The organism is Streptomyces sp. NPDC029138, assembly GCF_055564375.1.
Genome location: NZ_JBVHWM010000015.1, coordinates 1 through 111,015, shown reverse-complemented (window position 1 = coordinate 111,015; position 111,015 = coordinate 1). Strand labels below are relative to the sequence as shown.

Below are 111,015 nucleotides of genomic sequence, written 5' to 3'. Positions count from 1 at the left end.
CCGTGGTGACGGTGGACGTCCTCGATGGGACCTGACTGGCCGAACCGGGTCACACCACGCCGACCAGGCCCGCCACGCCGCCGGCTCCAGGCCCACCGCTGCGGCAACCCTCGCGGCGGCCGTCGCCGGCCGCGCCTACGCCCTCAACCACCAGAGCGAGCAGGCCCGCGCAGCGCTCGAGGCCGCCGACGTCCTCATGAACCGGCTCCCCGCTGGCGAGCGGTCGGACACGTGGCGGGGGTCGAGGCCGACCGGTGGGTCGCGTTCAAGTCGCACTTCGGCATCGAGAGCTTCTACTGCCGTCCCGGTATCGAAGGCGCCCACGAGAAGGGCGACGTCGAGGGACAGATCGGCTGCTTCCGCCGCAACCACTTCGTCCCCGTCCCCGAGGTCTCCTCGCCCGCCGAGCTGAACGAGATGGTCGAGCAGTGGGACCGGCAGGACGAGGCACGCCGCATCGGTGCCCGGCCAAAGACCGTCGCCGAGTACATCGCACTCGAACAGCCGCTGCTGATGCCGCTGCCTGAGGAACCGTTCGAGACGGGCCGGTTGTTCACCCCGAGGGATGACCGCTATGGCCAGATCCCGGTCCGCACCAACCGCTACTCGGTACCGATCCGGCTGATCGGCAAGCGGGTAAGGATAATCCTACACGCTTCTCACCTGGTGGTTTACGACCAGAACCTGCTTGGCGATCTTCTTCAGGGCGCGGTCCAGACGCCGTGCCTGTGCGGCGAGCAGTCCGATCAGCTCGTCGCGCCAGCGGCGGATGGTGGACTCGGAGACGTTGTTGCCGCCGGCCATGTCGGTCAGGCGCTGGTCATGACACAGCACGGCCAGGACGATCACCACGGTCTTTCCGGGCGGCAGGATCCGCCACCTGGACCGTCTCGCCTCCAGGTGGCGGCGCAGCAGGCTGGCGAGGTGGCTGATGGTGTGCGTGGACAGCGGCAGACGGCACTTGTGGACAAGCGAGCGGGTGCCCTCGGTGTGCTGATCGGTTCTCGTCACACGAATCCAACAGCCGCCGGGGGCACCCTGGTTACGCCGGGGTGCCGCGGCACCCCGGCACACGGACCTCCGGCGGGTCAGGCGCGCAGGACCTTCCAGAGGGTGACGTCGGCTGCGCGGTTGAAGTAGGGGTTGGTGTCGACCTCGAAGCGGGCGCCGCCGACGGTGCCGTTGCCGTTGGTCTCCAGGAAGCCGCCCCGGCCGGAGTAGGTGTTCCACAGCAGGACGGTGTCGTTGAAGCGGACCAGGCCGTCCTGCGGGCTGGTGGTCTGGTCGAAGATCTGCCAGCGGCTGCTGTTCTCGTCGCGGTCCTTGCCCCAGGCGGTGGTGACGTCGTAGAGGCTGCCGGCGTTCTTCTGGGCGAACCGGTGTGCGTCAGGGCTGAATGGTCTCCAGGTCCTCGAGGAGGCTGGAGTGAGTCGGCTGCCACCCGAGGGCCTCGCGGGTGTGAGCGCTGGACGCCGGCTGATCCATGGCGAAAATCGGGCCGAACGGGCCGAAGTTTTCCTGCGGAACCTCCTCGACCGGCAGGCCCAGTCGCCGGCCGATGACTGTGGCGATGTCCCGCACCGCGTCGCCCTCGTCGCCGACGGCGTGCCAGGACGTCCCGGCCGGCGCGGACTCAAGGGCCAGACGGCACAGGACCGCTGCGTCGAGCGCGTGCACGGCCGGCCAGCGCTGCGTGCCGTCGCCCGGGTAGCCGGCCACCCCGGTGCGGCGCGCTTGATTGGTCAACAGGCCGGCGAATCCGCCCTTGCCCTCGTTGTGGACTGTGCGCGGCATGCGGACAGCCGTGCTACGCACACCGCGCGAGGCGAGGTCCAGCAGTGCATTGACCGAACGGCCTCGACCGCCCACCGGTCCGTCGGTCGGCAGCGGATCGGCCTCGACAGAGGCGCGTCCCGGCACCCAGGGTGTGCCAGAGACCGTGACGATCGGGCGGTCGCTTCCGATGAGTTCCTGCCCCAGCGTGGCGAGAGCGGCGCTCTCCTCGGCGATGGCCTGGGCGAGCGCGTCCGGACTGCTGTAGTCGCGTCCGAACGCCAGACTGATCACGCCGTCGCACCGCGCTGCGCCGGACCGCAGGGCGTCGAGGTCGGCCAGGTCTCCTCGCAGCACCCTGGCACCAGCGCGCTCAAGGGCCTGCGCGGAGCCGTCCGAGCGAGCCAGTGCGAGAACGGTGTGGCCGTTGCCGAGCAGTTCGGCGACGACGGCGGAGCCGATGGTGCCGGTACCGCCGGTGACGAAGACATGCATGAGCTCTCCCTGAAAGTGATGAGACTATTGTCCCATCACTGACCCTACACGGTGATGGGACGGGCGTCCCATCACCTATCCTGGTCTCATGGCTAGATGGCAACCGGGGGCGGCCCAGCGACTCGTCGTTGCGGCCGTCGACCTGTTCACCGAGCAGGGGTACGACGCCACCACGGTGACGCAGATCGCCGAGCGCGCCGGTGTCACCAAGAGCACCTTCTTCCGGTACTTCTCCGACAAACGCGAGCTGCTGGTCGCCGGCCAGGAGACGCTCAGCAGGCTGCTCGCCGACGGCATCACCGAGGCCCCTGCGAGCGCCAGCCCGCTCCAGGCGGTAGCGGCCGGTCTCGAGCGCGCATCGAGCGCCATGGGTCCGGCGAACCGCGAACTCGGCCCCCGCCTCAAAGCAGCCGTGGCAGCCAGCACCGAACTACAAGAGCGCGACGCCCTCAAGAGCGTCGGTCTCGCGGCCGCCATGACAGCCGCGCTCATCGCCCGCGGCGTCCCCGAGTCGACCGCGCACCTCGCGGCCGAGCTGGGAGTTCTCGCGTTCAAGCGGGGATACGCCCAGTGGTCCGAAAGCGATCGTGATGACACAGAAGGGCTCGCGCCACATGCACTGGCAGCCTTGGAAGACCTGCGTGCGGCAACTGCGTCGCTGGGCTGATCGATGCCGCTCGGCTGTCGCCGGCCGGGCCCGGTCGGCGCCATGGGCACTGTGCCTGTCGACCGCCTCCGAGACGCCCTGCCCGTCCTGACAAACCTCGGAGCCAATCGCTGACAGATGATCTACTGCGCAGACAGTCACCCACGACCAGCGTGAGCACGCCGAGAGCCGGTCACACCAGCCATTTGACCTGCGGCTTCAAGCCTGGCTCACGTCATCACCGCATCGCGCACCAACTGGCGCGCGATGGCGGACAAGGACGCCCAGAAGCTGAAGTTCGTCACGCACAAGGCCTACGCCAACGGCATCCAGAAGCAGGTCTTCGACTGCGTGCGGTGATCACCACATCCCGGGGCCGCTCGTCGGCCACCATGGGGTACGTGGAGATCGCCGAACTCGTTCTCAAATACGTTCAGGCCCTCGTGTGGCCGCTGATCACGCTCTCCCTCGTGTACGTCCTGCGCTCGTACCTGAGAGACGCGTTCGCTCGCATGACGCGGGTGGAGACACCGGCCGGGGCCATCGAGTTCGCGGTCGAGGCGCGGGACGTGCTGAACCAGGCGGAGAGCGTCGGCGACGACGCACGTCCGATGCCGACGCGGAGGAGGCCCCGGCCGGCCCACGGTGTGCCGGCACCCGCCGGGCCGTCCTCGGGCAACGGCCAGGACACGGACTACCTCCTGCCCGCTCCGGCCGGATCCGGGTACGGCCACCCCCAGCCGGGACAGCCCGGTTCGTTCGGGCCGGTCGTGCCCCAGTCCGGGCAGCCCGCTCCGGCCGGATCCGGATACGGCTACCCCCAGCCGGGACAGCCCGCTCCGGCCGGGCCCGTCATACCCCAGTCGGCGGAGCAGAGGTCCGGGTCGGTGTGGCGGGACGGTCTCCGCGTCGCCAGGGGCGTGGCCGACTCCGTGCCGGCGGCGGCTGTCGTCACGGCGTGGGACGTGCTGGAGCGGCTGTGCCGGGAAGTTGTCCTGGCGCGCGGCCTGGGCTGGCAGCCGGCGGACGTGGCGTCCCTCGGCAGGGCGCTGATCGCGTGCGGGCTGCCCGCCGGCAGCGTGGACGTCCTGACGCGCCTGCGCGGCCTACGCGACCGCGCCCAGCACCTCCCCAGCGGCGTCACACCTGGCGCCGCACGCGATGTCATCGACGCCTGTCTCGCCCTCGCCCGCGAGGTCGACGCACTGCGCGGAGGGTGACCGAACGGGGGCGCCGCTGACTACCCGGCCGGGCCGCCCCGCTCGCCGCCCTGGTGAAACCCGAACAACAGGTGAAGGCGGCCACCGAACGAAAGCACCGACCCCGCACCGAATTTCCCAAACCCGAGGCCTGCGCCCGGTCGGCTGCCTCCGTGCCGGGCAGGCCGGTGTACCGGATCCGGCCCGGGTGGGCGCATCTTCCGGTCGTCGGCGGCCTGGCTGGTGAAGGCAGAGCGGAGCGTGCCATGGTGGAGCTGTGGCGGCCGGCATAACACCGAGAGGCTCACACCGCTGGCACGGCGTGAGCCTCGGCCCCATAGGCGGCGGACCGTCCCGGCTCACTTCCTATGAGCCGGGGCGGCCGTCACAGGCTCGGGAACAACCACTCCCTCACCGTCCGACCCGCCCAGTACAGGGCAGTCGCGCAAGGAGCCAGCCACAGACGAACACGCCTGCGCGCCCGCGTCCACTTCGTCCGGCCCGACCTGGTGCGCTTTCCCATGGTGACCTCCCGGGTTTGGGGGACCGGCCCGGTGCCGGGCCCGGCCGGAGCCCGACAAGCGGCCCTCCGGGCTGGCGCCCCGCAGGAAAGCATGAGTGACGTTACCGGGGAGCAGCTGTCGGGAAAACTGCCGACGACCTCCGTGACCCACGGTCATCGCCCAGGCGTGGAAGCCGCTGACCTGCACTTCAACACGGCTCAGGAGACACGGAGTCAGCGCGCGCTGACGAACGTGCACATACCGGCGCTCACCCCAACACGGCGAAAGTGAGACCCGCGTCACGCCATTCGCGAGGGGCAGGTGACGGAAAGTGACGGCACCCGCGGTATGGAGCCGCTCCTGTCCCGACTCTCCGCGACACCCACCCGTTCGGATAACCGTGCCCCTCCGGTACGTGGAAGGCCGCCCGCAGGTAAGTGCCGTCGGACGCTGAGAACGATCATGACAGCACCGGCCTGGACGTCCGCATCGCCGCAGCTCTCATCCGCCTCTACGCCCTCCCCTTGACCCGCATTGTCGAGCTCACCGCCGACCAACTCCACCACGAAGCGGACCACACCTACCTGACGATCAACCGCCACCCCGTCGTTCTGCCGCCCGAGCTCGCCCGCCTCATCGACCACCACCTCAACGACGGAGCCCGGCACAGCAGCGAAGGCATTACGCATCTCTTGATGGGCCGCACCCCCGGCCGCCCCCGCAACCCCGCGGGACTGGCCGACAAACTCAAGCGTTACAGCCCGCCCGCCCGCGCAGCCCGGAACACCGCTATGGTGCAAGCACTCGTCGACCTGCCACCGGTACTGATCTCCGACCTGATCGACATCCAGCGAGAACAGCGGAACGCTTCGCAGCCTTGGCCGGAGAGGATTGGTCCCACTACCTGGCAAGCCGCCACCGTGCCCGCGTGTGAAGGTCACGAAACGGCGCGGGCGTGCACGCTGTCCCTGTCGACCACATCAACCTCTTCGGGCTACACCTCCTTTCGCCCGACCGAACCGAGGCGGCGCCCGCTGCGCGAGCGCTTCGTCGTGCTTCCCCCTGACCTGACGCCTGCCCGCGAAGCCCCCTCACCAGCCACTGGACGAAGTCTGGGTGGCCGAAGCCGAGGGAGCATCACTCAGTCGGCCGCATCGACGAATCCCATCTTCCGATTCATGGCAATCGCGCTCGCGTTGGCCGGATGATGAATGGTGCGGACCCTGCTCGCTCCGCACTCCTCTACGAAAGCCATCCCGAACGTCTTCATAGCAATGGAGATGCCCCGGCCTCGATACCCGGCTCTCACGCCAGTCATCTCGTTGAACATGAAATCCTCATGCCGCGACGTCGCCGCCATACCGACCCAGGCCGCGCCGTCCAAGGCGATCACGACACCCCGCGGATCGTAGGACGCCACCTCAAAGCGCCGCTCGACGTACTCATCAAAGGAGTAAAAATCTCCCCTCCCCGGTATATCGGCAGAGCATTCCTTGTTGAGCTCATACAGCGCCCTACGATGCTCCGGCGTGTCTCCCAGATCCGAGAGAGTCATGAAGCGCAAGCCCTGGGACTGGCACCTCGTCACATACTGCTCGAAGCCGTCCTGCTCGAATCCGGCAACGTCAAGTTCGAGTCTCACCCAATGACCAGCCACAACTGCCTACCTTCCGCTGAACTCTGCCCGGCCCATCCTGCTGGTGACCTTCAACCCGCACAAGATCGCTGATCCTCAGCGGTGTCCCTCGTCAGGCTCGCGCAGAATCGAAAACACGTACTGGAGGACGGTCGGCGACCGCCGAGACGTTCGTCGACGCCGTCACGACCGCTCTGCGGCTTGCTGAAAGCGTTGGGGCTGACGCCTTGACGGAAGGTTCCGCGCGTGAGGAACGGACGTCTCGCGCACACAGCTGCTCGATGCCCCCTGACGCTCTCGCTCCGTGGCTCCTGGACGCGAGAAGAGCTCGTATCGGACAGCCCCCTTCCTGACACCGAGGCGGAACGGAACCGATGGACCGTCGTCGTCCCGCCCGGCGCGGCACTGAGAGTGGCGAGCCCGCGCCGGGCCTTCGCCGTGATCAAGACGGTGGTGGGCCACATCGCCGAGGGCCAGCCGTTCACCTCCAAGGGGCAGTTGGCAGTCGGACGGATGGTCGGGCTGACCGCGACCGCGGCGAGGCTGGTTGCCCGGCTCGACTGGACCTTCGAGACCGAGGAGGTGAACCTGGCCTACGCCACAGGCACGAACCTCGGCAGACCGAGCGGGACTGGCACCGAGTCCCGGTGGCGGAGCTGTTGGAGCGCATCAGCGGTCAGACAGGGCGTTGAGCCTGAAGCAGAACACCCTCGCCCCCGTCGAACACCACCCCCTGGAGAACGGCAGCACGGCGCACTTCACGGAAACCGAGGGCGTGGTGCAGGTCGAGCGAGGCCGGGTTGCGTGCGGAGACGAAACACCACACCTCAGGACTCCGTTCCCAGGCCCAGGCCATCCGCCACCGGGTCAGCGCGGCGCCCACTCCGCGTCGCCTCCACCTCGGCGCCACCGTCACACCGGTCAGGTAGTACCCACCGGGTGCACCGTCCTGCGGGTGCTCGGGAAGGAAAGCCACGTTCGCGTACCCTGCCGTGCTCTCGTCCACCCGAGCGAGCACGACCGCACTCCTTGGGCCAGCGAGCACCCGCCCAATGTGCTCGGTCCACTGCTGGACCGTCCCTCCACGTAGGCCGGTCTGAAGGGCAGCGAGGTGTGGAAGGTCCTGCTTGGTCGCCTCCGCGAGCACGGCCGCTACAGGATCTGGTCGGGATTCGAGGCGCGGCATGTAGAGAGCGAAGGGGGATACGACGTCCGGCATGCAATCAGCCCCACTCAACAGTCGGCACACACACGTGCAGCTGTACACGTTAGTGCGCTCTGCCGGACTCTCGCCGACGCCGAGTTCGCCCGGGACTGTGCCGCACCGAAGTTCACGTGGAGGGACGGCAGCCGGCGCCGAGCAGCAGCAACCTCTCCACACCCGGGAAGGCGAGGCCCAAACCGGGCGGCCGGGCGGGGGCGGGCGGAGGCGGCCGGGTGATGCCCGCGGCCGGCCCGGACACAGCCGGCGTGCCCGGACACCACCGGTGCGGGTGGGGGCGACACGATGGCTGATGCCGCCCGACTGCCGGCCGAACTGTAGCGCGACCCGCTCACCCGTTCAGCCCTGGCCGACCGGACGTCTTCCGCACGGCCGTGGACCGTGGACGGCATGAGCGAGAGCAGCGAGAAGACCTACCGTCCCGGCGAGGTCGTCCCCCAGTCCGGGATCTATGAGTGCGACTGCGGGCAACGCCATGAGTACAGCACCGACGTGAAGGGCCGCCTCGCACCCCAACCCCTGACATCCGACGCCGGAGAGAGTGAGCACGGCGCTTCCGCCGCGCACCTGGTGCGGCTGCGAGCAGCCGGTAGGCCGCCGCCGTGCCGTCCGTGCCGTCGGCGCCGTCGAGATCCGGCTGGCGCCGACTCGCTCGTCTGAATGGACATCGGCGGGAAGCGGAATGGGGAACCGTTCCGCCAGTGCGTTGGGACAGGGTTATGGCCCGGCGGGCCTTGCCGGCAGCTGGTGACATGCGCTTCCGGGCCCCGCGGGAGGTGACCCTGTGGTCGGCGTGGAACAGCAGCCCGAGTCAGTCCTGGGGGGCGGTGTCCGTCAGGCGGTTGAGGAGGTGGCGCGCCTCCTCCCGGGCGGCGGTCACCGCCGGCTCGCCGAGGCCGCACAGTCTCAGGCACGAGGACGCGATGGTGTCCGTGTCGGCCGCTTCGGGTGCACGGGAACGCCGTATCTGGATGACGACCTCCACCAGCTGGATCAGCAGCTCGCCGATCCGTTGGGCGGGCAGGCCGCGGGCCACGTCCTCGGTTGCCGCCAAGGTGCCGAGCGTTCCGTAGCTCTGCAGCAGCCGGCCGCGCTCCCGGCGGAAGGTGTCGAACTGTTCGGCCTGCACTTCGGGCAGCAGATACAGCGTGCCGATGTTGTACGGGGTGCTGGACAGGGTACGCACGTCCATCACCGCCATCGCGTAGAGAGCCGCGGCCGCGCTCGTCCGCTCGGGCGCCAGCGCCTGGATCCGCTTCACCATCTCCAGACTGGGCCGTACGGACGTGGCCAGCAGCTCGGCGAGGATGTCGTCCTTGGTGGCGAAGTGGTAGTAGAGCGAGGCCTGTCTGATGCCCACCCGCTCGGCGATCATCCGGGTGCTGGTGGCGGCGATCCCGCGTTCGACGAAGAGCGCCCCTGCGGCGTCGAGGATCTGTTCCCGGGCCGAGGCGCCGGTCTTGGACGGCGGCGTGTGCCGGGGTCGGCCTTGGCGGGGATGCGTCGTCGTCATCCCCCCATCCTGTCACCCGGACGGCGGGCACCCGACCATAGCCGGCGCCCGGGTACCCGCTCCGCCGTCTGCGGTCACACGGATGCCAGATAGGCCCGCCAGCCGCCGAAGCGGGTGATGTCGGGCGTGCCCTCGACGGCGTACGGCTCCACCAGGAAGCCCTTGGCCTGTCGCCCGTCGGCCAGTTCCACGGTGCCGATGGTCATCGGTGCGGGAACGGCGGCGGTGAAGGTCCCGAATCCCGCGGCAGGCAGCCGCCAGATCTCACCCTCGATGCCTGTTGCCCCGCCGCCCGTTTCCGCGCCGGTGCCCGGCATGGCATGGGCGGCGGTCCGGACCAGGCCCGGCTTGGGCGGCTCGGTGGCCAGGGCGTGCAGCCGGTAACCGCCGCTGGTGCGTGCCGTGCCCACCAGAGTGCCGCCCGCCTGCACCAGTTGGGCGTTGAGCGGTTGGCCGGTGAGGTGGGCACCGACCACGAACAGGTCGAGACCGGGGTTGGCGAGGCGCTCGGCCAGGGCGGCCAGGGCGCGGTCGGAGAACGCGGGGCCGGTGAGCATCACGCCGAACGGCAGGCCGTTCACGAACCCGGCGGGCACGGCGAGCGAGGCGCAGTCCAGCAGGTTGGCGAAGTTGGTGAAGCGGCCCATCCGGGCGTTGGCGCCGACCGGGTCGACCGCCACCTCCGCCAGGCGGGGGTGCCAGGTGGTGGTCGGGGTGAGGAGTGCGGTGCAGCCGTCGAGCAACGCGCGCCCGGCGGCGCCGAGGGCGGCGAGCCGGGCGGTGTCGGCGGCCCAGTCGGCGGCGGTTCTGTCCCGGCCCGCCAGCACGATGGAGGCGACGGTGGGGTCGAGGTCCGTGCCGATCAGGTGGCGGTGTTTCTCCAGGTGCGCGCCCACGGCCGCGTACCGTTCGGCGACGAACGCGCCGCCGTAGAGAAGTTCCGCGGCCTGGAGCAGCGGGGTGATGTCGGTTTCGGTGATCTCCACCCCTGTGCTCGCCAGGCGGGCGACCGCGGCGTCGAAAGCCGTGCGCCAGCCGTCCGCCATGCCGTCCAGGTGCCGCCCGGCCGGGACGGCGACCCTGGGGCGCGCGGGCGGGGGTGGGAGCTGGGCGCCGGCGCGGGAGAGCGGGTCGACGGGGTCGGGGCCCTCGACGATCTCCGCGGCGGTGCGGGCAAGGCGCAGGTCGCGGGCGAAGACGGTGACGCAGTCGAGGGTGTAGCAGGCGGGTACCACCCCGGTCACGGGCACCAGGCCCTTGGTGGGCTTGACCCCGACGATGCCGTTGAGGGCGGCGGGCACCCGCCCGGAGCCGGCCGTGTCCGTACCGAGCGCGACGTCGACCATGCCCAGCGCCACCGCGACGGCGGAGCCTGAGGAGGAGCCGCCGGAGATACGGGCCGTGTCCCAGGCGTTGCGGACCGCGCCGTAGGGACTGCGGGTGCCGACCAGGCCGGTGGCGAACTGGTCCAGATTGGTCTTGCCGAGCACCACGGCGCCGGCCGCGCGCAGCCGTGCCACCGCGGGCGCGTCGGCGTGCGGCCGGTAGGCGTACGTCGGTGCGCCCGCGGTCGTGGGCAGGCCGGCGACGTCGATGTTGTCCTTGACGGCTGCCACCAGGCCGGCCAGCGGCAGCGCCGGGTCGATCCGAGCCGCTTCGGCGAGCACTTCGCCGCGGGGCCTGAGGTGGATCCAGATCTCGGGCCGGTCGGCCGACCGGATGCGGTCGTAGGCGGCCTCGACACGTTCTGCCGGTGTCATGGCGCTCATACCCGCACCGCCGCGAGGATCTGGCCGGGGGCCACCTGTTCACCGGGTTTCACGTAGATCTCCAGCAGCGTCCCAGCGGCGGGCGCGCTCACCTTGGACTCCATCTTCATCGCTTCCAGCCAGAGGATCGGGTCGCCTTCGGCGACGGCGGCGCCCGGTTCGGCGACGGTCTGCCAGACGGTCGCGGTGAACGGCGCGGTGACGGCGACCGTGCCGTCCGGGACGGTGAGGGCGGCGGAGTCGGCGGCCGGAGGGCGGGGATCGTCGTCGCGGTCGAACTCGCCGGAGGCCCGCCAGCGTTTCTTCTCCTCCTCGAAGGCGGCACTCTGCCGTTCCCGGAAGGCGGCGATCGAGGTGGAGTTCGCGGCCAGGAAGGCGTTGTACTCGGCGATCGAGAAGGTCCCCTGCTCGGTGTCGAAGGCGCCGCGTCCGGCGTCGGTCTCGGCACGCAGCTCGAGCAGTTCCTCGGCGGTGACGGGGTACCACTCGATGCGGTCGAAGAAGCGCAGCGCCCACGGCGAGTCCTGGAACAGGCCGCCTTTGCGGAAACGGTTCCAGATCTGCACGGTGCGGCCGACGAACTGGTAGCCGCCGGGGCCCTCCATGCCGTAGATGCACAGGTAGGCGCCGCCGATGCCGACGGAGTTCTCCGCGGTCCAGGTGCGGGCCGGGTTGTACTTGGTGGTCACCAGGCGGTGCCGTGGGTCGAGCGGGGTGGCGACGGGGGCACCGAGGTAGACGTCCCCGAGGCCGAGCACCAGGTAGGAGGCCTCGAAGACGGTGCGGTAGACGTCGTCGGCGGTCTCGAGGCCGTTGACGCGGCGGATGAACTCGATGTTCCACGGGCACCACGGGGCGTCGTCGCGCACCCCGGCCATGTACCGCTCGATGGCCAGCCGGGTCGCCGGGTCGTCCCAGCTGAGCGGCAACCGCACCGTGCGGGAGGGCACCACCAGCTCGCTGGTCGGCGGTACCTCGTCCTCGAGTTCACGCAGAAGGGCGGTCAGGTCGCGGGCCTTCAGCCGGCGGGCGTCGGTGTGGATCTGCAGCGAGCGGATGCCGGGGGTGATGTCGATGATGCCGGCGGGCGCGTGGGCGGCGAGGGTTTCCTGGAGAGCGTGCACGCGCATTCGCAGGCCGAGATCGAGCACCATGGGGCCGTACTCGACGAGGACGTTGTCGTCGCCGTCGCGGCGGTAGGTGACATCGGGCCGGTCGTGCGTGGCCTGCAGGCGGCCCAGGACGCCGTCGTCGCCGTCTCCGCCGCTGCTGATCAGCGCGGGCGAGGCGCGACGGGCGTCGAGGGCGGCTGCCTCGGCTTCCCTGACGGGCACGAAGCGGACGGTGTCGCCGGGGCGGAGCTGGCCGAGCTTCCACAGCTCGCCGCTGGCGACCACCGCGGGGCAGACGAATCCGCCGAGGGACGGCCCGTCGGGTCCGAGAACGATCGGTGTGTCGCCGGTGAAGTCCAGCGCGCCGACCGCGTACGGCGTGTCGTGGATGTTGGAGGGGTGCAGGCCGGCCTCGCCGCCGTCCTGGCGGGCCCACCGTGGCTTGGGCCCGATCAGGCGGATGCCGGTGCGGGCCGAGTTGTGGTGCACCTGGTAGTCGGTGGCGTAGAGGGTGTCGATGTCGTCGCGGGTGAAGAACTCCGGTGCCGCGTGCGGCCCTTCGGTGACACCGATACGCCAGTGCGAGGTGATCGCGGGGCGGCGCTCGATCGGGGTCGGGCCGCCGCCGGCGGTCGTGGCGGCTGCGGGCCGCAGCACGTCTCCGGCGAGCAGTGCCCGGCCGCCGTGCCCGCCGAAGCCACCGAGGGTGAAGGTCGAGGCGCTGCCCAGGTATGCGGGTACGTCGATGCCTCCCCGGACGGCCACATAGCTGCGCAGGCCGGGACCTGTGGAGGTGCCCAGGAGCAGGGTGGCGCCGGCCGGGACCGGCACCGGCTCCCACAGCGGGGCTTCGGTGCCGTCCACGGTGACCGGGACGGGGGCGCCGGTGACGGCGACGACGGTGGCGGCCGAGAAGCGCAGGGTCAGCCCGCCCGCGGTGACCTCGAGCGCGGGTGCCCCGGCCGGGTTGCCGACGGCCAGGTTGGCCTCGGCGAAGGAGACCGGGTCGAAGGGTCCGCTCGGCGGCACGCCGACGTGCCAGTAGCCGAGCCTGCCCGGAAGGTCCTGGACGGTGGTCATGGCGCCTGGTGCCAGGACGTCGATGCGTGGCTCGGGGTCGGCGGTGGTGGCGAGCGTGCTGGTGTGGTGCGCGGCCCGGCGCACCTCGTCCCGCGCGGTCAGCGAGCGCAGCAGGCCCAGGTTGGTGACGATGCCGTCGATCCGGCTGGCGGCCAGGGCCTCGCCCAGCACGTCGAGCGCGGTGTCGCGGGTGGCGCCGTGCGCGATCACCTTGGCCAGCATGGGGTCGTAGTACGGCGAGATCTCCAGGCCGGTCTCGGCGAAGCCGTCGACACGGACGCCGGGCATCTCATCGGCGCCCTGGCCGGGGAGGACCGCCCGGGTGATCAGGCCGGAGGACGGCTGCGCGTCCTTGTCGGGGTCCTCGGCGTAGACCCGGGCCTCGACGGCGTGACCGGTGGGCGTCCACTCCCGTTCGAACACCGCGTCGTCGACCCGGCCGTCGCGGGCCAGGGTGAGCATGAGGGCGACGAGGTCGACGCCGTACGCCTCCTCGGTCACCGGGTGTTCGACCTGCAGGCGGGTGTTGACCTCCAGGAAGGCGGCCTCCTCGCGCACCGGGTCGTAGACGAACTCCACGGTCCCCGCGCCGCGGTAGCCGACCGAGGCGAGCAGCCGCCGCGAGGAGTCGTGCAGCAGCGCGCGGACGGCAGCGGGCAGGGCCGGGGCCGGGGCCTCCTCGATCACCTTCTGGTTGCGGCGTTGCAGCGAGCAGTCGCGGTCGCCGATGACGGCGATCCGGCCGGTGCCGTCGCCGAAGACCTGCACCTCGACGTGGCGGGCCGGGCGCACCAGGCGTTCCAGGAACACGCCGGCCGACGCGAAGTTGGACTCGGCGAGCGCCGCGACGCGGGCGAAGGCCTCACGGACGTCCTGGGCGGTGGTGCAGGCCTGCATGCCGATGCCGCCGCCACCGCCGGTGGCCTTGACCATCACGGGCAGCCCGATCGACTCGGCGGCGACGACGGCCTCCTCGGCGCATCCGAGCAGCTCCGTCCCGGCCAGCAGCGGGACTCCGGCCGCCTTGGCCAGGGCCCGGGCGGTGTGCTTCTCGCCGAAGGCGGTGATCTGGTCGGCGGTCGGGCCCGCGAAGCGCAGGCCGGCCTCCTCGACGGCACGGGCGAAGGCGGTGTTCTCGGAGAGGAAGCCGTAGCCCGGGTGGACGATGCCGGCGCCGTGGGCGAGTGCGGCTTCGATGATCGCGTCGCCGCGCAGGTACGAGTCGCGGGCGGGGGCCGGGCCGAGGCGGACCGCGTGATCGGCCTCCCGGACGTGCGGGGCGGCCCGGTCGGCGTCGGAGAAGACGGCGACGGTGCCCAGGCCCAGCTTCCGGGCGGTGCGGATGACGCGGCGGGCTATCTCCCCGCGGTTGGCGACGAGGACGGCGGTGGGTCGGATCATGCGGCGCCCTCCGAGGCGTGTACGGACCGCGGGCTCTGCGCCTCGGCGCTCGCTGGGCTGCGGGCGCTGTCCGGGTCGACGACGATCATCCGCAGCGGGGTCGGGTTGAAGTCGTTGCACGGGTTGTTCATCTGCGGGCAGTTGGACACCATCACCAGGACGTCCGTCTCGGCACGTACCGCGACCCGGCGGCCGGGCGCCGACATGCCGTCCACGATGCCCAGCGCGCCGTCCGCCTCGACGGGCACGTTCATGAACCAGTTGAGGTTGGAGACGATGTCCCGGGCCCCGAGGCCGCGCCGGGACGCTTCGGCGAGGAAGTTCTCACGGCAGCCGTGATGGAACATCACATGGTGGCCGTAGCGCAGGGTGTTGGACTCCTTGCCGCAGGCGCCGCCGATGGTGTCCTGGCGGTCGATCTCGTTGCCGACGACGGTCATCAGCGGGCGGCCCTCGTTGCTGCGCAGCACGGTGCCGGTGCGCACGTAGGCGTTGCCCTGCCAGGCCAGGGTGTCGGGAACGCTGTAGCGCTCCTCGGGGTCGTCGGCGTTGTAGAGCAGGCAGTCGGCGGACTGGTTGCCGCCGACATCGACGATCGTCAGGATGTGTCCCTTCTTCACCACCGCCGACCAGGGCGCGTTGGGTGCGACCTTCTCGTCCAGGACGACGGTGCCCTCGGCCAGGGTCGCTCCCCAGTCCAGGGTGGAGCCTTCCGCGTACACGGCGCCGACCGGGACGGTGGAGGCCACTGTGCCGCCCGAGGCGGTCGGCCAGGTGGACACGGTGTTGCCGGTTTGCGTGGTCGCCATGTCACAGCCCCCGGGCTTCGCAGTATTCGACGGTGTTGAGGTAGGCCCGGTGCAGTTCGGGCGTGGCGGTGAACCGCGTCTCGCCAGGGCCGGTCGGGCTGCCCCGCCAGGCGTGCACGCGCAGTGGCCCGACGACGTAGCCCGGACGCGGGTCCAGAGGGTGGGCGACATTGGCGAGAAGCACCAACAGGGGTATCTCCGCGACCAGTTCGACGTACGTGCCCGCTCCCGCGCTGCCCTGCCAGGCGAGGGTGCCGTCCGCCTCGACGTGCACGCCCTGGAAGAAGGAGACGCTCGGCGGCAGGTCCCGCCGGCTCAGGCCGTGTCTGGCGGCCGCCTTGACGAAGAGCCCGCGGCCGGACGGGGACGGTCCGTGGGGACGGGCATCACCGTACTTGCGCGCGTTCCAGGCGTCCGTGGTGGTGCCGCAGAACGCGTCGTGCCGGCCCGAGGAGTCACTGGTGACCACGGCCAGGATCCGGCCGTCGCCGGACAGCAGCGGGTGGTTCTCCCCCAGGTAGGCCCGCCAGGGGATCTTCTGGGTGTCGGCGACGTTGAGCCGCTCGACCGGTTGCAGGGCATTGAAGAGCAGCAGGTGGGCGCAGGCGTCACCTGTGGGATCGTCGAAGCGCAGCCGGGTGCCGCGGGCGAGCACTTTGTGGGTGTAGCCGCCGGGGGCCACCGTCTCCGCCCACACCAGCGTGGCCGGATCCACAGCCGGCGGGCGGTACGGGCTGCTGGACGCCGGAAGGTACGGCATCCAGTCGCCGGCCCGCCCGCCCTGGGCACGGGCGTCGTCCCGGGCGCTGCGGACACTGTCGGTCAGGTGCAGGTCACGGACCCGGGCGGGGGCCCGTCCGGTCGGCTGCTCGGTGGGGTGCTGGTCGTGCGGCACGTTGGCCGTCGACTCTTCGGCCGTGTTCATGGGTGTCCCGTAACCCCTTCGTGGGTGTGTTGTCGGTCCCGTCTCGTGTGCTGGGTGCCCGCGGGGCCCCGCAGTGTCAGGCGGGTTCGGCGACGGCTTCGGCGGACGGCTCGCTGTGCGTGTGGGGGACGTGCCTCAGTTCGATGCGGCGGTGCAACCGGCGGGCCAGGAAGTAGGCGGCACCGGCGGCGAGGCTGAGCCCGATGAACAGCAGGGCGCTCCACCGCAGCCACCAGGTGCCGCCCGTGAGGTCGTAGATCTCCGCGCGGGGCCACAGCAGGTTGACCGTCATGCCGGCCTGGTAGAGCACGGCGAGCGCGGTGACCACGGTGCCCCAGCGGCCCAGTGTGAACAGCGGCCGGCCCTGCTCGTCGACACCGGCCGGCAGCCGGTCGGTGTGCCGGTGCCGGATCCGGGCGACCAGCAGCGGCACGGTCACGCCGAGATAGGCCAGGTACAGCATGGCGATGCACAGGCTGGAGAGGGCGGTGAAGATCGCCGACTGGCGGATGTCGACCAGGAGCGCGATCGCGGCGCCGGCACCCACCACGATCGACGTGATGACGGGCGTACCGGTGCGGGCCGAGACCTTGCCGAGGTAGCGGTGGCACGGCAGGGCGCCCTCGCGCGCCATGGAGTACATCATCCGTGCGCCGGAGGTCTGCACCGCGAGCGTGCAGGCGAACACCGCGACCGCGACGCAGCACAGCAGCAGCCTTCCCGCCACCCCTCCGAGCCGGTCCGTGAGGACCCAGGAAAGACCGCCGGCCGCCAGGTTCCCGTCGGTCAGGCTTCTCGCCGCCATCAGTCCCGAAAGGATCAGCAGTGCGCCGCCGACACCCGAGGTGACCAGCGCGCGCAGAATGGTCCGGGGAATGGTCCGGCGCGGGCTGTGGGTCTCCTCCGCCAGCTCACCCGCCGAGTCGAAGCCGACCATCACGTACGCCGCCATCAGCGATGACGCCAGGAAGGCCCCGAGATAGCCGCCGCCACCGGCCCAGCCGGTCGTGTGGGTCACCACCTGCGGACCCCGCTCGGGCAGGAAGAACAGCACCAGCACGAGGGCGATCACGCCGGCGATCTCCACCGCGACGCCGACGCTGGTCGCGGCGGCCATCTGGCGGATGCCGAGGATGTTCACCACGGTGGTGATCACCAACAGGAGACAGCCCAGCAGGACCGCGTTGTGCGCGCCGGTCGGTGAGACGACCGACGGATCCGCGCCCGGTCCCCCCACGATCTGGAACCCGGACCAGATGCCCGGCAGCACCGCCTGCGCGGCGATCGCGGCCGCCGCGACGGTGAGGATCTGGCCGATGATCATGACCCAGCCGACGAACCAGCCCACCGTGGTACCGGCCAGCCGGCTTGACCACTGGTAGATCGCACCGGAAATGGGCCAGCGCGCCGCGAGTTCGGCGAAGCAGAGCGCCACCAGCATCTGCCCCGCGAACACCAGCGGCCACGTCCAGAAGAACGCCGCCCCGCCGAGACCGAAACCGAGACCGAACAGCTGAAAGACGGTGGTGAGGATCGACACGAACGAGAAGCCCGCGGCGAACGACGCGAAGCCGCCCACACCACGGCGCAGTTCCTGTTGATAGCCGACGGGAGCGGAACCGGTGGTGACGCCACCGGCAAGGGTTGACGCGGTGAACCCGGACCGTCTCATCACCGCACCTCCGAATCGCTAGAGGTATACCTGTCGATCGACAGGTATTGCGATGGTGAAGTCGACCGGTCTCACCCCTGCGTCACGGCCGTAAACTCCACGTATCCGGCGCCTCACACACGCCTCGCCCTGTGGAGCCTCAGGTCCTGACCGGGAGGTTCCCGCGGCGCCATCGGCCTCACCCTGAGAGAGGGTCGCCGGTCTCGCCCGGCGCCACCGAGGAAGAGCGCGCAGGCGGACCAGACGAAGGCGGCGGTGACATCGAGGGAGACCAGGGCGTCCGTCGTCACCGTCCAGTGCCGCACCCCGCGCGCCGCCCGCTGGAGGCACGGCCAGGCACTCCAGAGGGTGACGGGTGCGGCGAGAACGAGGTGCAGCCACTGCCCGTCGCGGAACTGCCACCCGGGCACCATCGGCATGACCAGCACCGGCACCGCCGGCAGTGCCGTGCTCGCCAACCGGTCGCGTTCACGCCGGATGCCGCAGCTGTCAACCTCGATGAACAACAGCGGCACCCGGCTTTGGGGGCGGTGAGGACGACGCCGGCGCGGGCGGTGCCGATGGTCAGGTTCCCGGTGCCCTCCATGACGTCCTGCACAGCCCGCTCCCCGTGAGGTGAACGGGCTGTGCAGCGGCGGCGGTTCCGTGGCAGCTCAGTTGGTGACCAGGGTGAACTTCTCCCACGGGCCGATGGCGGTCCGGTTGGCGATCAGGGCAGAGGCGCCGGTGTCCTCCGCGGTGACGCAGGGCGATCGAGCCGCTGCCCGGGGCGAAACGCGGCGACCGGCCACCGAGGAAGCCGAGCTTTCTGCGGTTGCGTGCCTGGTCGACCTTGTCGGGGACGGTGCAGCGGATTCCGCGGCGACGCAGGCAGGCACGGTTCTTCCGGGAGGCGTAAGCCTTGTCAGCCCGCACAGATCGGGGCGGAGGCGCGGCCGGCCCGGCCCCATGCGGGGCACGCGGACCTTCTCCAGCACGGGTTCGAACTGCGGCAAGTACCCACGCTGCCCGGCCTTCACCACGATCGACATACGCTTCTGCCCCTGCTCAACAGCCATGTGCAGCTTGGTGGTGAACCCACCGCGCGAGTGTCCCAGCCCGTGATCACCAGGCTCGGCCAACACACCACCCGGCGGTTCTTTCTGCAATCACCCCGTGTTCGGGCCCCGGCTGCATGCTGATGGGCACGGCAGACCGTGGAATCGACGCTCAGGTCCCATGTGATCGCACCCTCCGCATCGGACAAGGACCGGAGCCGGGTGAGGAGCCGGCGCCAAGTGCCGTCCCGCTGCGACCGGCGGAACAGGTCATAGATCCGACTCCACGGCCCGTACTCGACGGGCACGTCCCGCCACGGAGCACCGGTCCGGACCCGGAACCGCATGCCGTCGATCAACCGCCGCCGACGCCAGACGGGCGGCCGCCCCGCCGTGGTTCCCTTCGGCAACAACGGCTCCAGCGCCGCCCACTGCTCGTCCGTGAGATCTCCCCGCCCCATGCACCGTGATCATTCATCGCTCAAGATCCACTTTCGATACACGGCCTGACCGCTTCACGGTCCCCACACCGGCAGGCTGTCGAACACGCCAAATGAGGTGACCTGTAATGTGCCGCGTGCGTGGCGGTGGGTGCTGACCCCGCCGGGGGAAGCAGGGCCAGCACCGCGCAGGCTGCCGGGATCGCCCGGGTTCCTGACCGTCGTCACCGCAAGGGGGCCAGGCTGCGCCGACTGCACCAGCCGCGCCCTGTGCGATGACGTCATCACAGTGGCATCTGCTCGGTCTCCTGCGCGTCGGTGATCACTGCCTAATGGGCCCTGTCCGTTCGGTGTAGGTCGAGGATCTCGTGGCGCGGGTTACACCTCGACTGTGTGGTCGTGAGATGTGGCCTTGCGGAAGAGGCGCAGTTCTTCGACATCGAGGTACTCCTGAACCCGGCGCAGCACGATGTCGTCGATCTGTCCCTGGTCGCGCAAGTCGGACAGCGCCTGCCTCTTCACGGCGAGCAGGTCCAGTTCCAAGGACTGACGGTCACCCACGGCCTCAGCATCTGCGGACGAGCCGGTTCGCTCGCTGATGTGCTGGGCGATACGGCTGACCGTGTCCTCATCGACGTGGTGCTGTGCGGCCAGGTCGGGGAGCGCGGACAGGGCGCTGGCGCGGAGATACCGGTGTGCCAAGGCGAGTTCTCTGGCTGGGTTTTCGTCCTCGGGGTATCGGGCTCGGCGCACGATGGCCGGCAGCGTGGGGCCCATGACGGTGAGGGACAGAACAATCACCACAGCGGTGATGAAGACGACGGCGTCCCGCTGCTGCACGATGCCACCGTCGGCGGTGACGGCGGGGATGGTGAGTGCGGCTGCGAGGGAGACGGCTGCCACTTGACGGCTCGATGAGGCTGACTGAGTGGGTTCACGTCCCGGGATTTGCTTTTGACCTCGTGCATCCCCCAGATGTCGGCGAATCACACTCCTCCAACTGTGCCGCGGCCGCGGCCGCCTCGTCCGGGTGCCGGGTACGCACTGCGGCCTCCACCAGCTCTGGCAGCAGCCAGTTACGGCAGGCCGGTTCGTCGCGCTGCGCCGCGCCGGCGCACGCCTCCAACGCCGCTTCGTAACGGCCCAACAGCAGCGGCCGCCGCGAGGCCGGCTCGCCGGTGCGCTGCGCTGGGCGCTGGCCCGGCCGGGGGTGTTGACGGCCGCAGGTCTGACTTGCATCGGGCTGGCGACGGCTCTGGTGATCACCACAGCGGTCGGCGGCAGCGGTCCTCAGGTCGCACCGGAACAGACGGACGGTGCCTGGGCCGGTACGTATCAGGATCCGAGGTCGGCTGAGCTGGCCACGAGGGCGCCCTTGTGGCGTCGCCGAAGCCGACTGCCACGACGGCGGGCGCCTCCCAGAGCAGCCGTCCGGAGTCCGCTGCCGTCTTGCCGTCGCAGCAGGCGAGCTCGGCTGCTGCGTCGGCATCCGCTACGGCGCCGCGGCGCGCGGGGGGCCCGGCTGCTTCCGTGGCCGTGCTTTTGCGCGTGGCGGCATCGGGCGGGTGCCTGACCGCTCAGCAGGATGGCCTGGTGGTCAGCGCGTGTGCCTCCTCTCCCGCCCAGGAGTGGGTGCTGGAGGACGGGATGCTGCGCTCCGGTGAGCTGTGCGCGACGGTGCCCGACGGCCAGAGAGGCCCAGAACACCAGGGTGCGTGGGGTGGGTCCCGTACTGCGCGAACAGGCCGCGGCGATGGTGCCCAGTCCCGGTCCGCCCATGTTCGACACCGTGGAGACGGTCGACGCTCGTCGGGTGTGCTCGGCTCCGGCGAGTTCACCCAGCGCCGCGGTCGCCGTGGTGGTGAAGACGCCGATGCTCAGGCCGCACAGGAACCGTGCCGCCAGGAGGGTTCCGACGTCATGGGCGACGGGGAACAGCACGGTGCTCGCCGCCGCGGTCAGGAGAGCTGCGGCCAGGGACGCCCGCGCGGTCGGAGAGCGACGCGAACACCATGAGCGCGAGCACCGTCCCCGAGGCGTGGACGGCGAAGACCAGCGTGGCGGTGAAGGGTCCGAAGCCCATCTGCGGTCGCCCAGAACGCATACAGCGGAATCGGCAGCGTCCCACCCAGCATGACCAGGTGTACACCGCGGCCACGAGCCAGAACCCGGCGCGCGCACGGCGCCCGTCGACGGGCGGACCGACGTGTGTGCGGACGTCTGGTGCGATGCCGTTGATCATCGTTCGGCCTTTCGCGTGAGGGAACCGCCGTCCATCACGCCAGCCATGTTGGACCGATCGACGGCAGCAAGGACGCCCTGTTCCGCCAGTGCCTCGACCGCTACGCGTCGATCTACGGCGCGCAGTACGAGCAGGCACTGACAGCACACCCCGGTGATCCGGTACGCGCGGCGAGGCATTCTTCGACGTCATCCTGAACCGCATCGCCGACCCGTCGGTCCCCGTGGGATGCCTCCTCGCGCAGTCCGCCCCGCAGTCACCGACTCTGAAGGAGGACAGCAGCACTCAGGTGCGTGGCCTGCTCGACCTGCAGCGCCAACGGGTACGCACGGCACTGGCGGACTCCACGGTCGATGCCCAGACGCTCGACGAACTCGCCGCATTCGTCGTCGCCGTCCACCAGTCGCTGGGCGTACTGAGCCGTGCCGGCGCTCCGGACGCCGAACTGCGCTCCGTGGCCCGGCTCGCGTGCACAACGGTGGCAGACACCCTCGCCCGGGCAGAATCGCAGGACGTCACCCAAGGCTGACGGGCACCGACTCCTCCGGAACCCGGCCGTCGGCAGGCCGGACGGGCAGGCGTGGGAGCGGGTGCGCGGAGCATGTCGGTCACCCCTTGCCGGCGCATGCCTCCGCCTCCGCCAGGTACCGCGCCACCGGCCCCAGCGTCAGCATCCCGCTCGCCCCGCCCGCGTGTTCGGTGCGGGCGGCGCGCAGGGCCGTCGCGGCGCGGGCGGCGACCGGACGCTCGCCGAGGCGGGCGGCGGCGTGGGCGGTCAGGCACCAGAGTGCCTCCTGCATGTGGTCAAGGGGTGGTTCGGGCGCCGAGGTCAGGGCGGTACGGGCCTCCTCGACCCGGTCGCGGGCGAGCAGTACCAAGGGGTGCGCCCAGGGGCGGTACGGGCCCCAGTCGAGGGCGGGATCGGTGGGCGCAGGACGGCCGTGCAGGAGCCGAAGGCCCAGGAGGGCGAGGGCGAACAGGCCCCGGTGCAGCCCCGGCATGCCCGCCGTCCCGGCGAGGGCGTCCTCGGCGGCGCGATAGTGCGCCGCGGCCGTGGCGGCGGCCGGTCCGCCCAGTGCGGTGCTGCGGGCGGCCGTGGCCCGGGCCCGGAACCAGCCGGTGAGTACGGGGACGAGCGGGGCCTCGGTGGTGAGGGCGAGTTGCTCGGCGGCCTCGGCGTGTGCGGTCCCGGCGTCGAGGTCGCCGAGAGCGGAGGCGGATTGCAGGCGGATGAGCCGGCCGAGCACGGCGAAGTTCGGCAAGTCGTGCCGGGTGGCCAGGCCGAGGATCTCGGCGCCGATCACGTCCCGTGCCGCCGCGAGGCCGGGCCGGGTGAAGGACTGGAGGAACACGCCGTTGAGGGCGAACACCAGCAGGGCGGGATTGCCCAGCTCCCGGGCCAGCGCCTCGGCCTCGCGCGCCGCCTGTCCGGCGCGCCTCGATCCGGTGCCGGACAGATCGGCACTGCGGCTCTCGACGGCGACGGTGACCAGCAGCCGGGCGCGCAGTTCGGCGGGGGCGTCGGTGCCGAGCGCGGTGAGCGTGCGCTCGGCCGCCGCGACGACGGCGCGGGACTGCTCGGGGTCGTCGGCCCGGCTCCAGAGGGCGGGCACGTCGTAGGCGCCGATGACACGGGCGGTCAGGGCGATGTCTCCGGTGCGCTCCGCCGCCTGGACGGCGGCGAGGCGGTCGCGCCGCGAGTGGACGAGGGCGTCGCCACCCGCCAGGGCCAGGGTGCGGGCCAGTTCGACGGTGGTGCGCGGGCCGAGTCGTACGCCGGCGGTCCACACGGTACGCGGGGGCTGGAGCGTCGTGGCACCGTGGAGGATGTCCGTCTCCAGGCGCCGGAGGTCGGCACCGGGGTCGAGCCCGAGCTGGTCCGCAAGCATCGTGCGGGCGCGGCGGAGGGTTGCCAGCGCGTCTGCCTGACGGCCCGCCCGGTGCAGCGCGCGGGCCAGCAGTCCCCAGGCCGGCTCCCGCCAGGGGTGCTCGGTGACGTGGGCGCCCAGTTCGGCGACGAGCTCGGCTCCTGAACCGGAGTCGAGCAGGAGGCGGGCGCGCAGTTCCGTTCCCTCCAGCCTCAGCTCCTCCAGCCGGGTCCGCTCGCGCTCGGCCCACACGGAGCCGGTCACGTCGGCGTAGGCGGGGCCGCGCCAGGCTGCGAGGGCCGCGTCGAGGTCGGTCAGCGCATCAGGTGTACGCCGGGCGCCGGCCAGGGCGTCCTCGAACCGGTGGACGTCCACGTTGTCACGCGGCAGGCGCAGCGCGTAGCCGGGACCTTCCGTGACGAGGACGCGCGGCGGAGTGCGGGGCGGCCGGTCGGGTTCGATGGCGCGGCGCAGCGCGGCGACGAACGTACGCAACGCACCCACGGCGCGCACCGGCGGCTCGGCCCACAGGTCGTCCACGAGGGTGTCGGTGGCGACCATCCGTCCCCCGGCGGCGACGAGCCGGGCGAGCACCTCGCGGTGGCGGGGTCCCCCCAGGTCGACCGGGGTGCCGTCATCGCGGAGGGCCCGCACGGCACCGAGTACGTCGATTCGCATGCCCTCCATCTTCCGTGCCGCGGGTCCTCGGCGTCGAAGCGTACTGATCGGCTGCTGATCGCCGTCGCCCACGCTGATCCCGTCAGTCCTCGGACCAAGGCTTTCGTCGGTCCACCGACCCCAGGAAGGGGCTTTTCATGACGCTCACCATTCCCGGTTTCGACCAGGTCCGCCTGCCCGGCACGGACGGCGCGGAGCTGGCTGCCGCCGTCGGCGGCAGCGGCAGCCCGGTCGTGCTGCTGCACGGCTTTCCGCAGACCCACCTGATGTGGCGGCACGTCGCCGAGCGGCTCGCCGGCGAGCACACGGTGATCTGTCCCGATCTGCGCGGCTACGGCGCCAGCGACAAGCCGGCGGCCACCGGCCCCGAGGTGTACTCCAAGCGCACCATGGCCGCCGATGTCGTCGCCCTGGCCGCGGCGCTCGGGCATGAGCGCTTCGCCCTGGTCGGCCACGACCGGGGCGCCCTGGTCGCCTTCCGGGCGGGGCTGGACCATCCCGAGACCGTCACGCACCTTGGCATCCTCGACGTCGTGCCGACGCTGGACATGTGGAACGTCCTGCACGGTGCCCCGGCGGCGGTCGGCTACCACCTGTTCCTCATGGCGCAGCCGCCGGGGCTGCCGGAGACGATGATCGCCAACAGCGCGGACGCCTACTTCGGCTCCTTCCTCGACGCCTGGGCCGGCGATCCGGCCGCCATACCGGAACCGGTCCGCGCCGCGTACCTGCGGGCATGCGCCGCGGCCGTGCCGTCGATCATCGCGGACTACCGGGCCTCGGCGGGCATCGACATCACACAGGACCAGGCTGACCGGGACGCCGGTTCCCAGCTGGCCATGCCCGTGACGGTCGTCCAGCAGGACTGGGGCGCGCGTCTGGGCTACGACGCCGCCGCGGTCTGGCACGCCTGGGCGCCGGACCTGGACCACAGGCTCACCGGGGCGGGACACTTCATGGCAGAGGAAGCGCCCGACGAGATCACGGGAGCGATCCGCGACCTGCTGCTCCGCTGAGCCCGGGCCACGGGCGGCGGGCGAGCCCGGCATTCCCGGTGCCGGACCGGCCCCGCGATCCGGCGGGCGGGATGGGCGCCGGGAAGCCCGTCGTCCCCGTCCCACACGGTCAGTGTCTGTTTTCGGTCCCCGGATTCGAGTAGCTATGGGCCCTGGGCCGGCTGGGTGTCCGAGGACGCCGGGGTGGCCGGAAAACGGGTGTGCGGGGGTTGCGGTGAACGGCTGCGGTCGGACGCGCGACCTGCTGCCGTGTACTGCTCGGCGGCGTCTCGTGCCAGGCAGTGGCGCCCGGGCCTCCGGTTGCGCGAGCGGGTGGCCGCTGAGTTGAGTGGTGTCGGCCGGGCCGAGTGTCCCGAGTGCGGGGCGACTTGGGTGGCCGGGGTGGATCGGCGTTCGAACGCGCTCTCCTGCTCGCGGCAGTCTGTCACGAGGGCCTGGAGAGGGCCCGGGAGGAGGCGGTGATCATGACCGGCCGCTTGTACTGGTGCTCGATACGCACACCGAGCGGCAGAGCGATCACCCCACTGGCCACCGCGGACAGCGCAGCAAGCACAGAGACCTGGAACGCAGAGGAGTCCAGCACCACGAGGGCAATCAACGGCAACGCCCCCCGGCCGACGGCACTGCCCGCTGCGCTGACCGCGTAGGCGGCCCCACAACTACCGGAAGTCCTCGGCACTCAGGCCATTTCGACGTAGTGGTGGACCCGGTCAAAGCGCCGGGCCGCCAGGTCCCGGTGGCGGATCACCCAGTGGGCCACACCGGAGTCCAGTTCCATGACGTCGTCGCCGCACCTCCAGGTGGCCAGGAGAGCCCAGTCGTCGGCGCCCTCTCCGTGGCCCGCACCGCCTTGCCCGGAGGGGCCTGCCTCCCCGGGATCACGGGCGTAGTGGACGGGGTCGTTCTGGGGCGAGACGGGATGGCCGCCGATCTGCAAGACCCAGGAAGGCGGTAGCCGCCCACGTCCGCCCAGGCGTCGTCGAGTTCGTCGGCGAGTTCGAACTGCTCTTCCTCGGGGAAGTCGCCCCATCTGTCGACGGCGAAGCTCTCCGGCATCTTCGCGCTCAACTGGTTCCAGACCGTGCGGAGTTCGCGCGGCCGGTACGGCTCGCGCCAGCTGTGTTCGAGGGGGCTCGGGGTCGTCGGGGTCCCGGCGGGGACGTACAGCACCGCGTCGGACACCTGTCCCCCGACGCCGCGCACATCGGTGCCGGAGAAGAGGAGCAGGTGGCCGTCGGCAGGGAGCGGGAGGCCGGTGACGCCCGGCGGGAGGGCCGCGAGGTCGACGGAGGTCACGAAGGGATCGGACGGCTTCGGCACGCCGTGCGGCAGCAGGGGGTCGCCGCCGACGCGGGCCACGAGGGGACCGTCACCGCCCTCGGCCATGTACACCGCCGGCAGGGTGACACGTATCCATTCCTCCACCTCCTCCGACGGCAGGCCCCGGGATGCCGCCTCGGCTCGGAAGCGGTTCATTCTGTCCATGATCGCGTCGGTCACCGGGCCACCCTAACGGGCTCATGGGCGGGCCTTGACAGGACCGAACTCGCTTGAAGACAAGGCAATTTGGCTATACAGACCATTGAAGCGTGATGTCGGCAGGGGCTGACGATGTGTGATTGGCGCGGTATTCCGGTTGTGTGAGAGATCCGCAAGGTGGTGGGCTGACGCCCGAATGGCAGGCGTTTCGCAAGGGGATCCGGCTGGAGGCCGCCGAGCGATTCGCCGCCCGTGCCATGCGGTTCTCCAGCTCCGACCGGCCGACCCGCACTCCGCACATCACAGTTCCGGCGCCGCCGCTGCCGCCGCCGCCTCGGGCACCGCGCCAGTGCGCAGACTGCCACGCCTGGCTTGCCTGGTTCAGCCCTGGAGGGTGGCGAGCCAGTCGGTCAGCAGGCGGTTGACCTCGTCGGGGCGCTCCTGCTGGATCCAGTGGCCGCAGCCGTCCAGGAGGTGGGTCCCCGACAGGTGGGGGAGGGTGGTGGGGTAGGCGTCGATGGCGTCGGACATCCAGGTGGTGGAGGCGTCCAGGGCGCCGCCGATGAACAGGGACGGCTGCTTGATCGGGGCTCCGCGGTGCGGGGCAAGGTCTTCCCAGTCTCGGTCCATGTTGCGGTAGCGGTTGAGCGCGCCAGTGAGCCCTGTGCGCTCGAACTCCCCGGCGTAGACGTCGAGGTCGTCCTCGCTCAGCCAGGCCGGGAGGACCCCCGTGGGGAAGCGGTCGCGCAGCCGGCCGCCGCCGCGGGCAACGAAGTGCGGGTCGGACTCGCCCCGGGCGGGCATGGTGTCGGCGGACAGGGCCGCGTAGAAGCCCGCGAGCCAGCCCCGGACGTCGGGCTCGATCTCCGCCTCGGCGCGACCGGACTCCTGGAAGTAGGAGACGTAGAACTCCTGCTCGGGGCCGCCGATCTGGCCGAAGATGTCGCTGGGGCGAGGCCCGCCGGGCGGCGCGTAGGGGACGCTCAGCAGGCCGACGGCGCGGAAGACCTCGGGGTGGAGCAGAGCGGAGGCGGCGGCGATGTTGGAGCCCCAGTCGTGGCCGACGACCACTGCGCTTTCCTCGCCGAGGGCACGCACGACGGCGACGTTGTCCTCCACCAGATCGAGCATCCGGTAGGCCTCGGTCGCCTCCGGCTTGGAGGAGCGGCCGTAACCGCGCACGTCGATCGCCACCGCCCGATAGCCGGCCGCAGCGAGGGCCGGGAGCTGGCGGCGCCAGGAGTACCAGGACTCGGGGAAGCCGTGCACGAGCAGGACCAGCGGGCCGGTGCCCTGCTCGACCAGGTGCAGGCGCCCGGCCGGGGCCTCGACGGTGCGGTGGCGGAGCTCGGCGGTCGGCTCGGGCTGCATGGGCTTCTCCTCGGTTCGCGGCGACGCGGCTACCCATCGATCATGCGGCGCAGTACCCACCCGACGCGATCAGCCTTGCCATTCTGGCAAACTCGCAGGACAGAGCGGTGGAGCGGCATGGCAGGAAGGAGCGCGAAAAGTGGCAATCGATGACGTGGACGGCACGCTGGCCGCGATGGGGCCCCGGTTGCGGGCCGCGCGCGAGCACCACGGCGCGACGCTCGCCGGTGTCAGCTGCGCGACCGGCATCTCGCCCAGCACGCTGTCCCGGATCGAGACCGGCCGACGCAAGCCCACCCTGGAGGTGCTGCTGCAGCTGTCGAAGGAGTACGGCGTCTCCCTGGACGAGCTGGCCGGCACGGCACCCGCCCCCGCGGCCAAGCCGCGCACTACGGCGCCGCTGAGCTTCGGCGACGACAAGGCAGTGCTGCCATTGACCCGGTACGTCGGCGGCCTGCACGCCCACAAACACGTCCTGCCCGCCCTCGAGGACCCGCCCGCGCGGCCCCGTATGGTCTCCCACGAAGGCTACGAGTGGCTGTGCGTCCTGTACGGACGACTGCGGCTCGCGCTCGGCGACCAAGACCTCATCCTGACCCCCGGGGACGTCGCCGAGTTCGACACCCGCACCCCGCATGGGGTGGCGAACACCAGCCCCAGCGGTCCGGTCGAGTACCTGATCATGTTCGGACCGCAGGGCGAGCGCCTACGGCCGCGCACTCCTGCCGCTGCTCGCGGGACTGGTGACAGAAAGGCTGCTGAGTGAGCAGCCGCTGTCTGCGGAGTAGGTCGTTTACCGCAGCTGGATACGGCACGTGGGAGCGGGTGTTCACCGCCCTGGTGGCCCAGGCCGACGCGGACGAAGACGTCGGCTGGGCCGTGTCCGTGGACTCCATCATCGTGCGCGCTCACCAGCACGCTGCCGGGGCCCGCACAAAAGGGGCCCCGGCCGGAGAGCCGGACGATCACGCCATCGGCCGGTCCCGCGGCGGACTGACCACGAAGATCCACCTCGCGGCCGACGGCCGGTGCCGGCCGCTGGTGTTCGTCCTCACCGCCGGTCAGGCCGCAGACGCACCCGCCTTCACGGATGTCATGGCCCGTCTGCGCGTTCCCCGCCCTTTGGGACGGCCCCGCACCGGAACGGGCCGACCAGCAGGCCAACCGGCGGCAGCGCGGACAGGCGGGCGGCAGACCGCCGGCCTTCGACCGCGAGGCATACAAGCCGCGCAACACCGTCGAGCGCTGCATCAACCGCCTGAAGCAGTGGCGCGGCATCGCACCCGCTACTAGAAGACCGCGACCATCTACCTCGCCGGACTTCACATCGCGGGCATCTTCCTCTGGTCCGCCCGCTGATCCAAACGAAACCGCCTGGCGGAGCCGCAGGTCAGCTGGCTGATACCGGCGGGGCGCGATTCGTAGAAGGTGCCGTCGCGGATGTCGCCGAAGCCCACGATCATCCGCAGCTCGGCGATCGTCTCGTCTTCGGGCTCGAGGGTCCGCAGCGTATGCGGCATGGTGCGGGCGGCGTCCGCGACGATGAACGCGTCGCGGGTCGCCGAGGGTGCGTACGTCAGGACCCGTCGACGAATGTGATCGTCTCGTCCAGTGGGGCCCGGCCTGTGCGGGTGTGGGTCACCGTGGGGTCCTCATAGCCGATCGACATGCCGCAGAAGAGGATGAGGTCGTCCGGAGGGCAGATGATCTCCGCGACGGTCTTGTGGAACTTGGCCCATGCCATCTGCGTGCAGCTGTGGAGTCCTTCTGCGCGGAGCAGCAACATGACGGTCTGCAGGTACATTCCGGCGTCGGACCACTGCGGGCAGGCGAGGTCGCGGTCGATGTAGCAGAACAGGGCGGCAGGGGCGCCGAAGCAATCCCAGTTCGCGGATGCGGCCCTCTGTCTCGCTTCGAGGTCCTCACGTGGGATCCCGAGCGCTCCGTAACGCTGCTCACCGAAGGCGGCCCTGCGCTCGCGGTAAGGGGCCTTGAGTGCGGGCGGGTACTGCGTGTACTCCGCCTCGTCCCATGGATCGCCCGAGGCGAGCCGTTCACCTGCACGCTTTTTGAGTTCGGCCAGGGGATTGCCGGTGAGCACGTAGATGTTCCACGGCTGGAGGTTGGAGCCCGAGGGTGCCCAGGCGGCAGCGGACAGTACCCGCTGAAGCACTTCCTTCGGGACGGGACGATCGGTGAAGGCCCGTACCGCACGTCGGCTCCTGACCGCCTCATAGACGTCCATCAGCTTGCTCTCCCCGCTTGGTCTGACTCCATCTTTGTCACGCTCGAGATTGTATCACTCGCGACTATCTCGTGTATAACTACCTTCAGAGATGAATCCGCAGTCCAGGCCCTCGCCCTGGGCAACACCGTCTGGAGAGTTCAATTGGCCACGCTGCTGCACGTCGACTCGTCCGTGCTCCCCGGCCCGGCATCCTCCTCCCGCTCGGTCACGGCCGCCTTCCGCAAGGCCTGGGAGGAGCAGCACCCACAGGGCACGGTGATCTACCGGGACCTCGCCGCCCACCCCGTCCCCCACATCACCGCCGAAGCCTGGTCCGCCGGCTACGTCGCCCCGTCCGAACGCACCCCCGGCCAATCCGCCGCCTTCGCCGCCCGGGTGGAACTCATCGAGGAGGTGGAGCGGGCCGACGCCATCCTGATCGGCGCACCCATGCACAACTTCTCGATCCCCTCGACCCTGAAGGCCTGGCTGGACTCCGTCCTCCTGCTCGGCCGGACCGCGGGCGAGGCCCCCTCCGCCCAGGGCACACCCGCCCTCGTCGTCGCCAGCCGCGGCGGCTCCTATGCTCCGGGCACTCCGCGCGAGGGTTACGAGTTCGTACAGAACTACCTCGAAGCCGTCCTGAAGGACACCCTCGGCCTGGACCTCGACTTCATCGTCCCGGAACTCACCATGGCCCCGCGCAACCCAGCCATGTCTCATCTGGTCCCGCAGTACGAGACCTCGCGCGAGCGGGCCTTCGACGACGCGATCGCCAGGGCCAAGGAACTCGCCAAGCGCCTTGCTGCATGACCCGCAGACGACTGGTGCCGTGCGATCCGACCCCCAGGCCGCACGGCACCCCCGCCACGACCCGCTTTACCAACCGCTGTGATGGCACGCTGCCACGGGCACGCGCCGCTTTACTCTTCGTCGTCCGCGGGATAGGCAAGCCGGGTCAGCAATTCCGTCAGCCTCTCGGACTCTCCGGGTGCCAAATCGGAGACCAGGCGCTCAGTGAGCGGCTCTGCGGCCACGTGTGCCGCGTCGAAGAGCTCCAGACCCTCAGGAGTGATTTCCACCGCGCGCGCCCGCCGGTCCCCCGGCACGGCCTTGCGTACGGCCAGCCCCTTGCGCTCAAGGTCGTCCACGACCCGCATGATCCCGGCCTTGTCAGTCCCTGTCGCCGCTGCCAGGTCCCGCTGCACCGTGGAGCCGCGGTTGACCAGCACGACAAGCACCGCAAAATGCCGCAACTCAATACCGAGCGGCCGAAGTGCCTCAGACATCACAGCAGCCGCACGCCAGTGCGCCCGACGCAACAGCAGACCCAGCGCGAAAGGAGACGTGTCCCCCGGACGATCGGTCGCACGCCGGGTAGTGGCTCGGCCAGGAACAGCAGCAGTCATGACAGCATGCTATAGCAATGCACTCAGTCGATACCATATCGTCTGAAACTAAGAGGCGATCCGCCGCCTGGCCGGCCACGGGGCCGTCCTGCCGATCACGGGCATAGCAGGATGGATGCGGTGTGGGCGGCGTCGTCCAGTCGATGATGGCCGTGCGCCTGTAGGCCCGAGGAATGCGACCGTGTAGGAAGAGGTCAGCCGGCGCCGCTGGAACCGAGCTTGTCAGTGGCGCCTCGTACGGTCCTGACATGGGTATCACCTCGGCCTGGTCCATCAGGACCTGGTGGAAGCCCTTCGGTCAGGTCTGCCGCAGGGAGGCGGAGGCGCTGGACTCCTTCACGAGCTGACCGCTTCCGGGGTGCACGTGCAGAAGATGTACGACGGCATGTCGCCCGACGACGACTTGTCACTGCTCACGGATGTGTGGGAGCTGGTCACCGGCACGGAGGACATCTTCCTTTCCATCCAGAACAAGGACTTCGCGCTGAGGTCCTTCTTCCACGCCATCGGCCCCGACCGGGCCGTCCTCCTGCCTGGCTGGTGCGGCGACTTCCTGCTCACCTCCGCCCAGGTGCGCCAGACGCTTCCCGCCGTCGAGCAGGCACTTCGCTTCCCGGCGAAAGAACGCGCACAGGCCGAGGACCAGGACTGGCTGGACTACGGCGACGATCAGGACAGCGTCCTGAACGGGCCGCTGCGGATGTGGCGGCAGGCCGCGACGTACGCACGCGGCCTGTGCGGGATGTCCGTCACCATCTACTGAGAGGAACTGGACGAACCATCTGCGACGTCATCGCGCACACCGCCGCTGTCTGGACGCCAAGTCGGCCGTCACGTCGTCGCCGAGCGGGTGACTTCGTCCCCAGGCCGCGCACGTGGCTGATGCGGCACCGTGGACGCACACGGATCAGTCGCCCCCGTGGTGGCAGACCACGTCCTACTCCGTGACCAGCGCTCGCTTCAGCGCGGTGGCCTCTTCGAGGACCTGGCTCAGGTCGGCGTACATCCGCAGACACACACCGGTCAGGCCTGGATCCCTGGCGGTGCGCTCGGGCGGTCGAGGTGCCCGGGCACGGGTGATCACGGCCCGGAAGGCGACGACGATGTCATCGCCAAGCCCGCCACGTCGGTGACACCCAAAGCCGGCCTCGGCGCGGTCGGGGCCACCTGCGGCCGGCTCGACGCGTGTACCGGCAGAAGCCTGCCGGCCGCCCCGGCACTCCGGCCTGCCGGAAGAGGGGGCGGCGCCGGGCCGGGAGCTCGGCCGGGTTCCCCTTGCGACCGTACGTCACGCCGGTGCCCCGCCCTCACCCGGGGAAACGTCCCGTGGAGCGGAGCCGCCAGCGTCGTTCGGCGTAGGCCAGGTCGTCGCGCCACAGGCGCCCCGAGGCCGCGCGCACAAGCGGTCGCAGCAGCGGCGCCGCCCGGCGGGCGACGGCGAAGCCCAGCCGGTCGGAGGCGGCCACCACCGCCTCGGTCACCGCGGTCCGCGGCCGGCCCAGCCGGTCGGGGCCGAGAGGCGTGGCGTGGGTCTCGACGACGGAACCCGTGCCCTCACCCTCGGTGATGCGCATGACGACCGTGCGCGGTTCGGGGGCGGTGAACACGGCGCGGACGGGTACGACCAGGCGCCCCGCCACCTTGAAGGAGACGTCGAGGGTGAAGGCGTCCTCAGTGCCGCTCCCCGAGCCGCCGGGTGATCCGACCACCGTGAGGTCGACGAACGAGTACGGGTGCAACCACGCGCCGTGCCACGGGTCCAGGCGGTTGGCCACGACGTCCTCGACTTCGCAGATTCCCGTGCCGGTGTAGACGGCCGTCAGCGCCCGTGCCCGCTCGGGCCGCCGCGCGACGACCGGTGCGTCCGACGGGGTCTCACCGCCCACCGCGTCCAGCCGGACCCACAACAGCAGTCCGTCGTCGTGCACCGGCAGCGGAGCCCAGTCCGCGTACGGGGTGCCGTCCAGGGCCAGCCCGTGCCAGTGGCACATCAGGGTGCCGCAGCGAACGGGACTGTCCCGCAACGGTGCGCCGAGATGGGGGCAGGCACCGGGGCCGCCCACCGGACGGCCGCCGGGGCCGCGCCACACGACCACCTCCTGCCCCGCCACGGTCCCCGCGAGCGGGCGGTCGTCGCGGAGATCACGCGACGCGCCGACGACGTACCAGTTGCCGGACGGTCGGGCCTGGGCCCGTTTCAACGCCTCCGCGATCACCCCCGGCCTGGCATCGCGCCAGGTCGGCCGCTGACGCTCCCACGGCACCGGTCGCCGGCGCAGCGACAGCGGAAGACGACCGCGCCGGCCGCGCGGGACGGGGGTCACACGACCTCCCGCGCGGCCGGTGGGCACGACGCGCCGAGCGCGGGGACGGGCAGCGGCCGCGGTGCCGCGAGTCGCCGGAAGGGACGCCCGGCGCGCAGCCGCGCGGTGACCGCCCGCACGAGGCCGTCCGCGGCGACCGCCGCGCGACGCCGGCGCGGGACCACCGCGCGGCGGTGCAGCACCGAGTAACCGTCCTGGGCGACCGCGTCCAGGATGCCGCCGTACAGGACGAACGCGGTGCGGATACAGGGACGTGAGACCGGGTCCAGCATGCCGAGGCCGGGAACCGCCTCCCGGTAGACACCCCGTGTCAGCGCCTCGAACTCGCGCAGCGCGGCCGTGATGCGCGGCTCGTGCCGGCCGGTGTCCCTGCTCCACCGCAGCAGTTCCCGGTCCGCTCCGTGGCCCGCCAGCAGATCGGCGGGCAGATAGACGCGGCCGCGGTCCAGGTCCTCGCCCACGTCCCGAAGGAAGTTGCTGAGCTGGAAGGCGACGCCCAGCGCCGCCGCGTACGGCGCGGCCTCCTCGCGCGGCACCACGGTGCCCAGCACCGGCAGCATCTGCAGTCCGATCACCGCGGCCGAGCCGTGCATGTAACCACGCAGGTCGGCATAGGTGGCGTAGTCGGTCACCGTGAGGTCGGCGCTCATCGCGGACATGAAGTCATGGAACAACGCGTGCTCGATGCCGTACCGGTGCGCGGTGTCGGCGAGCGCCAGGACCACCGGCTCGTGACTGTGCCGGTGGCGCAGTCCGTGCTCCAGGCTCCGCCGCAGTTCCGCCAGGGCCGCCGCGCGCGGCTGGGTGTCCGCTCCGGTACCGAAGGAGTCGACGATGTCGTCGGCCCAGCGGGCGAAGCCGTACAGAGCGTGCACGGAGGGCCTGCGTTCGACGGGCAGCAGCCGGGTGGCGAGGAAGTACGTCCTGCCGTGCCGCGCGTTGAGGGCGCGGCAGTGCCGGTACGCCGCGCGCAGCGCCGGATCGCCGATCCCCGCCGCGTCCAGTTCGCGGTCCGTCATGTGGTGGTCTCCTTCGCGCGCGGGGGCGGGGCGGGGCGCCGGGAGGATGCGGGGCGCGGCAGGCCGGTGACCCGCGCCGCGGCGAGCTTCCCGGACAGCAGCACGGTCGGCACGCCCACGCCCGGTGTCGTGCCGCAGCCGGCGAGGACGGCGTTCTCGGTACCCCGCACCAGGTTCCGCGGCCGGAACGGCCCTGTCTGGGCGAAGGTGTGGGCGGCCGAGAAGGGCGTCCCCGCGGCGTGGCCCGCGGCCCGCCAGTCGGCCGGGGTGACGAGACACTCCTCCTCGACGCTGCCCTCGATGCCGTCCAGACCACGCCGCTCCAGTTCCCGCAGCAGCGTCTGCCGGTAGCGGGGGCCGAGTTCGCTCCACGCGGTGGCGTCCGGCCCGATGTCCGTGTTGGGGCAGGGCGCGAGGATGTAGTGCAGATGGCGGCCCGGCGGTGCGAGCCGTGGATCGGTGGCGGTGGGCCGGGTGACGAGCAGGGAGGGATCGCTCATCAGCCGGCCGGTGCGCGTGAGTTCGGTGAACGTGGTGTGCCAGGCCGCGCCGAAGAGAAGTGTGTGGTGCGCAAGCTGCGGCCACGTGCGGTCCGTTCCGGCGTGCAGCACCACGGCGGACGGTGAGTGCCGCAGGCGCAGCGGACGCCGGGGGGAACGGCCGAGGAGCCGGTAGGCGACCGGAAGGTCCGGGGTGAGGACGACGGCGTCGCAGGGGACGCGGTCCTGGTCCGTGACGACGGCGGTGACGCGCCCGCCCGAGCGTTCCAGACGGGTCACCTCCTGTCCGTACCGCAGGTCGGCGCCCGCCTCGGCGGCGGCGTCCGCCATGGCCCGCGGCAGGGCGTGCATGCCGCCCCGGAGGAAGTACACGCCCGCGACGGTGTCCATGTAGGCGATGACCGCGTACGCGGCCAGGGCGCGGGCGGGCGGCACGCCCGCGTACAGGGCCTGGAAGGAGAAGACCCGGCGCAGCCGTTCGTCCTTGAGGAAACGCCCGATCCGGGCGTCCAGCCGGCCGAAACCGCCGAGCGCGGCCAGCCGGGCCAGGTCGGTGTTCAGCAGGTGCAGCGGGGAGTCGAAGTTGGCGTCGATGAAACGCCGCATCTGCGCCCGGTGCAGCTTGCCCAGCCAGTCGCGCAGCCGTAGGTACCCCGCCGCCTCATCAGGGCCGGCGAAGCGCTCCACCTCCGCCGTCATCGCGTCGGCGTCGGTGTGCACGTCGAGCGTGCTGCCGTCCGCGAAGCGGGCCCGGTAGGCCGGGTGCAGCGGAATAAGCTCCACCCTCCGGTGCAGGCTGTCGCCGACGGCCGCGAAGGCTTCGTCGGCGAGGCCGGGCATGGTCAGCACGGTGGGGCCGGTGTCGACCCGGTAGCCGCCGAGGTCAAGGCGTCCGGCCCGGCCGCCGGGCAGGGCGTCCCGCTCGACGACGGTGACCCGTCGTCCGGCACCCAGCAGGTGCAGTGCGGCCGACAGCCCGGCAAGGCCGGCTCCCACGACGACGACGTGGTCGGTGCGTCCGGGCAGCGTGCGCCTCATCGGCCGGTCTCCTGCGTGAGGGAGCGTGCCAGGGACAGGGGCCCTGCGGATGCCTGATCCTGTCCTCGACCCTGATCCGCCCCGGGGCGAGGGTGCCTTCCGTCACCGGCCGCCGCCTCGGCGGCCGTGGAAGCGAGCAGCCGGCGCAGCCGGCCTCCCGCCCCCTCCTCCGGGAGGACGCCGTCGAGATGACGCAGTCCCCGCGCCACCAGGTGCCTGATCCTGTCCTCGACGGCGGCCCGGGTACCGGTGCCGGTCAGCACCTCCCTGACCTGGTCGACATCCGCCTCGGTGAGACCGGGGTCGCCGAGCGAGCCGCGCAGCACGGCGAGGGCGCGGTGGTCGGCCACGGCCTCGGCCCGGCGGAGTGCGAGGGCGACGAGATAGGTCGGTTTGCCCTCGCGGATGTCACCGCCGCCGGGTTCGCCGGTCCGCAGGGGGGCGGCGAAGACATCGTCCAGGTCGTCGCGCAGCTGGAAGGCCACGCCGATGCGCCGTCCGGCCCGGCAGAGCGCGCGGGTGGTGGCCTCGTCGGCACCCGCCAGGGCCGCGCCCAGCGCGAGGGGCCGCTCGACGGAGTACCGGCCGCTTCTCAGACACGCGGCGCGCAGCGCCGGCGACAGGGAGTACGACCCCGTGACCTGGCCCTGGACGTCCAGGTACTGACCGGCCACCATCTCCGTACGCGTGTCGCTCCACAGACGGCGCACGACGGACGCCGTCGGGGCGGCGAGCGGGGTCTCGGTCACCAGGTCGTCCGCCCAGACGAGCGCCAGATCGCCGGCCAGGACCCCGCCCGCGTCCGCGAAGCGGGCGACGCGCTCGGGAGAGGCCGAGCCGGCGTACTGGGCACGCAGGTCGGCGTGGAACGCCGGACGGCCGCGGCGCAGCGCCGAGCCGTCCATCACGTCGTCGTGCACCAGGGCGCAGGTCTGCAGCAGTTCGAGTGCGGCGCCGATCCGCAGAGCCGCCGCGACGGGCACCTCGCCGGTGCCGGCGCAGGCACGCACCGTCCACCACAGAAGCCGCGAGCGCATGCGCTTGCCCCCCGACCGGGTGAACCGCGCGACCCGCCCGGCCAGTTCCCCGGCGAACAGGGCGTCCAGGGCCTGGGCGCGGGCGACGCGGTCGGCCAGGAACCGATCGAGCACCCGTCCGACGGCGGCGGGTACGTCCGCGTCGACCGCGCCCGCGTCGACCGTGTCCTCGCGAGTCGTGCCGTGTGTCTCGCCACGGGTCTCGCCGGTTCCGTCGTTCCGACGCACCCGGACGGGGGACCCCGACGGGGGCATCGGGCGTGGGGCGGACGGCGGCGCTACCGCATGGTGTTCCTTCGCCTGTGTGGGGCGCATCCTGTTCCTCTCGTCGTGGTCACGAGCGGTCCGTCACCACGTCTTCGCCGCGTGTACCGGGCGTGCCCGCGGCACCGGCCGCCGCGCGGACGGCCGTCTGCGGCGATGCCTTCCACATCGCCCACCCGCCGTGACCCCGCGTGCCGCATCCGAGTGACCCGCGTCCGTTCGGGGACGCCGACGGGAGACGCAAGGCACGTGCACGCACAGCACGGAAGGAGCCGTCGTGTTCGAGGCGGAGGTGGCCGTTCTGGGCGGCGGAGCCGCCGGCCTGTCCCTGGCCCACCGTCTGGCCGGGCACGTGCGGGGACTGCGGACGCCGTCCGTGGTCCTGGTGGACGCGCCGCCGGGCCCGCTGCGCGCACCGCGCCGCACCTGGTGCTTCTGGGAGCCGGGCCGCGGGCGTTTCGACGGCGCGCTGACGGCCTGCTGGCGGCACCTGCGCGTACGGCCCCCTGTGGGCGACCCGGTCGAACGGGACCTCGCGCCGTTGCGGTACAAGATGATCCGGTCCGACGACCTCGAGGACCTGGTCGGGCGGGACCTGGCGCGCAGCCCGAACGTGCGGCGGCTGGAGGCCACCGTGGAGACGGTGGAGGACGTCGAGGGCGGAGCCCGCGTCCGGGTGCGGAGCGCCGACGGCGAGGCCCGTGTGCTCACCGCCCGCTGGGTGCTCGACTCCCGGCCGCTCGGCAGCCTGCCCGCCGCCCGCACCACACTGCTCCAGCACTTCCACGGCTGGTTCGTCCGCACCGCGCGACCGGTCTTCGACCCCGGCACCGTCGACCTCATGGACTTCCGCACCCCACAACCCGCCGACGGCCTCTCGTTCGGCTACGTCCTGCCCGTCGGACCGCACGAGGCCCTCGTCGAGTACACGGAGTTCTCACCCCGCGTGCTCACCGCCGGCGGTTACGAGGCGGCGGTGCGGCACTACGTCGACGACGTGCTGAGCCTCGGCGACACACAGGTCCTCTCCACCGAGACAGGCGTCATCCCGATGACGGACGCGCCGATGCCCCGGCAGGTCGGAGCCTCCGTCTTCCGCATCGGTGCCGCCGGCGGCGCGACCCGCCCGTCCACCGGCTACACCTTCGCCGGTCTGCAACGCCAGACGCGGTCCGTCGCCGCCGCCCTGCGCCGGGGACACCGGCCGGTGCCACCTCCCGCCCACTCCGCCCGTTCCCGCGCCATGGACGCCGTACTTCTGCGTGCCCTGGCCACCGGCCGGGTCGACGGTCCCGCACTGTTCTGCGGCCTGTTCGCCCACGTGCCCGCCCCCCGGCTCCTGCGCTTCCTCGACGGACGCACCCGCCTGTGCGAGGACCTCGCCGTCGGCCTGCGCACCCCGATCGGCCCGATGCTCCGCTCGGCGCTCGAACTGCCGCTCCTGCCCCGCCGCCCGTTCGACTGACCACCTCCGACTCCACCGACCTGGAGACCGCATGACGCTGCTGCGCGACGAGGACCTCACCGCCGCGTTCGACCACGCCGCCCGCGGCTATGACGCGCTGGTGGCCGCCAACCCCGGTTACCACGCGCATCTTCGGCGCTCGGTACGCCGTCTCGGTCTGCCCGGGCCGGGAGCGGGCCTGCGCCTGCTGGACCTGGGCTGCGGGACAGGCGCCTCGACGGCCGCGCTCCGCGCCGCCCTGCCGGCCGCGCACATCACCGCCGTCGACGCCTCCGCCGGCATGCTGCGGCGGGCCGCCGCCAAGCCCTGGGCGGGTGAGGTGACCTTCGTACGGGCACCGGCGGAACGCCTCGCCGAGGCGGGGGTGACCGGCCCGTTCGACGCGGTCTTCGCCGCCTACCTGCTGCGGAACGTGTCCGATCCCGACGCCGTCCTCGCCGCCGTACGGGACCTGCTGGTGGCCGGCGGCCGGCTCGGCGTGCACGAGTACACCCTCAGCGGCCGCCGCATCGACCGAGCGGTGTGGAGCCTGGTGTGCCGGGGCCTCGTACAGCCCGCGGCGTCCGTCCTCGGGGACGGCGGGCTGTACCGCCATCTGTGGCGCAGCGTCGTCGAGTTCGACACCGTCGACCGCTTCGCCGCCCGCGTCCGGGCGGCCGGCTTCGAGCGCGTACGGGCCCTTCCCCTGCCGGGCTGGCAGACCGGCATCACCCACACCTTCGTCGCCCGGCGCGCGGAGAGCACCCGATGACCGCGGCCGAGCCGCCGAACGGCGGCCGTCGTGGCCGGGACCGGCGCGCCCGGATGCTGCCGGCGCCGCCCGGCGGGCGGCGCGTCGACGGGGCCCGCCCCGCCGCCGCCGTCGTCGGCGGCGGCATCGCAGGCCTCGCCGCCGCCACCGCTCTCGCCGAGCGCGGGGTCGCCGTGACGGTGTACGAGCGGCAGCCGTACCTCGGCGGGCGCGCCGGAGGCTGGCCGACCACCCTGCGGGACGGCACCCCGGTGACCATGAGCCGAGGCTTCCACGCCTTCTTCCGGCAGTACTACAACCTGCGCGGGCTGCTCCGCCGTACCGACCCCGGCCTGCGGCGGCTGACCGGTCTGCCCGACTACCCACTGGTGCACGCCGGCGGAACGCGTGACAGCTTCCGCCACGTCCCGCGCACCCCGCCGTGGAGCGCGCTGGGCTTCGCCGCGCTCAGCCCCACCTTCACCGTGCGGGACCTGCGCCGCATGGACCCGGTCGCGGCCCTGCCGTTGCTCGACGTCCGCGTCCCCGACATCTACGACCGGCTCGACCACATCAGCGCCCATGCGTTCCTCGACGCCGTCCGCTTCCCCGAGAACGCCCGGCACCTCGCCTTCGAGGTGTTCTCGCGCAGCTTCTTCGCCGACCCCCGGCAGCTCTCGGCGGCGGAGATGGCGCTGATGTTCCACATCTACTTCCTCGGCTCGGCCGAGGGCCTGCTGTTCGATGTGCCCCGTGCGCCCTTCCCGGCCGCCCTGTGGGAGCCACTGGCCGGTTACCTGCGGCGGCACGGCGCCGAGGTGCGCACCGCCACGGCCGTCGAACACATCACGCCGAGGCCGACCGGTGGTTATCAGGTCGCCTCGGACCGGGACGAGCGGTCCTACGACAGTGTGGTTCTCGCCCTGGACACCGCGGGCCTGCGCCGCCTCGTCGCCCGCTCGGACCTGCTGGGCGACACCCTGTGGCGCGAGGGGATCGCACGGCTGCGCAACGCCCCGCCGTTCCTGGTGACCAGGCTGTGGCTGGACCGCCCCGTGGCGCCCGGCCGACCGGGATTCCTGGGCACCGGCGGATTCGGGACCCTGGACAACGTCAGTGTCCTGGAGCGCTGGGAGGACGAGGCCGCCCGCTGGGCCGCACACACCGGCGGCTCGGTGGTGGAGCTGCACGCCTACGCGGTACCGGCCGACGCCGCCCGGGACGTCGAGGAGAAGCGCCTGATCGAACAGATGCACCGCGTCTATCCGGAGACACGCGACGCCACGATCACCGACGCCCGCCACGAATGGCGCGACGACTGCCCCCTGTTCCCGGTGGGCGGCTACGGCGACCGGCCGACCGTCCGCACCCGGGACCCGCATCTCGTGGTGGCCGGTGACCTGGTCCGCACCGGCCTGCCCGTGGCGCTGATGGAGCGGGCCGCGACGGCCGGCTTCCTCGCGGCCAACGCCCTGCTGGAGCGATGGGGAGTGCGGGGAGTGACCCTGTGGACGGTTCCACGGCACGGCCGGAACGCCGTGCTGCGGCGCCTGGCCGGCGCCGCCGCAAGGGGCTCCCGTACTCGGTGAACGCCCGTCCGCAGGGGGTATCCGGGGGAGCACACGGCCGCACCACACGTGACGGGCCGTCACACGTCCGGCCCACGCCGCATACGGTCACCCGGCGGGCGGGAAGGGATGCGGGGACCGCAGGCGCCACAGCACCCAGGGAGTGCCATGCACGAGTACCAGGAAGGGCCGGACCACCGGCACCGCCGCCCCGAAGGGGTCGACGACCTGACCGTCGAAGCCCTCGGGGCGCTGTCGAAGGCTCTGGAGACCACCGAGCGCGCCCGCGGCCATCTGTACAGCTTCCACCAGCTGACCGGCGGGGCCGACCTCGAACTGGAACGGGCGGTACGGCTGCTGCGCGAGGCCGGGCACACCGAGTGGGCGGCGAAGGCCGAGGCCGAGATCCTGGGTCGGAACGTCATCCCCGGTCACTGGACCTTCCAGGTCATCGAGGCCTACAACGACACCTACTACCGGCCGTTCCAGGAGCTGGAACGCAGTGTGGTGAACGCACTCGCCCAGGGCCGGGACCACCTGTACGAGGCGGAGATGAAGGAGGCACGCCGCACCCCCGGGCACTCCGGCCACACGGCGCGTCCCCCGGCCGCGGACGGCTGACCGCGTCCCACACCGACCGGGACTGCCGGGCCGCCCGTGGGCCGGCCCGGCCACGGGGCGCGGCAGCACATCCTCTGAGCAACCCCGGATCACCCGAACTCCCGCACCCGCTCCTGGACGGCGACCATGCAGACGTTCCTGCCCGATGCCGACTTCCGGCGCTCCGCCCTGATCCTGGACCGTCGCCGCCTGGGCAAGCAGCGAGTCGAGGCGCTCCAGGTCCTGCGCGGCCTGACCGTTCCCGGATACGGCTGGCGCAGGCACCCGGCCGTGCGCATGTGGAGCGGATACGAGGAGGCCCTGGTCCGCTACGGGCTCGAGGTCTGCCGGGTCTGGCGCGAGCAGGGGCACCAGGACAGCTGTGCCGCGTCGCTGATCGCCGGATACGCCGCAGGCCGTCCGGGCGCTCACGTGCGCGATCAGCCCGCTCTCGCCGCCGCGGGGGAACTCCCGCCGTGGCTCGGTGACGAGGCCTTCCACCGCAGCCACCAGTCCGCGCTCGTCCGCAAGGACCGGGACACGTACGCGCCCGTGTTCCCCGGCGTCCCGGACGATCTGCCCTACGTGTGGCCGTCCTCCGACCGGGAAGGGACGACCGCCTGACCGGGGCCTCGCCGACCGGTCGGCACGGCGGAACCAGGCGTGAGAGGCGAGCCGGGGACCCCGACTGGCCAAGACGGCTCCGACGCCGCGGGGGAACTCCCGCCGTGGCTCGGTGACGAGGCCTTCCACCGCAGCCACCAGTCCGCGCTCGTCCGCAAGGACCGGGACACGTACGCGCCCGTGTTCCCCGGCGTCCCGGACGATCTGCCCTACGTGTGGCCGTCCTCCGACCGGGAAGGGACGACCGCCTGACCGGGGCCTCGCCGACCGGTCGGCACGGCGGAACCAGGCGTGAGAGGCGAGCCGGGGACCCCGACTGGCCAAGACGGCTCCGACGCCGCGGGGCGACGCCCCGGCGAGATCCGGACGGCGCGTGCGGGCGTGGCGCCCACGGGTGGCAGACCCGACACCGGCGGGTGGCCGAGGCGGTCACGGTGGTGGGTGTCGGCTCGGGCGGTGTCGAGGGTCCCTGTGCGTCACGTCGGCGGACCGGGTGGTCCGTGCGCCGGCGGTCACGATCGGTACCCTTCTGGCATGTCATCGCCAACACCGTCCGCTGACGGCGCGCCCCCCGGCAACCCCGTCCCCACCGCCCCGGCCCGCCGATTGCGCCCTTCCTTCGCCGCCGCGCTCGTCGCAGGGCTCGTTCTGGGCGCAGGCGGGGTAGGGGCCGCCTGGGCGCTCAGCGGCGGCGACGGCTCCGCCGACAGCGGCGCGGCCGGCGACGCCCGCCAAGCCTGCGACGCCCTGCGGGGCTTTCACGAGTCGGACCTCGGGGCCGACGGGGGCAAGAGAGAAATCGCCTTCAACCGCCTCGGCGCCGCCGCCGTGCTGTCCACCGCGGCGGCTGCCGGTGACCGCGAGTTCAAGCCGTTGGCCGACGCCATGCGCCGGGTGCAGAACCAACTGGTCCGCTTCGTCGACTTCACCGAGCCGGAGGCGCAGAAGGACTTGAAGGCCGCCCGGTCCGTGTGCGCCGGTCTTTGACCGACGTCCGGGTCGGCGTCGTGCCGACCGCTCCGGGCGGCGACGCGTAGATGGTCGCTTCAGGTGGCCGCGACGGTCACCTGCCCGGCGGGACCGGTGGAAGCACCGTGTCTCCCGGAGGGGAGAAGCGCAGCGGCGCCGAGTCGGCAGGCCGCTCATCGGTGCGGGTCACATTCCCGACGCCGACCGGCGGGCGCGCAGCTTGCCGATGAGTCGCTGGGCCTGGGCCCGGCGGCGGGGATCGGCCGCGGTACGGCGTACTTGCTCGATCGTGCGCCGGCCCTGCGGACTGCTCGCGAACTGCTTGAGTCGTTGGATGACTCCTGACATGACACTCCTTTCGTCAGGGTGCCCTGCTCCCGGTGGGGCCCCAGGAGGTTCGGCTACCCGGAAACCGATGGTCCAGCCTCGTTAGGCCGAGGCCGGCGGCCGCGCCGCCACGCCCTCCGCGGACGTCCCTGAGCCCTTACCGGCGGCGGCACTTCGCGGGCGGCACGTGGCTGTCGACGCGGCTGTTATCGCGTCGAGTGGGCGGTGCCGGTGCGGGCATCGCCTCCCCGTGCCCTGAGGGGCACGCCGGTCTCGGTGAGCACGCGATGCACGAAGCCGTACGACCGGCCATGAGCCTCGGCTATGGCGCGGATCGACCGCCCCTCGCGGTACTCCCTGGTGAAGGCTTCGGCCAGCTCCTTGCGCGCGCTGCCTGTTATCCACTTGCCCTTGTGCACGGAGATCTCCTCTCGCATCACCGAAACGTGATCACCGGTTTCCCGTGTCGGCGCGACCCATGCGGCCTGCCCGCGCAACAGCGGGAGCCGCGGCGCCGGATGCCCGTCAGCGCGCGTACCCTCGCAGCCGGCCACCAGGTCCCGTCCGCCGTCAGCCACATTCCGTCGCCGTGGCCTACGGCGGGGTGCCCGCGCCGCTGCCGGGCAGACGTCGCGCGCCCCCACACGAGGAACAGCGCCGCGCTCTGGCCGACTTCCTCGACGGCTGGGGCGCGGCGGGCGGACCCACTGCCTGAGCGGTGGTCAGGCCGCGGCGGGCGGACCCACTGCCTGAGCGGTGGTCAGGCTGCGGCGGGCCGCGGAGCGGGGAGCGCCCGGCGGGCGACAGGCCGGCCGACCGTCAATGCTCACCCAGCGCCTGGTCGCACCCGCGGGACGGCTCCTCCGCCGACCGCACGATTGCCCGCCAACGCGGGGCCTGGTCGTCCAAGGCGGTGGGGGAGGTGAGGCGGAACGGCACGCCAAGGTGGCCGGCCGGCGCCCGGCCGGCCTCGGCGGCGGGCCGCGGAGCGGCTGCGCCTGCCGCCCCCCCCTGAGCCGGTGGACGGGCGAACGCCCTCGCTTCACCCCGTTCCTCGGAGAAGTGCGGCCGGACGCCGGGCTTCCCGGGCGCCCGGGGCATGGTGTTCGCGGTGGGGGTCGCCCACCGCCCGGCGAGCGGACGGAGAAGGCGCCCGCGGCACCGTCAGCGTCGCATGACGTCCCCGAGGCCCGGCGCGGGCATCGTTTCGCGACCGGATGGCCGTACCGGGGGCGCAGGACGGCGTTGGAAGACTTGTTCGCGGCCCGGCGGCTGTCGGCGCCATGGGCGCTGTGTCCGTCGAGCACCGACCCGGACATCGTGCGCGGGTGGCTGTCGTGGGCGTCGGTGGGGATGGAGGGCGTGGTCTTCAAGCGGCTCACCGATGTCTACCGGCCGTCGGTGAGAGGCTGGGAAACATACAAGGTCCGTGAGACGAGCGAGCCGATCGTCGGCGCGGTCACCGGCTCCCTGACCGCCCCGCGGACGCTGCTGCTCGGCCGGTACGACGACCAAGGCCGCCTACGTACGTCGGCCGCACCACCACCCTCGCCCGGACGGCAGGCGCCTCGGTCGCAGGCCTGGTCACGGCCGGGCGGCGCGGGCATCCATGGACGGGCTGGTCGTTCTCCGCCGAGTGGGGCAGCCGGGAGCGGTTTCTGCTGCGGCCTTCAGCAGGCGGGCGGCCAGTTCCGCAAAAGCCGGCAGGTCCGGGCCAGGTGCCGGGCGGCTGGTGTCGCGTACCAGCGGGTGCGGCCGCGCGACCGGCAGCGCGGCCGGCCCGGCCGCAGGGTGCCACGTCAACTTGACACTTCGTCCCGTCGCCGGTCATCGCCGGCTGTGGCGGGGATGGCGTTGTCGATGAGGACGGCGGCGATGGCGGCGGCGGTGGGGAAGGCGTCGGCGTCGAGGACCCGGGTGCGGGCCGCGGCGCCGTCGATGAGCAGCGCGAGCTGCTCGCCGAGCTGTTCAGGGTCGGCGGCGCCGGCTTCGCGGGCGGTGTCGGCGAGCCGGGCGGCGACGGCCTTCTTGTAGTCGCGTGCGTACTGGGATGCGGGGTGCTGGGGGTCGTGGAGTTCGACGGCGGCGCCGATGTAGGGGCACAGGGGGGTGGTGGGGGGGACGTCGAAGGCGGCGAGGAGCCGTTCGCGGGGCGTGAGGTCGGTGCGGTCGAACACGCCGGACAGTACGGAGGGGTCGAACCGGCGCAGGTACTCGGCGACGAGTTCGTCCTTGCCGGTGAAGTGCTGGTAGGCCGTGCGCTTGGACACCTGGGCCGCCGCGCAGAGCTGGTCCATGCCGGTGCGGTTGATGCCCTGCTCGCGGAACAGCTGCTGGGACGCGCTGAGGATGCGCTCGCGAGCGCCCCGGCCGCGGCGGCGGCCCGTGGGGCCCTTCTCCAACTCCGTCATGGATCCATCGTACCGCAGCTAGGTAACGACCGGTGTACATAGCTTGCGCCCCAGCCGACCGCCCCGTACCGTAAGCACACAGGACGGTGTACTTAATGCCGTCGCCCCAGGTGCACACGGCACCACCGACCCAAGGGAATGACTATGGGAAAGCTCGACGGCAAGGTCGCGGTCATCACCGGCGGCACCACCGGCATGGCGCTGGCCGGCGCGAAGCTGTTCGTCGACGAGGGAGCGCACGTCTTCATCACCGGCCGCCGCCAGGACGCCCTGGACGAGGCCGTGAAGCAGATCGGCCGCAACGTCACCGGCGTCCAGGGCGACGCCGCCGACCTGGACGACCTGGACCGCCTGTACGACACCGTCAAGCGGGAGAAGGGAAGCCTCGACGTCCTGTGGGCCAGCGCCGGCGGTGGCGAGCCTGCCCCGCTCGGCGAGATCACCGAGGCCCAGTTCGACACCTGGTTCGGGCTCAACGCCCGCGGCACCCTGTTCACCGTCCAAAAGGCCCTGCCGCTCTTCAACGACGGCGGCTCCATCCTCATGACCGGCTCCAACGCCTCCCTCGGCGCCTTCCCCGGCTGGAGCGTCTACGCCGGCAGCAAGGCCGTCCAGCAGGCCTGGGCCCGAATCTGGCTCAACGAGCTCAAGGACCGCCGCATCCGCGTCAACGTCCTGACCCCCGGCCAGGTCGCCACCGCCAAGCAGGAAGAACTCTTCGACGAGGCCACCAAGCGCCAGTTCGAGTCCCTCATCCCCCGCGGCCAGATGGGCCGCCCCGACGAAATCGCCACCGCTGCCCTCTTCCTCGCCTCCGACGACTCCAGCTACGTCAACGGCATGGAACTCGTCGCCGACGGCGGCACCACCGCCATCTGAACCGAACACCCACAACCAGGGCAGGACATCTCATGAGCAACATCACCATCATCGGCACCGGCAACATGGCCCGCACCCTCGGAGCGCGGGCAATAGCGGGCGGCAACACCGTCGAGGTCATGGGCCGCGATCACTCCAAGGCCGCTGACCTGGCCAAGGCGCTCGGCGGCGGCGCCACGACGGGAGAATGGGGCACCGCCCCGGCCGGGGACATCGTCATCGTGGCCCTGCTGCACGACGGCGTCGTACCGGCCGTCGCCCAGTACGGAGACGCTCTCGCGGGCAAGGTCATCGTCGACATCAGCAACCCCTTCAACTCCACGTTCGACGGGCTGGCCCACCGCGAGGAGACCTCGATCGCGCAGGAAGTCGCCAAAGCGGCCCCGGCCGGCGCCAGCGTGGTGAAGGCGTTCAACACCATCTTCCGCCATGTCCTGGAGAAGGGTCGGCCCGACGTCTTCCTCGCCGGCGACAACGCGCAGGCCAAGGCAAGTGTGGAAGCATTCATCGAGACCCTCGGACTGCGCCCGCTGGACGTCGGCAGCCTGAAAATCGCGCACTGGCTGGAAGGAGCGGGCGTGGTCACGGTAGGCCTCGCCAACCACGGAGTGGGAAACTTGGACTTCGCCCTCAGCATCACCGAACTTCCCGCCTGAGCCAGCCCTGAGCGGCGCACATCCCGCCAACACGATGGAGGAGGACTCGGACGAGACGACCGCAGTCCTCCTGCGCGGCTACGCGCCCTGAGCCACTGACTGGCATGCTTGCGGCGCCGAGCGCCAATCCGGAGCCGGTTGCCGAGAGAGTCGCACCGCTCCATCTCACGCGTCCGTCGAGCGTCCCCGCCGACGTCGGCCCTGCCGCAGGCCGGCCGGCAGAGCCAACGGAACTCGAAAACGGGCTAATTCAGAGAAGTGACCAAGCCGAATGAGATCGCGCCGGACCAGATCGCTCGAGGCATGGCACACCTTCCTACTCGCCGAGCGCGGTACGCAGACGAACCGGTCCCGGCACCCGGGCCGGCTCGGCTCCGGCCCGGCCCCCAGCGATCAGATCACCCGTTCGGTTCCGTGTGCGTGCGCTCGTCAGGGGCAACCCGCTGTGTGCGTGGGTAAGTGCCCTCCGGGGTGGTGACGGTGTCGCGACCGGTCCCCGAGAGCGGGATTGAGTTCCGCGACCAGCGCCGGAGACACCGGCCACCCCGAGTAGGTGGCGAGGGCGTGGGTGCCGACCGCTCCCAGCCCGCGGGAACGCAACCACCCCGTTCGCGATCACGAACCCTAGTGGACGACACAGAGAGCAGAACACCAGGAAGCAAGCCACCCTGGGCGGTCGCACATCGGTCCCCCACTCGCGGAGGCGGTCAGTCAGGGGCGGACCATCGCGGGTCGCACACGCCAGCTGATCGAGTGGGCGACCGACACCTCCCGACGGCTCGACTGTCAGATCGTGCAGCTCACGTCCGACAAGACGCAGACCGATGCGCACCGTTTCTACGACAGCGTGGCCCGGGCGTCCCACGCGCTGTGGTCGTCGAGGTTCTTGTGATCGCTCATGCCGGTTCGACGACGCCGCAGGCGGCACGAAAAGGTGAACGTCGGTGAGGGCCGGGCATGGAGATGGGTCAGCCCGGCCCGCGCGTGCACGAGGCGCGCCCCGTGCAACGAGCCGCCAGTCCAGCGGTCACTCTCCCCAGCCCTCACTCTCGCCCTCTGGACTCGGCGGCTGCCGCAACGTCCGAGCGGTGGGCCGGCGTGCACGGTTTGCCGAGATGGGCGCTGGGGGTGTAGGCGTCGGGCGCTGTTGGGGCTGTTGGGGGGTGTTGGGACCTGGTGTCGCCGGTGAGCGCCTGTGCGCTGGGCATGCCCTCTCCACGAACACCGTCTGGGCGGCGCACGGTCGACGCATGGGGGCTACAAGGGAAACGTGTCCAGGGCGCGGGGACGGCACGGACTGCCCGAACGGGGAGGACGAGGTCCTGGTCGACGGGGTCCGGTGCGAGGAGTGCTTGTACTACTGGGAGCTGGATGCGACGGCGCCGGAGCGCCGGCTGGTGACTGATGACGGGCTGACCCGGCCGACCGGGGACCCGCGGGAAGCCGGGCCGGGAACAGCGGCGTAGACCTCAGGCCATCCCGGCCCTGCTCCGCGCCACCTTGTACGCGGCGCGGAGCATCTCCTGCTGGTCCTCGTCCAGACTGCGCGGCTGCGGGCGGCGGGTTCCGGTCGAGAGCGGCGTCGCCACGAAAACCGATCACCCGCTGCCGCTGGCACCGCTGTCAGGCGACCAAGCCGTTCTGCCTGAGAAGTGGCAGAACGCGGTCCCTCACCGCCGGAGCCAGCTGCACGTCTGGTTCACCACCGGAGATCCATCGCAAGTCCGCCAGCTCAGATGCAGCCCGAGGGACCTCGCTGATGCTCGCTGCGAAGACGGTCATCCTCATGGGCACGCCCTCAAGAGCCGCGCGCGCTTCGACATCAGCCAGAAACCGCGGATCCAACGGACGAACCCCCAGTTCCTCGTCGAGCTCACGGACCAGAGTCTCCACCGGGGTCTCCCCCAGGTCGGGTTTCCCACCGGGCAGATAGAACACCGAGGGAGCCGCCTTCTTACTCACGACCAATAGACGCCCTTCCTGGACAATCGCGGCGGCCACAACCACCAAGGGTTCTGCCTCATCGAAGCTTCCGGGAACGACCACCCCACCGTCCTGTGTCATGCACGCCATCCTCCCAGGGATCTCCAGCGGCACTGCGCCAGCTCGGGCTGAAGGATCAAAAAAACCTACTGAGGCCGAGGAGCGCGAGCGGCCGTCGCGGGTTGCGGGCGTGGCGCCGCCGCCCTGCCGCGAGGTCGGTGACGTCGGCCTGTTTCGGCGCATCGATGGCGACGGTGCGCCAGGTGGCCACGGTGCGGGGCGCGTTGCCGGTCCGCGGCGGGGAGGCGTCCTCGGCGAACGTGGTGTTACGGATGTGGTGCCGGGCCTCAATGCTCCGGTGATCGCGGATCAGTCGGGGCGTCCGACTCGGTGAGCTGAGCTCGCTGGAGCTAGCGCCGCTAGCGTCGCGGGATCTCGACCTCGGCGCGGATCGCCCGCATGATCGGCGCGACATCGGCGGCGGTGAAGCCGAGCTTGGGACTGGTGCCGTCGGCTTTGGTGACGAGGGTGATGCCGGCGGCGGTGGTCGAGGTGAACCAGGAGCACGTGGAGACCGCCGTGGTGAGCAGGTCGGTCTGCATCAGGACGGTGTTGCAGACCGCCCGGCCGCCGTGCGGGCCGGGTAGGGCGTCGATGGCGCTGGTGGTGGTCCGGTCACCGGCGCCGTCGTCGTTGACCGCCGGGAGCTGGTAGAGGATGTCATGCAGGTGATCGGGGTCGAAGCCGCTGCCGGTGACCCCGGTGTAGAAGATCCACGCGCCGTCCGCCCGGTCGTCGTAGTAAGCCTGTACCGGTGTGCCGGACACGCCGAGACGCGCGGCGTTCTGCCGCGTGTCGGCGTCGAACCTCTGCACCACGTCCGCAGGCGGCTGACCCTGCGGATAGCCGGCCGCGACCTGCGGGACGGTAAGCACCCACGAGGCGCCGCCGGCGCCGCCGGCGGAGATCCCGCTCCCGGACGTGCTCGCGGTTGCACTTCCGGTTGTAGCCGGGTCGGTCGCAGCCCTCCGGGTCGCGGGAGCGGGGGGGTCGTTCGCCGAGCCGCCGGACGGGCCGCAGGACGACATCAGAGGCAGCCCCAGCAGGGTGCAGACCACGGCCAGCACGGCAGTGAGCCGACCGGTTCGCAGGGCGGACGTCGCTCGGACGCGCTGGGGTGCGGAACTAGCCACGTACGGCCTCCTTGGAAGGACATGTCCGGGCTTCGGGCAGGGCTGTGCCGGGCGTGTGTCGGTCGAAGCCCTCGGGATGACGACAAGTCTCGCAGCAGTACGGCCGCGAGGCAGCCCCGTCGTACAGCGGTGCTTGCACCCCCTCGACAGAAGAACTGGCGGTACGTCAGGACAGTCCATGGCACCATCTCCCCTGACGCAGAGGAAGGCGGAGGGCATGGACCTCGACCCCAGGCGCCTGTTGGTCCTGAGCGCCATCGCGCAGAGCGGCGGCCTCGCCCCGGCAGCGCGCGTGCTGGGCCATACGCGTTCGGCGGTTTCACAGCAACTGGCGAGTCTGGAGAGAGAAGTGGGCCTGCCGCTCGTCGACCGCTCCGGCCCGCGACTGGAACTCACGGCGGCCGGACGCCTGCTCGCCGCCACCGGGGACCGCATCAGCCAGGAACTCGCGCTCGCGGTACAGCAGTTGGACTCCGCGAACCAGCAGATCATTCAGGGGCCGGTGGCGATCGGCGCAACGTCGTGGGTGCTCGCCCGGATCGCGGTCCGTGCGCTGCGGCTGCTGGCCGTGTCGCACCCACAGGTCGAGCCGAGGTTCGTGGAGGCCGGGCTTCAGGACGGCCTGCGGCAGTTGCGGATGGGCGAGTTGGACGTCCTGGTCATCACCGACGACCGGGACACCGCATCACCGCTGCCGCCCTCGGTGCGGGCGCAGGTGCTGAGCGAGGACGACTACCGCGTGGTCGTCCCGGGCAGCTGGGACGTGCCGACCGCCGCCGCCGAGCTCTCCGGCCGGCCGTGGATCAGCGCCCCTGCCCACTCCGCCCGCGGGCGCGCCTTCGCCCGGTTCGCGAGCGTCCACGGGGTCGTGCCGTCGGTCGAGCATCTGGCCGACCACATGATCGCCGTCCAGGCGCTGCTGGCCGGAGAGGTCGGTGCGGCGGTTCTGCCCGCGTATCTCGCGGCTCAGCTGGGGCAGGTGACCGTGACGGCGCTCGCCGTCACCGGCAGTCAGATCACGCGGACGCTCTACCGCACCGGCCACGGCGGCACCGCCGCGGCTGCCCGGGTCGTGGCCGACACGTTGAAGCAGGCGGCCCGTGACCACGCCGAGGCGGTGACCGTCACCGGACAGGCGAAGGGCGACATCATCATCCGTCCTCTGCACGACCCCACCGAGGTACTTCCGGCATACGCCCGTGCGCCGGCGGCACCACCCAGTCGGCCGCCACAGCCGCGGCCCGCGCCACCGACCGGGTCTCGCTCGACCACCGCCGCACCAAAGCGAAACGGCGAGGCCGGCGGTCGCAGATGAGCTTCGCGAACCGGGCTGGGCGGGGGTGGCCCGCTCGGCGGTCAGGCTGGTGGCCACGTGGACGGTGATGATGCCGATCGTGCGGTCGTACGGCGACGCTTGGCCTGAACCGCCTACCGGGCACAGCGGAAGATGTTTCAGCGTCATACCGTGACGGGCATGAGCGTCACGCTGTTGGGCCACCCGGCCGCGGCAGCCCACTGGTGTGTCTTGGAGGAGACGTGACTACTGGCACGGTGAAGTGGTTCAACGACGCGAAGGGCTTCGGTCTCATCGTCCCGGATGAGGGCGGCGAGGAGCTCCCCGTTCATTACAGTGAGATCCGAGTGGACGGCTTCAAGTCACTTGTCGAGAACCAGCAGGTCCAGTTCGAGGTCAAGACCGGGCCCAAGGGCCAGCAGGCTGTCAACGTCGTGCCGCTGTAGCCCCGCTCAACGAGGAAACGGCACCCGATGGCCAGGGCACACATCTCCCTGCGGCACGAAGGCGTCGAGCCGCGTACCGGCCGGCGATGACGGTGCCGACTGGGCCAGAGCGGACTGAGCACCCAGCACCCACTGCAAGCGCAGGGTCTCAGCATTTCGCACCAAGCGAGTGGTGATCGTGCGTCATTTGTAGGTTCCTCAGGCGCGACCAACCTGTCACGCCTTGAGAGGAGCAACGACATGGCCGCACCGTCATATCCGCCCTGATCACCTGCTTCGCCGTTGCCCTGACCATCGCCTGCCCCGCCTCCAGCGCCTCCGCCGCGACCACCGGAACCGCTGCCTGTCCGAGCGGCTGGCTGTGCGTGTGGGACCAGATCAACTACCACGGCAACATGTACAAGTTCGCGGGCTCGAACTCTTCATGGGCCGCCTGGGCGATCAGCAACCACGACTCGTCCTGGTACGTCAAGGTCATCAAGGCCGGCACCTCCTCCCCGAGCGACTCCGCTCACGCCCACCTCGGCAGCTCCAACAGCTGGGGCAACTGCTGGGTCGTAGAGCGGCTGCGTCCCGCGTCACCTCAGCCGGCCAGTGAAAGGCCAGTGGGGCGCCCGGCCCGTGATCGGGCGCCCCACTGTTGGACGCAACTCCTCGTGGACGCCACGAGGTCCCTGGAGGGAGCGCGCATCTGCGCGTGGTTCCTTGGTCAGGCGCGGCCGTTGTAGTAGAGGACGTCCCAGTGGCTCTTCTCGCGGGCGTACACGTTGCCAGCCGGCGACTTGTAGAGCTTCGTGCCGTCTTTGCGGGCGCCAGCTCGCTGCGGTGGGAGTACCTGCCCCGGGGTATGGCCGACCTCGGTTCCGGCAGTGATGATCACCCGGCACCCGCTGAGCTTCTTGAAGGCGATCACACCTGACACGGTCGCCTTGTTGATGTTGGTGAAAGAGGTGCATCCCCTCTTGTTCCAGTTGGCGCAGTTCTTGCTCGACGTCCAAGAGACGCCCGCCTTGCGGAACTGAGCCGCCGCGTCATTGTGCCGGGCGTACTTTGCGGGTGGGGCCGCATCCGCCAGGCCGGCGGACAGCAGGACCGAGCCCATTGCGGCTGCCGCGAGTCGGCTGCCTCACCGGGGCGGCACCTGGACGGAGACGTCGCACGGGAGTGCGGCTGGTACTGCCGCCGCCTGCCGCCGTCGCGTTCTGCGTGGCGGCCGGGCGGCGTGGTGGACCAGCATGACGACGGCATGGGAAGCATCCCCGCTTCCCCACTGCGGGAGCCGAATTCGGCGGAGGCCATTGCCGAGGCCACCAGCCTGCTCGCACCGGAAGACACCCGGCGTTGAAGACCACGACGGGTGGCTGCCGGAGCCGTCCCTGCGCAGGCCACAGCCGTACGAGGATCAGCGGGCGTCGGGGATCCGCCCGATCAGCTGGGTGAGCATCTCCACGATCTGCGCCTGATTCCGATCGATCTTCTCCGAGAGCGTGGACCCGCGAGGTGGGGCGCCGGCCGCCAGGAACAGGAAGGGCGAGCCAGGTCCCGGGGTGTGGACCGTGGTCCGCATGAGACCGTCTGCGGGCTTCAGCCTGCCGACGTGCGTTCCGTGTCCCTGGTGCGGATGTGCTGGCTGAGAAAGAGAGCGGCGCGGTCGAGTGCCTCGTCGGCTTCGTCCAGGACGCCAGCGAACGCCTGGAAGACATGAGGAACGTCAGCGGTGATGTCCAGGATGACGTCCACTCCGGCGTCCCTCGCGCGCGTGGCCATGCGTGTGGAGTCGTCCAGGAGCATTTCGTTGGTGCCCGCCTGCAGAAGCATCGGGGGGAAGCCGGTCAGGTCGGCGAGGGTGGCGGGGCTGAGCATTGGCTGGTAGGGGTCCTGTCCCGCGCGGTACATGGCTCCGGTGTGTTCCATGCCCTCACGCGTGAAGAACGGGTCGATGCCCGCCTTGGTGTCCATGCTCTCGCCTGTCCGGGTTCCGTCGAGTCCGGGGGAGAACGCCACGATCGCGGCGGGCATGGGCAGGCCCGCGTCGCGGGCGGCGAGGCAGGTGGTGACAGTGAGGCCGCCACCGGCGGAGTCGCCGGCGAACACGATCGCCGAAGGGTCTTCGCCGCTGTCGAGAAGTGCGCGGTAGGCGCTCAGCCCGTCCTCGATCGCGGCCGGGAACGGGTGCTCAGGGGCAAGCCGGTAATCCAGCGAGAACGCCCTGACCCCGGTTCTGATCACCAGGTTCCCCGTCAGCGACATCGCCGTCTCCGGTGAACCGACCACGTAAGAGCCGCCGTGAAAGTAGAGGATCGTCCCCGCCTTCGGAGTGCCGGCCGGCTCGACGAGCACCGCGGGCCGATCGCCCAGCGTCGCGGTCCGGGTGCGGATCCCAGCCGGGACGATCATGCCCCCCATCATCGCCCTGAACCCGGCGCGGAGTTCCTCCACCGACGGAGGGTCCTCCGGCCGAGGCCGTCGGACCATCGCGTCGATCTCCGCGCGCTGTTGCCTGCTCATTGTCGCCTCCATCGCAAGTGAATGCCGAGGAACTATATGCCCAGGCATCTAAGTTAGGATATATGCCATGGCATCTAAGTCAAGCCGTGGCCCGATCGACCTCCCGGGCTTCTTCGCCGATCTCGTCCGCTGCGAGACACGCCTCTACAACGCGCTGAACGACCGCCTTCGCGAGCGGCACGGGATCGTCACCTCGCAGTTCGAGTTCCTGCGCTTCCTGCGCGACCACCCCGGGTCCCGGGTGGCCGACCTCGCCACCGAATTCGCCATCGGGATCGGCGCGACCAGCAAGGGCATCGACCGTCTGGAGAAGCAGGCATGGGTCATACGGCGGACCAATCCATCGGATCGCCGCTCATCACTGCTGGACCTGACCACCGGAGGCCTGCAACTCGCCGAGGCGGCGGAGGCGACCTTCACCGAAACACTGGCCGAGCTGACCGCGGACGTCCTCGGCGGTCCCTCAGGACTGGCCGCCGTACAGATCCTCTCGGAGCTGCGCTCCGTGCTCGAACGCGACCAGATCGGCCTGCCCACAGGCTGACCGGCATGCGCATCCAGTGCGACTGCCCGCGGGCTCCGGGAACTACCGCACCGTGCTCAAGCACATCGACCAGGGCGGCCCGGCACAGCAGGCGCTCACGAAGGCCGCGGCCATGACCGCCGAAGCCCGCCAGGCCCTGGAGGGCCTGGACGAGGAGGCGTCGGTGGACGAGGTCGCGACGCGGCTGGAGGGCAGAGTCTCCCCGGCAGTCCTCGCCCTGGTGAAGGCCCAGGTGGTACAGGCCGGCGGGATCGGCGCGGTCACCCGCGCGGTGGACGGCTTCGGCGGGTTCGCCAAGCAGTACGAGCAGATCGAGAAGGTCTCTGCCCATCACGGCAACTTCTGGGAAGTGCTGCTGTACGGGCAGATCGGCCGGGACCGGGCGGTGATGTTCGACCTGGCCGACAACGACAAGCTGAAGTTCACCGCGACCAGCGAGGACAGCCGTGTGCTGGACCCACTCGCGCACGCCCAGCGGCACCAGGCGGCCCGCGGCGAGTACATCACCTCCTTCAACGAGAAGGGCAAGGAGGTCGATATCTCCTTCGCGACCCAGAACTGGCGCAAGGCGGTGGTCGACAAGACCCGGACCGGGCAGTTCGTGCGCAAGCACTTCGAGGCGATGGTCTTCACCGCGCTCGCCGAGGAATTGCGCACCGGCGACGTCGCGGTGGTCGGCTCGGAGGAGTACGCCGATTGGTCCGAGCAGCTGCTGGCCTGGGAGGCCGTCCAGGAGACGCTGGGGTCCTACCTGGTGGAGGTAGGCCTCGCCGAGCCGGGCGAGAGTGCCCAGTTCGACGCCGAGTTCTTCCGCCGGCAGTTGGAGGACGAGCTGCGGGGCGCCGCCGCCGCGACGGATGCCGGGTACCCGGAGAACTATGGCTTGGTCATCGATCCGGAGACGGGCATCCCGTCGCCAAGGGCGTACCGGGCGGCGGGCCAGCAGCCCTCCGCCAAGCCGCTGGAGCAGGACCCTGCTCACGAACGCGGTGATCTTCCACAACGCTCTGGACATAGCGGAGATCGTGCGGCAGCCGCTGGAGGAGGGCTGGGAGATCGACCCGGGGGACCTGGCGCGCATCTCGCCGTACCTGACCGAGCACATCAACCGGTTCGGCGAGTACAGCACCCACGAACTCGGCATCCGGCCCGAGGCGTACGACCCGAAGCTCGACGTCGACTTCACACCGCTGCGCGAGCAGGACCTGACCGCCGCCGGCCTCGGCCAGGCCGCTTGAACCGTGAGGTGAGCTAGCTGGTGACGCCCTTCACGGGAGCGGGCCGGTACACCCCAGAATCCTGCTGCGAGGGTCAGCCTCCAACACCGTGGCCTGGGCAGGTGATCCGATGGCGCTGCCGTGGGGACGGGGTTTGTGACGGTTCTCGTGAGCCCTCGCCGTATTTCAGAGGGATACCCGCGCTGTTCTGCCGGCGGCAGAGCAGCGGCCGGACCGGGCTCGACGATCACTACAGTCCAGTCTCATGACGACGATTACGACGCGTACGGTCGAGTATCCGGCCGACGGTTTGACGATGATCGGGCACCTCGCGCTCCCGGCCGGTGTCGACCGCCGGCCCGCGGTGCTGCTCGGGCCAGAGGGCATGGGGCTCAGCGACGTCGAGCGCCGCCGGGCCGATGCTCTCGCCGAGCTGGGATACGTAGCGTTGGCCTTCGATCTTCACGGCGGGCGCTATTTGGGTGACCCCGAGGAGATGCTGGCCCGTTGCCTGCCGTTGCTCGCTGATCCCGACCGGATGCGGGGCATCGGCCGTGCGGCGCTCGACGTGTTGCGCACCGAACCGCGGACCGACCCCGACCGGATCGCCGCCATCGGCTACGGCACCGGAGGCGCCATCGCGCTGGAACTCGGGCGCGGCGGCGTCAGCCTGCGCGCGATCGGGACAGTCAACGCAACTACCACGGGCCGACCGGGCGAGGCGGCGCGCATCCGCTGCCCGGTGTGGGCCGGGGTCGGATCGGAAGACCCGATCATGCCGCCCGCGCAACGGAACGCGTTCACCGCTGAGATGCAGGCCGCGGGTGTCGACTGGCGCCTCGCGGTCTACGGCGGCGCCTTGCACGCCTTCCACCACCCGCCGGTCGACCACCCCACGGTCCCCGGCGTCGGCTACCACCCACAGCACGCGCAGCGAGCCTGGCGCGACGTCGTCGACCTGCTCGCCGAGTGCCTGCCCGTGACGGAGGATCTGGGGCATGACCGGGGCCCGAGTAGGAACGGAACAGAGAACCGGCCTAGCTGTCAGAACTTCTGACAGGCCGTGAACGGGGCTGTCAGGGTGAGCGATGACCCCACGATCGGTTTCCTGAAGGCGGATGTGGCGCGGTTCTGCGCCGGTCTGGATGAGTTGGCCCCGGGATTCCGGCTGCGGCTGGTGGTGCAGCTGAGGGCCGCGCTGGACGAGGTGACGGACGCGGCGTTGGACGCCGGGATGGCGGCGGCGAATGCAGAGGGCTGGGGACTGCGGCAGATCGGCGGCCAGGCGGGACTGTCGCACGAGAAGGTCCGCTACCGGCTCGCCCAGGCGGAGGGCGGGAGCGAGCTGGCCGGGCCCGTCCAGATCGTTGTGGAGGCCGTTTCGGGCTTGGCGGTGGAGCGGAGCTGTCCGCCTTGGACCTCGGTGGGCAGGGCGAAGTTGTAGCGGCCGTGGAAGTTGATCTGGCCGAACTTCAGCGGGGACAGACGCGCCACGTCCTCGTCGCGGACGTGGCATGCCCTCGGCCCGCATCTCTTCGATGATCTTCTGGAAGTACACGGTGTTCCACAGGACGACGATGCTGAGCATCAGTCCCAGCGCCCCGAGCTGGTCTTCCTGGCCTTCCCTGTAGGACTGCCTGAGCTCGCCCTTCTGCCCGTGGAAGATGGGTTGACCTCAAGTCCGGTTGAGATTCTAGGTTCGGGTTCGCCAATGTCGACGTACGGGAGAGGAACGGCCATGAGGACGCTGGTGCTGGGAAGGACGCCCGCCAGGGTGACAGAGGTGGTGGCAACGCTGCGCGCGGACGGCTTTGACGCGGAGGGAGTGAGCACCGACGAGGAGGCCCGGAAACTGTTGGAGCAGGAGGAGTTCGGCGTGTTGATCATTGGCGGGGGTGTGGAGCCGGACTCCCGCGCAGCTATCAAGGAGTTCGCGTTGAAGCACCGGGTGCGGCGGGTGATCGACGGCGCGCTGACGGAGCCGTTCGACGCCTACGTGCGGCGGGAGTTCGAGCCGCTGATCCGGGAGGCCGCCGCCAAGGCATGACGGACATGGTCGGCCCGACCAGGCGTGCCGTCCACGTGTCCTTCTCGATATCCATGTGGATCGTCCGCCGAAGCTCCCTGTTCATAGCGCCTCGTTGGCATCGTGTGGGCCATTGCGAACGAGGACCCGTCCGCTCACGCCGCACTTCGCCACGACGCCCGAAAACGTCACACCGGTGCCGATGGAATTTCGACGGGTTACCAAGCCGCAGGTCGCTGTGTCATCAACCCCCTTGACACGAACGGGACCAGCAGCTGGGTCCCTGGGTTCCGCCTCTTGCCAGTGCTCCGTTCGCCGACCCGCTTCACGTCGTCTCTCCACGGCGCACCACATCGACTTCGTGGATCTTTTGCGGTTGCGCCGGGCTTGCGTCCCAGGCCGCTCGATGACACGCGCGGACCTCTTCGCGTCCTTGGTAGCACTCAGGCATACCAGGGAAGAGGAAAGGGAACTCGTGCACGGCGTCGATCGCGTACAGATCGGCCAGGTCGTCTGTGGACGTGTCGAGCATCACCCGCTGTAGCGGGCCGACACCTCACGAGGGCCGAGGTTGGCCGAGGTCGTGTTCGGCACGGCGACGGACTCCTTTCAGCCAACGTATGGTCGAGTTCATTCGAGCGCTGGACCAGAACTTCGAGACTCGGGGCCTGTGGCAGACGAGGGCCCACAAGATGCGGGTGTTGCGCGCGACTTGGACAACCCTCGCTCCACGACGACATGACCGCCGCCACCGGCCGTCTGCGAGAGGTGACCGCGAACGGTGCTTCTGAGGGCTCCCGCTGGAAGACCGCATTCTGCTGGTCTCTGCGTAATGCCGAACGAACTTGACGGTGCGTCAGCTCGCCATGCAACCGCGATGTTTTGTCGGGCGCTTCCGGCGTGCCGGTGGGTGTATTGCTCCGCGGTCCGGTATGCCACTCGGCCTGCTGCGCCAGGAACCCAGGCTTGTGAACCCGGTTGGAGTCCAAGCGCCGGCCCGTGCAGCCCGAGCCCGGGTGTGGGCTCGGGGGCGCCGTGGGGGTCCTGCGTCGGGTAGAGGAGCCGACTTGTACCGACGTCAGGATCCGGCAACGGTCACGTGGCGAGCCAACTCGGCGGCCAGGCGTCGCATGACCGTGCGGTTGGCGCGCCGCATCGTGGCCCGGACGACGGGTGCCAGCAGGCGGTCGGCGACCGGGGCGCGCACCCAGGCGTACGTGAACGCCACATGGCTCCCGCCGGCCGGCAGTGGTTCGATGGTGTAGGTGCCGTGGGCCAGGCGTCGGCCGGCCGCGCTGACGTTCCGCTCCACGATGCGCCGCGGCGGGTCGGCCTTGACAACCTCGACGGTGACGTCGGTCTTCGTGCCGCCCAGCGCGGCGGTGACCATGGCGCACGATCCGATGCCGCGGCGGGGGCCGCTGTAGCGCCAGTCGCTCAGGTAGTGGTTGGTGAATCGCTCGTGGTGAGCCATGACATCGAGGAAGTCATAGACCTGCTCGGGCGTCTGCGGTACGTCGATCGACACGGTGACAGACTTCATGTACCACACGGTACACAGCGCATGTACCAATTGGTACACTCGCGACGTGGTGAATACGGACGGCTCACATCCTGAGGACGAGGGCGCGCCAGGCACGGACGGGGGCCGGCGCGCTCACCTGGTGAACATGGCCGTTGACCACGTCGCGGCACACGGCCTCACGGACCTGAGCCTGCGCGGCCTGGGCGACGCGATCGGCGTCAGCCACCGCATGCTGATCCACTATTTCGGCTCGAAGGAACAGCTGCTCGTCGAGATCGTCCGGACATCGGAGCAGCGCCAGCGTGATCTCCTGTCCCGGCTCCGCCTGGAACCCGGTCTCTCGCCCGCCGACGCTGCGCGGCTCCTCTGGCAGCAGCTGACGGACCCCCGACTGGCCGGTCAGGAGCGGCTCTTCTTCGAAGTCTGTGGGTACGCGCTGCGGGGCCGCCCCGAGGCCGCCCCGGTCCTCGAAGGGCTCGTGAACGACTGGCTGGAGCCGCTCGTGGCCGCTGAGGTCGGCGCGGGGGCGGATCCTGCCGTGGCCCGGAACCGGGCCAGGCTGGGACTCGCCACTGTCCGGGGTCTGCTGCTCGACCTGCTCGCTACCGGTGACCGTGCCGGCGTCGACGCGGCGATGGGAGAGTTCCTCCGGCTGTACTACGGCTCCAAGTGACAGAGTCGCCGCTCGGCCCGAGGGACTGAGACAGGCGACGACCACCGTTCGAACAACGGTCGCCGAGGTAGACGAACGCCTCGACCTGCTTCGCAGGCTTTCCGAGACACATACGAGGTGTCCGGAGAGCCGTCCCACTTCGGCTGGACCACCAGGTCACCGGGGACTGAGCTGGTTGGAGGTTTCTCGCGGGCCTGGGCCAGCATCGGTTCCACCGGCGGACGGAGCACCATCTGATCACCGATCGGACTGGTCTGCGCCTGTTCATCGGCATCTCGGCTGCAAAGGTCCATGACAGCCGGGCTCATGATCCCTCTGGTGTAGGGCATACCGCCGGTCAGATCCCCCCGTGGCCCCCGGCGCCGTAAGCCCGCCGGCTGCAACGCCACCGCTGGACCATTGAGCGCACCGTGTCCAGGCTCGCCGGCTGCCGCCGTCTCCACCGTCGCTACGAGCGGCCGGCAGCCCGGCAGCCGCTCTTGCGATGGTGTTCAAGCTCGCCGAGGCCGCCCAGGCCCGGCTGGCGAGTCTGCGAGATGCTGTCGCGACGAGCCGACGGGTAGGGTCCGTGCCGACAATCCAGGGATCGGGGAAGGGCAGGAGCTGGGTGGGCGCGTCATCGTGGCACTATGTTGAGCCTTATGCCGGAGACATCGCGGCAGCCTTGGCCAACGTGCGGCAGCGTGAGTTCGAGAGGCTCTTCGTCCGCGGAACCTACTGGGACGGGCTCCAACCCGCAGGTCAGTCGTTCACCTCTCTTGATGACCTCGATGACCTATGGGAGGACGAGACCTTCGGCAGCGAAGGAACACACACGATCGTCGATGTGTGGGAAGTGATCGAGGCCGAGGCACACGACGATGACCACACTGTTCGCCCGCTGTCGCACGAAGAATCCATCGAGATCTTCGGAACCACGGAGCCGACCCAAGGAGATTTCGAACGAGCCCGGGAGCGTTACGACGCACGGCAACCCGGCTCGGAGGAACTGTGGGACATGCCGCGTTGGTCAGCCTGGTGCATGCCATTGAAGGACGCACATGGGGCGAACACGGTGATCGCCTTTTGGGGCAGGTCTGGCGATTAAAGGCCAAGACCTGATCCACACGTCTTGACTATTGCGATGAAGGGCTGCCGCGTCCGCCACACGCCGTCACGAAGCTGGTCAACGAGCTGGTCGAGGCCGCGGACGAGAAGCAGCTGAACATTCAACGGCACCAACATCGAGACCGGCACCGACTCCCATCGCCTCGCCAGCACCCGAGCCCGGGACGAGGAACCTGCCAAGGTGGGCTGAGTGCGATAGCTGCCGATCTCGACCTGAGCAAACGAGGGGGTTGAGGGACATCGGAACCGAAGACCGGTGCTAAAAGATGTTGTATGTGGGTTCAGCGAGTGATCGACCTGGCCGGGTGGGAGCCACTCGGGCTCTCCGTCGACTGGGCGGCGATCGAGGGAGAGCTGGGGGTTGCGCTGCCGGCGGACTACAAGGAGCTGTACGAGGCCTTCGGTGGCGGCGTCTTCAGTGATTCCCTCTACTTTCTGGGGCGCGACGAAAGCCCCGCGTTCGACTTCCTGACACAGTGGCGGGTCCACCTGTCGGTCGACCAGGACAGCAAGCCCGGAAACGTCTCCGCCGTCGAGCCCTATGCGATCTACGCGCCGGGCGGCAAGGGGCTGGTCGAGTGGGGCTCCACCGAATGGGCCGACGAGTACTTCTGGCTGATCGACGCCGAGCGGCCGGGCGAGTACCCCCTCCTCGCGCGGTCCAACGACGTCAGCGCATGGCACCGGTACGACATCTCCACCTCCGAGTTCCTCTACCGGGTCCTTGCCGATGCAGATTTTCAACCTTTCGGGATCGCGCAGTACGACCTCGGCACGACGTTCAAGCCCGGCTCCGGCGACCCCCTCGATGGCCAGCCGCTCTGACGAGACGCCGGCCGACCCACATACGTGGACACGACAGGGCCGTCGCTTCTCATCAAGGCCAGGCGTGAGCGCCTCACCAGGGCAGCTGCCCGTCCTCGTTGAAGAAACCGCCGCTGGGGCCGTCCGCGGGCAGCGTGGCCAGATCCACCACCACGCGCGCTCCCTCCGCCGCGGTACGGGGCCCGGAGTGGCCGTTGAGGTCGGTTGCGATGTATCCCGGAGTGGCGGCGTTGACCTTCAGGTGCTGCCACTCCGGGCGCCGGGCGAAAGCCAGCGCGTATTGCAGTGTGACCATGTTGACGGCCGTCTTCGACGACGCGTACGCCAGGGTGTAGTCGGCGGCCAGCGGCGAGCCCGGCTCCTCGATGAGACGCAGTGAGGAGGTCGTGGAGGTCACGTTCACGATGCGCGGCGCCGGCGCCTCACGCAGCAGCGGCAGCAGCGCCGCGGTGACCGAGACCAGCCCGAACACGTTGGTCTCGTAGACGCGGTGCAACGTGTCGGCGTCGTGGGCGAACGGGTCGTAGCGCAGCATGATGCCCGCGTTGTTCACCAGTACGTCGAGTCCTCCGGTCTGTCGCCGGATCCGCTCGGCGAGCGTCGACACCTGCTCGGGACAGGTGACGTCCAGCACCACCGGCCGCACGTCCAGTCCCTCGCCGCGCAACTTGCCGGCCGCCCGCTCACCCCGCCCGGCGTCCCGGGAGGCCAGCAAAACGGTCGCGCCTGTTCGAGCCAGTGCCCGGCATGTCTCCAGGCCGAGGCCCTTGTTGCCTCCGGTGACCAGGGCGATCCGGCGGACCGCGGCACGGTCGCCGGTCTCGGCGGTGGGGTCGCTCATAGCTCAGTCTTCTCTCTCGTACGGAATGCCTCCCCCAACCGTCCGTCACGGCGTGCCCGTCTGCCACGCCCCGCCAGGACGACCCTCACCGGCACCGTGACACGGGATCTCCTAGCCTGAGTACATGAACGTGACACACCCCATCGGTGACTTCCTGCGGGCCCGCCGCGCGCGGGTGCAGCCTGAGGACGTGGGCCTGCCGCGGACGTCCCACCGGCGTGTGGCCGGGCTGCGGCGCGAGGAACTCGCCCTGCTCGCGGGCGTCAGCGTCGACTACTACGAGCGGCTGGAGCGCGGCCGGGACCGGCACCCCTCGGAACAGGTGCTGCGGGCGCTGGCGCGGGTGCTGATGCTCGACGACGACGAACAAGAACACCTGATGTCCCTGGCCCGCCACCGCCCGGCCACACCCCCGGGGGCCGGCCCGGAGGAGCGGACAGCGCCGGGCATCGCCGCACTGATCTCGTCCTGGCCGCTCACCCCCGCGTTCGTATGGGGCCGCCGGATGGACGTCCTCGCCGCGAACGATCTGGCGGTCGCGCTTTCCCCGATGTTCCGGCCGGGCAGCAACCTCGCACGCGCCTTCTTCCTCGACCCTGAGGCCCGCGGCCTCTACCCGCAGTGGCCGGACATGGCGCCCCGGGTGGCGGCGCTGCTGCGAAGGCTGACCACGGTCGCGGCCCCGGACGCCGTGCTGGACGAACTCGTCACCGAACTTCTCCACGGCAGCACGGAGTTCGCCCGGCTGTGGGCACGGCACGAGGTACGGCGCAAGGTCGGAGGCACCAAGCTGTTCCGCCATCCCGCGATTGGTGACCTCCGCCTGCACCGTGAGGCCCTTGAGGTACCGGGCAGTGACCAAACCCTGATCGCCTATCACGCTCCTCCCGGCAGCGGGGCGGAACGGAGCTTGACTCTGCTCGCCTCGGCGCGCTCGACACGTTGCGCAGACATGCCAGGACCTCGTGCGGGCCAGACTCGCGGCGGACCATGACCTCGACGGTTCGTCCGCCTACCGCCGTGCCGATGCCTCTGAGCCTTTCGCCCGTCGGCGCGGGGAATGCGATCACCATGCCGGCGGACGAGGTGGACCTTGCTGGTCAGCGCGCCGCGGGAGCGTCCAAGACCGCGGTCGGCCGGCCCGACGACGATCCCGCCGGGTGGTTCCTTCCAGAGGTCCACTTTTCGCCGCCCCGGCGCCGACTCCCGGGTCGTACTCTTGCGCGACGTGCGGATCTGCGGGTGCTGTGGGAGTCGATAAGGCAGCGGAGGTGCGGCAGATCTGGCATGCCCGGAAGCAGAAACCACATGTCCGGCATGATGTTCCCTCAGCCACAACCGTCCTAGGGGGGACATGAACACCCGCATCACCGCCGCCGCACTCATCACGGCATCCGTGCTCGCGCTCACCGCCTGCTCGTCCAGCAGCGACTCCAGCACCAAGAGCGCGCCGAGCCCGAAGGCCTCGAAGACGCCCAGCCCCGACTGGAGCGCCGCTGAGAAGGCCGCCGGCATCCCTCCCAAGCCCACCGGCGCCAAGCGCGAGGCGCTGCTCCGAGCCCTGGCCGCGGCCAACCCGGAGATCGTGAAGTACGAGGACAAGGCCATCGACGCGGCCCGCAACCAGTGCGGCGCCATCAACCACAAGGCCCAACGCCTCGACTGGTCGGCGTCCCAGCGCTTCACCTACAAGGACGTCGCCACGACCGAGGCGCAGGGGAAGCAGATCAACGAGGCACTGAAGGGCCTCGGCTTCTGCAAGGCCTGACCCCCACCGCACCCAGGCCCGGCCCACGACGGCCGGGCCTTCGCATGTCCAGAAGGAGACAACCGTAGCTGAACAACCCGGGAAGAACGGCCTCAACAAGGGCCGCAACGAGAAGGCCACAGGCAGCCCGCACGCGTCCGCACCACCGCGCCCCGCCCGCGCGGCGTATGCAGACGGCCCGTTGTCAGGTCACCCGTTCGGCTCCGCGTGCGACCGCCTTTCCCTGGTTCCAACCACCGCCATCAATCCCCTGTGGTCGCTCGGAGCACTCGTTCGGGTGCGTACCTCGTGCCGGCTTCAGGCCTGAGGTCCAGGATCGACTCTGCGATACGTCCCCTCGTGAAGGTGAACGAACATGCCGACCTACGTCTCGTTGCTGAACTGGACCGATCAAGGGATCCGAAACTACAAGGACACCGCCAAGCGCGCCGATGCTTTCGGCGCAGCGGTGGAGAAGCTCGGGGCGAAGCTCCTGAACATCTACTGGACCGTCGGTCCGCACGACCTCGTGGCCATAGTCGAGGCACCCGACGACGAAACCGCCACCGCGGCCCTCCTACAGCTCGGCGGGGCGGGCAATGTCCGGACCACGACTCTGCGGGCCTTCGGCCGAGAAGAGATGGACCGCATCGTCGGCAAGGCCGCTGGCTGACGACCTCCACTCACCGCAGGCGACAACGTCTGGCGAGCCGGCTCAGCAGCCGCGTTGCAGGGCTGCTGAGGGTCATGAACCGGCCACCCGTACTTGTCAGTTGATGTCAGAGTGGGTGCCGGAGGGCGGGCGAAGCGACGAGCGGGAGCCGTTCGGCAACCGGCGCCGGCTCTACCCGATCGGGTGGTGAGTCCTCCCGGCCGAGAGTCGTCAGCGGGCTGGTGTCACGGTGACGGATACGTTCGGGCAGTGGCCACCTCGGTGAGAGCGGCCTGTTCGTCGGTGTCCATGCTCAGTCCCAGCGGATTTTGTCGGCCACCCGGTCGGTGACGTACTGGCAGCGGTAGCCGGCGTCCGGCGGCGGTCATGTGCTGCGGTCCTGGTCGGCCTTGGACCGGTTCGAGGCGGCCGAGACCGCGATCAGCGCGCGGTCGTCGCCGAGGTCGTCGGCGTATGCCTCACTTTCCTTCACCGTCCAGGCGGAGGCGCCGGAGTGCCAGGCCTCGGCGAGCGGGGCCAGGTGGTCGATGTCCAAGCCGCCCGGTCCCTGGATGTAGCGGTCGCCGTGGGGCGAGTATGCGGTGCTCGGGGCGAGGAGGGCGGCGAGTACGGCGGCCGCGGCGGTGGTGCGGGCGAGACGCAGGAGCCGGGTACTCTCGAAGATCAGGGCCAGTTCTTGATCTTCGTAGCGGCTCCCGCAGGTGGCTCGCCCGGCAGTCGGCAGCGGCTCTACCCGATCGGGGGTTCAGTCCGATCGTCGGCGCGCGCAGCGGGGCCGCTTAGGATCCGTGCCGTGTGTCGTGGTCCAGATCCCCGATGAGTTGATCGAACTGGAGATCTGCTGAGAAAGAGTGCGGGAAGCTCGCCGGTCTGACCTGTGAGGCGTACGACGCCCAGTGGCTCCGCTGGCGCGAGGCGTCCGGGAAGGTGCAGGCCGCGGTCTCGGCGGACGCCGAAGCCACCGAGCGCAACCGGTATGAGCTGGAGCAGGCCGTGAAGAAGGCCGTGCTGCACGCTCAAGAGGACCCGCCGACCGAATAGCTGGCGCGGACCTCTACCGGTCGTCGGGCCAGGTGGCCAGCACCTCTCCGGTTTCCTCGTCGGGCTTGCGGTACCGGACGTACTCGTTCTGTCTGCGGAACCCCACACTTTCGTAAAGATCATAGGACTGGTGCGGGTTTGCCGTGCCCGTGAACAGCCGGGCGGTCGTTGCCCCCTGCTCGCGAAGACTTCGCAGCCCGTCCAGCAGCAGGGCCCGGCCAATTCCGAGGCGTCGCTGGTCCGCCCGGACACTCAGCTCTTCGATCTCGCCCACAGCGTGGTCGTGACGGCGGATGGAGCAGAGGGCGACGCCGACCATGTCCTGCCCCTTCCATGCCGCTCTCCAGCATGCCGGCGCCGCTGCCTCCATGAAGTCCGAGAAAGACCATTTTGGAGTGAAGTCGGCGTCCCCGTATGAATCGACGACCGTCCTCCAGGCCGCACGGTAGTGGCTTGTCCCAATCGGCCCCGTCCGTATCCCGGCTGGCAGCTCACCGCCCCGCTCGGGCAACTGCTGCAGATCGCCCAGCTCCAGTTCGATCAGGCTGAAGACACGTCGGTATCCGGCTCCGAGCAGAAGCGCCGTCGCTTCCCGCTCGGAGGTCATGGCATTCGCGCCAATCACCGCCGTCCGCGCCGTGCCATGCTGCTCGACGAGACGGCGGATCCGTTCTTCAGCCCAGACCAGCATGGCCGAACCGATGCCCTGGCGGCGGTACTCGGGCAAGAGGTAGCCGCGGTGCAGGTACAACCACGTGCCGTCCCGCTCCTGCCACCATCGGATCGTCGAGTAGCCGACGACACCCCCCTCGTGCACCACCAGGATCTGGTTCTTGGACGGCTCCTCCAACTTGGCAGCGGCTTCGGCGATCTCAGCCGTTGTCGGGATCCCTTCCACAACGGAACGGGCGTCGACCCGGTCCCGTTCAGCACATCCCAGCCGCACCGCGGCCATAGGGCCGTGGTCTTCGTCTCCGCGATACGGCCGGAATCCGAAGCCGCCCGGAAGACAATGTCCTGCTGCACCGTCCGACATGGTTGGATGATCTCGAATTTCGAGGCAGGTCCGCCACCCTATTCATGTCGCGGTCATCTGGTGCCGCTCCACTTCCAGGCCGCCCCGGGGACGCCCTCTGCTTCGGACACTCGAAGCCGTAGAACCCTTACTGGAAGAGACACAGCAATGCCCGACAAACCGGCAGGCGGCGTCATCACAGGCGAGCTGACCTGTCTCATCCCGACCACCGAAGCACATCCGCCTCTACTCGCCCAATGGTTCGCCGACCCCGAATTCGTCCGGAACTGGGGCGGACAGCCCCTCACCCGCGAGGAAGTGGCATCTCCGTACGGTGCTGCGCTGGAACCGGGTGACCGTGCACCTTGAACCGTCCAACATCCGCGCGATCCAGGCATGGGGAAAGGCGGGGTTCCGCCCGGTGGGCCAGCAGGGGGGCCAGCTCCTCATGGAGTGCAGTCCCGCCCCCGGCGTCTCACCAGCTCATGTCCCCAACGCGAGTTTCCCACCCGGCGGACGAACAGGGGCGGGCATCCGACCGTGTCTTGTTAGGCTCGTTCGTATCCCCGGGACACACGTGGACCATCCAGAACAGATCTCATCCAGGAGTTCGGGATAGCGGCGGAAGGAGTCTCCGTCGAGCCCGGGATCCGGGCCGAAGATAATTGCGGGTTGCTCGTCATGCGGACCCTCAGGGCCCAGCTGCTGCCTCACGAGTGACAGCTGTGGCACCTGGAGCTTTACGGGACAGCCCTCAGAAATCTCCTAGAAATAGGAGGCCACCAGGTCGCGGCCCACCGTGATGGTGTCGCGATCCAGCGGGGGCAACCCCAGGTGGTCACAGATCAGCTGGGTCAGCTGCTCCTCATAGGTCTCGTTCTGATGGTCCAGTCCGGCCGCCGTAATGAGGGGGGCCATCCTGTTGGGCCAGTATTCTCCGACGTAGTCGGGATCCTCGTAGTCGATGCAGGACGATACCTGGCCGTCCTGGTAGTGGTACGCCTTGGGCCCGTGGGCCTTGGCAACGCATGGGTTGGGAATGAACACCATCAGCTCAGCGCCCTGGGGGCACAGCTCGCGGTAGTCGATCTCGTCGTAGTCGTCGCGGTTGAACATGTGGTGCACGATCACGCCCCAGTCGCCGGGTGCCGTGTCGTTGCCGTAGGCGAACGGGGGCCGGTTCCGCGCGGACAGACCGTCGCTCATGGCGGCCAGACTGGTCCCCTTGAAGTAGACCAGGACGGTTTCGTCTTCCCGGTACCGCTCTTCTTCCATCCACGCCATGACGCCGCAGTCGATCCAACTTGTCATGCTCAGCAACATAACCGGCGCCACTGACATACCACCGCCCAGAGCCGCCACCCGACCGCCAAGGCCAACCGCCTCCTCCACGCCGTCGGGGCAGAACGCTCCGGTCGCCGGCTCACACGCCCACTGGCTGGAGCGCTCGGTCACATCCAACACACCCAAGAATGCGCGGAACCCGTCCTCAACAGCCGGCTCGCCCCATCATGCCGGGTCTTGCTGACTGAAACTCGTCACAGGGTGCGGCGAAGTCGATGCCGGTCCCTGATACCACCAGGCAGAATGCCGACGGCCTGCCTGACCACTGGATCTCCCGATCATCGCCCGGCCATCTTCCGCGCGTCAGCCGCGTGCTGTGGGCCCGGACGGCGTCGATCGCGAACCGGATCGGCCGGCGTCAACGGCACGATCCGGTTCACGAAGACACGCGTCAGAACGGCGTCAGGGTCAGCCGGACCCCGGTAGGGGCGGTGTCCTGGATGTAGGAGGCGAAGTCGGCGACGTCGTCGAAGGCGAAGCCGTAGGCCTTGCCGTCCTGGGTCGCCGCGTGAACCGCCTTCGCGTAGTGGTTGGTGAGGTCGGTCCGGTAGAAGGCCGATGCGTCGGTGACCGGCTGGGCGGGGTTGCTGAGCAGGGTGGTGCGGTTGAAGCCGGCGCCCAGGACGGCGGCGACGGGACCGGTGGTGCCGTCGTTCGGTGCGGCGAGGTTGCCGTCGCAGAAGAGGACGTCGCGGGTGGAGGGCTTACCGAAGGCCACCTGGGCCGGACCGTCGAAGGTGAACCTGTCGGCGCGCACCCGGCCGGTGAAGGTGCCCGCGTTGGTGGTGACCGTGAGGTCCTTGCCGGTGTAGGTGCTCCACACCTGGTCGATGTACGGGGCGAAGTAGTCCTTGGCGAACAGGCCCGCGTCCAGGCCGTGCCCGGGAGCGATGACGCGGAGGTCGTCGACGACCAGGGGGGCGAACTCGGCGACCTGCTTGACCGCGCTGAACACCGCGGCCCGGCCGCCGTCGCGCAGGGTGCCCGTGGTCTGGTCCTTGGCCCCGGTGAGCCGGATGCTCATCGGCACGCTGAACATGTCGACCATGGTCGTGTTGCAGAACATGCCCGCGGCGTTGTAGGTGAACTCGGCGCAGTCGTGCAGCACTCGGTAGTTGGGGTCGGAGGTCACCCAGCCGGCGGGGTACCGAAGCGCAGCGTTGCCGTTTCCGTCCGTGACGACCTTGAACTTCAGCTTCTGGCCGAGCGACACGTATATGCGGCCCGACATGTAGGGGAGCCTGAGGTTGGCCTCCCCGCTGGAGGGCAGGGAGATGGCGTAGTCGGTGAAGCCGTCCGCGCCGTTGTCGGACAGGGCTATCGGGACCAGGGACCCGTCAGGGGTGACCCGGACCTGCTTCCCGTCCTGGTTGCCGACGATGTAGACGTGCACCGAGGCGTTGTCGAAAGAGCCGCTGTTGTTGACGATCGTCAGCGGGAGAGTTCCCGCCGGAGCGGCCTTCGTGCCGTTGTCCGTCGTACCGGCGAGGGCGTGGGGGGCCAGGGCCGCGATGGCGGGGGCCGCCACCGCCGCTCCGCCCAGTGCGACGAACAGCTTGCGGCGGGTGAGACTGCGCTGGTGACGCGGCGTCATATGCGGTGCCTTTCCTTGCTACGTGTGCCTCGTGGAGGCGAGTGGGGGGTGGGATGGGGTGGGCCGTCCGCGGTGCGGGTCAGCCCACGGTCCACTTCTGGTTGGCGGTGCCGCCGCAGGTCCAGATCTGCAGCCGGGTGCCGTCGGCCGCCGAACCGTCCTTGGCGTCCAGGCACTTGTCCGTGCCGGTGTTGGTCAGGTCGCGGGCCGGGGTGTACGTCCACTGCTGGGCCTTGCTGCCGTTGCAGGTGTAGAGCTGGACGGGGGTGCCGTCCGCGCTGGAACCACCGCGGACGTCCAGGCACTTGCCCAGCGCGCGGACGGTGCCGTCACTGCCCAGCGTCCACTTCTGGGCGTCGACGCCGTTGCAGTCGTGCAGTTGGATCGGCGTGGCGTCCACGGCGGAGGCGCCGGCGACGTCGACACACATCCCGCCGATGCCCTTGATGGCACCGCTCTTGCCGGTCGAACCGGTCGAGCCGGTAGAGCCGCCCGCGTCGGAGGTCGAGACATGGACGTAGTCGACGATCATCGTCTGCGGGAAGGAGGTGGTCGAGTCGGGGCTGCCGGGCCAGTCGCCGCCGACGGCGAGGTTCAGGATGAGGAAGAACGGGTGGTCGTAGACCCACTTCTTGCCGCCGAGGTCGGCCGGCGTGCGGGTCTCGTAGGCGTGCCCGTCCACCGACCAGGTGATCGCCGTCGGGCTCCAGTCGACGGCGAAGACGTGGAAGTCGTCGGCGAACGCCTTGCCGTCGGGCAGGGTGTAGGCGGCACCGAGGCCACCGGAGCCGGAATAGCCGGGGCCGTGGATGGTGCCGTGGACCACACCGGGCTCGTGACCGACGTTCTCCATGATGTCGATCTCCCCGCTGTTGGGCCAGCCCGCGCTTCCGAGGTCGTTGCCGAGCATCCAGAAGGCAGGCCAGATCCCCTGGCCGCGCGGGATCTTGATGCGGGACTCGAAGTGTCCGTACGCCTGGCTGAAGCTGCGGGCCGTGTTCAGCCGGGCCGACGTGTACTGGCACGTCCCGTTCCAGCACCGCAGCCCGGAGTCGGTGTTCTTGCGCGCTGTGATCACCAGGTGGCCGTTGCCGTCGAGGGCGGCGTTCTGGTTGCCCGGCGTGTAGTACTGAAGCTCGTGGTTGCCGTTGCCCGAACCACCGGTCTCGAGCGTCCACTTGCCCGGGTCGGGGGCGCTTCCGGCGCTGCCGTCGAAGTCGTCGGACCAGGTCACCGTGGCGGGTCCGGCGCTGGCCAGGCTCGCCCAGGAACCGGTCGTTGTGATGAGGACGGCGGTGACGAGTGCGGCGGCGGCCAGTGAGGCCAGTCCGCCGAGCGTCCAACGCCGAGCGCGATGAGCTGCCATGGCTGGGATGACACCTTGTCTGTGGGGGATGCAGGTGGTTCCACCCGTACGGCGGACCGCGCACGAGGAGGCAGAGGGTTCCGCTTGAGAGCGCTCTCTCGACTGCGGTGAGCCGCGGGTGGACCCCGATGGTACGCACGACCGTTACCTCGGCCAACTTGTCCCTGACGCCCTCAACCCCGCCTGATCTGCGCTTACTTGGGAAGAGAGAGCTGAGGCTCAAGGTCGCTTAATGAGCGTTTAAGTCTCACTTAAGAGAAGCGGCTCCGCGGGTGGGCGCCCACCGGACTGGCCACTCTCCTGAGGACCGCCCGGGTAGGTCCCTCGGCCAGCCTTGGCTGGTGACCGCCATTCGCACCGTCAACCGCCCGCCTCGGACGGATTCCGTGAGACATCAACTGGCTGAGAAGCTGCGTCAGAACCCTGTGAAGTCTGACGCTTACAAGGCGAGGGCCCAGAGTGGGTGTTATGGCGCGATCCAGACACCGCAGGTGGCGCGGTGGTGCGCACAGCCCGGCGGCGGACGTCCCGGGGGAGCATCTTGGGGGCGCAGCTGTCCGGGCGACGGGTGGCGGGGGTTCAATGGCAACCATGATGCGTAGAAGAACGTCATCCGCTGCCGCCCTCACCGTAGTTGCCGCTTGCGTGTTCGCCGTTCTCACGTCGTGTTCCTCGGATTCTTCGGACGGGTCCCCCGCCGAGAGCCGGCCCAGCAGGTCCGGATCCAGGTCGGCCTCCGATCCCACGCAGACGGCCACGCCGTCGCCTTCGCCAACGGGACCGTGTGCGGACGGGACGTGCGAAATCAAGGTCGCCGTGGGAGACGCCGTGACAGTTCCGGAAACGTACGGCCTCGGGCCGGTCAAAGTGACAGCGATCGCCGGCGGAAAGGTGGACATGGTCGCCCAGCTGACAGGGTCGGGTTACAGCATCTCGGGCTGTTCGGGTGGCGGCGGCGTGTCGTCGCAGGGCGAAGGCGGTGTCGGGTTCAGCTGCGGCGAGGGACCCGCCGCGACCATCAACGACGCCATGAGCCTGAAGGTCGTCGACATCCTGGACGCGACCGCGGTCCTCCGCATCAAACCCGCCGGATGACGTACGGCCCGGCGCTTGCGGCAGGGCCACCCGCGGGCATTTCCCGTCGACTGCGGTGCGGGGTCGGCCGATGGACGGGTGCGGGGTGACGAGCTGTCAATGAGCCTTGTGCTGCGGCTGGCCGGGTTCTGCACATGTATGACGATCGTCACCGGTACGGTTCGTGGCAGTCGGTATGCGTCTGCAGGGTTGGTGGGATGACGACTCATCCATGGCTCAGGGTCCTGGCCGGTGCTCTGGTCATCGTCGGAATGACCATGTTCTTCATCAATGCCGAGGCGCTCGTGAACGGTGACGCCGTCGAGTGCGACGGCAGCCCGACCCCGGTCAGTGGTGCGCGAGCGCAAGCGGTGGCGAATCCCTCAGCTACGAGGAGGAGAAGAAAAAGGAAGCCCGGGGAGAACTCGTCGGCTACGCCGGGGTGGGTCTTGGCGCCCTCGGCATCGTGCTGTTCATCAGCGACGGGATCACCACGCGGCGACGAAACCGGTAACGCCCCTGCGAATGTCGGTGCAAGGGCGTGGCCACTTTCCCGCGCTGCCGCCTTCCCCCGCGGCCGCCTTCCCGGTCGCTCACAAGACTCCGTCCGCCCGCAGTCGCTGCACAGGAGACGTGAGGCCCGGAGAGGCGCTACTGACTGTTCAGCGGGGGCTTTTCAAAGCAGCGGAAAAACCGTTGCGCCACCTTGGGGTCTCCGTGCACCTGAACCTCGCCTGCTTCGATGGAGGCGTCGACTGTGGCCTCGTCGAAAACGAGGCGACACAGGGTGCGGGCTTCGGCGGGCACGGCGACGTCCGTGTCCGGGATCGTCGCACGGACGATGTCGATCATCCTCGCCGGCACGGTGCCCCAGGGCGGGCGGGAGATGCACGGCTGGACCGAGGAGGCCCGTGCCCACGCGATGAAGGACGTCCCGGGGGCAGAGGACATCCTGTATCTCTTCTTCACACCCACAGAGACCAGCCAGGCGAAGGGCAAAGAATTCGTCAGCCGAATCTTCACCCGCACAGAAGACCGCGACGCCGACGTCACACTCACCACCCGTGACGTTCAAGCCGCAGCCATTATCGAGTGGGGTATCCGCGACTTCGGCAAGCTGTCACGTCTCGCGAGCATCCACGCGCCCGCCCTGGTCGCCAACGGCGACAACGACGTCATGGTGCCAACCGTCAACTCGTACCTGCTGGCAGGCCATCTCCCGCACGCCCCCCTGACGATCTACCCCGACGCCAACCACGGCTTCCTCTTCCAGTACCCACATGAGTTCGCCGCCGAGGTCAACACCTTCCTCGCCGCCTGACCCACGATCGATCATGACCCCGACGCTGACGCACTGGCCAGGGCCTGCCGGACCTCAGCTGCGGGGAATGGAGTGCGCTTGGTCTCCGTAACAAGGCGATGGGCGAAGTCATCCATCACGACGGCGTGCGGGGCATGGCGATCAATGATCGCCATCATCCCGGGAGGAACGCCGTCGGGGCGGCGGCCTGCGATCCAATCGCGCAGGAAAATCCCGAGTTCCGTGTCACCGCGCACGGCCTCGGGAAGGTGGTGGCGCAGCAGATGCCACGGTGCGTAGCAGCGGTCATACACGAGGTGGTCGGAGAGGAAGGCGGCTTCCTGAGCCGAGAGCTCGAAGTGGCGGCTGAGAGCAAGCCCGAAGTCCGCGAAGTACACCTGTTGACCGTCGGTCAGCAGGTTGGCGAAGTGCGCGTCAAAGTGCACCAGCCCACGTGAACTCATGAACTCGGTCCCCCGCAGCAGCGCGTCCTCCACCCACAGATAGGAGGAGTCGCCTCCTGGCTCCGTGCTAGCCACGTCACGGGGGGCGCTGAGCCAGGCCGCGAGTGTCTGAGGCACGTGCTCCAGGAAGAGCACCAGGCTGAGCGAGGATCTTCCGATGGCTTCCAGCCGATGACGTACGGCGGGCGATCCCTCCCAATGCGCGACGGCCGCCTCGACGCCTCCGAACTCGTCGGCGAAGTCGACAGGAGGCCGGTCCGGCAGAACCCGCCAGTGATACATGAGCGGGAAACCGGCAAACTCGCCCCTCAGAACCCAAGCGGTGGTCATGACGTGCGCGGCCAGTTCACGCCAAGCACCGAACCCTGCCGACCCCACCCCGTACTGGTAGTACAGAGGGAGCTCGAACAGGTTGGCGGTCGAGCGCACATGCTCCGGCCGCGACTCGATGTCCGTCAGCGGAATCCGCTTGACGAAGACAGGTGTCCCCGCGACTTCCATCTCGCCCCGTCTGCCACCGATACCCGAGCCCAGTGCCGGCGCGGCAGCCACCGCATCGCCGAGCCTTCGGTCGCTGAGCAACGAGAGCTGTGCCCCTACGGCCGCATAAGCGGATACACGAGCGGCGGGTAGTGGCTCGGTCTCATCCATCGGTGGCTCCTGCCTGACATCACACTGACCGCTGTCGATCATGCCAGGCGTCCCGACGCGGCTCCCGAGGTTGCCGTCAAGGGCTCCCCAAGACGCCGAGACAGCCAGCGTTTTCCGCCACGGCCTCCCGGCTCGTCCGTCGTCTCCGAGTGTCAGCAGCCGACGAACTGTCCCCTCAGGAAAGGAGCACTGCCCTGAGCCTGATACCCCTCCCCACCCTTTCGAGTGAGGTGCAGAGAAGCAGTGCTCAGTGCGGGCTGCGTGACAGCAGACGCCGCGTCCTGGCCGATCTGGTCCGACGGCTGCCGGATGACCGCGCGGATCTGCCGGCGGCGCAGGTGGCCGCGGATTGCGCGGGACGAGTGGACGCGGTCGGCCAGGACCATGGCGGGGTGGGTCCGGGGCCGGGCGGGGCCGGTTATGGGCACCCGGAGGCGGGCCATGACCGTTTCGAATGCGGGAGCGTCACCGGCCTGGCCCGCTGTGACGGTCAGAACCAGGGGCCGTGCCTGGCCGTCTGCGCTCAGGTGGATCTTGTGCTCAGCCCACCGCGGGAGCGTCCTAGCCGATGGTCGGGCGGCTCATTGCGGCCTTTGGCCCCCTGCTCCGGCGGCGTGTTGGTGGGCTCGAACAACGGTGGAGTCGACCGATACGCTCCGGCCGATGTCGTCGACAGCGTCTGCTGCCGCGAGGGCGGCGGCGAGGATCTTCTCCCACGTGCCGTCGACGGCCCACCTGATCAGCCGTTTGTGAGCGGTCTGGAATGAGCCGAGCTCGTCGGGCAGGTCCCGCCTCGGATCGGCTGGCATCAGCGGCTCGATCCGGTCCCACATCGCATCAGTGATCACTGATCGGACAGGCACATCCGATCAACTGATGAGCCCAGAGCCCACCGAAGAGACACGCTCCAGCGCCTCGCCGGCGGGGAGCCGGGAAGCTGGATACAGACACCCGCGGTCGCCACAGAGGAAGCGCCGGGCGGCGTCCATGCCGCGCTGCCGCAGTCCGCCGGTGTCGTCCCGTACCAGGGAGGCGATGTACTCGCCGACGCTCAGGCGCGGTCACTGGCCCGAGCCCGGGCCAGGGACCGGGTCAGTTCCGCGATCTCCTCATCGACGCGCGCGCCCAGCTGTGCCTTCGCCATGCACCGGCGGTAACAGCTGTTACGACGTTGGGGTAGCCCGTGCCCGAGAGTTACCGAGGCCATCCGCCGCACCCGCCACGGCGAAGGGACGCACCTGTCAGCGGCCCTGGAAGTCGACGGCCGGACGGGGCAGCCCTGCCTTGAACGCGTTGACCGCCGAGGCCAGCCCGGTCTTGACGTCGTCGGTCTCGAACAGGGGCATGGCGATGTCGAACATCGCTTCGTCGGCCGCGGACACCCCGCCGACGGTCCAGGCGCGCAGCAGCGCCTTGTGGGCGGCGTGGGCACGGGTGGGGCCCTTGGCGACCCTGCGGGCGAAGGCGCTCGCCTCGGACAGCAGGGCGTCGTCGGGGACGACCCGGTTGACCACCCCGGCGTCGGCCATGACAGTGGCCGGCACCTGCTCGGAGGTGAGGGCCCATTCGGCGGCGCGGGCCCGGCCCGCGCGCTCGGCGATCCGGTAGATCCCGCCGAGCAGGGTGACGATGCCGAGGGTCTGCTCGGGGTGGCCGAATCGGGCGGACTCGGCAGCGATGATCACGTCGGCGCGGAGCGCGAGTTCGAGACCGCCTCCGAAGCACAGGCCCTGCACGGCGGCGATCACCGGGAGCGGCAGCCGTTCGAACTGGTTGAAGACCTGCATGTAGCGCTCGAAGAGGGTCCGCAGGGCGCGTACGTCCGCGTCCGGCCAGTCGACGATGTCGCCGCCGAAGCTGAAGTCCGGGCCCTCGGCGCGCAGCAGGACGGCGCGGGCGTCGCTGTCGCTGATCGCCTCGAGCGCTTCGGCGAGTTCGGTGGCCATCTGCGGATCGATGCGGTTCTGCGGCGGATGGTGCAGGACCACCGTGGCGATGCCGTCGTCGATCGAGTGGGTCAGGTGGGGCATGGCGGTTCCTTCAAGTCGTGCAGGTCGTGCGCGGCGGGGACGCGGGCCGAAGCGCCTCTCAGGCAAGGTGCTCGCGGAAGAAGGCGAGAGCCGCGCCGCTCGCCTTGTCGAACTGGACGGTGTAGGGGTCGAAGTGGCCGCCCGGGACAATCTCCAGCCTCTTGGGCTCCAGGGCACGCTCGTATGCCGCGAGGGCGAGGTCGGTCACGGTGACCGTGTCGTTGACAGCGACCACCATGAGCAGCGGTGTGGGGGAGACCCGCGTGATCCAGACGCCGGGCTCGTACATGCGCGCGGCACGGGTGGAGCGGACGGTGACCTGGTTGTCCCAGACGCCGTCGGGCTTGGGCTGGAGGTAGAAGTCGATGGCCTCCTTCGACCGGTAGGAGGCCGGCACGGCGGGGTCATCGCTGACGATGGCCTGGGTGCGCGGAGCCTCGCCGCGCAGTTGCGCCCGCTCGTCCTCGGAGAAGGCCTCTTCCAGGCCCGCGACGGCGTCCGGTGCGATGCGGCGCAGGCCCTGTTCGTAGCCGCTGATGGTCGGGACCTGGGAGACCACCGCCCGCAGTCGGCGGTCGGTGGCGCCGAGCACGATGGCGTGGCCGCCGGCGTAGCTGGTGCCCCACAGGCCGATCCGATGGGGGTCGACCTCGGGCCGGCTCTCCAGATAGGAGATGGCTCGGCGCCAGTCGGCGATCTGCTGCCAGGGGTCGACGTCCTGTCGCGGCCGGCCGTCGCTGGCCCCGAAGGTGCGGTGGTCGTGGACGAGGACGACGAACCCGTCGTCGGCGAAGGCCTGCGCGAAGGGCTCGAGTCCGTGCTCCTTCACCCCGGCGTAGCCGTGGGCCATCGTGATCGCCGGGTGCGGCCCCGGGCCGTCCGGCAGGTAGAGCCATCCGCGCAGCACTACCGCGCCGTCGGCTTCGAACTGGACATCCTTGCGCTGAACCATGGAGCAACTCTCCGAGAGAAAGCGGACTTTCAGTCCTGGTGGAAGTGTTCATCGCCGACCACGCCGCGCAGCCGGTCCCGCAGTTCCGCCGAGAACCGGTTCACGGCACCCAGCGGCCGGTGGTGGATGGCGGCCCGGACGATCAGCCCGTCGGTGTCCTTGGTCAGGATCGTCACGCCGTACAGCGGCAGGCCCTCGAACGCGGTGGCCTCCCACTCCAGGTAGGTCCGTGAGCCGCTGGTGGTGTCCCGGGTGAACCGAAGCGACTCGTAGAGCGCGCTCGCTGCTCCCATGACGCTCTTGACCTGGTCCCGGCCCTCCACCGGACGGGCGAGGACGCTCGCCTCCAGGACCACGTCCGCGGCGAACGTCTCGCCGAACGCGGCGGCCGACTTCTGCGCGAAGGCGCTTGTCCAGCCCTGCGGGCGCGGGGCCTCGGCACCGCGGGCGTCGCCGGACCCGAGCGCCTCGGCCAGAAGGCGGTCGAGGTGGGCGGCGACCTCGGCCGGCTGTTCCATGTGCGGCCAGTGCCCGGCCGCCGCCACCCGCACGGCCCGCACCCGGGCGAACCGGGACGTCACTCCGGCGTTGATCAGGTCGTCCGTGACGAAGCCGTCCTGCTCACCGCCGACGACGAGGACGGGGCCGCCGAAGCGGCTCGGCCGCCGGCCGTCGGGGTGGCCGTCGTTCCAGCAGTCCGCGAAGGCGCGGACCGCCTTGGGGTCGAGGGCCTGCCCGGTGACCACCAGCCGGTCGAACTCCGCCGCCGGCAGCGCGGTGGACAGGTGGGATCTGACGGTACGTTGGCCCTCGCCGTCTCCTCCCAGGGATCGGAACGGTTCGATGACCTCGTCGGGCAGGTGGGTGCCCGCCAGGGGGATCGGCGTCAGCAGCGCCAGTCCCCGAGCCCGGTCGGGACGGCCGGCGGCGACCAGCTCGGCCACAGCGGCGCCCATGCTCTGGCCGACGATCACGAAGGGTTTGCCGACGGCGTCGACGACGGCTCCCACGTCATCGGCGAACCGGTCGTACGTGTACGGCCCTTCCGCGGCGCGACGGTCCCCGCAACCGGGCAGATTCAGCGTGACGCACTCGACGCCGGGCGTGGTCAGCAACGGGACCAGATCGTCCCAGACGTACTGGTCGTCGAGGAAGCCGTGGACGAAGACCACGGCCAGGTCGCCGTCGCCGCTGCGCCGGTATCGCACATCGGTCTCTCCGACGCGTTCCGTTGTCATGGTCGGGATCACTCTCCGGGTACGGACGTCGCCCCGGAGGGGGACCAGTCCTTGGTGTCGATCGGGGAGAAGTCGGCCGGCTTCGCGTCCAGACGCTGCATCCGCCGGCCGTCGTGGGCCGCGAGCAGTTCCTCGTCCAGGGGGGTGGTGAAGACGTTGTCGACCAGGGTGTACTCGGCGGCGAGCCGGCCGATGGCCGGCACGGCGGCGGTGTCGATGCGTCCGCGCTCCAGGTACAGCGCGTCATCGACGTGGAACCGCACCACCTCACCCCACACCACGTGATCGCCGAACTCGCCCACGGGGATGACGCGGTCGACGACGCATTCGAGGGAGATCGGTGCTCCCTTGACCCGGGGGGCGCGCACCACCTCGGACGGTGCCTTCTCCAGGTGGAGCGCCTGGAACTCGTCCACCGCGGGATCGAACTCGAAGGCCGACCTGTGCAGGGCGTGTGCCTGCGGCAGCGTGGCCATGTTGGTGACGAACTCTCCGGTCTCGCGGATGTTGACCAGTGTGTCCTTCAGCGTGACCCCGTCGGAGCGTGGCTGGAGGCTGAGCGAGACAAGAGGGGGCTTGCGTCCGACCGCGGTGAAGAACGAGATGGGCGCGAGGTTGGCGACGCCGTCGGGCGAGACGGTGCTCACCCATGCGACAGCGCGCGGAAGGATGCTCCCGATCAGCAGTTTGTATGCCGCTTGGGGATCGAGCTCGGCAGCGTCGACGATCACGGCTTTCCTCCGGGTGGCGGGGGGCGCTGGACCTTGGAACCCCTGGGGGAAGGCACTGCGCAGTGGGCTCTTTCGACAGAACCGTAAGCTCATGGCAAATGTCGGTCAAGGCGCCCTCGCTGGGACCTCTCTCACAGGCGCCCGCACGATCTGCGGGTAAGATGCGTAGCAGGTGAACTTATTTCTCGCCTTGAGGGAGGAGAACGTGAGCTGGTCTGCCCTTGCCCGGTACGACGTGGACCCGGCACCCGGAGGGCTCGCATTCGCGCAGGAGCTCATGAACACGATCGCGGCGGGCAGACCCCGCCTCGAAGATCTCCTCGCCGACCTGCCCACCGCCCAGGAGTGGCTGGACGACGCCCTTGCGAACTGGGCGGCGGCGACCGCTGCGGCACCCTTCGGCGTCACCCTGGAGCAGGACGACCTCGACCGGCTGCGGGATTTCCGTGACGACCTGCGGCACACCGCCGCGACCGTCGGCGAGGGAACGCAGGACGGCTCCGGATCCGGTCCGGCGACGCTGCCCGCGGTGCCGGTGAGCATGCAGTGGGACGGCTCCGGCCGGGTCCAGCCCGTCCCCCGCGGTTCCGGCTGGCGAAAAGTGGCGTCCCTGACCGCCATCGAGGTGTTCAAGGCCCAGCAGGACGGGTCGTGGGACCGGATCAAGACATGCCGCAACCCCCGGTGCGCGGTCGCGTTCTACGACCGCTCCCGGAACAACAGCGGTGTCTGGCACAGCGTCAAGGTCTGCGGCAACGCCGCCAATCTGCGCGCCTACCGGGCGCGCCGACGCACCTCCAACGGCGAGTGACCGCTTAAAGACATAGCCAAAATTCAGTTGGCTGTGTTGATGAAGTCGTTGTTCGACATAACTGAAAGCCCTATGCTCACGTCGGGTATCCAGACCGATCGGCGGTCCCATGAGCCCGGAGACTTCCGACCGGCCGAGTGAAGGGAATCTCATCTCATGACGGCACAGGTCCGAGATCCACACGTGAGTCCTCTGCTCCACGAGGTGCTGTCGGCACACGGCGGGCTGGACCGATGGCGGCGGGTGCGGACGGTGCGGGCGACGATCGTCACCGGCGGCCGGCTGTGGGGCATCAAAGGCCTGGTACAGGACGCGGATCCGCGGGAAATGACGGTCTCCGCACACACCCCTCACGCCTCGGTGCAGCCCTTCGGCGCGCCGGACCAGCGCACCGACTTCACCCCGGACCGCATCGCCATAGAGAAGGCGGACGGACGCGTCGTGGCGGAGCGCGCCGACCCGCGGGCGTCCTTCGAGGGCCACGGGATGCGTACGCCCTGGGACCCGCTGCACCGCGCCTACTTCAACGGATACGCGATGTGGACCTACCTCACCACGCCCTTCCTCCTCGCCATGCCCGGCTTCGAGGTGTCGGAGATCGAGCCGTGGTGGGAGGGCGGGGAACGGTGGCGAGGTCTGCGCGCGGTCTTCCCCCGGCACATCGCCGGGCACAGCGACGTCCAGGATTTCTACTTCGGCTGGGACAACCTGCTGCGCCGGCACGACTACCACGTCGACGTGGCGGGCGGGTTCGCCGCCGCGCAGTACGTGCACAACATCGTCGAGGTGGACGGACTCCGGTTCCCCACCGTGCGCCGGGCCTACCTGCGCGACGAGACCGGCTCGCCGAGGTACGACGCACTACTGGTGTCGATCGACATCAGCAACATCCGGATCGAGGACACGACCGCGGCGTGATCACTCCCTCGGTTCCCGGCGCAGCTCTTCCATTTAGGAGCATGTGCTCGTATTCTGGCGGGGAGGCCGGAGCCCGTCCTGACGCCCCTGCGGTCCAGACCGGCTTCCCCGTTCCTCCCCGACCGCTGTCCCTCCCCAAGGCCCCGTGAAGGAGCCCCTCATGCCGCATCCGCCCCTGTCCGCAGCCGGCAGCTCTCCCGCGCTGGCGGCCCGCCCCCTGCGGGACGCCGCCGTCGCCGTCACCGCCGTCGCCCTCGCCCTGCTGGCGCTGTACGCCGTCTTCCTGGACCAGGGACAACTGCTGTCCCCCGTCCTGGGAAAGCTCGCCACGAGCGCGAACTACCTGCACGAGTTCGCCCACGACGGCCGGCACCTGCTCGGCGCGCCCTGCCACTGACGAGGGACCGCACCATGAGTTCCGTCATGAGACTGCTGGGCCGTGGCGCCGCCGCGGGAACCGTGGCCGGTCTGCTCAGCGGAGGATTCTCCTGGCTCCTCGTCGAGCCCCTGATGGACCGCGCCGCGCGCTGGGAGTCGGCCCACGAGATCGCCGAGGCCTCCGACCACGCCGGTCATCATGCGGAGATCTTCTCCCGAGCCACCCAGCATGCCGGTCTGCTGGTGGCGACGACCGTCACCGGCCTGGCTCTGGGCCTGCTCTTCGCCGTGGTCCATCTGCTGCTGCACAAGCGCGCCCCCGACACCGAGGCCTGGCGGCGGGCGCTGCGGCTGGCCGCCGCGGGATTCACCGGTGTGTGGCTGCTGCCGTTCGTGCGCTACCCGTCGAACCCGCCCGGTGTCGGCGACCCCGACACGGTCGGCCTGCGCACGCAGGCCTGGCTCGCGGCGATCGCCATCAGCCTGATCGGTGTGATCCTGGCCTGGGCCCTGCACGGCCATCTGACACGCCGCGGCCATGGCGCACCGGCCCGGCAGCTCTGCGTCGCGGGAGTCCTCACCGCGGCGACAGCGGCGCTGTTCGCACTGCCGGACGATCCCGACGCCCTCGCCGTCCCGGCCGGACTGCTGTGGGACTTCAGGCTCTGGTCGGTCGCCACCGCGCTGCTGCTGTGGGCGACGCTGGGCGCGACGTTCGGCCTGCTGGGCGAGTGGACCGCCCGTCGTTCCCCGCGGACGGCACTCCGCAGCGGGCTCGTACGGACTCGCACCTCGCCGATCGAGCCACCTGCCCGAATTTGATCGAAAATATCCCTTATCGGACACGTGTAAGAGAGGTCACCCATGGATGGTATTGCCGATATGGGGGGCACCCCGGGATGGGGCCCCGTTCGCCCGCCGAGGCCCGACGAACCGGTCTTCGAGCAACCCTGGCAGGGCCGGGCCTTCGCACTGGCGCTCCTCTCCAGCCGCATCGCGTGCGGCGGTTACAACCCGGACGCCTTCCGGCACGCACTGGAGCGCCTGGACCGCACCGCCTACCTGGGCGACGGCTACTTCGGGCGCTGGCTCAACGGCGCGGAGCTGATGCTCACCGAAAGCGCCACCCTGGCACCGGGCGCGATCGACGCCCGTGCCCGCAATCTGGGCGGCGGCCAGGTGGAAGAACCTCCCGTACCCGAGCCCCGGCCGGACTACGCGCCGACCGCGGCGCCGGTCGGCGCCGGCTCGCTGCGCCCGGTGGACACCCCGCCGGCGTTCGCCGTCGGCGAGCGCGTACGGACCAAGGACATGTCGGTGCCCGGCCACACCCGGCTGCCGGCCTACGTGCGCGGACACGTCGGCGTCGTCGAACGCATCCAGCCGGGACACGTCCTGCCGGACACCAACGCGCACTTCCTGGGCGAGAACCCGCAGCACGTCTACTCGGTGCGGTTCGACTCGCGCGAAGTGTGGGGCACCGACACCGAACCCTTCGCACTCACCGTCGAGATGTACGAGAGCTACCTGGAGAAAACCTCATGACCACCACCAGCGGAACGGGCGACCGCCTTCCCCCCTCCCTGCGCACGGAGGCACTGGAACAGCTGCTCACCGAGCGGGGACTGATCGACCCGAAGACGATGGACGGGATCATCACCACCTACGAGACCAACGTGGGCCCGCTCAACGGCGCCAAGGTCGTCGCCAAGGCGTGGACCGACCCGGAGTACCGGCGCCGACTGCTCGAGGACGGCACAGCGGCCATCAAGGAACTGGGCTTCTCGGGGCCGCAGGGCGAGCACATCGTCGTGGTGGAGAACACGGCGACCACCCACAACGTGGTGGTGTGCACGCTGTGCTCGTGCTACCCGTGGCCGGTGCTCGGCCTGCCGCCGAGCTGGTACAAGGACCCCGCCTACCGTTCACGCGTGGTCAAGGAGCCGCGCACCGTGCTGTCCGAGATGGGACTCGACCTCGACGACGACGTCCAGATCACCGTCCACGACTCCACCGCCGAGGTGCGCTGGCTCGTGCTGCCCGAGCGTCCGGCCGGAACCGAGCAGCTGTCCGAGGAGGAACTCGTGCCTCTTGTGACGCGGGACGCGATGGTCGGCGTGGCGAAGGTGGCGGCACCGTGAGCGCGCCCCTGGACATCCAAGGGCCGGCCGCGCCGCCGCGCTCCAACGGCGAGTTGGTGTTCGCCGAGCCGTGGGAGAGCCGCGCCTTCGGCATGGCCGTCAGCCTGTACGAGGCGGGCGCGTTCACCTGGCCCGAGTTCCAGGCCGCGCTGGTCGCCCGGATCGCGGCCTGGGAGTCCACGGCCGGGCCGGAGGAGCCCTACAACTACTACCGGCTCTGGCTCGCCGCCCTGGAGGACGTGCTCGTCGGCCTGTGTGCCGTGACGACGCAGGAGGTCGCCGCGCGCGCCGAAACCCTGGCCCAGCGCCCTCCCGGTCACGACCACTCCGACGACCACGCGCACCCGCACACGCACCCGCACCCGCACACGCACTGAGCCCGTCAGATCACCGGCAGGTGCGTCGACCCGCCCCTGCCCTCCACAGCCGTGCACAGTGTGCGCCGCCTTTCCGGCGAAAGAAGCCTTCATGCCCGTCAAGAAAAACCTGCTCGCCGCCGTGGCGATGGTGACCGCGGTCGGTGGCCTCGGCACAGCGGGAACGGTCGCCGCCCACGCGGCCACCCAGGAGTGCGGCGACCGCTGTATTCAGATCTACAGCGCGAAGTTCGGCACGTCCGCGCAGCCCAACCTGGTGGAAACCGTGTATCGAGGGGTGGCGGAGGTCGGCCGGCCCACCGTGATGCAGCCCGTCAGCAAGACCGATCCGGCCGGGGACATCGTCGGTCACCGAGCGGGCCTGGTGTCCGACTTCCACAAGGACGGCCTCGTGTCCGCCGAGGTGAACCAGCATTACGGCACCCTGCGTGCGGTGGAGGTCGAGTACGCGCCGCACGGCGAGCGCACCGGCCTGTGCGCGGGCCTGGCCACCACCGCGTACCAGAACGAGGGCCTCACCCTCCAGAAATGCGGGATCTCCGCCAAAACCGTCTGGATCATCGACACCGCGGATTCACCCGCGACCGCCGCCCAGGGGCACTTCCCGCTGGTGAACGGCTCGACCACGAGCTTCGAGCACCCCTACGCGATGACCTTCACCCACGACTCCCCCGACCACGGCGACTGCGGTGACGGTGACCACCGGGCCGGCGATCACCGTCACCGGGCCGGCGTACCCGCGCAGATCCGGGTCGCCAGGCTCATGGGCAACCCGTCCCACGTGCCCGCCGGCCAGCTGTGGGGCACGACCAAGTAGCACACAGGCACGTGTCAGGGCCTCTGCCGGGGTCCCGACGCGTGCCTGTCGGCGTGCCCTACTCGGCCCAGGGTGTGAAGCCGGTGTCCAGTATCGCCGCGAGGGACGTGCGCAGGCGATCGGCGTCCTCGGCGCCGAAGGCCTCCTCGAACCGGGCCTGGACGTCCTTCCACAGGGGCATCGCCTCCCGCATCCGGGCACGGCCGTCCGGCGTGATCGCGGCGATGCGTGCCCGGCGGTCGGTCGGCGACGGCTCGACGGTCACGAGACCTTCGCGGGCCAGCGGCTTGAGGTTCGAGGCCATCGTCGTACGGTCCATGGCGATCATGTCGGCGAGGGCGGTGATCGTCATCTCGCCGTGCGCACCGAGCTTCTGCAGGATGCTGAACTGCGTCGCCCGAAGCCCGACCGGGGCCAGCGCCTTGTCGTACGTCGCGCCGAGGTACCGCGCCGCCTTGCGCAGCGCCAGGTTGTTGCACTGCTCGGTGACGTTCGGCGACGTACTGGTCATGATCTCCTCCGTGGGTTCCGGGCCCATGATAGAAGCACCGCTCGTCCAGGCCGGGGGCGCTGCGCCGCCGGCGGCCGACCGGAGTTCCGTACTTGCCCTTTTCAAGATAGGAGCATATGCTCGTAAATCACCAAGCGCCTGCGGGCCTCGCAGACCCCCCGCGCACTCCAGGACCCCCCGTCAGAAAGCCTCGTCATGGAAACCCCCGTCGGATCCGCGTACGAGCGTCCGCAGACGCGCTCCACAGCGGCCGAGCCCGCCCCGGGTGAGCACACCGCCGTCCATCGTCGGCCGCCGGTGAAGGCCTGGTTGCAGCCGGCCCTCATCGCGCTGATCGTCGTGGCGGCCTTCGTCAGCTGCTACGTGGGTCTCCAGCGCGACCCGCAGCCGCATCACGTCCCCCTCGCCGTCGCCGGCACCGACCTGCCGGGCGAGATTCACCGGGCACTCGGCGACACCGTCGAGGTGCACCCCGCCACCGACGCCGACGCCGCACGCCGAGCCCTGGAGCACCACGACGTCGTCGCCGCGCTCAGCACCGACGGCCCGGGCGAGCTGCGCCTGGAGGTCGCGGGAGCCAACGGCACGTCCACCACATCCGCCGTGAAGACCCTCGTCGGCGCCTACGCCCAGGGCGCGGGCATGCACCTCGGCACCGAGGACGTCCGGCCCCTGGCCCACTTCGACGCCCGGGGACTGGCCGGCTTCTACCTGGCCTTCGGCGTCACCCTGGCCGGTTTCGTGCTCGGCTCGAACGCCGTCGGCCTGGCCGGCCTCCTGCGTCTGCGCCACCGGTTCTGGCTGCTGACCGGCGCCTCCACGGCCATCGGCACCGTCGCCGCGATCATCGCGGGGCCAATTCTGGGAGCGGTTCCGGCACCGGTCCTTCCCCTGATCGCCACCCTCACCCTGCTCGCGGCGGCCGCCGCCTTCACCACCAAACTGCTCGGCACCTACCTCGGCCCCATCGGGCTCCCGGTCGCCACCCTCCTGCTCCTCACCGTCGGCAACGCCACCAGCGGCGCCACCATCGGCGCGGACCTGCTGCCCACCGCGGCCCGGGCCGTCTCCGCACTGCTGCCGCCCGGCGCCGCCGTCCGCGCCATCGCCGACCTCAGCTACTTCCACGGCGCACACGCGACAGGACCTGCCCTGACGCTGGCCCTGTGGGCCGTCGTCGCCGCGGTGCTGCTCATCCCCCGTGGCCGCCGCGAACGGCGGCGCGCGTCCGCTGCCTCCTGACTCCCCCCTCCCGGGGCAGTCGGCCCGACTTCCCGTACCCGTGATCAACTACCAAGAGGAACAGTGATGACGAACAGCTACACCGCGACGGTCGGAGTCACCGGCGAAGGCCGCAACGGCGGCCGGGCCCGATCCGACGACGGACTGCTGGAGACCGACCTCTCCCTCCCCAAGGAACTCGGCGGCGCCGGCACCGCGACCAACCCCGAGCAGCTCTTCGCCGCCGGGTGGGGGGCGTGCTTCCTCGGCGCCGTGCGTCGCGCCGCCGCCGACCGCAAGATCAGGCTGACCAGCACCGCGATCAACACCGAGATCACCTTGCTGCACGAGGACGGCGCGTACTCCCTCGCCGCCGTGCTCAACCTGGAACTCGGCGGCGTCGACACGGACACGGCTGTGGAACTCGGCCATGCCGCGCACCGGCTCTGCCCCTACTCCAAGGCCACCCGCGGCAACATCCCCGTGACCATCAACGCCGTCGCGGTCTGACCCAGGAGGCCGGACTCCTCCCACCGGACCACCAACCCCCATGAACGGAAAAGAGAGCGGAGATGCCGGACATCACCGGAACACGCAAGGCGCGTTACCTGCTGGCAGCCGCCGGAGCGGCCGTGGCCGTCGTCGGCGGTGTGGCGTTCACAGCGTCGGCGTCGGCCGACGCGGCCGTCGCGAAGCCGCCCGCGAAGACCTTCGAACTGGTCGGCAAGCAGACCTCGTCCGGGGACGTCGATCTGGGGGAGCCGGGCATCAGCGTGGGCGATCAGCGGATCGTGCACGAGGACCTCTACCGCGACGGCGAGAAGGTGGGCGATCACAGTTCGGTCTGCACCTTCACCCGGGTGAGCCCGGCCGCCCTCCAGTGCCTGGGGACCTTCGCGCTGCCCGAGGGGCAGTTCACCGCGCAATCACTGCTGCACCTGCCCGCCCCGTCCTCCGTCGACGTCGGCATCACCGGCGGCTCGGGCGCCTACAGCACCGCCCAGGGGTTCATCCGCACCGTTCCCGCGGGCGCGACCGAGCGGCACTTCACCGTCCACCTCCAACGCTGAGGCGCACGGGGGCCCTGGTGATCGAGGTGATCCTGGTCGGCGGCGGACCGGCCGGCTCTCGGTAGCGGGCTGGACGGACCGGGCGCGGCCGTGACGTGAGCGGTGGGTACGGCCGCAGCGCGGCCGTGACGTGAGCGCTGGGTACGGCCCCAGCGCTTCCGGCGAGACCCGGGGCCGTACGGCAGTCCGCCCTCTCCGGGTCGGCGGTTGACGAAGGCGAGGCTGGTCGCGTCGTAGCGGCTGCCCGCGATCTGCTCGGGCGGGGCGACGGCCTCGACCGCGGCGAGGTCCTCGGCGGACAGCGCGAGGCCAGGGCGAGCCGGCCGGCGGTGACGGACCGGTGGTCGGCCAACGGTCTGGGCGGCGGTGAGGGTCCCCGCAGCGCGTTTGTGCGGCATCCACCACGACCATCTGGCCGCCGCACGGCGCCTGGTGCGGCTGGGGAACGGCCTCCCGTCGACGGGCGTCATCCGGCGGCCGGTATCGCACCCTCCCCGAACCCCGGGACGTCTCCGGGTGCCATGTCGTCGCGCATCCGGACGAAACGCACGGGATGCCGCCACACCCCCCGGTCCTGGGCGGTGTCCACGTTGATTTCCGCGACAAGCTCGGGCTCAACCAGGACCACGTCGAGCGGTGTCCGCGACCCCCATGACGTGGTGAACCGGACGCTCTGCCACGGATGCTCGGGCCGGGCAGCGGTGAGCTGATCGGCGAGGCGTCGGGCGTGGTCGGGGTGCAGCTGGGTGCTGCGGGCGACCGGCCGCAGCTCGCCGTCCTGGTCGTACCGGCCCAGCAGCAGGCTCTGCGGTCGGCTCAGGGTGCCGGTGATCGCGCCGATGATGCCCTCGGTGGTATCACGCTGGCGGATCTTGATGAGCGCTCGGGCTCCGGGAAGGTAGCGCTGGTGGCTGCCGCGGATGACCAGGCCTTCGATTCCGGGGAGCGAGGTCCAGGAGGTGAGCCAGTCCTGTGCGAGGGCTGCGTCGCTCGTCTCGGGGCACAGCGTCCACGGCGGGTCGAGCGCACGCTCGGTGAACAGCTGCTCCAGCCTCGCGCGGCGGCGCTCGTACGGTTCGCTGAGCAGCTCGCGGCCGTCGATCTGGAGTACATCGAACGCGATGAAGTGTGCGGGCAGCTCATCGGCGAGCCGTACAGCTGTCCGACCGCTGGAGGCTGCGCGCCGCTGCAACGCCTCGAACGACAGCTGCTCGCCGGCCCACACCACCAGCTCGCCGTCGAGAACCAGGCCGTCCGGCAGGCGCTCGGCGGCCTTGACCAGGTCGGGGAACCGGGCGTGGATGAGGGCACCTCGGCGGGTTTGGAGCAGGACCGGTCCGGGCGCAGGGTTCGGGGTGAAAAGGAGCGCTCGATAGCCGTCGAACTTGGGCTGGAAGACGAGAGCACCGGGCAGGGCTCCGGGCGCAGGCAGCTGGTCGCGGGCCTGCGCCAGCATCGGCTCCACTGGCGGCTTCAGAACCATCCAGCTCGCCCTCCTGTAGCGAGCGGGTTTGACCTTCGGCATCCGCTGTAAGGGGCGGTGCGGCGTTCCGTGACGTGAAGGGGCCCCCGACAAGGGGCCCGGTTCAGGGGTCAGTCAGGCGGCAGGCCTGTAACGCCGTGGGCCTGGGCGTCAAGGGTGTCGTGGGCCGTCGTGCGTGGGAAGAGGAGTTCTTCGAGTGCCGTCGTAACGAAGAGGAACGCCATCACCAGGACTGGCACGAGCAGGGCAAACAGGATCACAGCACCTCCCGTGGGTCGGTCTGTGGCACCTGGTTGGGCCGCTCTCAGAATGCGCCCGAACGGCGTAATGCGCATGTCGCCGAGGCCGCGCTGCGGCCGGGCTGTCACAGGCCCGGTCCGAGTCGGCCGCCGAACCCGTACTGTGCTGCTCCCGATCAAGCCCCCGGCGGCAGACGGGCCGACCGCGCAGCGCCACGGTCGGCTCCGGGACGAGTGGAGGCGGGTGTGGCTTCGCTTACCTGGCGTTCCTCCTGGGCTCCAGCCGCTCACCACATCCAGGCGCGACGCGTCGGCCGCGCCGGAAGCCGGATTGGCGGATCGGCGGTATGGGCTTCAGCGGTCGCCGGGGCGCCCGGTGCGGAGCGCCGAGGCCCCGGCCTCTTCCGGATGCGTAATATGCTCCAAATGAACTCGGCTATTACGTCCACGCGTGGCGAGACCGTCATACGACGCGCCGTCGCCCGGGACGCCAAGCGGCTCACGCGACTCGTGCGCGGCTCGCGTGCCTACGAGGGCCAGTACGCGGCGATGGTCGCGGACTACCGCGTCGGGCCCGACTACATCGAAACACATCGGGTCTTCGTGGCCGTCGACACCGATGATTCGGCGGGCCGGGTGCTCGGTTTCTACTCGCTGGTCCTCGTGCCGCCGGAGCTGGACCTGCTCTTCGTCGAGGACGGGACGCAAGGCCGCGGCATCGGGCGGCTGCTCGTCACGCACATGAAGTCCGAGGCGCGCGCGGCGGGGCTGGACCGTGTCCGAGTGGTGTCGCATCCTCCGGCCGAGGGTTTTTACCGCAGCGTGGGCGCACTGCTTACCGGGACCGCCTCCGCGAACCCGCCCGTAGTGGCGTGGGACCGACCCGAGCTGGAGTTCTTGATCCCGTAACCGCCGACCCGACCTCCTCGTCGCAATCGATCCGCCACCCTGACGACACCCTCGTTGCCACCCGGGAGCGGCGAAGAACTCCGTGCGGGCCGCGTGCTGGTGCTCGTCCCCGCGGGGTGTGAGGAGGTGTCCTTCCCCAGCACCACGGACGTGGAGGAACTGGTCGACTGGGTGCGCCCGTTCGACGACGCCACCGTCTTCGCCACCTACGCCTCGCTCGGGCTCGGCACGCTGGAGCGCGCCCACAAGGCCCGCCTTCCGGGCTGGGACCTCATCGGGGTCGACGTACTGATTGGCCACGGACGCCTTGGCGTAGGCGGTGACGGCCCCATGCACCTTCCCGGACACCTCGCACCAGACCGGCGCTGCCGGGATCACTCGCGGCCGGCTTCAGGTGCCGGGCGACTTTCTCGCCGGACTCCACCTCGGTTCGCGACTGTCCCTCCGCCTCAACGTGCTCGATGACCGCTGCCTGCACGTCCTGGGTGAGGTGATCGGGTGGAGCCGGTGTCTTTCCCGGGCGTGCCTACCGGCGCCGCCGCGAAATCACGAGCGGCCTCGCTCTCGCACGAGAATGCGCCCGTGAACCGGCCCCGGTGCCGGTGGCTGAGGCGCGGCGTACCCGGCTAAGCGGTGTGGTGGCGCCGGTAGTGGCGGGCGACGCGGACACGGTTGCCGCATGGGGGGGAGCACCATTCGCGGCGTGGGTGGTTTTTGACGAAGTACAGCAGGCAGTTGGGTGCGAGGCAGGGGCGCAGGCGAGCACGGTCCGGCCCGGTGAGCAGCTCGACTGCCTGGTGGGCGATGAGCTGTACGGCAAGGTCCGCAGCCGTTCCGGAGCCGCGGTATGCGCGTGAGGGCTGGCCGTCGGTGGGCCAGGCGAGTTCGGGCCAGACCTGAGCGAGAGCGTTGAGTGTGGCGATCGCCTCCGGGCGCGTCAGCCCGGGCGCGGTGGCTGGCGGACGCGGATCCTCGGTGGCCTCGGCTGCCAGCTTGCGCAATGCGTCGCGCAGGGCACGCAGCTTTTCGGCGACCGGGCGCACCGTGTGTTCGTCGATCTGGTCCGCCTCAAGGTCGCTCACCGGGCCGAGACGGCTCGCGACCGCGCGCAGCCAGGCAGCGGGGCCGCTGTCACTGGCGAGAGCGTCGCGGGGGTGGCCACGGTCGACCGTCACGGTGTTCATCAGTTCGATGGGCAGCGGCTCCCCCAGTAGCACCGCGCTCGTGGTTGCTGTCCTGGCCATGCCTACGACCATACCACTCGGCTAATGGGAAGCGACCGACTCAACCATTTGACACCGAGGAGAGAGGTGCACCATAGTCCTAATGGAAGCAAGCGATTCAACCATTAGGTTGATGGGATTCCCAAGAGGAGCTGTTATGTCAGCGCTGCCCCAGATCAACCCCGCAGAGGCCACCGGCGAAGCCGCCGCCCTGCTCGGCGAACTCAAGAAGAGCGTCGGCTCCGTGCCGAACATGGCGAAGGCGATGGCGAACAGTCCGGCCGTGCTCAAGGGCTGGATGAGCCTGTCGGACGCACTCGGGGGTGGGGTGCTGCCCGCCGCTGTCCGAGAGCGCCTGGCACTGGCCACGGCGGAGTACAACCGCTGCGCGTACTGCCTGTCCGCCCATACCTTCCTGGGCAAGAACGTCGCCAAAATCGACAGTGACGAAATAGAGCGCGCCCGCCACGCCGAGTCGGCCGACCCGCACACAGCCGCGCTGCTCGCCCTCTCCGAGGCCATCGCCCGAGGCCGCGGCACGGTCGACGACACCGTGCTGAAGTCGGCCCGCTCCGCCGGCGTCACCGACGCTGAGATCGCCGAGGTCGTCGGCAACCTCGCCCTCAACATCCTGACCAACTACTTCAACATCGTTGCCGAAACGGACAACGAGTTCCCTCTCGTCACGCCGCACCAGTCGACCTGACGAGCCTGCCGTGCGGGTCGCGGTCCTGTCCTGCCGACGGCGACCCGCACACCCCCCTGCCATCCCGCCACGGCCAGGCCGCCTTCACAGAGGGCACGGGCCGGCTCACAACCGTCGGCGGCCGGGCCGCGGACGGCCGACAAACGCGGCGAGCGAGCCGGCAGTGGGGTTTTGTGGAGGTGAGAGGAACGCCGGGCAAGGGAAAGGTGCTCACGCCCACCGCACCTGCACCAGCACTCGCAGCGGCACGCACCTACACCCTGTCACCGTTGGTCTCACGGCGATGATCAGCACGAGCGGGCCGGACAGAGCGCGTCCGTGACGCGATGAACACCTGGCCGGCCCACACACATGCATGATGAATCGAGGCAGCAATGACTCCAGCATCCGAGTCCCAAGGAGACGGCACATAGGACGTGATCGTGCTGGGGGCCGGCCCGGTCGGCCAGAACGTCGCCGACCGCGCCCGCGCCGCCGGACTCACGGTGGCCGTCGTGGAACGCGAACTCGTCGGCGGCGAATGTTCCTACTGGGCCTGCGTACCCAGCAAGGCACTGCTGCGGCCGGTCATCGCCCTCGCCGACGTCACCCGCGTGGACGGCGCCCGGCAGACCGTGACCGGGAGGCTCGACACCGACCAGGTCTTCGCCCGCCGCAACCGCTACGTCACCGACTGGGACGACAGCGGCCAGGCCCGGTGGGTGAAGTCGATCGGAGCCGCCCTGTTCCGCGGCCACGGCAGGATCGACGGCCCCCACCGTGTGACGGTCACCCCTGCCGACGGCGCACCGCACACCCTCACCGCCCGGCACGCGGTGGCCATCGCCACCGGCAGCCGGCCGGTGCTGCCCGATCTTCCGGGTATCGAAGAGGCCCGGCCCTGGACCAACCGGAACGGCACCGATTCCGGCACCGTGCCGGCCCGGCTCGCCATCATCGGCGGTGGAGGGGTCGGCGTGGAGATGGCCACCCTCTGGCAGGGTCTCGGCTCCCAGGTCACCCTCCTCGCCCGCCGTGGCCTGCTGACCCGCATGGAACCGTTCGCCGGCGAGCTGATCGAACGCGCTCTCACCGAGGCCGGCGCGGACGTGCGGATCGGTGTCCAGGTGACCGCCCTGCGCCGCCCGGACGCCACCGGCCCCGTCACACTCAGCCTCGTCGACGGCAGCGAAGTGGAGGTGGACGAGGTCCTGTTCGCCACCGGCCGCACACCCGCTACCGACGACATCGGCCTGGACACGATCGGCCTCACCCCCGGCTCCTGGCTGGAGGTGGACACCACCTGCCTGGTCGACGGGGTCGATGGCGAGTGGCTGTACGCCCTCGGTGACGTCAACCATCGCGCGCTGCTCACCCACCAGGGCAAGTACCAGGCCCGCACCGCGGGCGACGCCATCGGCGCCCGAGCCGCCGGCCGCCCGGTGGACGACGCCGCGTGGGGCGACCATGCCACCACTGCCGACCAGCACGCCGTCCCCCAGGTCTTCTTCACCGACCCCGAGGCAGGCGCCGTGGGCTTGACCGCCGAGCAGGCGTCCCGCGCCGGACACCACGTCAAGGTCGTCGACGTCGACTTCAACGCCGCCCAGGGCGCCAACCTCTACGCCGACGGCTACCAAGGCCACGCCCGCATGGTCGTCGACCTGGACCGGGACATTCTGCTCGGGGTCACCTTCGTCGGCCCCGGGATCAGCGAACTACTGCACTCGGCCACCGTCGCGGTCGCCGGTGAGGTCCCGCTCAAGCGGCTCCGGCACGCCATCGCCTGCTTCCCGACCGTCAGCGAGATCTGGCTCTTCCTCCTCGCCGCCCACCAGCGCGAGAGCGGCTGAGGCTGCCCGGACGCTCGGCCGGACGGATGACGTCCGAACCGGTCGACGTCAGCGGCGGGTCCGCCGAATCGCGCAACGATCGTGCGGCAGGGCGACGACGGCCGTGTCGTCGCCCTGCCGCGCAGCGAAACGCGGATGGCTTCGGTGGGGAGCACACGCGTCGGCGAACTTCCGGCCTTGACCCGGTATGCGGGACGGTCCCGTGGCCGGCAGAAGTGATCGGGCTGGAGGTCAGACCGCGGTGCGGCCGCCGTCCACGGGGAGGACCGCGCCCTGCACGAAGCCGTCCGCGTCATCGGCGAGGTACGCGATCGCCGAGGCGATCTCCGCCGCGGACGCAGGGCGTCCTGCGGGTGCCTGAGCGGCCAGGGTCTGAAGGTACTCCTCGGACTGCGCGGTGGCCTCGGTGCGGGTGGGACCGGACCGTACGGCGTTGACCCGCACCCCCCGCGGTCCGTACTCGGCCGCCCATGCCTTGGTGAGCAGGTTCAGCGCCGCCCTGCTCGACCCGTACAACGCCATGCCCGAGAAACCGACCGCAGCCGCAATGGCGGTCACGTCGACGATCGCCCCGCTGCCACGGTCGGCCATTCGGGGAGCGAGTTCGGCCACGAGGTAGAAGGGCGCCTTGACGTTGAGCGCGTAGACGGTGTCGAAGAGGCTTTCCTCGGTGTCTTCGGTCGCCCCGAAGGGGTGGACGCCCGCATTGTTGACCAGGACGTCGACCCGGCCGCCGCCCAGCGTCAAGGCGTCGCGCGCCAGCCGTCGTGCAGCCTGCGCACCGCTCAGGTCGGCGGCCCAGCCAGTTCTTCCGCGGCGGCGGCGCCGATGCCGCTGGTCGCCCCCGTCACGAGTGTGAGGTCTGTCCGCGGCTGCCCGGGAGCACGGCCGCGGCACGTGTCGGGGGACGACTGCCCGTCCCCCGCGCCTGCTCGCACAGTTCCAGGCTGCGCGACGCGCTTCACCGGGTGACTGAAGAAATCAAGGTATCCGGATCGGCGACGGTGGCCCAAGCACATGTTCCGGAGGATCCCCTGCGGATGCCCCTTTTAGTCGAAAGCGCCTCAACGATGACGAGACCGCGGCCGGTTTCCGCCATCCCGTACTCCGCCGCGGCATCCTCCTGCCAGATCCCGAAGTCCGTGACCATGACCAGAACGCACGATCCCTCACTGCTGATCGTCAACGTGACACTGTCCGTTCCGCTGTGCAGGATGGCATTGGCGATCAGCTCGCCGACGATGATGCGGACGTTGTCCACCTGCTCTGGCCCGCATCGGTGACGCAACAAGACATCGGCGAACGCGCGCGCCTCCGGTACGAGTCGTCCCTCGGCCGCCATCACCAGCTGAGCGAGCCGGGAGTGTCCATGGGCGTCAGGCCGATACTCGGGTTCAGCCTCATTTTGCAGGGATGCGCGAGGGTTGCTCGTGCAGGGGTCAAGCATGGCTCTCCTATGCAGACGGAGCGGCACAGTTCTGCCGGGTCGCTCTCCCCCCAGTGGTCAGTCGTTGTAAAAAACCGATCCGGCTCGAAAGTCGGTACCGCACCGCCATAGGGCCTTCTGAACGCCGGTATAAGTCGCGGCAACCTGCTCGAACCGGCTCCGCGGCTCAACACACAACGCCGCGCTGTCCGGAAACGGACGGCACCACCCGAGATCGGGCCGGCGGCCGGATGCTTCGGGCAGTGCCTCCTGTTGCGTTACCGTCAGATCTTCTCCAGGCTGGTGTTCTCCAGCTCGCGGACGAGGCTGGAGGCGACGTCCTTGGCGTCTCCGAAGAGCATGAGGGTCTTGTCGAGGTAGTACAGCTCGTTGTCGACGCCGGCGAAACCGGCGCTCATCCCCCGCTTGACGACCATGATGGTGCGCGCTGCGGCGACATCGAGGACGGGCATGCCGTAGATCGGGCTGTCCTCACGCGTGCGGGCGGCCGGATTGGTGACGTCGTTGGCGCCGACGACCAGAGCGACGTCGGCCTGGGCGAAGTCGCTGTTGATGTCGTCCATGTCCAGGATGCGGTCGTAGGGGACGTCGGCCTCGGCGAGGAGGACGTTCATGTGCCCGGGCATGCGCCCGGCGACCGGGTGGATGGCGTACCGGACCCGTGCACCGTCGCGTTCCAGGATCTCGGCGACTTCCTTGATGCGGTGCTGGGCCTGGGCGACGGCGAGGCCGTAGCCGGGGACGATGATGACGTCCCTGGCAGCCTCAAGGATCATGGCGGCCTCGTCGGGGCCGGCGCTGCGCACGGGGCGGTCCTGCGTCTCGTCCGCCGTGGCGGCCGCGGTGACCGTGATCTGTCCGAAGGCTCCGAACAGCACGTTGCGGAAGGAGCGGTTCATGGCGCGGCTCATCATGACGGACAGCAGGAAGCCGGAGGCTCCGTCGAGCGCACCCGCGATGACGAGTGCCTTGTTGTCCAGGACGAGTCCCATCGCCGCGCCGGAGAGCCCGGCGTAGGAGTTGAGCAGCGAGACGACGGTGGGCATGTCGGCCCCGCCGATGGGCACCACGAGCAGGATGCCGAACAGTGCCGATACGGCGATCAGCAGGGGAAAGCGCGCGTCGGCCGACGGGGCGATGACCAGCCAGAGGGCGAGGAGGACCGCTGCGGTGAACAGGACGAGGTTCACCATCTGCTGGCCAGGAAAGACCGTCGGGCGGCCCGGGAGAACGCCCTTCAGCTTCCCGAACGCCATGAGGCTGCCGGTGAAGGTCACGAAGCCCAGCAGGACTTCGCACATCAGCGCGACTGCGGTGAAGGTGCTGAGCGACGCGGCGTGCTCGTAGTACTCGGCGGTGCCGACGAGTCCTGCCGCCAGCGCGCCGAACGCGTGGGAGAGGGCGATGCGTTCGGGCATGGCCGTCATCGGCATGTACTTGGCCATGGCGCCACCGATGACGGAGCCGATCACGACGGCCACCAGGATCCAGCGGTAGTCGACGATCTCTTGGTGGACCAGGGTGTCGACCACGGCCGCTGCCATGCCGACCGCCGTGAGCAGCAGACCTCGGCGGGCGCTCCGGGGGTGCGTCATGCCGCGCAGTCCGAGAATGAAGAGGGTGCCCGAGGCGAGGTACAGCAGTGGGATGGCGATGTCACGCATCGGCCTTGGCCTTTCCTGTGGCGTGGGCCGGGTTGCTCGGCCGAAACATGCGCAGCATGCGGTTGGTGATGAGGAATCCGCCGACGACGTTGATGCTGGACGCGGTGACGGCGACGGCGCCCAGCGTGGTGATGAGCGGACCGTGGTGGGAGCCGGCCAGCAGCAGGCTGCCGACCAGCGAGATGCCCGCGATCGCGTTGGTGAGGGCCATGAGTGGGGTGTGCAGGAGAGCGGGAACGCGCCGGATGACTTCCAGCCCGATGACGGATCCCAGGACGAGGACGTACAGGCCGGTTTCGATGGCTGTTGACATGATCAGTTGCTTTCTGCGGTGACGGCGTGCCGGACTGCCGCGGCTGAGGCGTCCGAGGGGTCCAGGCCGAACAGGGTGCGCAGCGCGGGGTGGACGACCTGCCCGTCCCTGGTCAGAAGGGTGTCCCGGATGATCGGGTCGTCGGCAGTGAGCCGCGGGCGGCCCTCCTCGCCCAGCAGGTGGCGGGTGAAGTTGGCGAGGTTGCGCGCGTACAGGCGGCTGGCGTGGGCTGCCACACCGGCCGGCAGGTTGGTGGGCGCGGTGACCGACACGCCGGAGAGTTCGACGGTCTGGTCGGGCACGGACACTGCGCAGTTGCCGCCCTGCGCGGCCGCGGCATCGACGATGACGGATCCGGGGCGCATCGCGCGCACCATGTCCTCGGTGATGAGCACCGGCGCCGGTCTGCCCGGGACCTGCGCGGTAGCGATGACGATGTCGGCAGTGGCGACTTCGTCGGCGAGGACCTCGCGCTGACGGGTGTAGAACTTCTCCTGCTGCGCCTGTGCGTAGCCGCCCTGCCCCTCGGCCGAAGAGGTGTCCAGGGGCAGGTCGATGAAGATGCCTCCGACGCTCTCGACCTGCTCGCGCGCTGCGGCACGCACGTCGTAGGCGCGGACGACGGCGCCCAGCCGCCGCGCGGTGGCGATGGACTGCAGCCCGGCGACTCCCGCACCGAGAACGAGAACACGCGCCGGGGCGATGCTGCCGGCGGCGGTGGTCATCATCGGCAGCATCTTGTCGGCCCGTTCGGCCGCGACCAGGACCGCTCGGTAGCCCGCGACAGCGGACTGCGAGGACAGTACGTCCATCGCCTGCGCACGGGTGATACGCGGCAGCAGATCCAGGGAGAACGCCGCGAGGCCGTGCTCGGCCAGACGGTGGACGGGGTCGGGGTGGCTGAGCGGGTTGGCCAGCCCCACCAGTACGGACGAGGGCCGCGTCAGCTTCAGATCCTGCGCCGGGTCCGGGTCTGACGCGTCGCCCGCTCCGATGAGCCGCACCTGTAGCACGATGCCGGCGCTGAATGCCTCGGCGCGGGTGCCGGACCGGGCGCCGGCGGACAGGTACTCGCTGTCGGGATGGCCCGCCCGGTGGCCGGCCCCCTGCTCGATGACGATCTGGTGACCTTCGTCGGTCAAGGAACGGACTTCGTTGGGGGTGAGGGCGACCCGGGTCTCTCCTGGGACGACTTCTCGTGGGACGCCGATGTGCATCTACGTCATTCCTTTCACGCCGCCGGTTGGAGTCGGCGCTTGGCTGATATACCGGCACTTGGCTGATAGGGGTGGCCGTCTGGACGTGCGGCAGAGCACGACGGTCGGTGCGGGGCCGGTCGGGCCCGCCCTCGCTCGGGCCGGGCCGTGGGCTGGGGGCGTGAGGGAGGCGACGACGGCGACTGCCGGCCAGAAAGAGCGGACCGCCCCCGCTTGAGGCGGTCCGCTGCGGGTGCGGCCGGCGCCGCGATCGGTCACACGCCCAGGGCCATGAAGCCGCCGTCCACCGACAACGTGACACCGGTGATGTAGCTGGCACGGGGCGAGGCGAGGAACACGATGGCCTCGGCGATCTCACGCGCCGACGCGAGCCGGGCCAGGGGCACCCGGGCCCCCAGGGCCTCGAACTCTTCCTCGCCGATCATGTCGACCACGTTGTCCGTCTTGGTATGGCCGGGCGCCACCGCGTTGAACCGGATGCCGCGGCCACCGAACTCAACCGCCCACGTACGTGTGAAGGAATCCACCGCGGCCTTCGAGGCCCCGTAGACGGCCGTGCCCTGTACACCGCTCAGACCCGCGATCGTGGTGACGTTGACGACGCTCCCAAGGCCCTTGGCGGCCATCTTCGACACCAGCGCCTGCGTGAGGAAGAACGTGCCGCGCACGTTGGTGTCAAGCAGCGCGTCGAACGCCTCCAGGCCCTGCTCAAGGGTGGGGGCGAAAGGAAAGGCGCCGGCGTTGTTCACCAGCACGTCCACGTCCCCGGCCTCCTCGGCGAGCCGGCGCACCGATTCCAGGTCGCTGAGGTCGGCCGCGACGAACGTGGCCTTCCCGCCTGCGGCCTCGATCGCGGCGACCGTCTCCGCGCCCTTGACGGCGTTGCGCCCGGAGACGATCACGAACGCCCCCTGCTCGGCCAGCAGCAGCGCGACCTCGCGGCCGATACCGGAGGTGCTGCCGGTCACCAGGGCAGTCTGATTCTCGAATTGCATGGGATTACCTTTCGGTGAGTGCGGATATCCCCGCGCTCTCTAGGTACGAAAACTTCCGTACCACTGTGGGTCGATTCCCTCACTGCCGCAAATCTGCTGCCACCCCGCGAAGATTTCCCGCTATCCCCGTGAGCTGGGAATTCCCGGTTGGTCCCAGTGTTTCCGTGGGCGGCCATAAGCAGATCCGTGCACTATTCGCCGTCCAGGTTCCGGTGACTTCGAGCAGCGGCATAGAACGTTCCACGCAGCCGCCCCGCGGAGTACGCTGAAAACCGCCACGCAGGAAGGGAGTGCCGTGCCCGACATCGATGGCCATCCGGCGCCTCATGAAATGGAGATAGGTTCCGTATTCGCCGCACTGGCCGATCCGCACCGCCGCCGCGTCGTCGAGCAACTGTGCACCGAGCCGGACCTCGTCGAACGCACGTGCGCCTCGTTCGGTCTGAGAGTGTCCAAGTCGACCCTGACCCACCACTTCCGCGTACTGCGCGAAGCCGGGCTGATCAGACAGATCGATTACGGCAACAGCCGCAAGGTGATGCTCCGTCGCCGGGAGCTGGAAGACCGCTTCCCCGGACTGCTGGGTCTGGTCAGTGTGCAGACGGCAGAGCAATCCCCGCCCCCGCCGCGGCGCCGGTGAAGCGGAACCCGCTGCGAGGCGCCGACGGCGCGGCGTGGTCCAGTCACGGTCGTCGGGGACCGACGGCCGAGCGGCGGACGAAGGCCGATGCCGCTCGCCGGTGCTACGGCCTCCTCAGCCGTCCGACGGTTCCGCGGCAGACCGCGCGGACCCGAGCGCGGACAGCGTGTGCCTCAGTCGCCGGATGTCTTCGGCGAGGAGGGTCATCCGCATCCGTTCGTGCGTTGCCGCCAGGGACGGATCCAGCCTGAGCCAGGCCGACAAGAGGGAAGCAAGCTGCGCCTCGGCGGCCTGCACGGCCACGGCGAGGTCGGCGTTCCACACTTCGATCGCCGGCCAGTCACCCAGTCGGCGGATCAGCGCGTCGTGCTGTTCAGCGACGTCCGTCCGGCTCCACCGATTCCAGATATTCCCAGCCGAAGCAGCCGACCACGCGGAGTCCGCCGACACGGTGCACAGGCCGGCAACCTGCGCCCGGTACGCATCCCACTCCGCACGCAGGCTCGGGGCACCTTCCGGCCGCTCACGCACCGGGCGACCGAGCGGAGCGACCACAGCGGTCTCGCCGGACGTTCGAGTCGCAGACCGCGGGCAGGTGTCTTCCAACGCGGCACAGGATGGGGTATTCGCTCGGAACTCCATGGCAACCTTCCGTCCAGGCATCACAGCTGTGCCTACGTCGAGCGGATGGCGCGGAGCGCGACCCTCCTGACCGGCCGATCGCGCCCACGGCCTTGGGCGGCCCCGGCCGGCGCAGCCCCCGCCGCTGCGCCGGGAACTCCGCGCCACAGCATCCGCGCCACCGGCTCGTCTGACCGCCCTCGTCCGGGCGGGGCTGCCTCTCAAGGACCGGGCGGGGACTTCTCGGACCTGCGGCGTGATGGTGTGCCGCGTCTTCAGGTCTGACAGGCAGCCATGGCGGGGAGGCCCCGAGGGCGGATCGTGCTGCCCCCGGGGCCGGACCTTGCGCGGTCGGCGGATCAGTTCACACTCTGGCCACCGTCGACCATCACGGCCTGACCGGTGACGAACGAGGCCCGGTCGGACAGGAGGAAGAGCGCCACCTGTGCCACCTCCTCCGCCTCGCCGATACGGCCGAGCGGGATCTTCTCACCGTGTGGGTGGTACTCCGAGCCGTCGTTGTTCCTGGTGATCCCGCTCTCCGTCAGCGGAGTCCGGATGATCGTCGGGTTGACGGTGTTGACACGGATCGAGTCAGGGCCGAGTTCGACGGCCGCCGCGCGGGCCAGTGCCGCCACACCGCCCTTCGTGGCGCTGTAGACGGAAATGCCGTGCGTGCCCAGCTCCGCGAACACCGATCCGTTGAAGACGATGGCCCCACCGCGACCCTGCCGCTTCATCTGAGCAACCTCGGTGTAGAAGAAGGAGCCCTTCAGATTGCCGTCCACCAAGTGATGCCACGCGGCCTCATCCAGTTCCGTGATCGGGCCGACGGCGGCGGTACCCGCGTTGTTGAAGGCCACATCGAGCCGGCCGAAACGGCTCACGACCTGCTCCACCACGTCAGCGGCGCCCTTGACGTCGGTGGCGTCGGCCTTGATGAACAGCGCCTCGCCACCGTTCTCCGTGATCTCGTCCACAACCTCCTTTCCGGCCCCCTCACGCCGGCCGGTGAAAGCCACGCGCGCACCCTCCTGCGCGAACAGAACGGCGGCGGCGCGCCCAATTCCGGAAGTTCCACCGGTGATCAATGCGACCTTTCCGTCCAGCAGACCCATCGTCACTCCTTGAAACCCTTTCGAATGATGCCGCTGAATACCATCCTCGGTACCCGGCTGCCTGCCACCGTGCGATGGCAAGGATCCACAGCAATGCAAAACCCACCGCCATTCCGAGCCGGCCATGAGATTTCATGAGAGCGGCGATCGGTGCAGCTTTTACCGGGCGGATGACCAGCTGCCGTGCCGTGTGTTGCTATGGACAGATGGAACTGCGGGAACTTCGAGCCTTCATCGCCGTCGCGGAAGAGCGTGGTATGTCAGCCGCAGCACGCCGACTGCATGTGAGCCAGTCGGCGCTGTCCCAGACCGTGAGCAGCCTGGAGCGGCAACTGGGACTGAAGCTGCTGATCCGTACCAATACGGGAGTGCGCCCCACGGAAGAGGGTGAGGCCCTCCTGGCCGAGGCCCGTGCCGTGATCGCTCGGCACGATCAGGCGCTACGGACCATGGCCGGCCTCACGAGCCCGGGCTGCGGGCTTCTGCGTGTCGGCATCCCCCTCGAACTCCCGTCCGGTCTGCTCGGCCCGGCGATGGAACAGGTGGCAGCCGCGTGCCCCGATACCCGAGTCCAGGCCCGCCATCTGTCATCGGCGGCACAACTGGAGGCACTCCGATCCGGCGAACTCGACATCGGCCTCCTCAGGGAACGCCCGACCGACCCCGACCTCGATGCCATGCTGATCGTCAGGGAACCGCTCGGAGTGCTGCTGGCGGCGAGTGTGGCCGCGGAGCTTGCCGACGACAAGGGCGTGCGCCTGGAGACCCTCCGTGGCCTGGAATGGGTGAGCTTTCCCCGCTCCGGCAGCCCGGCGTGGTACGACGAGGTGACCTCGGTGCTGCGCAGCTTCGGCCTCGACCTCGGACCGCAGCCGCCGGAGGACCAGGCGCTGATCGCGGAGGTGAAACTGGCGGCGGTCACCACGGAGAAGGCCTTCGCCCTGGCCCCGCCCGACTGGTCGCAGCCGCTCCCTGAGAATGTCCTCTTCAAGCCGTTGCACGACCATCCTTTGGTGCGCCGTACCTGGGCGGCCTGGCCCGCCCGGTCGCGACGCCGTGACCTGGCCAGCTTCATCGCGGGACTTCCCGCTCCGGACGCCTGACCATCCTGGCGCTGTCACCGCGTACTTCTCGGGCGGGGCACTCGAGCACACCGCGAGGCGCGGTACCCGAGGCGCTACCGAACTTGACCGAGTGGTGTCGGGACGGTCCGGCAGGAGCCGGCAGGTCTCCGTCGGGCCCGGACGACCAGGTCGCGGAGGTCCCGCCGGCGGATGCCGTTCGGCTCGTCCTTACGGCCCGATGTTCGCGGACCGCAGAGACGACGAGCCAGGACCGCCGGCCCGGCCTGTAGCAGGCCATGCGCACCTCGGGTGGTGTCTCGACGGAGAACAAGAGCGGTCGTCACAGGGGCGGCTCATGCCGGACGGCCGGATTTCCCCACCCGACTGGAAGCCACTCCGGCCATGCAGATAAACGGTAGCCGCCATTAATGAATTAGGTGACAAAGCCGTTCGTCAAGCATCTCCTTGGTAGGACTCACGGCTCTGACCTGCACGAATGTGGCCACTAAGAGGGTCTGACATGTATCTGCGCCGCCACTTTGCCTACACGGACGCGGACAGGTCGGCCCGCGAAAAGGCGTACGTTATGGCGCGCAGTCAACTTTCCAAAGGAGCGCTTGACCATGAATTCTTCATACCTCGCCGGGAGTGTGGCACTGGTGACCGGAGCGACGAGCGGCATCGGTGCGGCGACCGCGGCCCTGCTGGCTGAGCGCGGGGCACACGTGCTGGTGGCCGGGCGGAACGTATCGCGCGGCGAGTCCGTGGTCGGCGGCATCCGCGCGCGGGGCGGCAAGGCGGACTTCCTGGCCGCAGACCTGACAACGGCCGACTCGGTACGCGACTTGGCACGCCGGGCGATCGACATGGGCGGCGAGGTCGACGTTCTGGTCAACAACGCGGGCATCTACCCCTTCGGGCCCACGGCGGAGACCTCGGAAGCAGACATCGACAGTGTGTACGCGCTCAATGTCAAGGCGCCGTTCTACCTGGTCGCCGAGCTGGCGCCTGCAATGGCGGAGCGCGGACGCGGCTCAATCGTCAATGTGAGCACGATGGTGGCCGACTTCGGCATGGCGGACATGGCCCTGTACGGGTCCAGCAAGGCCGCCGTGAACCTCCTGACCAAGTCGTGGGCAGCCGAGTACGGCCCGCGAGGTGTGCGCGTCAACGCGGTCGGCGTCGGGCCGACCCGTACGGAGGGGACGGCCGGCATGGGTGAGGACCTGGACGGGCTGGCCGCCCTGGCACCCGCGGGCCGCCCCGCCACGGTCGAGGAGGTCGCCTCAGTGATCACGTTCCTGGCGAGTGACGCGGCGAGCTTCGTGCAAGGCGCGATCGTGCCCGTCGACGGCGGACGCACCGCCGTCTGAGTCGCACGGTCGACTCGCTGAAGAAGAGGTGAACCGGCCGGTTGTCACGAGGTGCGCCTCGCGCCTGACAACCGGCCGGTGAGCCCGAGCCATCGTGCGGCCGTCCACGGTGCTCCGGGTTCGTCCGGCCACCGCCGGCTCCGGGGGCTCACCACGGCTGCGGAGGATGCGCGGGCAGCTGATCCCAACGGCGTATCAGTGACCGATGTGAGTAGCAGCGAGGTGAGAGGAAGCCGTTGGTCGACGTCGGCAGTGCCGTCGGCCAGCCGTCGCGGGGATGGCGGCGGCCACAAGATCACGATGCACGTGGCCGACGAGCGTACCGGGCTGGCCCTTTCGCTCTATGCCCGCCCTCCGGGCTGCTGACGCAACTGCACATCCACGGACCCGAACCAGGGATGACCGCTCGCTGCCCCACGTGTGGCTGACCCTGGGCACCGGGGTCGGAGCCTTCCGGTTCCGTACGGCCTGGAGGAAACCGCGCAGTCCGTGTCGCCGTTGAGACATGTCGCAGCTGTGACAGCTCCCGCCAGTGACAGGTCCTGCCTTCTCGCCGAATGATTTCGGACAGTTGTGATCTACGGCTGTTCGAAAGGTGTTTCCCTGATGGCAAAGATCCGCCTCATGGCGGCGACATCAACAGGATTGATACTGCTTGCTGGAGTCGTACCCGCCACCGCCGTGACGCGGACGGCGACCACCGGTACCGTCACTCGCCCCGCGACCGTGCCGGGGGCTCGCTCCACGACCGTACGGCTGGTCACCGGTGATCAGGTGACCGTGACGTCGCTGCCAGGCGGACGGCGCACCGCGTCGGTGCGGCCCGGTCCCGGTCGCGAGCACATCCCCTTCGAGACGTTCGAAGAGGACGACAAGTCGCTGACCGTGCTCCCGTTGGACGCCGAGGCCCTGGTGTCCGCGGGCACACTGGACCGCCGGCTGTTCGACGTGACCTCCCTGATCTCCCAGGGCTACGACGAGGCACACACGTCCGCGCTTCCGCTGATCGTCTCCTCCGAACCGTCCCGGGAGGGGGCCAGGGTCACCGCTGAGGCGGCACGGGCCGCCGCTGCCACCGCCGACCGGCTCGTGGCGCTCAACACCCCGGGGACCCCCTTCCGGAACCTGCCGAGCATCCACGCACGGTCACTTCGGGTCGCCGACCGCCAACTGGGGAACTTCTGGAAGACGTTGAACCCCGGCGGCACGACCGGTGTCGCCCGTGCCGCGCTGACCCCCCGGGTGTCACTGGACGGCAGGGTGAAGGCCGTACTGGACCGCAGCACCGCGCAGATCAACGCCCCCACTGCCTGGAAGGCGGGTGACGAGGGCCAGGGAGTCAAGGTGGCCGTGCTCGACACGGGTGTCGACGCAAGCCATCCCGACTTGGCCGGTCGTATCGCGGAAGCCGAGGACTTCTCCCAGAGTTCCAACACGGACGACCACTTCGGTCATGGCACGCACGTCGCCTCGATCGTCGGCGGCAGTGGCGCCGCGTCGGGCGGGACCCGCCGAGGCGTGGCGCCCCGGGCCGACCTCCTCATCGGCAAGGTGCTGGGCGACGACGGCTACGGTACGGAGTCGGCCGTCATCGACGGCATGCAATGGGCGACACGCGAGCACGCCAAGGTCGTCAACATGAGCCTGGGGTCGGGCTCCCCGACCGACGGCACCGATCCGCTCAGCCAGGCGGTCGACTCCCTGACCGCGTCCAGCGGCACGCTCTTCGTCGTCGCGGCGGGCAACGAGGGGGAGACAGGGCCGTCCAGTGTCAGCTCGCCGGGTGCGGCCGATGCGGCGCTGACCGTGGGGGCCGTCGACCGTGACGACTCCCTCGCCCCGTTCTCCAGCCGCGGCCCGCGCCTGGGCGACGGCGCGGTCAAGCCCGACGTGACCGCCCCCGGAGTCGGCATCACCGCCGCCCGCGCGTCCGGCACCACCCTGGGCGACCCGGTCGACGCCCACTACGTCGCGCTGTCGGGGACATCCATGGCCACCCCGCACGTCGCCGGCGCCGCCGCGCTCCTGGCCCAGCAGCACCCGGACTGGGACGCCCAGCAGCTCAAGGACGCGCTGATCAGCACCGCGCACACCGTGCCCCACACCCAGGTGACCGAACAGGGCGGCGGCCGTATCGACGTGGCCGCGGCCATCGGCCCTGTCAGGGCCAGCGGTTCCGTCTCCCTCGCCCCGTTGCGGACGGGCGGCTCAGGAGGGCGACAGCAGTCGGCCACCGTTCGCTACACCAACTCGGGCGACCGTCCGGTCACGCTTTCCCTGGCCCTCAGCCTGGCCACCGAGTCCGGTCGCGCGCTCCCGGACGGGGTGGTGAGCCTCGGCTCCGACACCGTGCGGCTCGCCCCCGGCACCACGGCCGAGGTACCGCTGAGCACCGACGCCCGGCACGCGGTCCGCGGCAACTTCTACGGGTACCTCACCGCGAAGTCCGCGGACGGTGCCGTACTAGCCCACACCACCGTCTCCCTCGCGGTGCACGCCCCGCAGCACCGGCTGACCGTGCTCTACCGCGACCGCGACGGCAAGGTGATGCCGGACTGGCTGCCCACGATATGGGGCCCCGACGGATTCGTGGACTACGCGGACCGGCAGGCCCATGTCGCCCTGGTGGAGGAGGGCACGTACTACGTCAGTTCCGCCTTCTACGACATGACCGATCACGGCGGCGAGGCGGGCACCGTCGTCGCCCCCGAGGTCAGGGTCACCGAGGACCGGACGGTGACGCTGAACGCCGCGAAGGCCACCGAGGTGCACATCCGCACACCACGCCCCGCCGAGCAGCGCGGCATCCTCAGCACCACCGTGTACCGCCGGATCGACGGTCGCGGGCTCATCCAGGGAGCCATGTACTTCGACGACGTCTCCCGCCTCTATGTCACCCCGACTTCCCGGGTGACCGACGGCGCCTTCGAGTTCTCCTCGCGCTGGCAGATGGTGGCCCCGCAACTGCGGGCGAAGGTCTCCGGCAGCTCCCGGGAGTTCGTCCCGTACTACGAGGCTCACTCCCCCGCGTTCGCGGACCGCGGCGCCCGGCTGACCGCCGTGGACGCGGGCACGTCGTCGGCGCCCGACTTCCGCGGCGCACGCGGGAAACTCGCCGTCGTACGGTACGACTTCTCCGTCACCGAGCCGGAACTCGCCCGGTCCGCCGCGAAGGCGGGGGCCAAGGCGCTGCTGATGGTGTGGCCGCAGGATCAGGGCAGCGCCTGGACCCGGTGGCAGCCGACGGGTGACCGGACGGCCCTGCCCAGCATGCGAGCCTCCTGGAAGGACGGCACCGCCCTGCTGGAACGCGTCAAGAAGGGCACCACGACGGTGACACTCTCCGGCACGGTGCGCAGCCCGTATCTGTACGACGTGATGCAGGTGTCGAAGGACTTCGTCCCCCAGCGGGTCGTGCACACCGTCTCCGAGCGGGAGAGCGCCGTGGTGCGCAGCACGTACACCCGCACCGGTGCCTCGCTCTGGGCCAGCGAGCAGCGTTTCGGGTGGCGCCCGTACCAGGCGACCGCGTGGAACCAGTACAGCCGCCAGGTCCCGGTGGGCCGGGAGCGCGTCGAGTACGTGACCGGCGGGGACACTGCGTGGAACCACGTCGTGCACCACGACGTCGTCGACCAACCCGACCTGCCGTTGGCGGCCGGCATGCGGAACGCGCCGCGTACCTACCGGCCCGGCCAGCGCGCCACGGAGCGCTGGTTCGGAGCGCCGGTCCGTCCCTCCATCCCCCGCGGCTGGTCTCAGCCGTCGGTCCGCAACGGTGACACCCTGTCCGTGTACGTCCCGGAGTTCACCGATTCCGACGCCGGTCACTGGGCGTTCTCGGAGACGGGTGGCTTCGGCATCGGCCGGGCGACCGCTGCCGACGACGTGGCATCGGCGGTGCTGTACCGGAACGGGGAGCAGGCCGCGGTCTCCGACAACGGTGCGTGGGGCACTTTCGAAGTGGCCCCGGGCGATGCCCGGTTCCGGCTGGACCTGACGACTGCCCGTGTCTCGGACGACTGGCGCCTCGGCGTGAGCACGCACACGTCGTGGACGTTCCGCTCGGACACCACGACGGGCGTGGCCCGGCTGCCGCTGCTCCAGCTCGACTACGGCGTACCGGTCGACGCGCAGGGCGCCGTCAGCCGGGCACGCGTACACCACCTGGGCCTCACCGTCCGCATGCAGGACGGCATGGCCGCCCCGCGCGGCGTGCGTCTGAAGGCCGAGGCGTCATACGACGACGGGAAGACCTGGACCACGGCGCGTACGGCGCGGCACGGCGGCGACCGACAGTTCACGGCCACCGTGGAACGGCCGGCGAACGTGCGTGGCGACGCTTATGTGACGCTGCGCGTGACCGCCACGGACTCCGCCGGCAACAGCGTGCGACAGACCGTGGATCGGGCGTACCTGCACCGCGGTACCGCGTGATGCGCGGACGACGCTGACGCGCGCGTGCCTTCACTCGGCGGGGGGGGGGGGGGGGGGAGGGGGGGGGGGGGGGGCGGGGGCGGGGGGGGGGGGGGGGGTTCCCCTAGGGAGGAGGCTCCGGGGACAATGGGGAACCTGTTTCGGGGACCGTACCG

At 70.3% G+C, this 111,015-nt stretch carries 109 protein-coding genes and 7 pseudogenes; 57 read left to right on the top strand and 59 right to left on the bottom strand.

All coding sequences use genetic code 11. The features are described from left to right. Nucleotides 1-231 precede the first annotated feature (231 nt). Nucleotides 232-1,140: a Mu transposase domain-containing protein gene (locus tag ACZ4WH_RS15990; RefSeq protein ID WP_468180679.1), complete on the top strand. Its 909-nt coding sequence runs from the start codon at nt 232-234 to the stop codon at nt 1,138-1,140. A gap of 246 nt (nt 1,141-1,386) precedes the next feature. On the opposite strand, the gene ACZ4WH_RS15985 is transcribed toward ACZ4WH_RS15990, so the two are convergent. Then, nucleotides 1,387-2,268 carry an SDR family oxidoreductase gene (locus tag ACZ4WH_RS15985; RefSeq protein WP_468180677.1) on the bottom strand — a complete coding sequence of 294 codons (882 nt, stop codon included), beginning with the start codon at nt 2,266-2,268 and terminating at the stop codon, nt 1,387-1,389. A gap of 88 nt (nt 2,269-2,356) precedes the next feature. On the opposite strand from ACZ4WH_RS15985, the gene ACZ4WH_RS15980 reads away from it, so the two are divergent. The 3 genes from ACZ4WH_RS15980 to ACZ4WH_RS15970 all read left to right on the top strand — a co-directional run bounded on the left by ACZ4WH_RS15980 (nt 2,357) and on the right by ACZ4WH_RS15970 (nt 5,824). Next, nucleotides 2,357-2,935: a TetR/AcrR family transcriptional regulator gene (locus ACZ4WH_RS15980; RefSeq protein ID WP_468180676.1), complete on the top strand. Its 579-nt coding sequence runs from the start codon at nt 2,357-2,359 to the stop codon at nt 2,933-2,935. A 335-nt stretch (nt 2,936-3,270) separates the two neighbouring features. Then, on the top strand, nt 3,271-4,134 hold the full coding sequence (locus ACZ4WH_RS15975; protein ID WP_468180674.1) for a hypothetical protein: 864 nt from the start codon (nt 3,271-3,273) through the stop codon (nt 4,132-4,134). 919 nt (nt 4,135-5,053) lie between these two features. Beyond that, nucleotides 5,054-5,824 carry a hypothetical protein gene (locus tag ACZ4WH_RS15970; RefSeq protein ID WP_468180672.1) on the top strand — a complete coding sequence of 257 codons (771 nt, stop codon included), beginning with the start codon at nt 5,054-5,056 and terminating at the stop codon, nt 5,822-5,824. On the opposite strand, the gene ACZ4WH_RS15965 is transcribed toward ACZ4WH_RS15970, so the two are convergent. The 12 genes from ACZ4WH_RS15965 to ACZ4WH_RS15910 form a co-directional block, all read right to left on the bottom strand. Continuing rightward, a complete protein-coding gene (locus ACZ4WH_RS15965; RefSeq protein ID WP_468180670.1) occupies nt 5,758-6,258 on the bottom strand; it encodes a GNAT family N-acetyltransferase in 501 nt (166 codons plus the stop codon). The genes ACZ4WH_RS15970 and ACZ4WH_RS15965 overlap by 67 nt on opposite strands. A 670-nt stretch (nt 6,259-6,928) precedes the next feature. Next, nucleotides 6,929-7,438: a GNAT family N-acetyltransferase gene (locus tag ACZ4WH_RS15960; protein WP_468180715.1), complete on the bottom strand. Its 510-nt coding sequence runs from the start codon at nt 7,436-7,438 to the stop codon at nt 6,929-6,931. A gap of 847 nt (nt 7,439-8,285) precedes the next feature. After that, entirely contained in the window at nt 8,286-8,987 is a 702-nt protein-coding gene (locus ACZ4WH_RS15955; protein WP_468180668.1) for a TetR/AcrR family transcriptional regulator, read from the bottom strand. A 74-nt stretch (nt 8,988-9,061) separates the two neighbouring features. Further along, a complete protein-coding gene (locus tag ACZ4WH_RS15950) occupies nt 9,062-10,747 on the bottom strand; it encodes an allophanate hydrolase (RefSeq protein ID WP_468180666.1) in 1,686 nt (561 codons plus the stop codon). Nucleotides 10,748-10,752: 5 nt separating this feature from the next. Next, on the bottom strand, nt 10,753-14,349 hold the full coding sequence (gene uca / locus ACZ4WH_RS15945; RefSeq protein WP_468180664.1) for an urea carboxylase: 3,597 nt from the start codon (nt 14,347-14,349) through the stop codon (nt 10,753-10,755). Next, nucleotides 14,346-15,158 carry an urea amidolyase associated protein UAAP2 gene (locus ACZ4WH_RS15940; RefSeq protein WP_468180662.1) on the bottom strand — a complete coding sequence of 271 codons (813 nt, stop codon included), beginning with the start codon at nt 15,156-15,158 and terminating at the stop codon, nt 14,346-14,348. Before ACZ4WH_RS15940 ends, uca begins: the two co-directional genes overlap by 4 nt. Before the next feature lies 1 nt (nt 15,159). Then, complete coding sequence (locus ACZ4WH_RS15935; protein ID WP_468180660.1) at nt 15,160-16,083, bottom strand: urea amidolyase associated protein UAAP1; 924 nt, start codon at nt 16,081-16,083, stop codon at nt 15,160-15,162. A gap of 76 nt (nt 16,084-16,159) precedes the next feature. Further along, on the bottom strand, nt 16,160-17,755 hold the full coding sequence (locus ACZ4WH_RS15930; protein WP_468180658.1) for an amino acid permease: 1,596 nt from the start codon (nt 17,753-17,755) through the stop codon (nt 16,160-16,162). A 113-nt stretch (nt 17,756-17,868) separates the two neighbouring features. After that, the gene (locus ACZ4WH_RS15925) at nt 17,869-18,261 is read right to left on the bottom strand and encodes a hypothetical protein (protein WP_468180656.1); all 393 of its coding nucleotides are present in this window, start codon (nt 18,259-18,261) and stop codon (nt 17,869-17,871) included. A gap of 509 nt (nt 18,262-18,770) precedes the next feature. After that, nucleotides 18,771-19,253: a transposase gene (locus tag ACZ4WH_RS15920; RefSeq protein WP_468180655.1), complete on the bottom strand. Its 483-nt coding sequence runs from the start codon at nt 19,251-19,253 to the stop codon at nt 18,771-18,773. Between the two features lie 357 nt (nt 19,254-19,610). Next, on the bottom strand, nt 19,611-20,072 hold the full coding sequence (locus ACZ4WH_RS15915; protein WP_468180653.1) for a hypothetical protein: 462 nt from the start codon (nt 20,070-20,072) through the stop codon (nt 19,611-19,613). Nucleotides 20,073-20,567: 495 nt separating this feature from the next. Next, nucleotides 20,568-21,173: a hypothetical protein gene (locus ACZ4WH_RS15910; RefSeq protein ID WP_468180651.1), complete on the bottom strand. Its 606-nt coding sequence runs from the start codon at nt 21,171-21,173 to the stop codon at nt 20,568-20,570. Nucleotides 21,174-21,763: 590 nt separating this feature from the next. Between ACZ4WH_RS15910 and ACZ4WH_RS15905 the strand changes: the two genes are divergently transcribed. Then, nucleotides 21,764-22,003, top strand: a complete 240-nt coding sequence (locus tag ACZ4WH_RS15905; RefSeq protein ID WP_468180649.1) for a hypothetical protein — start codon at nt 21,764-21,766, stop codon at nt 22,001-22,003. 79 nt (nt 22,004-22,082) lie between these two features. On the opposite strand, the gene ACZ4WH_RS15900 is transcribed toward ACZ4WH_RS15905, so the two are convergent. Then, nucleotides 22,083-24,020: an AfsR/SARP family transcriptional regulator gene (locus ACZ4WH_RS15900; RefSeq protein ID WP_468180647.1), complete on the bottom strand. Its 1,938-nt coding sequence runs from the start codon at nt 24,018-24,020 to the stop codon at nt 22,083-22,085. Nucleotides 24,021-24,157: 137 nt separating this feature from the next. Here ACZ4WH_RS15900 and ACZ4WH_RS15895 point away from each other — a divergent pair, with 137 nt between their 5' ends. Next, nucleotides 24,158-25,036 (top strand): alpha/beta fold hydrolase, encoded by an 879-nt coding sequence (locus tag ACZ4WH_RS15895; RefSeq protein ID WP_468180645.1) that lies wholly within the window; start codon nt 24,158-24,160, stop codon nt 25,034-25,036. A gap of 679 nt (nt 25,037-25,715) precedes the next feature. Here ACZ4WH_RS15895 and ACZ4WH_RS15890 read toward each other — a convergent pair. Both ACZ4WH_RS15890 and ACZ4WH_RS15885 read right to left on the bottom strand, forming a co-directional pair. Further along, nucleotides 25,716-26,066: a DUF1963 domain-containing protein gene (locus ACZ4WH_RS15890; protein WP_468180643.1), complete on the bottom strand. Its 351-nt coding sequence runs from the start codon at nt 26,064-26,066 to the stop codon at nt 25,716-25,718. 830 nt (nt 26,067-26,896) lie between these two features. Beyond that, the gene (locus ACZ4WH_RS15885) at nt 26,897-27,886 is read right to left on the bottom strand and encodes an alpha/beta fold hydrolase (protein ID WP_468180642.1); all 990 of its coding nucleotides are present in this window, start codon (nt 27,884-27,886) and stop codon (nt 26,897-26,899) included. Between the two features lie 139 nt (nt 27,887-28,025). On the opposite strand from ACZ4WH_RS15885, the gene ACZ4WH_RS15880 reads away from it, so the two are divergent. Both ACZ4WH_RS15880 and ACZ4WH_RS15875 read left to right on the top strand, forming a co-directional pair. Beyond that, entirely contained in the window at nt 28,026-28,652 is a 627-nt protein-coding gene (locus ACZ4WH_RS15880) for a helix-turn-helix domain-containing protein (protein ID WP_468180640.1), read from the top strand. A gap of 44 nt (nt 28,653-28,696) precedes the next feature. Further along, nucleotides 28,697-29,245: pseudogene (locus ACZ4WH_RS15875) on the top strand (IS5 family transposase); the annotation flags it as partial. Nucleotides 29,246-29,334: 89 nt separating this feature from the next. Here ACZ4WH_RS15875 and ACZ4WH_RS15870 read toward each other — a convergent pair. Both ACZ4WH_RS15870 and ACZ4WH_RS15865 read right to left on the bottom strand, forming a co-directional pair. Then, nucleotides 29,335-29,439, bottom strand: a pseudogene (locus tag ACZ4WH_RS15870) (IS110 family transposase); the annotation flags it as partial. 23 nt (nt 29,440-29,462) lie between these two features. Next, on the bottom strand, nt 29,463-30,131 hold the full coding sequence (locus tag ACZ4WH_RS15865) for a nitroreductase (protein WP_468180639.1): 669 nt from the start codon (nt 30,129-30,131) through the stop codon (nt 29,463-29,465). 144 nt (nt 30,132-30,275) lie between these two features. Here ACZ4WH_RS15865 and ACZ4WH_RS15860 point away from each other — a divergent pair, with 144 nt between their 5' ends. After that, nucleotides 30,276-30,926: an FMN-dependent NADH-azoreductase gene (locus tag ACZ4WH_RS15860; RefSeq protein WP_468180637.1), complete on the top strand. Its 651-nt coding sequence runs from the start codon at nt 30,276-30,278 to the stop codon at nt 30,924-30,926. A 110-nt stretch (nt 30,927-31,036) separates the two neighbouring features. Here ACZ4WH_RS15860 and ACZ4WH_RS15855 read toward each other — a convergent pair whose 3' ends face one another. Then, entirely contained in the window at nt 31,037-31,402 is a 366-nt protein-coding gene (locus ACZ4WH_RS15855) for a MarR family winged helix-turn-helix transcriptional regulator (protein WP_468180636.1), read from the bottom strand. Between the two features lie 478 nt (nt 31,403-31,880). Between ACZ4WH_RS15855 and ACZ4WH_RS15850 the strand changes: the two genes are divergently transcribed. Further along, complete coding sequence (locus ACZ4WH_RS15850) at nt 31,881-32,285, top strand: hypothetical protein (protein ID WP_468180634.1); 405 nt, start codon at nt 31,881-31,883, stop codon at nt 32,283-32,285. 174 nt (nt 32,286-32,459) lie between these two features. Here ACZ4WH_RS15850 and ACZ4WH_RS15845 read toward each other — a convergent pair whose 3' ends face one another. The 5 genes from ACZ4WH_RS15845 to ACZ4WH_RS15825 form a co-directional block, all read right to left on the bottom strand. Continuing rightward, nucleotides 32,460-32,627, bottom strand: coding sequence for a DUF6207 family protein (locus tag ACZ4WH_RS15845; protein WP_468180713.1), 168 nt, complete (start codon nt 32,625-32,627; stop codon nt 32,460-32,462). A gap of 202 nt (nt 32,628-32,829) precedes the next feature. After that, nucleotides 32,830-33,846 (bottom strand): DUF5914 domain-containing protein, encoded by a 1,017-nt coding sequence (locus ACZ4WH_RS15840; RefSeq protein ID WP_468180632.1) that lies wholly within the window; start codon nt 33,844-33,846, stop codon nt 32,830-32,832. Continuing rightward, nucleotides 33,843-34,865 carry a phytoene/squalene synthase family protein gene (locus tag ACZ4WH_RS15835; protein WP_468180630.1) on the bottom strand — a complete coding sequence of 341 codons (1,023 nt, stop codon included), beginning with the start codon at nt 34,863-34,865 and terminating at the stop codon, nt 33,843-33,845. Before ACZ4WH_RS15835 ends, ACZ4WH_RS15840 begins: the two co-directional genes overlap by 4 nt. Continuing rightward, on the bottom strand, nt 34,862-36,403 hold the full coding sequence (gene crtI / locus ACZ4WH_RS15830) for a phytoene desaturase family protein (protein WP_468180628.1): 1,542 nt from the start codon (nt 36,401-36,403) through the stop codon (nt 34,862-34,864). Before crtI ends, ACZ4WH_RS15835 begins: the two co-directional genes overlap by 4 nt. Beyond that, nucleotides 36,400-37,755, bottom strand: a complete 1,356-nt coding sequence (locus ACZ4WH_RS15825; RefSeq protein WP_468180626.1) for a polyprenyl synthetase family protein — start codon at nt 37,753-37,755, stop codon at nt 36,400-36,402. Before ACZ4WH_RS15825 ends, crtI begins: the two co-directional genes overlap by 4 nt. A gap of 226 nt (nt 37,756-37,981) precedes the next feature. Here ACZ4WH_RS15825 and ACZ4WH_RS15820 point away from each other — a divergent pair, with 226 nt between their 5' ends. The 7 genes from ACZ4WH_RS15820 to ACZ4WH_RS15790 all read left to right on the top strand — a co-directional run bounded on the left by ACZ4WH_RS15820 (nt 37,982) and on the right by ACZ4WH_RS15790 (nt 43,678). Then, nucleotides 37,982-39,169 (top strand): lycopene cyclase family protein, encoded by a 1,188-nt coding sequence (locus ACZ4WH_RS15820; RefSeq protein ID WP_468180624.1) that lies wholly within the window; start codon nt 37,982-37,984, stop codon nt 39,167-39,169. A gap of 31 nt (nt 39,170-39,200) precedes the next feature. Then, the gene (locus ACZ4WH_RS15815) at nt 39,201-39,920 is read left to right on the top strand and encodes a class I SAM-dependent methyltransferase (RefSeq protein WP_468180622.1); all 720 of its coding nucleotides are present in this window, start codon (nt 39,201-39,203) and stop codon (nt 39,918-39,920) included. Further along, complete coding sequence (locus ACZ4WH_RS15810; protein WP_468180620.1) at nt 39,917-41,488, top strand: FAD-dependent oxidoreductase; 1,572 nt, start codon at nt 39,917-39,919, stop codon at nt 41,486-41,488. The genes ACZ4WH_RS15815 and ACZ4WH_RS15810 overlap by 4 nt, the downstream gene beginning before the upstream one ends. Nucleotides 41,489-41,635: 147 nt before the next feature. Then, on the top strand, nt 41,636-42,088 hold the full coding sequence (locus ACZ4WH_RS15805) for a hypothetical protein (RefSeq protein WP_468180618.1): 453 nt from the start codon (nt 41,636-41,638) through the stop codon (nt 42,086-42,088). A 126-nt stretch (nt 42,089-42,214) separates the two neighbouring features. Beyond that, entirely contained in the window at nt 42,215-42,691 is a 477-nt protein-coding gene (locus tag ACZ4WH_RS15800; RefSeq protein WP_225809953.1) for an MSMEG_6728 family protein, read from the top strand. Between the two features lie 39 nt (nt 42,692-42,730). Next, nucleotides 42,731-42,943, top strand: a complete 213-nt coding sequence (locus ACZ4WH_RS15795) for a hypothetical protein (RefSeq protein ID WP_468180616.1) — start codon at nt 42,731-42,733, stop codon at nt 42,941-42,943. Between the two features lie 282 nt (nt 42,944-43,225). Beyond that, nucleotides 43,226-43,678: a hypothetical protein gene (locus ACZ4WH_RS15790; protein WP_468180614.1), complete on the top strand. Its 453-nt coding sequence runs from the start codon at nt 43,226-43,228 to the stop codon at nt 43,676-43,678. Nucleotides 43,679-43,846: 168 nt separating this feature from the next. On the opposite strand, the gene ACZ4WH_RS15785 is transcribed toward ACZ4WH_RS15790, so the two are convergent. The 3 genes from ACZ4WH_RS15785 to ACZ4WH_RS15775 form a co-directional block, all read right to left on the bottom strand. Further along, a complete protein-coding gene (locus ACZ4WH_RS15785) occupies nt 43,847-44,008 on the bottom strand; it encodes a hypothetical protein (protein ID WP_468180612.1) in 162 nt (53 codons plus the stop codon). Between the two features lie 185 nt (nt 44,009-44,193). Further along, nucleotides 44,194-44,424, bottom strand: coding sequence for a helix-turn-helix domain-containing protein (locus ACZ4WH_RS15780; protein ID WP_468180610.1), 231 nt, complete (start codon nt 44,422-44,424; stop codon nt 44,194-44,196). 1,362 nt (nt 44,425-45,786) lie between these two features. Then, nucleotides 45,787-46,398: a TetR/AcrR family transcriptional regulator gene (locus ACZ4WH_RS15775; RefSeq protein ID WP_468180608.1), complete on the bottom strand. Its 612-nt coding sequence runs from the start codon at nt 46,396-46,398 to the stop codon at nt 45,787-45,789. A 144-nt stretch (nt 46,399-46,542) separates the two neighbouring features. Here ACZ4WH_RS15775 and ACZ4WH_RS15770 point away from each other — a divergent pair, with 144 nt between their 5' ends. Next, complete coding sequence (locus ACZ4WH_RS15770) at nt 46,543-47,277, top strand: SDR family NAD(P)-dependent oxidoreductase (RefSeq protein ID WP_037738440.1); 735 nt, start codon at nt 46,543-46,545, stop codon at nt 47,275-47,277. 32 nt (nt 47,278-47,309) lie between these two features. Then, nucleotides 47,310-47,933 (top strand): NADPH-dependent F420 reductase, encoded by a 624-nt coding sequence (locus tag ACZ4WH_RS15765; protein WP_468180606.1) that lies wholly within the window; start codon nt 47,310-47,312, stop codon nt 47,931-47,933. A 1,623-nt stretch (nt 47,934-49,556) separates the two neighbouring features. On the opposite strand, the gene ACZ4WH_RS15760 is transcribed toward ACZ4WH_RS15765, so the two are convergent. Together ACZ4WH_RS15760 and ACZ4WH_RS15755 are read right to left on the bottom strand one after the other, a co-directional pair. After that, nucleotides 49,557-49,997: an NUDIX hydrolase gene (locus ACZ4WH_RS15760; protein WP_468180604.1), complete on the bottom strand. Its 441-nt coding sequence runs from the start codon at nt 49,995-49,997 to the stop codon at nt 49,557-49,559. A 338-nt stretch (nt 49,998-50,335) separates the two neighbouring features. Then, on the bottom strand, nt 50,336-50,851 hold the full coding sequence (locus tag ACZ4WH_RS15755) for a hypothetical protein (protein ID WP_468180602.1): 516 nt from the start codon (nt 50,849-50,851) through the stop codon (nt 50,336-50,338). Between the two features lie 436 nt (nt 50,852-51,287). On the opposite strand from ACZ4WH_RS15755, the gene ACZ4WH_RS15750 reads away from it, so the two are divergent. From ACZ4WH_RS15750 to ACZ4WH_RS15740, 3 genes are all read left to right on the top strand, one after another. Continuing rightward, nucleotides 51,288-52,424, top strand: a complete 1,137-nt coding sequence (locus tag ACZ4WH_RS15750) for a LysR family transcriptional regulator (protein ID WP_468180601.1) — start codon at nt 51,288-51,290, stop codon at nt 52,422-52,424. Nucleotides 52,425-52,645: 221 nt separating this feature from the next. Next, nucleotides 52,646-52,849 (top strand): cold-shock protein, encoded by a 204-nt coding sequence (locus ACZ4WH_RS15745; protein ID WP_468180600.1) that lies wholly within the window; start codon nt 52,646-52,648, stop codon nt 52,847-52,849. A 254-nt stretch (nt 52,850-53,103) separates the two neighbouring features. Continuing rightward, nucleotides 53,104-53,577 carry a peptidase inhibitor family I36 protein gene (locus tag ACZ4WH_RS15740; protein ID WP_468180711.1) on the top strand — a complete coding sequence of 158 codons (474 nt, stop codon included), beginning with the start codon at nt 53,104-53,106 and terminating at the stop codon, nt 53,575-53,577. Here ACZ4WH_RS15740 and ACZ4WH_RS15735 read toward each other — a convergent pair. From ACZ4WH_RS15735 to ACZ4WH_RS15725, 3 genes are all read right to left on the bottom strand, one after another. After that, nucleotides 53,559-53,951, bottom strand: a complete 393-nt coding sequence (locus ACZ4WH_RS15735; protein WP_468180599.1) for a hypothetical protein — start codon at nt 53,949-53,951, stop codon at nt 53,559-53,561. The genes ACZ4WH_RS15740 and ACZ4WH_RS15735 overlap by 19 nt on opposite strands. A gap of 300 nt (nt 53,952-54,251) precedes the next feature. Further along, the gene (locus ACZ4WH_RS15730; protein ID WP_468180597.1) at nt 54,252-54,416 is read right to left on the bottom strand and encodes a hypothetical protein; all 165 of its coding nucleotides are present in this window, start codon (nt 54,414-54,416) and stop codon (nt 54,252-54,254) included. Nucleotides 54,417-54,433: 17 nt separating this feature from the next. After that, entirely contained in the window at nt 54,434-55,189 is a 756-nt protein-coding gene (locus ACZ4WH_RS15725) for an alpha/beta hydrolase (protein WP_468180596.1), read from the bottom strand. Between the two features lie 235 nt (nt 55,190-55,424). Here ACZ4WH_RS15725 and ACZ4WH_RS15720 point away from each other — a divergent pair, with 235 nt between their 5' ends. The 4 genes from ACZ4WH_RS15720 (at nt 55,425) to ACZ4WH_RS15705 (ending at nt 58,562) form a co-directional block, all read left to right on the top strand. After that, a complete protein-coding gene (locus tag ACZ4WH_RS15720) occupies nt 55,425-55,901 on the top strand; it encodes a MarR family winged helix-turn-helix transcriptional regulator (RefSeq protein ID WP_468180594.1) in 477 nt (158 codons plus the stop codon). An 857-nt stretch (nt 55,902-56,758) separates the two neighbouring features. After that, nucleotides 56,759-57,139 carry a Tn3 family transposase gene (locus tag ACZ4WH_RS15715; RefSeq protein ID WP_468180592.1) on the top strand — a complete coding sequence of 127 codons (381 nt, stop codon included), beginning with the start codon at nt 56,759-56,761 and terminating at the stop codon, nt 57,137-57,139. A 244-nt stretch (nt 57,140-57,383) separates the two neighbouring features. After that, nucleotides 57,384-58,175 carry a dienelactone hydrolase family protein gene (locus ACZ4WH_RS15710; RefSeq protein WP_468180590.1) on the top strand — a complete coding sequence of 264 codons (792 nt, stop codon included), beginning with the start codon at nt 57,384-57,386 and terminating at the stop codon, nt 58,173-58,175. A gap of 24 nt (nt 58,176-58,199) precedes the next feature. Beyond that, nucleotides 58,200-58,562, top strand: coding sequence for a hypothetical protein (locus tag ACZ4WH_RS15705; RefSeq protein WP_468180589.1), 363 nt, complete (start codon nt 58,200-58,202; stop codon nt 58,560-58,562). A 78-nt stretch (nt 58,563-58,640) separates the two neighbouring features. Here the strand turns inward: ACZ4WH_RS15705 and ACZ4WH_RS15700 are convergent. Further along, nucleotides 58,641-58,784 (bottom strand): annotated as a pseudogene (locus ACZ4WH_RS15700) (Tn3 family transposase); the annotation flags it as partial. A gap of 72 nt (nt 58,785-58,856) precedes the next feature. Between ACZ4WH_RS15700 and ACZ4WH_RS15695 the strand changes: the two are divergent. After that, on the top strand, nt 58,857-59,165 hold the full coding sequence (locus tag ACZ4WH_RS15695) for a hypothetical protein (protein ID WP_468180587.1): 309 nt from the start codon (nt 58,857-58,859) through the stop codon (nt 59,163-59,165). A gap of 1,057 nt (nt 59,166-60,222) precedes the next feature. Here ACZ4WH_RS15695 and ACZ4WH_RS15690 read toward each other — a convergent pair. Next, complete coding sequence (locus ACZ4WH_RS15690) at nt 60,223-60,687, bottom strand: SRPBCC family protein (RefSeq protein ID WP_468180585.1); 465 nt, start codon at nt 60,685-60,687, stop codon at nt 60,223-60,225. Nucleotides 60,688-60,814: 127 nt separating this feature from the next. On the opposite strand from ACZ4WH_RS15690, the gene ACZ4WH_RS15685 reads away from it, so the two are divergent. The 6 genes and pseudogenes from ACZ4WH_RS15685 (at nt 60,815) to ACZ4WH_RS15660 (ending at nt 63,274) form a co-directional block, all read left to right on the top strand. Continuing rightward, nucleotides 60,815-61,342, top strand: a complete 528-nt coding sequence (locus tag ACZ4WH_RS15685; RefSeq protein ID WP_468180583.1) for a TetR/AcrR family transcriptional regulator — start codon at nt 60,815-60,817, stop codon at nt 61,340-61,342. A 230-nt stretch (nt 61,343-61,572) separates the two neighbouring features. Then, nucleotides 61,573-61,800 (top strand): annotated as a pseudogene (locus ACZ4WH_RS15680) (IS5/IS1182 family transposase); the annotation flags it as partial. Between the two features lie 26 nt (nt 61,801-61,826). Further along, a complete protein-coding gene (locus ACZ4WH_RS15675; protein WP_468180581.1) occupies nt 61,827-62,429 on the top strand; it encodes a hypothetical protein in 603 nt (200 codons plus the stop codon). A 33-nt stretch (nt 62,430-62,462) separates the two neighbouring features. Beyond that, nucleotides 62,463-62,545, top strand: a pseudogene (locus ACZ4WH_RS15670) (IS21-like element helper ATPase IstB); the annotation flags it as partial. A gap of 1 nt (nt 62,546) precedes the next feature. After that, nucleotides 62,547-62,639 (top strand): annotated as a pseudogene (locus ACZ4WH_RS15665) (ATPase); the annotation flags it as partial. 98 nt (nt 62,640-62,737) lie between these two features. Further along, on the top strand, nt 62,738-63,274 hold the full coding sequence (locus ACZ4WH_RS15660; RefSeq protein ID WP_468180579.1) for an SMI1/KNR4 family protein: 537 nt from the start codon (nt 62,738-62,740) through the stop codon (nt 63,272-63,274). Nucleotides 63,275-63,347: 73 nt separating this feature from the next. Here the strand turns inward: ACZ4WH_RS15660 and ACZ4WH_RS15655 are convergent, their stop codons facing one another. Beyond that, on the bottom strand, nt 63,348-64,115 hold the full coding sequence (locus tag ACZ4WH_RS15655; protein ID WP_468180577.1) for an SDR family oxidoreductase: 768 nt from the start codon (nt 64,113-64,115) through the stop codon (nt 63,348-63,350). A 124-nt stretch (nt 64,116-64,239) separates the two neighbouring features. On the opposite strand from ACZ4WH_RS15655, the gene ACZ4WH_RS15650 reads away from it, so the two are divergent. The 3 genes from ACZ4WH_RS15650 to ACZ4WH_RS15640 all read left to right on the top strand — a co-directional run bounded on the left by ACZ4WH_RS15650 (nt 64,240) and on the right by ACZ4WH_RS15640 (nt 66,535). Beyond that, complete coding sequence (locus ACZ4WH_RS15650; protein WP_468180575.1) at nt 64,240-65,109, top strand: helix-turn-helix transcriptional regulator; 870 nt, start codon at nt 64,240-64,242, stop codon at nt 65,107-65,109. A gap of 360 nt (nt 65,110-65,469) precedes the next feature. Next, entirely contained in the window at nt 65,470-65,883 is a 414-nt protein-coding gene (locus ACZ4WH_RS15645) for a hypothetical protein (RefSeq protein ID WP_468180573.1), read from the top strand. Nucleotides 65,884-66,238: 355 nt separating this feature from the next. Next, nucleotides 66,239-66,535: a GYD domain-containing protein gene (locus ACZ4WH_RS15640; protein ID WP_468180572.1), complete on the top strand. Its 297-nt coding sequence runs from the start codon at nt 66,239-66,241 to the stop codon at nt 66,533-66,535. Between the two features lie 364 nt (nt 66,536-66,899). Here ACZ4WH_RS15640 and ACZ4WH_RS15635 read toward each other — a convergent pair whose 3' ends face one another. The 5 genes from ACZ4WH_RS15635 to ACZ4WH_RS15615 all read right to left on the bottom strand — a co-directional run bounded on the left by ACZ4WH_RS15635 (nt 66,900) and on the right by ACZ4WH_RS15615 (nt 72,895). After that, on the bottom strand, nt 66,900-67,070 hold the full coding sequence (locus ACZ4WH_RS15635) for a hypothetical protein (RefSeq protein ID WP_468180570.1): 171 nt from the start codon (nt 67,068-67,070) through the stop codon (nt 66,900-66,902). Nucleotides 67,071-67,589: 519 nt separating this feature from the next. Continuing rightward, on the bottom strand, nt 67,590-68,612 hold the full coding sequence (locus ACZ4WH_RS15630; protein WP_468180568.1) for a GNAT family N-acetyltransferase: 1,023 nt from the start codon (nt 68,610-68,612) through the stop codon (nt 67,590-67,592). A 744-nt stretch (nt 68,613-69,356) separates the two neighbouring features. Next, entirely contained in the window at nt 69,357-70,046 is a 690-nt protein-coding gene (locus ACZ4WH_RS15625) for a hypothetical protein (RefSeq protein WP_468180566.1), read from the bottom strand. A gap of 280 nt (nt 70,047-70,326) precedes the next feature. Then, a complete protein-coding gene (locus ACZ4WH_RS15620) occupies nt 70,327-71,529 on the bottom strand; it encodes a glycoside hydrolase family 64 protein (RefSeq protein ID WP_468180564.1) in 1,203 nt (400 codons plus the stop codon). Between the two features lie 79 nt (nt 71,530-71,608). Then, complete coding sequence (locus ACZ4WH_RS15615) at nt 71,609-72,895, bottom strand: RICIN domain-containing protein (RefSeq protein ID WP_468180562.1); 1,287 nt, start codon at nt 72,893-72,895, stop codon at nt 71,609-71,611. A gap of 816 nt (nt 72,896-73,711) precedes the next feature. Between ACZ4WH_RS15615 and ACZ4WH_RS15610 the strand changes: the two genes are divergently transcribed. Together ACZ4WH_RS15610 and ACZ4WH_RS15605 are read left to right on the top strand one after the other, a co-directional pair. Then, nucleotides 73,712-73,990 carry a hypothetical protein gene (locus tag ACZ4WH_RS15610; RefSeq protein ID WP_468180560.1) on the top strand — a complete coding sequence of 93 codons (279 nt, stop codon included), beginning with the start codon at nt 73,712-73,714 and terminating at the stop codon, nt 73,988-73,990. 304 nt (nt 73,991-74,294) lie between these two features. Further along, entirely contained in the window at nt 74,295-74,483 is a 189-nt protein-coding gene (locus tag ACZ4WH_RS15605) for a hypothetical protein (RefSeq protein WP_468180559.1), read from the top strand. 137 nt (nt 74,484-74,620) lie between these two features. Here ACZ4WH_RS15605 and ACZ4WH_RS15600 read toward each other — a convergent pair whose 3' ends face one another. Continuing rightward, nucleotides 74,621-74,821: a hypothetical protein gene (locus ACZ4WH_RS15600; RefSeq protein WP_468180557.1), complete on the bottom strand. Its 201-nt coding sequence runs from the start codon at nt 74,819-74,821 to the stop codon at nt 74,621-74,623. Between ACZ4WH_RS15600 and ACZ4WH_RS15595 the strand changes: the two genes are divergently transcribed. Next, nucleotides 74,811-75,290, top strand: coding sequence for an alpha/beta fold hydrolase (locus tag ACZ4WH_RS15595; protein WP_468180556.1), 480 nt, complete (start codon nt 74,811-74,813; stop codon nt 75,288-75,290). The two genes, ACZ4WH_RS15600 and ACZ4WH_RS15595, sit on opposite strands and share 11 nt — an antisense overlap. Before the next feature lie 11 nt (nt 75,291-75,301). Here ACZ4WH_RS15595 and ACZ4WH_RS15590 read toward each other — a convergent pair whose 3' ends face one another. From ACZ4WH_RS15590 to ACZ4WH_RS15565, 6 genes and pseudogenes are all read right to left on the bottom strand, one after another. Further along, on the bottom strand, nt 75,302-76,384 hold the full coding sequence (locus ACZ4WH_RS15590) for a protein kinase family protein (protein WP_468180554.1): 1,083 nt from the start codon (nt 76,382-76,384) through the stop codon (nt 75,302-75,304). 284 nt (nt 76,385-76,668) lie between these two features. Continuing rightward, nucleotides 76,669-77,247, bottom strand: a pseudogene (locus ACZ4WH_RS15585) (IS5 family transposase); the annotation flags it as partial. Nucleotides 77,248-77,625: 378 nt separating this feature from the next. Further along, nucleotides 77,626-78,414 carry an enoyl-CoA hydratase/isomerase family protein gene (locus ACZ4WH_RS15580; RefSeq protein ID WP_468180552.1) on the bottom strand — a complete coding sequence of 263 codons (789 nt, stop codon included), beginning with the start codon at nt 78,412-78,414 and terminating at the stop codon, nt 77,626-77,628. 58 nt (nt 78,415-78,472) lie between these two features. Further along, nucleotides 78,473-79,366 (bottom strand): alpha/beta hydrolase, encoded by an 894-nt coding sequence (locus ACZ4WH_RS15575; RefSeq protein WP_468180550.1) that lies wholly within the window; start codon nt 79,364-79,366, stop codon nt 78,473-78,475. 29 nt (nt 79,367-79,395) lie between these two features. Then, nucleotides 79,396-80,604, bottom strand: a complete 1,209-nt coding sequence (locus ACZ4WH_RS15570; protein ID WP_468180548.1) for an alpha/beta fold hydrolase — start codon at nt 80,602-80,604, stop codon at nt 79,396-79,398. 8 nt (nt 80,605-80,612) lie between these two features. Continuing rightward, complete coding sequence (locus ACZ4WH_RS15565; RefSeq protein ID WP_468180547.1) at nt 80,613-81,335, bottom strand: flavin reductase family protein; 723 nt, start codon at nt 81,333-81,335, stop codon at nt 80,613-80,615. Nucleotides 81,336-81,612: 277 nt separating this feature from the next. On the opposite strand from ACZ4WH_RS15565, the gene ACZ4WH_RS15560 reads away from it, so the two are divergent. The 8 genes from ACZ4WH_RS15560 (at nt 81,613) to ACZ4WH_RS15525 (ending at nt 86,777) form a co-directional block, all read left to right on the top strand. Next, nucleotides 81,613-82,146 carry a CGNR zinc finger domain-containing protein gene (locus ACZ4WH_RS15560; RefSeq protein ID WP_468180545.1) on the top strand — a complete coding sequence of 178 codons (534 nt, stop codon included), beginning with the start codon at nt 81,613-81,615 and terminating at the stop codon, nt 82,144-82,146. Between the two features lie 183 nt (nt 82,147-82,329). Further along, the gene (locus tag ACZ4WH_RS15555) at nt 82,330-83,064 is read left to right on the top strand and encodes a hypothetical protein (RefSeq protein WP_468180543.1); all 735 of its coding nucleotides are present in this window, start codon (nt 82,330-82,332) and stop codon (nt 83,062-83,064) included. Between the two features lie 160 nt (nt 83,065-83,224). Further along, nucleotides 83,225-83,461, top strand: coding sequence for a CbtB domain-containing protein (locus ACZ4WH_RS15550; RefSeq protein ID WP_468180541.1), 237 nt, complete (start codon nt 83,225-83,227; stop codon nt 83,459-83,461). 14 nt (nt 83,462-83,475) lie between these two features. Then, nucleotides 83,476-84,264, top strand: a complete 789-nt coding sequence (locus tag ACZ4WH_RS15545; protein ID WP_468180539.1) for a CbtA family protein — start codon at nt 83,476-83,478, stop codon at nt 84,262-84,264. A gap of 42 nt (nt 84,265-84,306) precedes the next feature. Continuing rightward, nucleotides 84,307-84,987: a nitrile hydratase subunit beta gene (nthB, locus tag ACZ4WH_RS15540; RefSeq protein ID WP_468180537.1), complete on the top strand. Its 681-nt coding sequence runs from the start codon at nt 84,307-84,309 to the stop codon at nt 84,985-84,987. Beyond that, nucleotides 84,984-85,583 carry a nitrile hydratase subunit alpha gene (gene nthA, locus ACZ4WH_RS15535; protein WP_468180535.1) on the top strand — a complete coding sequence of 200 codons (600 nt, stop codon included), beginning with the start codon at nt 84,984-84,986 and terminating at the stop codon, nt 85,581-85,583. Before nthB ends, nthA begins: the two co-directional genes overlap by 4 nt. Then, complete coding sequence (locus ACZ4WH_RS15530) at nt 85,580-85,960, top strand: nitrile hydratase accessory protein (protein ID WP_468180533.1); 381 nt, start codon at nt 85,580-85,582, stop codon at nt 85,958-85,960. The genes nthA and ACZ4WH_RS15530 overlap by 4 nt, the downstream gene beginning before the upstream one ends. Nucleotides 85,961-86,051: 91 nt before the next feature. Then, a complete protein-coding gene (locus tag ACZ4WH_RS15525) occupies nt 86,052-86,777 on the top strand; it encodes a hypothetical protein (protein ID WP_468180532.1) in 726 nt (241 codons plus the stop codon). A 58-nt stretch (nt 86,778-86,835) separates the two neighbouring features. Here the strand turns inward: ACZ4WH_RS15525 and ACZ4WH_RS15520 are convergent, their stop codons facing one another. Further along, entirely contained in the window at nt 86,836-87,288 is a 453-nt protein-coding gene (locus ACZ4WH_RS15520) for a MarR family winged helix-turn-helix transcriptional regulator (RefSeq protein ID WP_468180529.1), read from the bottom strand. A gap of 195 nt (nt 87,289-87,483) precedes the next feature. Here ACZ4WH_RS15520 and ACZ4WH_RS15515 point away from each other — a divergent pair, with 195 nt between their 5' ends. The 3 genes from ACZ4WH_RS15515 to ACZ4WH_RS15505 all read left to right on the top strand — a co-directional run bounded on the left by ACZ4WH_RS15515 (nt 87,484) and on the right by ACZ4WH_RS15505 (nt 89,579). Then, nucleotides 87,484-88,530, top strand: coding sequence for a hypothetical protein (locus ACZ4WH_RS15515; protein WP_468180527.1), 1,047 nt, complete (start codon nt 87,484-87,486; stop codon nt 88,528-88,530). 66 nt (nt 88,531-88,596) lie between these two features. Then, complete coding sequence (locus tag ACZ4WH_RS15510) at nt 88,597-89,019, top strand: Ohr family peroxiredoxin (RefSeq protein WP_468180525.1); 423 nt, start codon at nt 88,597-88,599, stop codon at nt 89,017-89,019. Nucleotides 89,020-89,081: 62 nt separating this feature from the next. Continuing rightward, on the top strand, nt 89,082-89,579 hold the full coding sequence (locus ACZ4WH_RS15505) for an allene oxide cyclase barrel-like domain-containing protein (RefSeq protein ID WP_468180523.1): 498 nt from the start codon (nt 89,082-89,084) through the stop codon (nt 89,577-89,579). A 466-nt stretch (nt 89,580-90,045) separates the two neighbouring features. Here the strand turns inward: ACZ4WH_RS15505 and ACZ4WH_RS15500 are convergent, their stop codons facing one another. After that, nucleotides 90,046-91,062 (bottom strand): ATP-dependent DNA ligase, encoded by a 1,017-nt coding sequence (locus ACZ4WH_RS15500; RefSeq protein WP_468180521.1) that lies wholly within the window; start codon nt 91,060-91,062, stop codon nt 90,046-90,048. A gap of 110 nt (nt 91,063-91,172) precedes the next feature. Then, on the bottom strand, nt 91,173-91,322 hold the full coding sequence (locus ACZ4WH_RS15495; RefSeq protein ID WP_468180519.1) for a hypothetical protein: 150 nt from the start codon (nt 91,320-91,322) through the stop codon (nt 91,173-91,175). A gap of 405 nt (nt 91,323-91,727) precedes the next feature. On the opposite strand from ACZ4WH_RS15495, the gene ACZ4WH_RS15490 reads away from it, so the two are divergent. Then, nucleotides 91,728-92,210 (top strand): GNAT family N-acetyltransferase, encoded by a 483-nt coding sequence (locus ACZ4WH_RS15490; RefSeq protein WP_468180517.1) that lies wholly within the window; start codon nt 91,728-91,730, stop codon nt 92,208-92,210. Between the two features lie 626 nt (nt 92,211-92,836). On the opposite strand, the gene ACZ4WH_RS15485 is transcribed toward ACZ4WH_RS15490, so the two are convergent. Beyond that, nucleotides 92,837-93,454 (bottom strand): CGNR zinc finger domain-containing protein, encoded by a 618-nt coding sequence (locus ACZ4WH_RS15485; RefSeq protein WP_468180515.1) that lies wholly within the window; start codon nt 93,452-93,454, stop codon nt 92,837-92,839. Nucleotides 93,455-93,590: 136 nt separating this feature from the next. Between ACZ4WH_RS15485 and ACZ4WH_RS15480 the strand changes: the two genes are divergently transcribed. Continuing rightward, nucleotides 93,591-94,139 carry a carboxymuconolactone decarboxylase family protein gene (locus ACZ4WH_RS15480; RefSeq protein WP_468180513.1) on the top strand — a complete coding sequence of 183 codons (549 nt, stop codon included), beginning with the start codon at nt 93,591-93,593 and terminating at the stop codon, nt 94,137-94,139. A 416-nt stretch (nt 94,140-94,555) separates the two neighbouring features. After that, on the top strand, nt 94,556-95,971 hold the full coding sequence (locus ACZ4WH_RS15475; protein ID WP_468180510.1) for a dihydrolipoyl dehydrogenase family protein: 1,416 nt from the start codon (nt 94,556-94,558) through the stop codon (nt 95,969-95,971). 231 nt (nt 95,972-96,202) lie between these two features. On the opposite strand, the gene ACZ4WH_RS15470 is transcribed toward ACZ4WH_RS15475, so the two are convergent. The 6 genes from ACZ4WH_RS15470 to ACZ4WH_RS15445 all read right to left on the bottom strand — a co-directional run bounded on the left by ACZ4WH_RS15470 (nt 96,203) and on the right by ACZ4WH_RS15445 (nt 101,607). After that, nucleotides 96,203-96,868, bottom strand: coding sequence for an SDR family NAD(P)-dependent oxidoreductase (locus ACZ4WH_RS15470; RefSeq protein ID WP_468180508.1), 666 nt, complete (start codon nt 96,866-96,868; stop codon nt 96,203-96,205). 64 nt (nt 96,869-96,932) lie between these two features. Continuing rightward, nucleotides 96,933-97,418, bottom strand: a complete 486-nt coding sequence (locus ACZ4WH_RS15465; protein WP_468180506.1) for an ATP-binding protein — start codon at nt 97,416-97,418, stop codon at nt 96,933-96,935. Between the two features lie 263 nt (nt 97,419-97,681). After that, on the bottom strand, nt 97,682-99,082 hold the full coding sequence (locus ACZ4WH_RS15460; RefSeq protein ID WP_468180504.1) for an NAD(P)(+) transhydrogenase (Re/Si-specific) subunit beta: 1,401 nt from the start codon (nt 99,080-99,082) through the stop codon (nt 97,682-97,684). After that, nucleotides 99,075-99,395 (bottom strand): NAD(P) transhydrogenase subunit alpha part 2, encoded by a 321-nt coding sequence (locus ACZ4WH_RS15455; protein WP_468180502.1) that lies wholly within the window; start codon nt 99,393-99,395, stop codon nt 99,075-99,077. The genes ACZ4WH_RS15460 and ACZ4WH_RS15455 overlap by 8 nt, the downstream gene beginning before the upstream one ends. A 2-nt stretch (nt 99,396-99,397) precedes the next feature. Continuing rightward, nucleotides 99,398-100,612, bottom strand: a complete 1,215-nt coding sequence (locus tag ACZ4WH_RS15450; RefSeq protein WP_468180500.1) for an NAD(P) transhydrogenase subunit alpha — start codon at nt 100,610-100,612, stop codon at nt 99,398-99,400. 254 nt (nt 100,613-100,866) lie between these two features. Next, the gene (locus tag ACZ4WH_RS15445; protein ID WP_468180498.1) at nt 100,867-101,607 is read right to left on the bottom strand and encodes an SDR family NAD(P)-dependent oxidoreductase; all 741 of its coding nucleotides are present in this window, start codon (nt 101,605-101,607) and stop codon (nt 100,867-100,869) included. Between the two features lie 295 nt (nt 101,608-101,902). Between ACZ4WH_RS15445 and ACZ4WH_RS15440 the strand changes: the two genes are divergently transcribed. Continuing rightward, entirely contained in the window at nt 101,903-102,247 is a 345-nt protein-coding gene (locus ACZ4WH_RS15440; protein WP_468180496.1) for an ArsR/SmtB family transcription factor, read from the top strand. A gap of 114 nt (nt 102,248-102,361) precedes the next feature. Here ACZ4WH_RS15440 and ACZ4WH_RS15435 read toward each other — a convergent pair whose 3' ends face one another. Together ACZ4WH_RS15435 and ACZ4WH_RS15430 are read right to left on the bottom strand one after the other, a co-directional pair. Beyond that, a complete protein-coding gene (locus tag ACZ4WH_RS15435; RefSeq protein WP_468180494.1) occupies nt 102,362-102,778 on the bottom strand; it encodes a hypothetical protein in 417 nt (138 codons plus the stop codon). 449 nt (nt 102,779-103,227) lie between these two features. Beyond that, nucleotides 103,228-103,986: an SDR family NAD(P)-dependent oxidoreductase gene (locus tag ACZ4WH_RS15430; protein WP_468180493.1), complete on the bottom strand. Its 759-nt coding sequence runs from the start codon at nt 103,984-103,986 to the stop codon at nt 103,228-103,230. Nucleotides 103,987-104,120: 134 nt separating this feature from the next. On the opposite strand from ACZ4WH_RS15430, the gene ACZ4WH_RS15425 reads away from it, so the two are divergent. The 3 genes from ACZ4WH_RS15425 (at nt 104,121) to ACZ4WH_RS15415 (ending at nt 110,860) form a co-directional block, all read left to right on the top strand. Then, on the top strand, nt 104,121-105,089 hold the full coding sequence (locus tag ACZ4WH_RS15425) for a LysR family transcriptional regulator (protein WP_468180491.1): 969 nt from the start codon (nt 104,121-104,123) through the stop codon (nt 105,087-105,089). 584 nt (nt 105,090-105,673) lie between these two features. Then, nucleotides 105,674-106,423 carry an SDR family NAD(P)-dependent oxidoreductase gene (locus ACZ4WH_RS15420; RefSeq protein WP_468180489.1) on the top strand — a complete coding sequence of 250 codons (750 nt, stop codon included), beginning with the start codon at nt 105,674-105,676 and terminating at the stop codon, nt 106,421-106,423. 606 nt (nt 106,424-107,029) lie between these two features. Further along, nucleotides 107,030-110,860, top strand: coding sequence for a S8 family serine peptidase (locus ACZ4WH_RS15415; protein WP_468180487.1), 3,831 nt, complete (start codon nt 107,030-107,032; stop codon nt 110,858-110,860). Nucleotides 110,861-111,015 lie beyond the last annotated feature (155 nt).

Bases quoted from the DNA above. Each gene is read 5' to 3' on its own strand.
- ACZ4WH_RS15575 (WP_468180550.1), bottom strand. From the start codon at position 79,366: ATGGTTCAGCGCAAGGATGTCCAGTTCGAAGCCGACGGCGCGGTAGTG.
- ACZ4WH_RS15450 (WP_468180500.1), bottom strand. From the start codon at position 100,612: ATGCACATCGGCGTCCCACGAGAAGTCGTCCCAGGAGAGACCCGGGTC.
- nthA (WP_468180535.1), top strand. From the start codon at position 84,984: ATGACCACCACCAGCGGAACGGGCGACCGCCTTCCCCCCTCCCTGCGC.
- ACZ4WH_RS15930 (WP_468180658.1), bottom strand. From the start codon at position 17,755: ATGAGACGGTCCGGGTTCACCGCGTCAACCCTTGCCGGTGGCGTCACC.
- ACZ4WH_RS15520 (WP_468180529.1), bottom strand. From the start codon at position 87,288: ATGACCAGTACGTCGCCGAACGTCACCGAGCAGTGCAACAACCTGGCG.
- ACZ4WH_RS15730 (WP_468180597.1), bottom strand. From the start codon at position 54,416: ATGCGGACCACGGTCCACACCCCGGGACCTGGCTCGCCCTTCCTGTTC.
- ACZ4WH_RS15750 (WP_468180601.1), top strand. From the start codon at position 51,288: ATGGCACCATCTCCCCTGACGCAGAGGAAGGCGGAGGGCATGGACCTC.
- ACZ4WH_RS15955 (WP_468180668.1), bottom strand. From the start codon at position 8,987: ATGACGACGACGCATCCCCGCCAAGGCCGACCCCGGCACACGCCGCCG.
- ACZ4WH_RS15505 (WP_468180523.1), top strand. From the start codon at position 89,082: ATGCCGGACATCACCGGAACACGCAAGGCGCGTTACCTGCTGGCAGCC.
- ACZ4WH_RS15775 (WP_468180608.1), bottom strand. From the start codon at position 46,398: ATGACGGAGTTGGAGAAGGGCCCCACGGGCCGCCGCCGCGGCCGGGGC.
- ACZ4WH_RS15760 (WP_468180604.1), bottom strand. From the start codon at position 49,997: ATGACACAGGACGGTGGGGTGGTCGTTCCCGGAAGCTTCGATGAGGCA.
- ACZ4WH_RS15600 (WP_468180557.1), bottom strand. From the start codon at position 74,821: ATGATCGACATCGTCCGTGCGACGATCCCGGACACGGACGTCGCCGTG.
- ACZ4WH_RS15960 (WP_468180715.1), bottom strand. From the start codon at position 7,438: ATGCCGCGCCTCGAATCCCGACCAGATCCTGTAGCGGCCGTGCTCGCG.
- ACZ4WH_RS15580 (WP_468180552.1), bottom strand. From the start codon at position 78,414: ATGCCCCACCTGACCCACTCGATCGACGACGGCATCGCCACGGTGGTC.
- ACZ4WH_RS15825 (WP_468180626.1), bottom strand. From the start codon at position 37,755: ATGCGCCCCACACAGGCGAAGGAACACCATGCGGTAGCGCCGCCGTCC.
- crtI (WP_468180628.1), bottom strand. From the start codon at position 36,403: ATGAGGCGCACGCTGCCCGGACGCACCGACCACGTCGTCGTCGTGGGA.
- ACZ4WH_RS15810 (WP_468180620.1), top strand. From the start codon at position 39,917: ATGACCGCGGCCGAGCCGCCGAACGGCGGCCGTCGTGGCCGGGACCGG.
- ACZ4WH_RS15455 (WP_468180502.1), bottom strand. From the start codon at position 99,395: ATGTCAACAGCCATCGAAACCGGCCTGTACGTCCTCGTCCTGGGATCC.
- ACZ4WH_RS15445 (WP_468180498.1), bottom strand. From the start codon at position 101,607: ATGCAATTCGAGAATCAGACTGCCCTGGTGACCGGCAGCACCTCCGGT.
- ACZ4WH_RS15485 (WP_468180515.1), bottom strand. From the start codon at position 93,454: ATGGCCAGGACAGCAACCACGAGCGCGGTGCTACTGGGGGAGCCGCTG.
- ACZ4WH_RS15985 (WP_468180677.1), bottom strand. From the start codon at position 2,268: ATGCATGTCTTCGTCACCGGCGGTACCGGCACCATCGGCTCCGCCGTC.
- ACZ4WH_RS15515 (WP_468180527.1), top strand. From the start codon at position 87,484: ATGGAAACCCCCGTCGGATCCGCGTACGAGCGTCCGCAGACGCGCTCC.
- ACZ4WH_RS15800 (WP_225809953.1), top strand. From the start codon at position 42,215: ATGCAGACGTTCCTGCCCGATGCCGACTTCCGGCGCTCCGCCCTGATC.
- ACZ4WH_RS15570 (WP_468180548.1), bottom strand. From the start codon at position 80,604: ATGACAACGGAACGCGTCGGAGAGACCGATGTGCGATACCGGCGCAGC.
- ACZ4WH_RS15715 (WP_468180592.1), top strand. From the start codon at position 56,759: ATGCCGGGTACCCGGAGAACTATGGCTTGGTCATCGATCCGGAGACGG.
- uca (WP_468180664.1), bottom strand. From the start codon at position 14,349: ATGATCCGACCCACCGCCGTCCTCGTCGCCAACCGCGGGGAGATAGCC.
- ACZ4WH_RS15855 (WP_468180636.1), bottom strand. From the start codon at position 31,402: ATGTCTGAGGCACTTCGGCCGCTCGGTATTGAGTTGCGGCATTTTGCG.
- ACZ4WH_RS15590 (WP_468180554.1), bottom strand. From the start codon at position 76,384: ATGGATGAGACCGAGCCACTACCCGCCGCTCGTGTATCCGCTTATGCG.
- ACZ4WH_RS15940 (WP_468180662.1), bottom strand. From the start codon at position 15,158: ATGGCGACCACGCAAACCGGCAACACCGTGTCCACCTGGCCGACCGCC.
- ACZ4WH_RS15835 (WP_468180630.1), bottom strand. From the start codon at position 34,865: ATGACGGACCGCGAACTGGACGCGGCGGGGATCGGCGATCCGGCGCTG.
- ACZ4WH_RS15615 (WP_468180562.1), bottom strand. From the start codon at position 72,895: ATGGCAGCTCATCGCGCTCGGCGTTGGACGCTCGGCGGACTGGCCTCA.
- ACZ4WH_RS15900 (WP_468180647.1), bottom strand. From the start codon at position 24,020: ATGCGAATCGACGTACTCGGTGCCGTGCGGGCCCTCCGCGATGACGGC.
- ACZ4WH_RS15425 (WP_468180491.1), top strand. From the start codon at position 104,121: ATGAGAGCGGCGATCGGTGCAGCTTTTACCGGGCGGATGACCAGCTGC.
- ACZ4WH_RS15950 (WP_468180666.1), bottom strand. From the start codon at position 10,747: ATGACACCGGCAGAACGTGTCGAGGCCGCCTACGACCGCATCCGGTCG.
- ACZ4WH_RS15620 (WP_468180564.1), bottom strand. From the start codon at position 71,529: ATGACGCCGCGTCACCAGCGCAGTCTCACCCGCCGCAAGCTGTTCGTC.
- ACZ4WH_RS15415 (WP_468180487.1), top strand. From the start codon at position 107,030: ATGGCAAAGATCCGCCTCATGGCGGCGACATCAACAGGATTGATACTG.
- ACZ4WH_RS15895 (WP_468180645.1), top strand. From the start codon at position 24,158: ATGACGCTCACCATTCCCGGTTTCGACCAGGTCCGCCTGCCCGGCACG.
- ACZ4WH_RS15465 (WP_468180506.1), bottom strand. From the start codon at position 97,418: ATGCTTGACCCCTGCACGAGCAACCCTCGCGCATCCCTGCAAAATGAG.
- ACZ4WH_RS15525 (WP_468180532.1), top strand. From the start codon at position 86,052: ATGCCCGTCAAGAAAAACCTGCTCGCCGCCGTGGCGATGGTGACCGCG.
- ACZ4WH_RS15630 (WP_468180568.1), bottom strand. From the start codon at position 68,612: ATGTCGGACGGTGCAGCAGGACATTGTCTTCCGGGCGGCTTCGGATTC.
- ACZ4WH_RS15780 (WP_468180610.1), bottom strand. From the start codon at position 44,424: ATGCGAGAGGAGATCTCCGTGCACAAGGGCAAGTGGATAACAGGCAGC.
- ACZ4WH_RS15430 (WP_468180493.1), bottom strand. From the start codon at position 103,986: ATGGGTCTGCTGGACGGAAAGGTCGCATTGATCACCGGTGGAACTTCC.
- ACZ4WH_RS15645 (WP_468180573.1), top strand. From the start codon at position 65,470: ATGAACACCCGCATCACCGCCGCCGCACTCATCACGGCATCCGTGCTC.
- ACZ4WH_RS15640 (WP_468180572.1), top strand. From the start codon at position 66,239: ATGCCGACCTACGTCTCGTTGCTGAACTGGACCGATCAAGGGATCCGA.
- ACZ4WH_RS15460 (WP_468180504.1), bottom strand. From the start codon at position 99,082: ATGCGTGACATCGCCATCCCACTGCTGTACCTCGCCTCGGGCACCCTC.
- ACZ4WH_RS15560 (WP_468180545.1), top strand. From the start codon at position 81,613: ATGAACACGATCGCGGCGGGCAGACCCCGCCTCGAAGATCTCCTCGCC.
- ACZ4WH_RS15650 (WP_468180575.1), top strand. From the start codon at position 64,240: ATGAACGTGACACACCCCATCGGTGACTTCCTGCGGGCCCGCCGCGCG.
- ACZ4WH_RS15790 (WP_468180614.1), top strand. From the start codon at position 43,226: ATGTCATCGCCAACACCGTCCGCTGACGGCGCGCCCCCCGGCAACCCC.
- ACZ4WH_RS15420 (WP_468180489.1), top strand. From the start codon at position 105,674: ATGAATTCTTCATACCTCGCCGGGAGTGTGGCACTGGTGACCGGAGCG.
- ACZ4WH_RS15980 (WP_468180676.1), top strand. From the start codon at position 2,357: ATGGCTAGATGGCAACCGGGGGCGGCCCAGCGACTCGTCGTTGCGGCC.
- ACZ4WH_RS15675 (WP_468180581.1), top strand. From the start codon at position 61,827: ATGGTGTTCAAGCTCGCCGAGGCCGCCCAGGCCCGGCTGGCGAGTCTG.
- ACZ4WH_RS15865 (WP_468180639.1), bottom strand. From the start codon at position 30,131: ATGGACGTCTATGAGGCGGTCAGGAGCCGACGTGCGGTACGGGCCTTC.
- ACZ4WH_RS15805 (WP_468180618.1), top strand. From the start codon at position 41,636: ATGCACGAGTACCAGGAAGGGCCGGACCACCGGCACCGCCGCCCCGAA.
- ACZ4WH_RS15735 (WP_468180599.1), bottom strand. From the start codon at position 53,951: ATGGGCTCGGTCCTGCTGTCCGCCGGCCTGGCGGATGCGGCCCCACCC.
- ACZ4WH_RS15695 (WP_468180587.1), top strand. From the start codon at position 58,857: ATGAGGACGCTGGTGCTGGGAAGGACGCCCGCCAGGGTGACAGAGGTG.
- nthB (WP_468180537.1), top strand. From the start codon at position 84,307: ATGGATGGTATTGCCGATATGGGGGGCACCCCGGGATGGGGCCCCGTT.
- ACZ4WH_RS15550 (WP_468180541.1), top strand. From the start codon at position 83,225: ATGCCGCATCCGCCCCTGTCCGCAGCCGGCAGCTCTCCCGCGCTGGCG.
- ACZ4WH_RS15690 (WP_468180585.1), bottom strand. From the start codon at position 60,687: ATGAAGTCTGTCACCGTGTCGATCGACGTACCGCAGACGCCCGAGCAG.
- ACZ4WH_RS15655 (WP_468180577.1), bottom strand. From the start codon at position 64,115: ATGAGCGACCCCACCGCCGAGACCGGCGACCGTGCCGCGGTCCGCCGG.
- ACZ4WH_RS15815 (WP_468180622.1), top strand. From the start codon at position 39,201: ATGACGCTGCTGCGCGACGAGGACCTCACCGCCGCGTTCGACCACGCC.
- ACZ4WH_RS15480 (WP_468180513.1), top strand. From the start codon at position 93,591: ATGTCAGCGCTGCCCCAGATCAACCCCGCAGAGGCCACCGGCGAAGCC.
- ACZ4WH_RS15710 (WP_468180590.1), top strand. From the start codon at position 57,384: ATGACGACGATTACGACGCGTACGGTCGAGTATCCGGCCGACGGTTTG.
- ACZ4WH_RS15885 (WP_468180642.1), bottom strand. From the start codon at position 27,886: ATGCAGCCCGAGCCGACCGCCGAGCTCCGCCACCGCACCGTCGAGGCC.
- ACZ4WH_RS15920 (WP_468180655.1), bottom strand. From the start codon at position 19,253: ATGGGGCGGGGAGATCTCACGGACGAGCAGTGGGCGGCGCTGGAGCCG.
- ACZ4WH_RS15500 (WP_468180521.1), bottom strand. From the start codon at position 91,062: ATGGTTCTGAAGCCGCCAGTGGAGCCGATGCTGGCGCAGGCCCGCGAC.
- ACZ4WH_RS15545 (WP_468180539.1), top strand. From the start codon at position 83,476: ATGAGTTCCGTCATGAGACTGCTGGGCCGTGGCGCCGCCGCGGGAACC.
- ACZ4WH_RS15490 (WP_468180517.1), top strand. From the start codon at position 91,728: ATGAACTCGGCTATTACGTCCACGCGTGGCGAGACCGTCATACGACGC.
- ACZ4WH_RS15935 (WP_468180660.1), bottom strand. From the start codon at position 16,083: ATGAACACGGCCGAAGAGTCGACGGCCAACGTGCCGCACGACCAGCAC.
- ACZ4WH_RS15770 (WP_037738440.1), top strand. From the start codon at position 46,543: ATGGGAAAGCTCGACGGCAAGGTCGCGGTCATCACCGGCGGCACCACC.
- ACZ4WH_RS15685 (WP_468180583.1), top strand. From the start codon at position 60,815: ATGGCCGTTGACCACGTCGCGGCACACGGCCTCACGGACCTGAGCCTG.
- ACZ4WH_RS15765 (WP_468180606.1), top strand. From the start codon at position 47,310: ATGAGCAACATCACCATCATCGGCACCGGCAACATGGCCCGCACCCTC.
- ACZ4WH_RS15595 (WP_468180556.1), top strand. From the start codon at position 74,811: ATGTCGATCATCCTCGCCGGCACGGTGCCCCAGGGCGGGCGGGAGATG.
- ACZ4WH_RS15510 (WP_468180525.1), top strand. From the start codon at position 88,597: ATGACGAACAGCTACACCGCGACGGTCGGAGTCACCGGCGAAGGCCGC.
- ACZ4WH_RS15785 (WP_468180612.1), bottom strand. From the start codon at position 44,008: ATGTCAGGAGTCATCCAACGACTCAAGCAGTTCGCGAGCAGTCCGCAG.
- ACZ4WH_RS15720 (WP_468180594.1), top strand. From the start codon at position 55,425: ATGGCATCTAAGTCAAGCCGTGGCCCGATCGACCTCCCGGGCTTCTTC.
- ACZ4WH_RS15890 (WP_468180643.1), bottom strand. From the start codon at position 26,066: ATGGGGCGACTTCCCCGAGGAAGAGCAGTTCGAACTCGCCGACGAACT.